Here is a 114,857-nt window from a genome sequence, read left to right as displayed (position 1 = left end):
AAAGAAGCATCCTCGATGCTTCTTTTTACGTTTCTTTCTATCACTGCTATGTTCTTTTTATTAATTGGCTTCAAATAAACAAACCATTGCAGCTAGGGTTCGCACCATCACGCCTGTTGCACCTGAAGGTCCTAACTCATGAGAAGCAGCGGATGTTGCAGTTCCAGCAATATCCAAGTGAACCCATGGTGTTTGCTCTGCAAACTCACCAATAAAGGTTCCTGCCATAATTGCGTGCCCCTCCCGTCCAGGAGAGTTATTTAAATCTGCTACTTTACTTCCCCGAACACGCTTTTTGTCTCGTTCTGTAATAGGCAGCTCCCAAATCGGTTCGCCTGTCTCAATGCTCGCTTTCGCTATTCGCTGCAATAAAGCAGAATCATTCGTCATTGCCCCAGTTGTGTGTGTACCAAGAGCTACAATTACACCACCCGTTAATGTCGCCACGTCTACTAAATAATTTGCTCCATGATGCTTGGCATATGAAATACCATCAGCTAGTGCTAAACGCCCTTCAGCATCTGTGTTCAGCACTTCTATTGTCTTTCCATTCATTGCTGTAATAACATCATCTGGTTTAAAGGCACGCGCGCTAATAACGTTGTCAGTTGATGGAATGACCGCTACTACGTTTTGATGAGGTTTTAATTCTCCAATCGCTTCCATTGCACCAAGAACAGATGCAGCTCCACCCATATCTGTTTTCATGCCTACAATCCCGTCTTTAGATTTGATAGAGTAACCACCTGTGTCAAAGGTAATCCCTTTTCCTACCAACCCAATAACGTCTTCCCATTTTTCTTTACCTTGATATTTCAGCACAATCATTTTAGGAGGCTCTGCGGAACCTTGATTGACTGCGAGCAACGCGCCCATTCCTAGCGTTTCCATCTCTTCTTTTTCTAAAATTTCATATTCAAAACCATATGTATGTGCCATTTCTACTGCATAATTAGCTAAATCTGTAGCCGTTAGCATATTGCTTGGTAAGTTAACGAGGGTGCGGGCTGAGTTTGTTGCTTTCCCGTACGTATATCCAACCAACGCAGATTGTAAAACGTCTTTATAACAAGAAAACAGTTCAATTTTCTCAAGCTGCTTGTCAGGCTCATTTGATTTCTTTTTGTAGTTTTCAAACTCATACATAGCAAGCTGTTGAGCTTCTCCTAGTAAAGCTGCAGTTTCTTGCTCTGACCACTCTCCTGTATCAAATGTAGGAAGGACGACCGATGCGTTTGAAATTTTTGCTTCTTTTAACTTTTTAAATAAAAGGCCAAAGCTTTCTTTGAGCCCATTTTTAGTTAACGCTTGCTTTCGTCCGAGCCCTACAAAATAAAGACGTTTTGCTCCTAATTTTCCTAGTGTATGAATCGTTGATATACGCTTTTCCTGTACGCGAATATCTCCTTCCTTAATCAAATGAATGAGCTGTCCACCTAAAGCATCATCAATTTCTTTTAGAAAGCCTTCAAACTGTTGGTTTTGATTAAATAACCCGATTACGAGCGCTTCTGTTTGATGATCAACACCATATGTTTCTACGTGCGAAAACATAAAATTCCTCCCTTTTACGTATAGATATTTTATTTTTATTTATCATCTGCTTTGTTTAATCTATTCAGCAAGTGGAATATATATCATATTCACCACTGTTTTCATCTATATACATATGATAGCAGAAATACAATTTTTAATCACAGTTCAAAAACCTTAGTTTCACACATATACTTTCATCTACCACTGTTTTCATCATACGGATTTATCTTTTTAGACATTTTAAGTTGAGGGAGGACATCTCAATGGAGTTATTCTCAAATTTTCCACTTTGGAGTTCATTAATCGCTATTTTCTTTGCTCAATTTATTAAGATTCCCCTTTCTTTTGTAGCTACTAAAAAAATAGACGGCAGCTTATTTTTTAGTACGGGGGGCATGCCAAGCTCTCACTCCGCAGCCGTAACTTCCTTAGCAACTGCCATTGGGCTAGCAGAAGGTCTTAAATCCCCTATTTTTGCTCTATCCGCTATTTTTGCCATCATTGTCATGTTTGATGCTAAAGGAGTAAGAAGACACGCAGGAGAGCAAGCAACAGTTTTAAATCGTTTGGTTGAAGACTTTCAGCGCGCAGTAAAAGAGGCAAAGCTGTGGACGACCAATGAAGAGGACGAAAAACAAGTGAAGCTAAAAGAACTGCTTGGGCATAAGCCTATTGAAGTTTTCTTTGGAGCCTTAACAGGAATAGCAGTTGCTTTTGTAACGTATTATGTATGGCCATAAAACATAAGAAAACACATGAAGAATGCTTCATGTGTTTCTCGTTTATTTCACCTGCTGACGAAAAACTTGCATCGATTTCTTTTCATTCAGCATTGTTAACTCTTCTTCAGTTAAACGGCCGTCTCCTGATTTGACTACATAGACGTTTAATTCTTTCTTACCCCATATGTTATACACATCAGAAACAGTTTCAAAGTATAAATCAAGATGATTGCCTTTAATAGCCCCACCTTTATCTGCTACCACTCCGTACCCATAGCCCGGAATGAACAAGATCGTGCCGATTGGAAATATGGTTAAATCAGCAGCGATGGTTGAATACAAGTCACGTTTTACTTTAACGCCCGAATATGTAATACCATACCCTGGATGATTGGGATTTTTCCCAGTTGATTCGTAACCAGCTGTGTAACCCGTAGCCAATACATTCTTAGTTGGATAACGCGACCAATCAAATGCTTCTTCAATTGTCAGACGCTCTCTGTCATTGCTAGCTGCTTCAACTCTTAGTGGTTTTAGAAATGATGGTAAGAGCCTTTCATTCATTAGAGGATGCCCTGTACTGTTTATAAAAGGCATATATTTGATGACCGTGTTTATTGGGACGCCAGTAATTGCTTCATATGTTGTAAACAGCGCTCCGACCAGTAGTAGGCACATAATGAATCGCTTTGCTATTTTTCCAATCATTGTGATTTCCACAACTCCTCTCACGAATCTATTTGTTTCCAACATAAAAACAAATTATTCGTTCGCGAGAAGAATTTACATTCAAAACATTTGGTACCCTCTTGTTCGTAAAGATTTAATGGTAATACCTGAAGCTAGTGCACCTATAAAACCAGCCATTAAAATCGCAATGTCAGCTGTGGCTAAAGATAGCACTTTTGTACCTAGCTGCTGAAAGGAGTGAGCGGGATGTTGAATGTAATCAACCGCTCTTACATCATCAATAATAAGAATAAAAATTACGGGATAAATAATGGCCATAATCCAAGACATGCGAAGCAGCATATTCAACAAGAAACTGATTCCAAAAAACAACACAAAAAACAACAAGATGGAGATAATTAGGACAGGCACACTCATTTCCATTGCTTTTCGCCTCCGTTACTCTTTATACTCTCAGTTTACTTAAGAGTAATCAAGGCGTCAATCACAGAAAAGTAAGTTAATACCAAAAAAAGCAAAAGGTTTGAAGACCTTTTGCTTTTTGTTTTAAAAGAAATTAAATTTTCCCTTTTTCAATACAAGACCTGCTCCGCCTTGAAGGAAAAGCGAGCGATTATCAACAACTTTTTTCATAAAAGATGCGCTTGAACCAAATAGTTTTCGACCGTATACAACGCCAATTGCGTCATCATGCCCTAACGAACATACCGTTCCTTTAATATCTGGTTTGAACTCGCTTAATTCTTTTTGCCCTTTCATCAAACGGCTAATATTTTCAGCGCAGGTACCGCCTTGTTGCATAGCGATTTGAGCTGTTGGCGGATAAGGACGTTCTGTTTCTGGGTTAATCATTAGTGAACAATCTCCAATAACAAACACATCTTCATGCCCTGGTGCCAGCAAGCTATTGCTTACTTTTACACGTCCGCGCATGTTCTCAAATCCAGCTTTTTCAATTAAATGACTGCCTCGAACACCTGCAGCCCATACAACTGTTGCTGATTTGATTTCTTCCACTTGGTCATCTTTTGATACAATAATTCCTTCTTCTGTACACTCTTTAATCGCTGTTCCGATCTTGAACTCGATTCCTTTTCGTTCTAGCTGTGTTACCGCATATTCTACAAGTTCCGGATCAAAACCTGGCAAGGCCGTAGGCGCTGCTTCTACACAAATAACGCGTACTTTTTCACGCGGGATATCAAACTCTTTGCAAAGCTGAGGGACTCGATTTGCTAATTCTCCCACAAATTCAATGCCGGTAAAGCCAGCACCTCCAACAATGATTGTCAGAAGTTCGTCTCTTTTTTCCACTTCATTGTTGTACGTCGCAAACACATAATCAATATGCTCACGAATTTGACGTGCTGCATTAATGCTCGTAATGGTAAATGCATGTTCTTTTAAACCTTTAATTCCGAAAGTTTCTGCTTCGTACCCTAAAGCAACAACTAAATAATCGTACGTTAGCTCACTGTTTTCAAGAAGAACACGCTTTTCATCTAACTTAATATCTACGACCGTGTCTTTAATAAATGTAACCTTATTCGTGTTAATTAAATTTTTAACAGGAACACGAGAGCGATCTTGATGAATTGTACCTGCCGATACTTCATGAAGCCATGTCGTTTCGTAATGGTAATCGTTTTTATTTACCAAAACAATTTCCGCATCACTAGCACCCAGTTTCTTTTGTAAATTAACAATTGTCATAATGCCGCCATACCCGGCACCCAAAATGACGATTTTAGGCTTTTTCATAGGAATGTCATCCACCTTTTTTAGTTATAGTCACAAGTATGTCTTACAAATATAATGATAAGAGCAATTTTATTTGGTTTGCTTTTTTATGTTAGTTTGAGCAAGAACGATCATCGCTATCCATTTATTATTCATATACGAAAAATAATGTGAATCACTTCACGTTCTTTTTTAAAAAAATACATTTTTTCTTTTTCAAAAAAATGTAAGCATAAGTCCTAGCTTGATTTACACCAACATCTTATGCTTTTTTCATCGGTTTTTCAACCCTTCACTTTGTATTTACAAGCTTTTAAATTTTCAATTACTTTCCTGTATACCCAGTTTTATATTTGACCAAAACGTGTGGTTATGTTAATGATTGCAAATACTGATCTTTAAGTTGAGAAAGTTTCTCAAACATTCCAGCGTGTTTTAATGATATTTTATAATTTACTATGCTATCATAAAGTAGAATATGCATTGGCACAGAACAATCTAGAGGTGATTATAAATGAAAGAAGATAAACAAGTATACGATATTACCATCATCGGAGGCGGCCCTACAGGCTTATTTACAGCATTTTATGGCGGTATGCGTCAGGCGAGCGTAAAAATTATTGAAAGCTTACCACAGCTCGGTGGACAGCTTTCTGCTTTATATCCTGAAAAATATATTTATGACGTAGCTGGGTTTCCAAAAGTACGTGCTCAAGAATTAGTCAATAACCTAAAAGAGCAAATGGATCAATTTAAACCTGCAGTTGCACTAGAGCAAGCAGTAGAAAAGGTAGAAAAACAAGCGGACGGTGTATTCCGATTAACTACTAATTCTGAAGTCCACTATTCAAAAACAATTATTATTACGGCTGGAAACGGTGCATTTAAGCCCCGTAAAATTGAGCTAGAAAACGCAGAACAATTCGAGCAAACGAACCTTCATTATTTTGTGGATGATATGAATAAATTCAAAGGCCGCAAAGTATTAGTATGCGGGGGTGGGGATTCTGCTGTAGACTGGTCTCTTATGTTAGAGCCGATCGCAGAAAAAGTAACGTTAACGCATCGACGAGACAAGTTCCGCGCTCATGAACATAGCGTAGAAAACTTGCATAATTCATCAGTTGATATTAAAACACCATATGTACCGGTTGAGTTTATTGGAGATGACCGTATTACACAAGTTGTGTTAGAAAATACAAAAGGTGAAGAAAAGACAGTAGTAGACGTAGATGATGTTATTGTAAACTTTGGATTTGTTTCTTCTCTAGGTCCAATTAAAGAATGGGACTTAGATTTAGAGAAAAATGCAATTGTTGTTAATTCAAAGCAAGAAACAAATATTCCTGGCATCTATGCAGCAGGTGATGTCTGCACATATGATGGAAAAGTAAAACTCATCGTGGCAGGATTTGGCGAAGGTCCGACTGCCGTTAATAACGCTAAAGCATACATTGACCCAAAGGCTCGCTTACAGCCTATGCACAGTACGTCAATGTTCTCATAAAAAAAGCAGGCTCTCGCCTGCTTTTTTTCATTGCTGGATTGGTGTAACCATTCGATGAATGATTTCACTCATCATTTCTGCATCACTGCTTATTAAACAGATTTCATAAAAGGAATGGTTTCCTTCTTGACTAGTTACGCTCATTCTGTAGGCCTTCAAGCCTTCGAGCTTGCTTAAATATTTTACTACCTCTGATTGACCGACAATACGTTCAATCAGCAGAATATGCTCTCCTTCCACTGCTCCATAGCTTTCGGCCAGAGATGCATTAGCATTTTCATAATAGCGAATGTAAGGTTCAGAATGGTTAAGAGGCGCAGAGGACGAGTTTTGATGACAGACTTCACCTGAGGAAAAAGGCAAATGTTGAACAAATAAATGCGATTCACTGAAGTGAATACTTTTTGCATCCTTAGACTCCATTTTCCTATTTTCAAGTTTTAACCAGTTTATAAACCCCTTCCATAGAATAGGCAGGGTATTTTTTTTACGAAAACTTCCATAACCTCCTACTTGTTCCGCGTCGTAACGAGTCGCATCTATCAAATCCGTTCATCTCCTCTTTTTTATTGAGTATAAAAAAGACTGATTATTCGGTCAATAAGTTTGGTAGATGATGTAACATACAAAAATTTCTCACTAAAAAAGCTTTCTTCACCAGATGAGGTGAAGAAAGCTTTTTTATAAAAATATACTTAGCACTCTTCAGGAGCACCTGCGTTGCTTGCTGTACGGAAAGAAGAGCCGCAGCCGCATGCTGCAATGGCGTTCGGGTTATCAATTGTAAACCCTCCGCCTAGCATAGATTGCTTGTAATCAATTTTTACATCTTTTAAAATTGGAGCACTTTCGCTATCTACAAGAATCTTAATGCCATGTTGTTCAAACAGCGTATCGTTTTCATTTACTTCGTGTGCAAAACCCATGCCATAAGAAAGACCTGAGCAGCCTCCTCCATTTACAGTAACACGTAAATAAGCATTTTCTTCTTCATGTTCTTTCATCATATCTTTTATTTGAAAGCTTGCAGCTTCTGTAATTGTTAGGATATCTTGACTCATTTTTAAACAGACCTCCTTTTTTGTTTAGTATACGACGAAATGTCTGTGACGACAAATCGTCTGCTTCTTCATTTTTAATAATAATACGTGCCGTCGCAAATCACATTGGCTGGACCTGTCATTAACACATTGCCTTTATTTTGCCAAACAATCGTTAAATCTCCTCCAGCGAGGTGTACAACAGTAGGCACATCTTTTTTCGTCTTCTCATTTAACACAGAAGAAACAACAGCAGCGCATGCTCCTGTCCCGCATGCTTGAGTGATACCCGAACCTCTTTCCCATACGCGAAAGTTCAGCTCTCTTTCGTTCACTACCTCGACAAATTCAACGTTTACTCCTTCTGGAAAACGCGCATCTTTTTCAACTACCGGACCTAGTGTAGTAAGAGGCGCTTGTTCAATATCATTTACATAAAAGACGACGTGAGGATTTCCCATTGATACAGCCGTCCCTTTTAACCGTTCTTTTCCAAATTCCATCTCTTCATCAACAACTTGGTATTGGCTTGCTCCCGTCATTGGAATTTGTTCTCTAGCTAAAATAGGCTCTCCCATATCGATTGTTACTTCTGGAACTTCATTTCCCTGCGGATGCACCGTTGCTTCTACAACTCCAGAAAGCGTTTCGATAAAAAATCTTTCGCTTGTTACTAAATTATGTTCGTATGCATATTTAGCTACACATCTTAAACCGTTTCCGCAGTTTTTTGCTTCCGAGCCGTCATTATTAAATACGCGCATTTTCACATCTGCGCGTTCAGATGGACAAATAAGAATCATTCCATCCGATCCGATTCCCGTATAAACATTTGAGACTTTTACAGCAAGCGGTGCTAACTCTTGCTCTTCTATATGTTCTTCAAACATATTTACGTAGATATAGTTGTTGCCAAGTGCATGCATTTTTGTAAACTGAAATTTTTTCATATTATCACCCATTATTTTTTTATGTAGCTCTAGTATAAAGTGATTCTCTTTTGTACACAATAATATCATCCCCCGTTTTTTTAGCTCCTTAATCATAAAGATTAAGGGGTTTTTTATTTTGTCCTCCTTTAGAGTATTAAAAAACAAAAGAAGCTTTATGATTACAAAGAGGATGGTTAAAGCGCATATATTTGCGCAAAAACGCATAAAAAAGCACGGCAAGACTAGCCGTGCTTACATCATCTATTCTATTAGCCTCATGTCCCTCTCCTGCTAAAAAGAGATACGACAGCGGGGGTAGTTTAAAACATTGGGTTTTCTTCTAAATGAATGTAGATATTATCTACTAACTGTTCAGGTGTTTCCGCCGTAACAATCTCTCCATTTACCAAGGCAAATAAAGATTGTGAACATTTCCCGCAATAACCTAAACATCCGTATTCAATAATATCTAGATTTGGATCTTTTTCAAGCTTTTCTAAAGCTGCTTGAGAACCGCTGGCTAAATTGCTAACGCAAAATTCAATAATTGGCTGTATCACGTTTTTTCACCTCTCTGCTATTAGTTTATCCTATCTCCTTTCATTTTCAACGTCAACTTTAGAAATTCACGTTCATTTCGCGCGCGCTTTTTAGATTTATAGACTTTTTTCAAAAACGCATAAATAAGCTTTATTACGTGGATAGCTTGAAATTATGTTGAAACATATTGTGGTTTTTTATTAATTTAGTTATACTTTTATGTATAGAAAACCAAACGAGGTTATATTAAATTATTATTTAAGTAAAATATGTTATCTTATATAGCCTTTCATATCTTTTTGGCAACCATCCTTATTAACGGTAATTTGTACCCTCCTATTCTTAAAAGCAAGAATAATAGAGAGAAAACAAAAATGCATGAAGCTAAAGGGGAAATTCACATGAAGAACCTTGTCATACTGGGCGGCGGATACGGTGGTATGCGCATTTTGCAGCGCCTTTTTCCGAATCAATTGCCTAACGATGTAGAAGTAACGCTTATTGACAAAGCACCTTATCACTCACTAAAAACTGAATTCTATGCACTTGCAGCTGGAACAATCTCTGATCAACATGTCCGTGTTGCTTTTCCTGAACACCCTCGCTTAAAAATCCGCTACGGCTGTGTAAAACGAATAGACCTGAAAGAGAAATGCGTCTATGTGGATGATCAAATGATCGCTTACGATGACCTGATTGTAGGACTCGGATGCGAAGATAAATATCATGGAGTTCCCGGAGCTCTTGAGCATACATACAGCATTCAATCCATTGATGCTTCACGAGCAACTTATCAGACATTAAACAACTTACCGGCCCACGCTACTGTTTCAATTGTCGGAGCTGGATTAAGCGGCGTAGAACTGGCAAGTGAGCTAAGAGAAAGCCGCCCGGATTTAAAAATCATCTTATTTGACCGCGGTAAATTAATTTTATCTGCTTTCCCAGAACGTTTAAGCAATTACGTTCAAACTTGGTTTACTTCAAACGGTGTCGAAATTGTAAATAGTGCTAATATTACAAAAGTAGAACCGAACATTCTTTATAATCATGATGAGCCCGTTCAAAGCGATGCAATCGTGTGGACAGCAGGCATTCAGCCAAATAAAGTGGTACGCGATTTAGACGTGGAAAAAGATCCTCAAGGACGCGTCGTATTGACAAAATACCATAACTTGCCTGACGATGAAAATGTCTACATTTTGGGTGACTGTGCAAGCCTACCGCACGCCCCAAGTGCTCAGCTTGCAGAAGGTCAGGCTGAACAAATTGTGCAAGTGCTTCTTCACCGCTGGAAAGGCGAAGCGCTTCCTGATGAATTGCCAACTATTAAATTAAAAGGCATACTTGGTTCATTAGGCAAAAAGCATGGGTTTGGCTTAGTTGCCGAACGTCCGATTACAGGACGCGTAGCTCGATTATTGAAATCAGGTATTCTTTGGATGTATAAACACCACAGTGGATAAAACAAAAGCCGTTAGATGACTGACAATCTAACGGCTTTTTTCGTTATGATGCGCGGAAACCATACTTCTCCATTTCCTCAAATACGCGCTTTAATTTCGGATTACCTTCCCCAACAATTTCTCCATTAATGACCACTACAGGATAGAATAAATCTTCTTCAATCACACGCTTGGCAAAAGCTGCTTTTTCCGGATCCGTATGCGGCTCGTTTATATCTACATACGTGATAGCAAACGGTTGGTTCGGATATTTACGAGAAATAGCTGCCTCTAGCCAATCATAGGTGTCTTTTGAAGACGGCAGGTTAACACAGCTTGCACAAACAATTTCAGCTCCATAAATACACACTTCTACCTCAGTTGACTGCATAGCACATCCCCCTTGAATCTTTACATATAAACTGTACGATTATTCACACTTTTACTTCATTATGAATACTATTTTACACAAAACTGATTCATTGCACATCTTTTTCTTTTAAGGTAACATTACGATGTATACTCCAATAGATTTTTCATGAAAGACCGTTTATAATAAGAGTAGAAGAAAGGAGTCGATAGTTATGTCAGAAATGCACGAGCAAGTTCAAGAAGTATTAGAAAAACTTCGTCCGTTTTTACTTCGCGACGGTGGAGACTGTGAGCTAGTAGACGTAGAGGATGGTATTGTAAAATTACGTCTTTTAGGCGCTTGCGGAAGCTGCCCAAGTTCAACAATTACGCTAAAAGCTGGTATCGAACGTGCCCTTTTAGAAGAAGTACCTGGTGTAGTTGAAGTAGAACAAGTATTCTAATCTCTTTGATTTTATTATAAAAGCAACCTCCCATTTTATTGGGGCTTGCAAATGAAAAATCCTCATTCAAATGAATGAGGATTTTTTTATTAGCTCGTTGTGACTTCAGCTTCTACAAATACACCTTTGCGGTCAATTTGTAAAACATCTATTTCACAGTTCGGCAGTAAAGCATACATATGTTCAGCAATCGCTTTTCCTTTTCCTTTTGGTGCTAAACATAATACACTCGGACCGGCTCCGCTTAGTGACACACCGTATGCGCCGAGAGCTTTTGCTTCTTTTCGCACAAGAGAAAGCTCTGGCACGAGTCTCATACGATAAGGTTCGTGATATAAATCTTTCTCCATAAATTCGCCTACCAGAGGTAAATCTTTATTTAACAGAGCTGCTACTAGCATGTTGCCTATTGCTCCAGCTTCTACTGCATGGCGATAATTAATATCGGAAGGCAGCACATCACGGGCATCCGTTGTTTTTAATTCATATTCTGGAATAGCCATCACAATATCGACATCAAATTCAGGTATTTGAGCAATATATGTTTCCTTTTCATGATGGTAACCAACAACGATGCCGCCGTAAATAGACGGGCTGACGTTATCGGGATGTCCTTCCATTAAGCTGCTGATGCGAAGCTTTTCTCTTTTTGATAAACGCAAGTCACACAGTACATTGGCCAGCTCGATTCCAGCTACGATAGCCGATGCACTGCTTCCAAGTCCCCTTGCTAACGGAATATTGCTCCAAACATTGACCTTCGCACTTGGAAGATCAATGTTAAATTGACGAGCCACGTCTTGTGCCACTTCATACATTAAGTTATCTGTACCTGTAGGAATACTTTGCACTTCTTTCGTTTCAGGGATAAAAACCCATTCGTCATGACGCTCTACTGTTAATCTTAAGTAGCGGGATAAAGCCACTCCAATGGAATCAAATCCTGGCCCTAAATTAGCAGAGCTAGCTGGGACCGTAATGACAAAACGCTCATTTTCTAGCATGAAGCAACGACACCTTGGATATACTCAAATACCTTTTCTTCATCATTTGGTAAAACCACTGGCTTTACGTTATGAGCATCGATTGCTACATTTGGATCTTTTAATCCATTACCTGTTAGTACAGCTACAACCGTTGAACCTTTTGCAATTTTACCAGAAGCTACATCTTTAAACACACCAGCAATTGAAGCGCAAGAACCTGGCTCTGCAAATACGCCTTCTTTGCGTGCAATTGTACGATATGCTTCTAAGATTTGTTCATCTGTCACTTCATCAATTTTTCCGTTTGATTCTTTTGCTGCGTTTACAGCATAATCCCAGCTTGCTGGATTTCCGATTCGAATAGCCGTTGCAATTGTTTCTGGATTTTCGATAACTTGATTACGCACGATCGCCGCTGCACCCTCTGCTTCAAAACCATGCATGTGAGGAAGAGACGTTTGGTGACGCTCACTGTATTCTTTGAATCCTTTCCAGTAAGCTGTAATGTTCCCTGCGTTCCCTACCGGAATAGCTAAAACATCAGGCGCTTTTCCAAGCTGTTCACAAATTTCGAAAGAAGCTGTTTTTTGCCCTTCAATACGGTATGGGTTTACAGAGTTTACAAGTGCAACAGGTGATGTTTCACTTAGCTTACGAACCATAGAAAGCGCTTGGTCAAAGTTTCCTTCAATTGCTACAATTTCTGCACCATACATAACAGCTTGAGCTAATTTCCCCATCGCAATTTTTCCATTTGGAATAACAACGATACAGCGCATGCCAGCGCGTGATGCATAAGCTGCTGCAGCTGCGGATGTGTTACCTGTAGATGCACAAATAACCGTATTGCTTCCTTCTTCTTTTGCTTTGGCTACAGCCATTACCATTCCGCGGTCTTTAAATGACCCCGTTGGATTTAGCCCTTCTACTTTTACATGTAAGTCAATGCCTAGCTCTTTTGATAAATGAGCAAGATGAATTAAAGGCGTATTTCCTTCATGTAGCGTAAGCATAGGTGTTTTCTCTGTTACAGGTAAAAATTCTTTATATTCAGCTAATAGACCTTTCCACATCATACTGTGCCAACTCCCTCTACGCGGTAACTGCTTTTTACATTTTCTACAATTGGTAAATCCCGAAGCTGCTGAAGGATTTCCTCATAATCTTTTTGAGATGTTTTGTGTGTAACAACAACAATCTCAGCTAATTCGCTTCCTTTCACAGGAAGTTGGATAATTTTTTCGAAGCTCACGCCACGCTCTGAAAATAGTGTTGTTAATTTTGCAAATGCGCCAACTTGATCTTTAACATGAATACGTAAGAAATGCTTTGAGAACATTTCATCTTCTGCTTTTAACTGTTTTGGATACTGAGGTGTTACCGCACTTTTACCATTCACACCTAAACGCATGTTTTTCATAACGCCTACTAAATCGGATACGACAGCAGTGGCAGTTGGCAGGCTTCCTGCCCCCGGTCCGTAGAACATCGTTTCTCCAACAGCTTCTCCGTATACATACACAGCATTGTACTCATCGCTTACGGAAGCAAGGGGATGTGTATCTGCTAAAAGAGTTGGCTGAACACTAACTTCTACATTGTCGCCGTCACGATGTGCATATCCAATCAGTTTCATCGTATAGCCTAATTGTTTACTATATTGCAAGTCTTCTTCCGTTACTTCTGTAATACCTTGAACACGAACATCGTCCAAGTCAATTTTCATTGAAAACCCTAGTGTAGCCAAGATTGCCATTTTGCGAGCAGCATCTAAACCACCTACGTCAGAAGTTGGATCAGCTTCAGCATATCCTAAATCCTGCGCTTCTTTTAACACTTCATCATAAGCGCTTCCTTCTTTTGTCATTTTCGTTAAAATGAAGTTTGTTGTTCCATTGACAATTCCCATCATTTTGGTAATACGATCAGATGCTAATCCATCTGCTAATCCACGAAGAATTGGAATACCGCCTGCTACACTTGCTTCATAAAATAAATCACAGTTGTTTTCAGAAGCTACCGTTAACAATTCTGAGCCGTAAACTGCCATTAAATCTTTGTTTGCCGTTACCACATGCTTTTTATTACGAAGGGCTGTTAAGATATAATCCCTTGTTTCTTCAACTCCACCCATTACTTCAATGACAACGTCAATCTCCGCGTTATGTAAAACGTCTTCAACATTCGTTGTTAATCTATCTTCACTAATTTCTACGTCACGCTTCTTATCAATATCTTTAACTACTACTTTTTTAACTTCTACTGGGCACCCGACTTGATGACTTAATTTGTCCTGATGATTTTCAATAATTTTGACTACTCCGCTTCCTACCGTTCCTAATCCTAATAATCCTACTGAAATACTTTTTGTCATATTCCTCACCTCTGTGTTCTTTCTACGTATACATTTGTTCTCTTATAGAGGACATTATAGACCTTATTTTTCTTTTTTACAAGGTTTACTGGACATCTTTTCTCGTAAACTTGTTAAAAAAATTGGTATATAAAGATAAATGTAAATTTTTAAAATATTTCATTTTATTATCATAACATGGCTACCACTGTTTTTTAATAAAAAAAAGACAATTTCACCGAAATGAAATTGCCTTTTTCCATTATGATTTTTTCGCAAACGCTTCTTTATTTACAATTGTAATAGGAGACTCTTTTGTGAGCACTGCTTTAATGTTTTTTACGCATAAAGAAATCATTTCCGTGCGCGTTTCGATACTCGCACTGCCGATGTGAGGAAGCGCTACAACATTAGGCAATTGAAGAAGAGGGTGAGAAGCAGAAATAGGCTCTTGATCGAATACATCCAAGCCAGCTCCGGCAATTTCACCTGATTGAATTGCATGTAACAGTGCTTGCTCATCAACCACTGCTCCTCTTGAAGCATTAATAAAAATCGCTGTTGTTTTCATCTGTTTAAATGCTTCAGCATTAAATAAATGTTTGGTTTCGTCCGTTAACGGTGTCAAACAAACAATAAAATCAGATCGCTCAAGCAGCTCATTTAACTCACAGTAAACTGCATCGAGCTTTTGTTCTGCTTGGAGGTTGCGGCTCCGATTGTGATACAAGATTTCCATATCAAAACCTGTAGCACGTTTCGCAAGCGTCTCTCCAATTTTCCCCATTCCAACAATACCTAATGTTTTATGGTGAACATCTCTACCCGCTAACAAAAATGGGCTCCAGCTTTTCCACTGATTTTCTTTTACGTATTCAGCAGCTTCTACTAAACGTCTAGCTACACTCATTAACAAACCAAACGTTAAATCCGCTGTTGTATCAGATAAAACATCGGGTGTATTAGAAACGATAACTCCGCGTTCAGTTGCCGCTTCTATGTCAATATTATCGAATCCGACCTCTAAGTTAGCTACAAGCTTTAAATGAGGAGCTTGCGTAAGCAATTCACTGTCAATACGGTCTGAAAGCATTGTTAATAGAGCATGTGCGTGCTTAGCTTTTTCACAAAGCAGCTCATGAGGGACTGCCTCATCTTCTTTATCCCACATTTCCACATTCGCTACTGCCTTTAAAGGTTCAATTAATTCATTCGGTATTTTTCTCGTAATAAATACAAACGGCTTGTCCATATGTACGCCACCTCTTTATCCTTTTTAAACTGCATGCACAAAAACAAAATAGAAAAACGGGTTTGGATTATCCAACACCTATTTTTCTATTTTATCATATTCTATAGTAATCGCTTTTTAATGAATCCATGTTAATTCAGGAATGTGATAACGAGACGTTGAAATGCCTACCGACTGGTAAAAGCGCTTCAGAAAAGCTTCGTAGTGAGAAGAATGAGCTAATACTCCTTCAAGCTTCTCATAATACTTTTGTTTTTCCCGCTCATCTTGTACACTGTAGTATCCTTCAATGACCTCAAAATAATGAACGGGAAAAAGAAGTCTAGCATATAACAGTCTCCATGAAAAAGAAGAAAGTGGATTTACCTTTTCGTATTCACTTAAAAACTGATGCATGTGCCTTTCATCGACAGCGTATGTTAATAAATATTGTTCCCTTATATATTCAGCTATATCTCTGCTAGGGTGATCGAAAACCCAGTCTGCCGGGAGCTTGTAAACGTGGTCTTCCCCCCATGTTTTTTGGCCGAACCGATGATGACAAATCGTCGCAGCGTCAACTGACCGGGGCAAATCGTCAATTTCCGTGTCTACTAGGTATTGAATAGCATTTTCCGTTAATCCTAGGTAATAAGGAAAAGTTTCTAAAAAACGTTTTTCCATCTCTTGATTAGGTAAAGCACGTAATCTTCCATACCAAAATTGCTCCATCTGGTCGAGACGCTTCTCCCACATGGACTTCCATTGCCCTAGCCGGTTTGCTTTTTCCACTTCATAAGGAAACAGCCTCCCTTTTTGATGAAAAACAGCTAGCTCGTGCCCAGGTGAAAAATTGGGGTTTTTCTCTTCCGCAAGACAGCGGCAAATGATAAATTTTTCAGTTTCAGTTTCTGTAATCATTTCTCCATTTAAATTAGGCATAAATGTTGCCACATGGCGATCACCTTGGCCCATCAGAAATTGACTCATTTGATATAGTTCATTTAACTCGTCTTGTTCCATTTGCTTTACATTAATGATTGTATATAAAATATCTCGATACTGAAAACCTTCAAATTTACCAACGGGCATAAATTCATTTGGACGTAATCCGTAATGCTCATAAATGGTTTGTATCATTTTAATCCCTCTCTTCATTCATTCAAGAAATTATATGATGGAAAACAACATTACTTGTCATAATATTTACGGAGGAATGAATAGATTAGAAATACACCATTTATAGTTATTTACTCCGGGTTAGTAGTATGAAACAACTTTAGACTTAAAAATATATAGAAAACAGGTGATGATACTTGGAGAAAAAACATACACAAAGTGAATTAGAAAAAAAAGCAAGAGAATGGTTAATAGAACGCGGCGTGGCTCTTACAGACATTGCTGAACTGGTCTATTACTTGCAAAAAAAGTATCACCCAAACTTAACAATCGAAGACTGTTTATATAACGTTGAGCGCGTCATTTCTAAACGAGAAGTTCAAAATGCTATTTTAACGGGTATTCAACTAGATGTCCTCACGGAAAAAAAAGTGATTGAGCCGCCTCTGTTGGATATTCTTGAGAAAGATGAAGGTTTATACGGTATCGACGAAATTTTAGCATTATCGATTGTAAATGTGTACGGATCAATCGGCTTTACCAATTACGGGTATATTGATAAACAAAAGCCGGGTATTTTAGAAAGATTAAACGATAAATCTACTGGAGAGTGCCACACTTTCTTAGATGATTTAGTAGGCGCAATTGCTGCCGCTGCTTCTAGCCGGTTAGCGCATCGGGCTGCCAGTCAAGAATAGGTTTTAAAAACAAAAAAAGCTGTCAATTGACAGCTTTTTAAATTCGCTCCATCCACTCTTTTAGTGAATCTACCGTATAAGTTGGCTTTTTCTCATATCCTTCTAGTAACTCTCTTGTTGTTACCCCTGTATGGACTAATAATGTATCTAAGCCTGCATTCATCCCTGCTAAAATATCTGTATCATAGTAATCACCAATCATGATTGTTTCTTCTTTTGGCGTACCGATGACTTCAAGGGCTTGCTCCATAATAATACTTTCTGGTTTACCAATAAATACTGGATTTGTTTGAGTAGAAACAGTAATAACGGACGTGATAGATCCATTACCAGGCAGTAAGCCTCTTTCAGTAGGAATCGCAATATCTCCGTTCGTCGAAACAAAAAAGGCGCCGTTTCGAACGTTTAAACATGCTTTTGCTAATTTTTCATATGTAATTTCCTGATCCAAACCAACAACTACGAAATCCGTATCTTCCTCTTCAATGGTAAATCCTTTTTCAAGCAACGCATGTCGGATTCCTTCTCCACCAATTACATAAGCTGAAGCGTTTGCTTTGCGTTCATGCAAATAATTAGCTGTTGCCTGGCTTGTTGTAAAAACTTGCTCTTCTGTTGCAGGAATGCCAAATGCCTCTAGCTTTTCAGCTACTTTATCGGGCGTTTTTGTTGAGTTGTTTGTTACAAATAAATAAGGAATTCCTTTTTCCTTTAATTTAATAACAAAATCACGCGCCTCGGCAATTAGCTCTGTTCCTTTGTACATGGTTCCATCTAAATCAATCAAATATCCTTTATATTCCTTCATGTTGTGTGATCTCCTTTCAAGTCTCATACTTGAAATCATAGCTTATTTTTTATACAACTACAAATTGCTTGCCTTTAGTTACGAAAAGCAGACACAGGTCCTAACTCTGTCTCTAGATATGTCCTTACGCGCTCTGAAAATGCCGCCAGTACGTCTTTATGCTGCATCACTTTTTGATAAATATCCTGATGATTAACATCCACATATTCTTGAACAAGGCTTTTACGCAATTGAACAATCTCTTTTAATGGTGTTTCTTCCTCTTTTTTAACCACTTTCTCATCAACTAAAATGTCAATGATATCATCGTAACTGCCTGGGTCTCTCATAATAAAACCATCAATCATTGCATTTCCTACATCTAAAACGTTTTCAATTAAAAGATGTACAATTCTCTCTAATGCCTTTTTCTCTATTTCTGTGTTCCAGCTCGAATGCTCAGCAAACAAACGAACGTGTTCATCAAAAAAAACAAGCGTGGCTTCTATTTTTTCACGATCTACAAAGTACATATTATTTCCTCCCTAGTTGTCAGCTCTGTATAAATCTTCTTTCATAAACAAACGGGGTTCCTGTTCTATTTTATCATGACCCATTATCCATTTGATAAATTCATTTTTGTTTTTGACCTTATTTGATATGATACAAATACAACCTATGAAAGGAGTATACCTATGAGCGAACGCTTTTATCTATATGACGATGTCGTCTCTACAAAGACCCGGTTTGTCAGCTTTATGGGCGAAAATCAACGATTTGATTTAGCTATTATCCAAACCGACCGTTATTATGGCAAACAAGTTGTTCTTGATATTCAAGGAGGACGCTTTGCCATTATTGGACAAGATGACCTTGAAGAACCCCACTATCTTGAAGAAGTATTTAAACTAAACAGCGAAGATGGTCAGGAACTTCGCGAATTTTTATATGAAATCATCTAAAAAAAAAGGCAGCGTGAAGGACAATTAGTGTCTTCGGCTTGCCTTTTTTTACTTATGGACTTTTTTTAAGACAAAATACGCACAGCCAAAATTACAATATTCATGTAAATAATCTTGAAGCGTACTAATCTTCGTATCATACGTTGCCTTCTGGTTACGATCATCAAAAAAGCCTCGCAGTCGAAGCTGATTGTATCCCCAATCTCCCACAATATAGTCATAGCGGCTCAGCACATCGATAAAGCGACCTCTAAACGCCTCTTCATTAAATGCCTCGCGCTCATCTTTTAATACTTCATAACAAATATTATTGATACAGACCATTGCTCACACCTCTTCTCTTAAAATTTACCATACCATAATTATGATGATGAAACCATCAATTAACATGAAATTTTTCACGTATAAGCAGCACTCTAATCCTGTAGGAGTTTTATCGGTATACCTACTGATCTTTTATGCTCCACATGAAGGTTCGCCGGTTTACCTGGCGTACGATATTTAACTACAGGAGGTGGAAATGGTGAAGAAATCTATTCTTGGAATCGCTTTAATAACAAGTATTTTAACCATTGGCTGTCAAAATAAAAACACAGCTGAAAATGAAAATTTATCACCAAACAACCCAGATGCCATTAATGTAAACGAGCCTAATCATTATTATAATCCAAATAATAATAGCGGCACAAATTATGGATATGTCCGATACACTAAAAACACAAATGAACAAAGTTCCAATATGAACCAAGTAGGAACATTTAACCGAGAGGAAGCAGCCGACAATATTAGTAAACTGAGCACCGCTATCCCAAATATTAAACAAGCCGCTACGCTAGTAACGGATAAAGATGTGCTTGTTGCTTATAAAACAGATGCTAAAAACAGGAATAACGCAGCCGATCAGGTAAAACGTACAGCTATGTCTGTAGTCCCTCGTTATTATCATGTATACGTCTCAGATAATCCGAAACAGATGGACCAAATCGAAAATATCAGTGAAATGAATACACAAACAAATGATGCTAGAAAACGAATCGATGCTGTTATTCAACAAATGCTAAAATCTCCCCAAGGGCGTAAAATGAACGGCGGAGAAGATGCAAATGGAAGAGAGAAAAACGAATTGAATGAACCGATGACTGACAAAGATATGGTGGAATAAACAACACAGATAAATTTTACGTTAACCGTAACAAAAAAAACGAACCACTAATCAAACAATTTGATTAATGGTTCGTTTTTCACTTCGGCTAAACTACTTTCGTCCCAGCCTCTTTTTACCTTATTTACTTTCTTGTGCTTTATTTTTGGCAGCAGCGTTAACTTGCTCATCTGCATGGTAAGAAGAACGTACAAGAGGACCTGCTTCGACATGGCTGAATCCTTTTGATAATGCAATTTCTTTTAGCTCTTCAAACTCATTTGGATGGTAATATTTCTGAACTTTTATGTGCTTTTTAGTTGGCTGTAGATATTGGCCTAGCGTCATAATATCTACATTGTTCGCACGCAAATCATCCATCGTTTCAATAATTTCTTCTTTTGTTTCTCCTAGACCAAGCATGATACTTGATTTTGTAGGGATATCCGGTTGCATTTCTTTTGCACGGCGAAGGAACTCAAGAGAACGCTCATATTTAGCACGAGCACGAACACGAGGCGTAAGGCTGCGTACTGTTTCAATATTATGGTTTAAAATATCAGGACGTGCGTCCATTACAATACGTAAGTTCTCTTCCACACCGCCCATATCAGAAGGCAATACTTCAATTGTTGTGAATGGATTTTTACGACGAATCGCACGAATTGTTTCAGCTAATACGCTTGCTCCTCCGTCTTTTAAATCATCGCGAGCTACTACTGTGATAACCGCATGTTTTAAGTTCATTAGCTGAACAGAATCTGCTACGCGTTCTGGCTCTTCTAAATCTAATTCTGTTGGTAAACCTGTCTTAACCGCGCAAAAACGACAGGCACGTGTACATACTTCTCCTAAAATCATAAAAGTTGCCGTACGACGAACAGCCCAACACTCATGAATATTCGGACATCTTGCTTCTTCACAAACTGTATGAAGGTTTTTCTCACGCATCATTTTCTTTAAGCCTGTGTAATTTTCGTTTGTGTTTAGCTTAATCTTCAGCCACTCGGGTTTGCGGACATGCTCTTCTTTTGTTGCCATATTATCAACTCCACCAATCTAGAAAATGTCTATAACCTATATGCTTAATTTTAACTACATATTAAAAACATAACTATATGTCACTTTATCATAAAAAAGTGAGATTCGACAAGTTGTCTGCTCTTTATTTTCCTCAGTTTTCTTCTATTTTCCATCCAAATGTGTGCGTTTTCATCCTCCGTATAATTTCCATTTATCTTCTGAATAAAATTCTTTTAAAAAGTTTTGAAGCGATTTCCATTAATTAATATTTATGAAATCTTTTTTCTCGCTGCAAACTAGTGTTACACACTATTTTTAGAAAGGGGGAAACACGATGCGCAAAACGATTATCTTACTTTTTATGTTCATGTCTATATTCACAGGATGGCACCACGTAACAGCTGAATCTTCAGCAGATCAAGAAAAAATGCTTATTCAAAAGAGATTAGAGCTGTATAACCAAATGGAAGCCGCTACTACAATTCCTTGGTATTACTTTGCTGGGATTGACCAGTATGAACGAAATATTCGACGCTCTCATAAAGATATTCCAAGAGAAAAAGGTGCGATCGCCATTTATTATCCTCCAGAAAAATGGTCAGGTTCTTTAAATCCAAATTTGGAAGATACAAACCCACTTACTATTTCTCTTCTCGGGGGAATGGGTAAAGATGGGAACGGAGACAAAAAAGCAGACCAATTTAATGATGAAGATATGCTTTTTACCATGGCAGATTATATTCGGACGTTCGGGGTGTCCGAAGACTATATTAAAATTGCGCTTTGGAACTATTATCACCGGGCTAAAGCGGTTGATATTATTTTAGGGAATGCTAAAATTTTTCGCCATTACGGTCGCATTGATTTAAAAGGTTCTTCATTTCCTGTCCCTCTCCGTGCGAACTACAGTTATCGCAGTACATGGGGAGATGCGCGCGGCTGGGGTGGAAAACGAATCCATGAAGGAACAGACATTTTTGCAGATTATGGAGTTCCAGTAAAATCCCCTTGCTATGGCATTATTGAGCTTAAAGGATGGAATAAATATGGAGGCTGGCGAATCGGTATTCGTGACCTTCATAATAACTATCACTATTTAGCTCATTTAAGCGGATTTGCAAAAAATTTAAAAGTAGGACAAATTGTAGAACCAGGAACACTTATTGGCGGAGTAGGAAGTTCAGGTTATGGACCTCCTGGAACTTCTGGGAAATTCCCTCCTCACTTGCATTACGGAATGTATAAAGATAACGGCAAAAATGAGTGGTCGTTTGACCCATATCCTCAGTTAAGAACGTGGGAAAGAAATGATCGTTTAGAACTAAAGAAAAAATAAAAAAACAGGAAGCTAATGCTTCCTGTTTTTTTATCCTGATGGTTTACTTTCTTTTGCTTTTTTCACAGCATGAGCAATACTCGCGGCCAAGCCGCCCCATATGATGACCATCCCTACAACCATCATTGTAATTGAACTTCCATCCATTATTTAGAAACCCCCTTCTCTTTAACTGACAAACGAGTCGCCCCATCTTTCCATCGTGCAAAAGAAAAAGCAATTCCTAAAATAACAGCCAGAGCTGCCACGCCCCAACCAAAAGGACCTACAAAAGTCGTTGCATACTGCTCGTAATTTTCTGAAATATTTTTTCGGAAGTTATCAAACATCATATACCCAAGTACAAGCGGTGTAATTACTCCTAAACATATCTTCCACCATGAACCGATTCGAATATCAGAAACTTCGTTTGCATGCTGCTGAAGGCTGCTCAGCTTTTTAAATACCCAAGCAACTAATACAACTTCTACTAAGCCTGCTAAAGCAACTCCGAAGTTATTAATGAAATAATCGACCACATCTAAGAAATAAAGTCCGCCCTGTGTTGCAAATAATAGGGAGCAAATTGAAGCGATTCCTCCGCCTATTAATACGGATTTTGTACGTGAGATAGTAAATTTATCTTGAATGCCTGCTACAAATGTTTCAATAATTGAAATAAGCGACGTTAACCCTGCTAATGTTAAGGAAGCAAAGAATAACATGCCAAACAGCTGTTTAAAGGCTGGAAATTCATTAATAATTTGCGGGAAAACAACAAAGGCTAGTCCTACGCCTCCCTGAACCACCTTATCGATTGGGATACCTTGCTGAGTAGCCATAAAACCAAGTGCGCTAAACACACCGATTCCTGCTAGTAATTCAAAAGCGGAATTACCGAATCCAGTAATAAACGCATTATTAGTTAAATCAGATTTTTTTGGAAGGTAACTGGAATAAGTGATCATAATAGCAAAACCAACAGATAAACTAAAGAAAATTTGACCATATGCTGCAATCCAAACCTTTCCATCTCCAATTGCGCTCCAGTTTGGTTTAAAAAAAGCGTGCAGACCTTCCATTGCTCCGTCCAATGTTACTGCTCGAATGACAATGATTAAAAAGAGAACAATTAGTGTTGGTAAAAAGATTTTATTTGCCGCTTCAATTCCTTTTTTGATTCCTTTTAATAACACACCTAACGTCACAATCCATACAAGTACAAGCGGAATTAAAACATGTAATACGATGCTTCCTGTTTGTCCTGGTGCTTCGGCTAACTTTAAGTAATCTCCATATAAAAACGCTTCCGTATCCTTTCCCCAGCTTAACTTAAATGAAAAGATAAAATACGACATCGCCCATGCGATAATAACGGAATAGTAAACTGAAATAAAAAAGGAAATAGCTACTTGCCACCAGCCTAGCCACTCAGCCTTTGGACTTAGTCTCGCTAATGATAAAGGAGAAGAACCTTTATATTTATGACCTATAGCAAACTCCATGATTAAAATAGGAATCCCTGCCGTCAACAAAGCAAATAAATAGGGAAGAAAAAATGCTCCTCCTCCGTTTTCATATGCAGTAGCTGGAAACCTCCATATATTCCCTAGTCCAATTGCTGAACCTGCTGCTGCTAAAATAAACCCTGCTCTTGATCCCCACTGCGGCCTATTTTCCACCGTAATTCCCCCTCTTGTTCTCTCCCTACTCTCTTTTTATCGCAGATCAACGAGAATTTTTTATAATTTTTTGATTATTCTTTCTATAACTTCCTATTTCAAATTATAGAAGGGAGAAGATAGTATGTCAAAATATTTTTTATAGAAAATTCAGACAAATTAACCGATGAATAAAAGCAGGTATGAAAGTCTTTTTGAACTTCCGTACCTGCTTTTTCAATAACACTTTATCACGTTAATATAATATTGTTAATTTTTCTTCGGAAGTTCAATCGCTGGAGAAGACGAGTTTCCACCGTTAAAATAGTCAGGAACATTTCCAGGAATAACGGTGCCTCCGACTGGGATTGTAGCCGTAACGGTTGTTTTTTTAGTTGCAAATGGGATAATGATTTGCATGTTTACTTTCACTTTGATAGATACTTCAAGAAACGCATTATTTATTCCATACTCCTCGATTTTTCGCACTACGTCTGTTTGAACGTCACCAATAGCATGAAATTTAACCGGAATCAGCGGACCCAGATTTCCAAGCAGCGCATTATTAGTCGCTTGCCCAAGCGGAACTTGGTAGACAATTCCTTGATTCCGCAACTTTTCATTTTTTTCAATACGAATATCTGTTGGAAGTTCAAGTGCATCTAAATTCCCTTTCTCTGCTTCTTTTAAGTTAGCCTGGACAAATGACGTAGTTTGAGCTCTAACTCGGTTCACAAGCGCTGTGTCAATTTTGGCTACTTGACCGTTAGGTGTAGATTCCACTTTAATGACATCTACGTCGAGCTGATCGAGTACCTGTTTATTCACCGCTTTATTAATAACTAAAGTTGCAATCTCTTTTGTTTGTGCTTCAGCATATTTCATCAACGTTGGTTCAATCCCTCTATTAATTAGCCATAATCCTACCCCTGTGGAAAGCATAAAAAAAAGAAAGGTGAGCAACAGAACGTAACGAAAAGGAAGCGGGCCTTTTCTTGTTAATTTCCGACGAAGTTTAACCAAAAAAAATCCCTCCTTACAAGCTATATGTATGCATGTATAAGGAGGTTCACGCTTCTTTTAAAAAGTTTTATCTTAAATTCTCGACTATATTAAAGCATTTTCAATAAAGCATCTTTGCCAATTGTGCCTTTAAAAATCCCTCTTTTTTCAGCTTCAAGCGTTACAGATTCAAGCGGCGCTTCAAGAAGCTGCTCAATTGTACGTACACCTACAGCTCTTCCAGCTATTATTTGACGATCAGCTAATTTATCATTTAATAGACCTACGTCTAGTGCTCCGCACATAATGTAGCCTTTATCTGATGAAATGGTTAACAAAGTTGTTTTTGGCAGCAATACGGTAACTGCATTAAACGTATGACCTTCAATTACGATAGGCGCTAAGGTAATCATAGTAGCTCACTCCTTTCTTAATCAATTTATGATTTTGAAAGAAAAAAGTGAGGTTTTACATATACTTTTCTACCTATTTAACGTTTAGAGTAATCCTTGTACATTTTATAGACCTCGGTGCTAAAATTCATTAAAAAAATCTAGTTGCTTAGGAGCTAAATTCTCATATTCAATATTTAATAAGCTCATGAGCTGTTTGGCATTATGTACAGCATCTCCGCCAGAGTTATTATTAAATAACAAATAAATGTCCTTCGTTTGTTTTTGCAGCTTTTCAAGACGTTCTTTCCACTCTAGGAGCTCTTTTTCATTGTAGCGATACAAAAACCTTACCGCTCGCCAATTGCCTTCTGCGGGCTTATTCCAGCCGTGTACGTTTCGTCCATGAAAACGTATAAGTGTTTTCTGTTTATCTGTAGCATGAATCACAGTGGGAATAGATCCTTCTCCTGCCTGCGGTTCATCACAAATACCATGAATCCACTTCTCTTGTTCCATAAACGTTAACGTTTTATCATAGAAAAATGGTTTAAACCAAGATTGATTTCGAAACTCCAGTGCTACTGGCAAATCTCCAAACTTCTCACGGCTATACCTCAAATAGGCTACGTTTTCTTTTGTACAGTCAAACCAAGGCGGCATTTGAAATAAAATCATACCAAGCTTATTTGAACTTACGTACGGCTTCACTGATTCTAAAAATGCATGAAACATTTCTTCTTTGCTATCAAACGGATTTCCTTCTCTCATATGCCCCGTCATGCCTTGATAGGCTTTTACCACAAAACGAAAAGATTCCGGCGTATCATTCACCCACTTTTCTACATTTGACTTAGGTTGAATGGCGTAAAAAGATGAATCGACTTCAACAATTGGAAAATGGCCTGCGTATACGGCAAGCTTGTCTCTTGATGAAACACCCGCTTCATATAATGAATCATGATCTCCCCAGCCTGTAACTCCAATATAAATCATGCCATTCCTCCTCTATTTTCTTAGATTGCTTTTCTTTATTTTAATACAAACGATACAAAAAAACTCGTTTGCTTAAACAGCAAACGAGTTTTTATCTATTATTAACCGATTGAACCTTCCATTTCAAATTTGATTAGACGGTTCATCTCTACTGCATATTCCATTGGAAGCTCTTTTGTAAATGGTTCAATAAAGCCCATTACAATCATTTCTGTCGCTTCTTCTTCAGAAATACCGCGGCTCATTAGATAGAATAATTGTTCTTCAGATACTTTTGATACTTTCGCTTCGTGTTCAAGTGAGATGTTGTCATTTAAAATCTCATTGTACGGAATTGTATCAGAAGTTGATTGGTTATCCATAATTAGCGTATCACACTCAATGTTCGCACGTGCACCTTCTGCTTTACGGCCAAAGTGTACGATACCGCGGTATGTTACTTTACCGCCTTGTTTTGAAATTGATTTTGATACGATCGTTGAAGATGTGTTTGGTGCTAAGTGAATCATTTTTGCACCAGCATCTTGGTGCTGTCCTTTACCAGCAAGGGCAATGGATAATGTCATACCGCGTGCGCCTTCGCCTTTTAAGATAACAGCTGGATATTTCATTGTTAACTTAGAACCGATGTTTCCATCAATCCATTCCATTGTTGCGTTTGCTTCACAAACTGCACGTTTTGTTACAAGGTTGTATACGTTGTTTGCCCAGTTTTGAATTGTTGTATAGCGGCAATACGCGTCTTTTTTGATGATGATTTCTACAACGGCACTGTGAAGAGAGTTTGTTGTATAAACAGGTGCTGTACAGCCCTCTACATAGTGGACGTGTGAGCCTTCATCAGCAATAATTAACGTACGCTCAAACTGTCCCATATTTTCAGAGTTAATACGGAAATAAGCTTGTAATGGTGTATCTACTTTTACGCCTTTTGGTACGTAAATGAATGATCCACCAGACCAAACCGCTGAGTTAAGAGCAGAGAATTTGTTATCCGTTGGCGGGATAACTTTTCCAAAATGCTCGCGGAAAATATCTTCGTTTTCTTTTAGCGCCGTATCTGTATCTTTAAATACGATACCTTGCGCTTCAAGATCTTCTTTCATATTGTGATAAACAACTTCAGATTCGTACTGAGCTGATACACCCGCAAGATATTTTTGCTCTGCTTCAGGAATACCAAGTTTATCAAACGTTTGTTTAATTTCTTCAGGAACTTCATCCCAAGAGCGTTCAGACTTCTCAGATGGTTTTACGTAGTACGTAATTTCATCAAAGTCTAAGCTTGCCATGTCTCCGCCCCACTGTGGCATTGGCATGTTGTAGAAGTGCTCTAGAGATTTCAAACGGAAGTCAAGCATCCATTGTGGTTCCTCTTTCATACGAGAAATTTCTTCTACGATTTCTTTTGTTAAACCGCGTTTAGAGCGGAAAATTGATACGTCTTTATCGGAAAATCCATATTTATAATCGCCGATTTCTGGCATTTTTTTAGCCATCTTTTATTACCCCCTACTTGATAGGATTGGGAATGAATGAAGGTCTTATTTTTGTTCGTTAAGACCTTTTTCCATCGCTTTCCACGCTAGTGTTGCACATTTAATACGCGCAGGAAATTTTGCTACACCTTGAAGTGCTTCAATATCTCCTAAATCTATACTATCATCATACTCTTTACCTTGCATCATGTCAGAGAAGATATGGGCCATTTTAAACGCTTTGTCTACTTCTTGACCTTTAATTGCTTGTGTCATCATTGAAGCTGATGACATTGAAATTGAACATCCTTCACCTTCGAACTTTGCATCCACCACTTTGCCGTCCTCTACTTTTAAAGAAAGTTCAATGCGGTCTCCGCACGTCGGGTTATTCATATGAATGTTCACAGTATCTTCATTCAATGTTCCACGATTACGCGGGTTTTTATAATGGTCCATAATTACTTGACGATAGAGAGTATCTAAATTATTAAAAGCCATTTGTAAAATACTCCTTCGTTTTTATTAATGATGACACCAATTTATCTACTTCTTCTTCCGTGTTATACAGATAGAAGCTTGCACGTGCAGTAGATGATACGTTTAAATATTTCATCAGCGGCTGCGCACAGTGATGACCTGCACGAATCGCAATTCCATCAGCGTCTACTACTGTTGCAACGTCGTGCGGATGCACATCTTCAATATTAAACGTCACAACACCCGCTCGCTCTTTCGGTCCGTAAATCGTAATTCCATCTACTTGCGATAAGCGATCCAGTGCATATTGCGCTAGCTTGTGCTCATGTGCTTGAATGTTATCTAAACCAACTTCTTCTAAGAAATCAATCGCTGCACCTAAACCAATTGCACCTGCAATGATTGGCGTACCTCCTTCAAATTTCCAAGGAAGCTCTTTCCACGTTGATTCGTATAAGTTTACGAAGTCAATCATTTCGCCGCCAAACTCGATTGGTTCCATTTTTTCAAGAAGCTCTTTCTTTCCATAAAGAGCGCCGATTCCAGTCGGTCCGCCCATTTTATGTCCAGAGAAAGCAAAGAAATCACAGTCTAAATCTTGTACATCCACCTTCATGTGAGGCGTACTTTGCGCACCATCCACAACCATTACTGCACCGTTAGCGTGTGCAATTTCTGCAATTTCTTTTACTGGGTTAATTGTACCCAATACGTTAGATACTTGCATAATCGATACAATTTTTGTGTTAGATGTAATCGTGCTTTTTACCTCTTCTAGTGAAAGTGCATGATCTTCTGTTAGTGAAATATATTTTAACGTTGCACCTGTTTCCTTGGCAACTTGCTGCCAAGGAATGATGTTACTGTGATGTTCCATATAAGTAATCACAATTTCATCACCAGGTTTAAGATTCGCACGGCCATAGCTTGCAGCTACTGTATTAAGAGCTGTCGTTGTACCGCGCGTAAAGATAATCTCTTCCGTTGATTTTGCATTAATAAACTTACGAACCTTTTCACGAGCGCCTTCGTATCCGTCTGTTGCTCTTGTACCAAGCGTGTGAACACCTCGGTGTACGTTTGAGTTATATTCTTTGTAATACTTCTCAATTGCTTCAATTACAGCAAGCGGCTTTTGTGAAGTTGCTGCACTGTCTAAATAAACGAGTGGGCTGCCATTTACCTCTTGGTCTAAAATAGGAAATTGTTTACGAATATCAGAGATATTCATTATCGAACTTTCCTCTCAATTAAATCCGTTAATTGTTTTTTAACCGTTTCGATTGGCAACTCGTTTACCACTGGTGCTAAGAACCCGTGAATAACTAGACGTTCTGCTTCTGTTTGCGGAATACCGCGGCTCATTAAGTAGTAAAGCTGAATTGGATCTACGCGTCCAACAGATGCAGCGTGTCCTGCTGTTACATCATCTTCATCAATTAGAAGAATTGGGTTTGCATCTCCACGTGCTTTTTCACTTAACATTAACACACGGGATTCTTGCTCAGCGTTTGATTTAGAAGCACCGTGTTCAATTTTACCGATACCGTTAAAGATTGAAGACGCGCTTTCTTTCATAACGCCGTGTTTTAAAATGTAGCCTTCAGAATGTTTTCCGAAGTGTACGATACTTGTTGTTAAGTTTTGAGACTGCTCTCCACGTCCAACTGTTACCGTTTTTGTATCTCCATATGAACCGTCGCCCATTAGATACGTTGTATTTTCTGAAACTGTATTTCCTTCACTCATTAAGCCTAAAGCCCACTCAATGCGACCATCTTTGCCCGCTACGCCGCGGCGGTTCACATAAGTAGTTGTACCTTTAGCTAAGTAGTCAACAGCTCCAAACGTTACTTTTGCATTGCTGTTAGCGAATACTTCCGTCACGATATTGACAACACCGTTTGACTCTTCAGCAGTAGCAATGTAGTTTTCTACATATGTTACTGAGCTGTTGTCTTCAGCTACAACAATAACATGGTTGAATAAAGCTGCTTCTTCATCTTCACGGACAAATACAGCTTGAAGAGGCTCTTGTACTTCTACATTTTTAGGAACGTATACAAATACACCGCCGTTTAATAACGCTGCGTTTAATGCAGTTAAACGGTGCTCATCTACTTTAACTCCGTCTTTCATGAAGTACTTCTCAACAAGGTCGCTATGCTCTTTAGCAGCTGTTTGAATATCTGTGAAGATAACGCCTTGAGATTTTAGCTCTTCTGTTAATGTTGAGTATGCAGCTGTTTGGTCACGCTGAACATATAGATTCTTAACCGCTTCTGTATCAATCAGTGCTTTAACCACTTCTGGAAGCTCGTCTACGGATGAGATTGTGCTTGCCTGTGAAGTGTGCTTGTCAAAAGCAGTAAAGTTCCATTTCGAAATGTTTGTTTTATCTGGCTTTGGAAGTGCAAGATCTTCTGCTTTCGCAAGAGCTTGTAAGCGAAGATCTAGCAGCCAACTTGGTTCATTAGCTTCTTTTGAAAAGCTGCTGATGTACTCTTGATCAAATGGTAATTTCGTATCAATAGTCATAGAGATCCTCCTAACTCTTAAGCTTCTTGCTCTACAGTTTCGTCTTCAATACCTAATTCTTGTTTGATCCAGTCATAACCTTCTGCTTCTAGACGCTGCGCTAATTCTGGTCCACCTGATTTTACAACGCGACCTTGCATCATAACGTGAACTTTATCTGGTGTAATGTAGTTTAATAAACGTTGGTAGTGAGTGATCATTAAGCAACCAAACTCGCTGCCGCGCAGTTCATTAATACCTTTTGATACAACTTTTAACGCATCGATATCTAAACCAGAGTCGATTTCATCTAAAATTGCAATTCCTGGTTGAAGCATCATTAATTGAAGAATTTCGTTACGCTTCTTCTCACCGCCAGAGAAACCTTCGTTTAGGTAACGCTGAGCCATGTCTTGATCCATTTCTAAGAAATCCATGTTTTTGTCTAATTGACGGATGAATTTCATTAGTGAAATTTCTTCGCCTTCTTCACGACGAGCATTAATTGCTGAACGTAGGAAGTCTGCGTTTGTTACCCCGCTGATTTCACTTGGATATTGCATCGCTAGGAATAGACCTGCACGAGCGCGCTCATCTACTTCCATCTCAAGTACATCTTCGCCGTCTAGCGTGATGCTTCCTTGTGTAACCTCGTATTTAGGATGTCCCATGATTGCTGAAGATAATGTTGATTTACCAGTACCGTTTGGTCCCATGATTGCATGGATTTCGCCGCCCTTAACTTCTAAATTAACACCTTTTAAAATTTCTTTACCTTCAATTGCAACATGAAGATCTTTAATTGTTAAAGTTGACCCTGCCATATTAAAACCTCCAGTTATAGACGTATATAGTAAAAAACGATATACCTATATCTTTTTAATTATTCTCATTTTATTCTCATTACAATCTTATAACAAATGAAAACTTATAGCAACCTTTTGACCCAAAAGGTTTTAAACCATTATGTACGTTTTTTAAGACTAAATCCACTCATAAAAAAGTTGCCTTAAAAGACTCGATAGAGCCTTCTAAGACAAGCTTTTTACCCGCTTTATTTACTTAGTGCGTGTGGCTAGTCAGTTCTGAAACACACTCTTGGACAAGCGTAACGGACTGACTCATCGCTGCGCCTCCGCCAAATGCCGCTGATACTCCGCATGCTTCTAAAATTTCTTGCTCAGTTGCACCTTGATCAATGCAGCCTTTTGTATGATAAATCATACAGTACTCGTCTTGAGCTACTACGCTGATTCCTAGCGCGATTAACTGCTTTTCTTTTTTAGAAAGAGAACCTTCTCCAAAACATGCTTCAGTAAACGCATTAAACGTTTTTGTTACTTCCGGCAATTTTTCGCTAAATTTCCCAACACCCATTTTATAATCATGAAGTGCTTGCTCAGTTGAATGACGTGCTTCTTGCTGCATAACGTCAGCTCCCATCATCAGTAAAGTTTTCACGGTTAGTATGCGTGAGAAAAATAAGAGTTATTCGTTTTGATGCATACAAAAAAGCACTTGCCCAGAGTTGGCAAGCGCTTTTCTTCTATTATTTATTTACCGGCAATACTCCGCCTTTGTATTTTTCTTTAATGTAGTCTTGAATTTCTTTAGAGTGAAGAACTTTTACTAAAGCTTTCACTGTATCTTTATTTTCGTCACCTTTGTGAACCGTAATGATGTTTGCATATGGGTTATTTTCTTTGCTTTCCACTGCGATTGGATCTTTTACTGGATCTAAACCAGCATCGATAGCATAGTTAGCATTGATAACAACAGCGTCACCTTCATTGTTTTTGTACATTTGAGGTAACAATCCGCCTTCAACATCGGCTTTAAATTTTAAATTCTTAGGGTTTTCTACAATATCTTTAATTTGTGCGTCTGTTTTCTTTACGCCTGGTTTTAATTTGATCACGCCAGCTTTTTCAAAAATCGATAAAATACGTCCTTGCTCTGCTACTGCATCACGCATAATAACTGTGCCGTTTTTCGGAAGATCTTTTAAGCTTTTGTATTTTTTAGAGTAGATACCAATTGGTTCAATGTGAATGGCACCGGCACTTACGAAATCATACCCTTTTTCACCTTTATGATCTTTTAGCACTGAATTCATATAAGGAACGTGCTGGAAGTAGTTTGCATCAATTTCATTGTTTGCAAGAGCTGTGTTCGGTAAGATGTAATCTTGGAATTTTTTAATCTCTAAATCAATTCCTTGTTTTTCCAAAATAGGTTTTGCTTGTTCTAAAATTTCAGCATGAGGCGTATTAGATGCACCCACGACAATTTTCTTTTCATCTTTTGATCCATTGTTAGATCCACACGCCGCTAATCCTACTACTAGCGCAGATGTTAATGCTAAAGCTGAAAGCCATTTTTTCATAATAAATAATCCTCCCTTTATCTTTTATCAATTTTTGCAGTAATCGCATCTCCAATAAGTTGGATAATAAATACAATAATCAAAATTAAGATCGTAGCGGCTAGCGTTACGTCATTATGACTGCGCTGGAATCCTTCTAAATATGCAAGGTTTCCAAGACCTCCAGCTCCAATCACACCCGCCATTGCCGTATAGCCGACTAACGCAATGGTTGTTACTGTCAAACCGGAAATCAAAGCTGGCAGCGATTCAGGTAACAGCACTTTAAAGATAATAGTGCTTGTTGTGGCTCCCATTGATTTAGCAGCTTCAATAACACCTTTATCAATTTCACGCAGACCAATTTCTACAAGACGCGCATAAAATGGTGCTGCTCCAACAATTAAAGCCGGTAACGCTGCATTAGCGCCTAAAATACTTCCTACCAATGCTTTGGTAAATGGAATCAGTAAAACAATTAAAATAATGAATGGAATGGAACGAAAGATATTTACAACCGCCGACACAATGGCATATAAAGGTTTGTTTTGCCAAAGCTGTCCTTTGGACGTTAAAAATAAAAGCAAGCCCAATAAAATACCTAGAACAAATGTGGCTACAACTGAAATAGCCGTCATATATAGTGTTTCATTTGTCGCTTGAATAAAATCATCTAAAATAACGTTTGGAAATAGTTTCTCAAGCATTTGTCATTACCTCCACTTCTACCTGCTGCTCATGAATGTATGCAATGACTTTTTCAACTTCTGTTAATTCTCCGTCTAAATGAACGAACAACGTCCCGTATGAACCTGTTTGTGTATGAGAAATCTTTCCTTGCAAAATATTAATCGTTACATCAAACTGTTTTAAAATCGTTGTAATGAGCGGTTGCTCTGCTTTTCCGCCAACAAACGTCAGCTGAATAATTTGCCCGCTTGGATACAGCTCTTTTACTTGTTCAATCGTTTCAAACGTTTCCTCTGGTTCAGAAATCTGTTGAACGAATCGTTTTGTAATCGGCTGCTTAGGTTTTCTGAATACTTCTAGCACTTGTCCTTCTTCTACTACTGCCCCATTTTCCATAACGGCTACTCGATGACAAATTTTACGAATGACGTGCATTTCATGAGTAATCAATACAATGGTTAACCCTAGCTTCTCATTAATATCTACTAACAGATCTAAAATAGAATCTGTCGTTTGAGGATCAAGCGCTGATGTTGCTTCATCACAAAGCAATACTTTTGGATTGTTCGCTAGCGCTCGAGCAATCCCAACACGCTGCTTTTGTCCGCCACTAAGCTGTGATGGATAAGCATCTTCACGCCCTTCAAGCCCGACTAGCTTGATAAGTTCGTCTACTCGTTTCATTCTTTTTTCTTTTGAAATCCCTGCTATTTCTAACGGAAAGGCAATATTTTCTCGTACCGTACGCGACCACAAGATATTAAAGTGCTGAAATACCATACTAATTTCTTGTCTAGCTTTTCTGAGTTTTCCGCCTTTAATTTTTCCAATATCATTACCTGCTACTTCGACCGTTCCTGTTGTTGGTGTTTCTAATCCGTTTAGCAAGCGAATCAAAGAACTTTTCCCCGCTCCGCTATAACCAATAATTCCGTAAATTTCTCCTTGGTTAACGGTTAGATTCACATTATCAACAGCTGTTACTTGACCGCTTTTGGCCTGATAAATTTTTGTAACGTCTGTTAATGTAATCATATTTCTTCACCTTCTTTAATAAAAACTTAATTATGTTAGGTTGCCCTATAGGATGAAAAAGCCGTAAAACAATTTTCCCCATTAAAAAAGCCTCTCTGCGCATGACAGAAAGGCTCGATATTTAATCCTTTCTCTCATCTTTCAAAGCGCATAGCTTTGCAGGAATTGGCACCATTTCAGTTAGTCTGACGGTTGCCGGGTTTCACAGGGCTCAGTCCCTCCACCTCTCTTGATAAGAGTTCGCAACAATTATTTTGTTTTTAGGAAATATTCATTCATTTATGAACATTCATGAGTGTGATTTTAGCATGTGTCAGATAGGCTGTCAACAGATTTTGTTCTTGGGATAATATCCCAAGATTTCAACAGCCCCAACGGTTCGCTCTCTTTCAACTTCTTCATTTTAAACAAACGTTTGATTATCGAAGCTCCTCGAGTACGTGCTCGATGGAATGAAACGCGTAGAGTTTTTTTACCATTTCACCATTTTCCACTTCAATCAAACAAGGTACGCTTTCAATAGAAAATAATTCTGCTTTTGAAGGCATATAATTTAAATTGCTCATTCCGATGGTTACATCCGGCAGCATCGCTTCTGCCACGGTTAACATTTTTTTTGCCAGCTGACATGTCCCGCAAAAAGGCGTATGGAAAAAGATAAAGGCTCTTTCTCCTTCTTTTAACTGATCATCCAGCTGTTTTTCGCTCCATTCTTGCATGTTGCTCATTCCTTTTATGTTAAAAATTCTGCATTAACATCGATATTGGCACTCAGCAATACTGTTGCTATGTGATGTCTAGGGGCGGCAGCAACTTCTCGGTACATTTTATCAATATATAGATGCTCTGCTTCCGGAAGCTCTCGTTTAAATTGTTTTCTCAGCTTATTCCCTGAATCATCAGAGTCAACGAGTATGTATACCTCTTTGTTAAAAGTACAGTCAATAATTTCATCCAGCTTTGATAAACTAATCGTACCGTTTGTACAAATAATTTCAATTGGTTCTCGAATGATATCTTGAATACGCTTTTTATCTGACTTTCCTTCGACAATAATTACTTTTTCAATTTCAATTAGCCCCATTTTCATCACCCATAATCGTCAGTTGTATAGTAACATCATTTCTTTATGCTATACAATATTCGTTAATGTATCACAGTTCACCTGTTTTTTAAAAGAAATTTGCAAGAAAGAACTCTTTTAAAAGGCAGTTTAGGCCATATTATCTCTATAAAACAAGAAAAACAGCGGCAGTTGCCACTGTTTAGCACCATCCTGCTTCTTCATCGCAGTCTGTATATTTTTGCGTTTCACCTTGTTTTTGTACGTCCGCGTATTGATAGAACTTATTATTTTCTTGCGAATATCCTTCTTCAAAGCGGTATTCATTGCCGCTTGTTCCGTAGCTAACTTCACCAATTGGCTGCTTATCAACGTATAATTTCATACCGCCGTCATGAAATTTAGCTGTAACGCGATCTGTAACGTCCATTTTTTGTTTTTCAAACATAAAAAGACACTCCTTTAGCTTGTTTACTAATAGAGTGTCCAGTCAAAAACTTTTCATAAAGACAATTTATGGAGGAATATTATCCTTCGTTTGTCATTTCTTCGTATTGCTCTGCTGTCATCAGCTTGTCTACTTGAGAAGCATCAGATGGTTTGATTGTAATCATCCATGCTTCTTCGTATGGAGATTCATTAACAAGTTCAGGACTATCGCCTAAGTTGTCGTTTACTGCTACAACTTCACCGCTAATTGGTGCGTAAAGCTCAGAAACTGTTTTTACTGATTCAACGCTACCAAACGGCTCGTCAGCTTCTACTGTTGCTCCTACTTCTGGCAGTTCAACGAATACGATGTCTCCAAGCTCAGCTTGAGCGAAATGTGTAATACCTACGCGGACAACGTCTCCTTCTGTTTTTACCCATTCATGCTCTTCAGAATAACGCAAATCTTTTGGTGTACTCATCTTAATCCCTCCAAAATATGTATCGTAATTTGTTTATATAAAAAGCGCCTTCAATGTGGAGAACACTTTCTACAACCTAAAATAACTTCCTATTAACAGTGTAACGTAAAAGGTAAAAATTTTCTATTTGAAAACTTACTTCCACACGTCCTCAAACTGCTCTTCTTTGAAGCCAAGCGTTACTTTTTGTCCATCTGTTAGCAGCGGACGCTTAATTAACATGCCATCTGACGCAAGAATAGACAGCAGTTCTTCTTCACTCGCACTGCTTACTTTATCTTTAAGCCCTAATTCGCGATACTTTTTACCGCTTGTATTAAAGAATTTTTTTAATTCTAAGCCGCTGTTCTGATAATAAGACTGCAGTTGCTCTTTTGTTGGCGGGTTTTCTACAATATGAATTTCTTCATACGCTACTCCGTTATCATCCAGCCACTTCTTTGCTTTTCGGCACGTACCACACTTTGGATATGAATAAAAAAATAATGACATTTCGTCAACCACCCTTTATTTTAAGCTTTTTTCGTATTTTAACACATCCTTTATCATTTACCTAGATAGAGGCTTCTTAAACAAAAAGAAGCTCGCGAAGCGAGCTCCTTTTTCCCTTAAACTGTGAACTTCTCTACTTCTAGAAGTGTTTTTGCAATCTCGCGCTTTACGCTAATCACATTGATTGGTGTATAGCGCGTTAACTTGCGAAGAGACGAAAGCATGACTCTAAGCGTATCACCTTGTTCAACGCCAATTAACGTTTCTTTTGCATCTGCTTCAATTCGATTAAATGCTTCTTGGCAAAATACTTGCGTATATTTTACTTTCAAGCTGTTTTGATCTGCACCTGTTTTGGAAATCGCTTTTTCAGTACGTAAAACAGTGGATTCCATTGCATATACGTTACTAATCATATCAGAAATATTAACGAGAATTTCTTGTTCTTTCTCTAATTCTTTACCATACTTCTGTGCAGCTAGACCTAAAAGCAAGAGCGCAATTTTCTTTCCATTTTGCACAAGCATTTTTTCTTGATCTAACGGCTCATTGCCTACTTCCTGCGGCATAAGCATCATCAATTCTTCTTGAAGCGTTTGTGCTTTTTGAAGCAGCGGAAGCTCTCCTTTTAGCGCTTTGCGTAAATACGTGCCTGGTACTAAGAGACGATTAATTTCATTTGTCCCTTCAAAAATACGGTTAATGCGGGAATCGCGATACAAGCGCTCGATTTCATACTCACTCATAAAACCATAGCCTCCGTGAAGCTGCACCCCTTCATCTACGATGTAGTCAAGAGATTCCGTGGCAAACACTTTGTTTAATGAGCATTCAATAGCATATTCAGCAATGGAAGCGGCAATTTGTTTTCCGTCTTTTTGCTGTTCTTCTGAAAGCTGGCCCATATGGTCTTCAAAAAGTCCTACCGTACGATAGACGGAGCTTTCAGTTGCGTACAATTTAGAAGCCATTGTTGCTAACTTTTCTTGGGTTAATGAAAATTTAGCAATGGGCGTTTTAAACTGCTGACGCTGGTTAACATATTGAGACGTAATTTCTAACGCACGTTTACCTGCTCCAACTGCTCCAACTCCAAGCTTATAGCGCCCAATATTTAAAATGTTAAACGCAATCACATGACCTTTTCCAATTTCACCCAACACGTTTTCTTTTGGAACAAGCGCATCTTCAAGAATCAACGTTCTTGTCGATGAACTCTTGATTCCCATCTTCTTCTCTTCCGGTCCAACCGAAACGCCTGGGAATTCTCGTTCAACGATAAAAGCAGAAAATTTATCGCCGTCGATTTTCGCATACACCACGAACACATCAGCAAATCCGGCATTCGTAATCCACTGTTTTTCTCCATTTAACACATAGTGTGTACCTTCTGCGTTAAGGCGAGCTGTTGTTCGAGCACCCAGGGCATCGGAACCAGAACCAGGTTCTGTTAACGCATATGCTGCTATTTTTTCCCCAACTGCTAAAGCAGGTAAATATGCTTGCTTTTGCTCTTCTGTTCCAAATAAGACGATTGGCAATGACCCAATTCCTACGTGAGCACCATGAGTGATGGAAAATCCGCCTGCTCGAGACATTTTTTCAGCAATTAAAGCCGAGGTAATCTTATCTAAACCGAGTCCACCGTATTCTTCCGGTACATCTGCACCAAGTAACCCTAATTCACCAGCTTGTTTTAATAACTTTACAGAGCGGTCAAACTCATGCTTTTCTAAATATTCCACTTGTGGAAGGACTTCATTTTCTACAAATTCATCTGTCGTCTTGGCAATCATCTTTTGTTCAGATGTATAATCCTCCGGCGTGTAGACGCGGCTTGCATCGCCTTCTTCAATTAAAAAACTCCCACCTTTAATCATTTGTTTTGTTTTATTTGACATGTTCATATCCCCCTTTGAAATGATTATGCTAACAATTCAAATACACCAGCAGCTCCCATTCCTCCGCCAATACACATGGTGACAATACCAAACTGCTCATTTTGACGCTGCATTTCGTGCATTAAGCTAAGAGTCAGCTTAGCTCCGGTACAGCCTAATGGATGACCTAAGGCAATAGCGCCTCCGTTTACATTTACTTTATCTTCATTAATATTTAATTCACGAATAACGCCAAGTGCTTGAGAAGCAAATGCTTCATTTAATTCAAACAGTCCAATATCAGAAAGCTCCAGCCCAGCTAGTTTAAGAGCTTTAGGTATGGCAGCTACCGGGCCAATCCCCATTACTTCAGGCGGAACACCTCCAACTGCAAATGAACGAAACTTAAGCAAAGGCTTTAACCCTTCTGCTTCAGCTTGTTCTTTATCCATTAGAAAAACGGATGCAGCTCCGTCACTTGTCTGCGAAGAGTTTCCAGCTGTTACGGATCCTTTAATCGAAAAAGCTGGACGAAGTTTCCCTAATACATCCGCAGTTGTGCCAGGACGAACTCCTTCATCTTGAGAGAACATCAGCTTTTGTTCACGGAGCTTATTGTTTTCATCCACTTTTCGAAGCGTCACTTCCACCGGAACAATTTCGTCGTTAAACTTCCCTTCTTGAAGTGCTTTTGCTGCTTTTTGATGGCTGCGTACAGCAAACGCATCCTGGTCTTCACGTGAAATGCCGTATTTCATCGCTACTTGTTCTGCTGTATGTCCCATGCCCATATAATATTCCGGCGCATTTTCAACCAGTTGAACATTCGGACGCGCTACGTTTCCAAACATCGGAACAAAACTCATTGATTCTGCTCCTCCAGCTAACACTGCTTTGGCTTGCCCTAGCATAATTCGTTCTGCACCGTAGGCAATACTTTGCAAACCTGATGAACAATAACGATTAATCGTTATTGCTGGCACCGTATAAGGCAAACCCGCAAGAGCGCCAATATTTCGAGCCATATTCAAACCTTGTTCCGCTTCAGGCATCGCACAACCAATAATTAAATCATCAATTGGTCCTTCGTATCCGCCTGCTCGGCGAAGAGTTTCTTTAACCGCAATGGCTCCCAAATCATCAGGTCTAACACTTGCCAGTGAACCTTTTTTTGCTTTTCCAACCGGTGTCCTAGCACCTGCTACAATAACTGCTTCTCTCATTTTTTCTCCCCCTTAATTACGCAGTGGTTTTCCTTTAACTAACATGTGCTGCATACGTTCTTGAGACTTCGCTTCTCCAACAAGGCTTAAAAATGCTTCTCTCTCTAAGTCCAGCAAATACTCTTCATCAACTTCCGAACCAAACGCTACACGTCCTCCGGCTAACACAAATGCTAACTTACTAGCAATTTTATAATCATGTTCTGATATATATCCTGAATACTTCATGGATTGAGCTCCTAGCAGCAACGTTGCATATCCTGTTTCTCCAACCACAGGGATCTTAGTTCTTACAGGCGGTTTATAGCCCGTGTCATGTAAAGCAAGGACTGAGTTCTTCGCATCATTCAGCAAGTGATCTCCGTTTACGCTGATGCCATCATGGCGGTTTAAAAAGTTTAGCTGTCTAGCTTCTGCAGCAGAGGCAGATACTTTTGCAGTAGCAATTGTTTCAAATGTTTTATTGGCAATTTGCTGAAGATCGAGCGTTACCCCGTTCGGTAAACCATTTAGCTGTTTGATATAAAGCTCCTTATTACCTCCTCCACCAGGAATGAGTCCGACTCCTACTTCTACAAGACCCATGTAAGTTTCAGCAGAAGCTTGGATTTTAGCTGACGGTAAGCAAATTTCTGCTCCGCCTCCAAGAGTCATCGCAAATGGAGCTGCAACAACCGGCTTTTCGTTATATTTCACCTTCATCATTGCCTGTTGAAATTGTTTAATGACAAGCTCAACTTCAAAATAATTGTCATCTTGTGCTTCCATCAAAATCATAGCTAAGTTAGCGCCAACGCAGAAATTTTTTCCTTGGTTTCCTATGACCAGCCCCTTATAATTCTTGTTCACTTCTTCAAGAGACTGATTCAATAAGCTGATAATATCTAGCCCAATCGCATTGTTAGGAGAAGTAAACTGCAGGCATGCCACATCATCTCCTAAATCAATTAAGCTCGCTCCGCTGTTTTCTAAAATGACATTATTTTGAGAGCGTAAAGATGACAGGTGGATCACCTTTTTATTTTCTTTTACTGCTTTATACTCATCCTCTTCGTAGTAAAGCGTTTGACCTTCCATTTCTTTATAAAAGCTTGTAAATCCATTTTCCTGCATTTGTTTTACCCACTGCGGGATGGCTAAGCCAGACTGCTCCATCTTCTCAATTGATTTTTCTAAACCAATTGCATCCCACGTCTCAAAAGGACCCATTTTCCAGCCAAATCCCCACTTCATAGCTTGATCAATGGCGACGATATCGTCGGCGATTTCATTTTTCAACTGTGCTGCATACACAAGAACGGGGCTGATAATGTTCCAAAGAAGCTGTCCAGCACGATCATCAGAATATATAAGCGCTTTCATTTTGTTTTGCAGCCCTTTTGCCTGCTTACTTAATTCGGTAGAAGCTGTTTTTAACTTCTTTCTTTCGACGTATTGAAGTGTATTAGGATCAAGTTCTAAAATTTCCTTGCCTTTCTTTAAAAAGAAGCCTTGCCCCGACTTGCTTCCCAGCCAGCCATTTTCCTGCATTTGTTTCATAAATAAAGGCACGTCGAATACCTCTTTTTCTTTGCCTTCCACTTTGTCAAACACATTGTTTGCCACATGAATAAATGTGTCTAGTCCCACTACGTCTAACGTTCGAAACGTTGCGCTTTTTGGTCTTCCAATTAAGGGACCCGTCACAGAGTCAACTTCTCCCACGCTGTAATTACCTTTTAACATTTCTTGAACGGTCACAAGTAAACCGTACGTACCGATACGGTTGGCGATAAAGTTAGGCGTATCTTTTGCAATAACTACTCCTTTACCCAATACATCTTCACCAAACGTTTTCATATATTCAACAATTTCTGATTTTGTGTCATGAGTTGGAATAATTTCTAATAACTTTAAATAACGAGGTGGATTAAAAAAGTGCGTTCCTAAGAAATGCGCTTTAAAATCTTCTGAGCGTCCTTTAGCCATTTCGTGGATCGATATTCCTGAAGTATTTGAACTTACAATACTTCCTTTTTTTCGTACGCCGTCAATTTTTTCAAACAACTGCTGTTTAATATCAAGGCGTTCCACTACTACTTCAATGATCCAATCGCAGTCGCTTAACTGCTGTAAATGATCTTCAAGGTTTCCCGGCGTAATTAACGATAGTGACGACTTCGACGTTAAAGGTGCCGGTTTTTGCTTCGTTAATTTAGCTAAAGCAGTTGTGCTCAACCGATTTCTGACTTGCCTATCTTCAAGCGTTAGCTGTTTTTTTTCCTCGTCTGGTGTTAATGAAGCTGGAACCACATCTAGCAAAAGCGTTGGAATTCCTACATTCGCTAAATGAGCTGCAATTCCAGAGCCCATAACTCCTGAACCTAAAACGGCGGCTTTTTTTATGTTCATAATTATCCCCACATCCCCTTTGATATATTGAATGAATGGTCATTCATTTTATGTGTAAAAAAAGAGAGTCACTGTTAATCTCTGTTTTTACTATAAAGCATTTTTAAAATTTTCGCAATATATTCACAATATTATCTCTAACTATTTTTAATGTGTTTGGTTATCTTAATACACAGGAGGTGATTTTGTGAGTAAATTAAAGAAAGATCCATCTTCAGCAGGCGTAAGCGCAGCAAGCGTTAAAGGAAATGCTGGACCGGTTAATGAACCGCACGGACGCGGCAAAAAGACATCTCAAAACCAGCAGTACACAAAGCATAATACACAAGGACATTAACCTCAAAATCGAACATGAGTAATCGAATCATGTTCGATTTTTGACTATTTCTTATTCTGTCATCACGACCATTTCATGGTTATTTTTTTACGATTCCTTTTAAGACAAATGCGACATTTGCAGGTCTTTCTGCAAGGCGCCTCATAAAGTACCCATACCAGTCCGTTCCATAAGGAACGTACACTCTCATTTGATATTGTTCTGCTACGAGCTGAACCTGCCTTTCTGGTCGAATACCGTATAGCATCTGGAATTCAAACTGATTCATTGAAATTCCATGCTTTTTAACAAACTCTTTTGTATACTGAATGATTCGTTCATCATGAGTAGCAACTGCTGTGTAGTGACCGTTTAATAAATGAAGTCCAATTATGTTTTTGAAGTTTTCGTCTACGTCTTCTTTATCAGGAAAAGCCACGTCTGCCGCTTCTTTGTACGCTCCTTTTACTAACCTTAATTTAGGAGCATAAGCATCTAATTCGCGAACGTCACTTTCTGTTCGATATAAGTATGCCTGAAGTACCGTCCCTACGTGGTCATACTCACTTTTTAATTGTTTAAACAGCTTAATCGTCTTGCTGCATCGCTTATAATCTTCCATATCAATCGTCACGAACACGCTATATTTTTCCGCTTCATTTAGAATATGACGCATATGATGAAGCGCCAGATCTTCAGAAATATCAAGTCCCATAGACGTTAATTTCAAAGAAATTTCTGAATCTAACCTTTCTTTGTGTATAAGATGGATGGCCTTTATGCATTGAGCCACAGCATTATTGACTTCAGCTTCACTTTCCACAAACTCTCCGAGATAATCAATCGTTACTTTTAATCCCTGTTCATTTAGCTTTTTTATCACACTAACAGCTTCATCGATGGTTTCCCCTGCAACAAACCTTGCTGCCCCAAAACGTAAACCATAGCGCTTAGCCAGCTTTGTTAACTTTTTGCTTTTTGATAACAATAAAAAAAAGTTTCTTATCGTTTGTTCCAAAGCAACCCCCCGCCTTCACTTGTCATGCACCTCACAAATTTTATCTAATTATCATTAATTTTACCATTTTATCAACCAGATAGATAGGCACCCTTCATTAACATATGCACACTAGATCAAAAAGCTACCTGGAGCTTTTTTGATAAAAAAACATTCATCAGCTTCGTGATGAATGTTTTTATTCTGGTTTTCGCTGTGACGCTCGATGCGCTTCATTCAGCTCTTTTATTTCCTTCACAATTTCAATCATTTCCGCTTTTGCGTCTGGATATAATTGATTCCAATGCTTTGTTAAAGGCGGCATAGATTTTGAGATATGGTTGTAAAGTGCCCACATTTTCACTTTTTCCTGCAGCTGTTCATCACTTTCTCCAACCATTAGTTCCGTATACTTTTCAATCAAACCGTCGAATTGCTCTTGAAAGGTTTTACTCATGCGCAGTCACTCCTTTCTTTGGTTTACAAATAACCGGACACGTTCGACAATAAGTCTCTTTATCTCCTGTTTGGTAGGACAAACAGCACGTTTTTCGTACTCTTATCTCCTGCTTTTGTTTCTCTATATATTGAGGAGGTGAACTGTACCGAGCAAGCGGATTGTTATGATATGAACCAAAGTGACGTCCCTCAGCTTCTTCTAACACGTATCGTAAATTCTTTTGCACTTTCACATTGTCTATTTCTTCGTTTGCTAAAAGCAAATCATAAAGCCAGTGAATATAAACAGCTACGTTTTCCCACAGCGTCAGCTTTGAGATTTTTGTCACTTTACGCAGTACTGACCACATCGGCTCAATTTGATAAGCAAACAATTCATCAAGAAGTTCATCAAGAAGAATTTCGCGATTATCCTCTGTTACTTCTGTCGTCTCAATTTCTGAGATAAACACTTTTGGAAGCCACATCGTTTCAACTTGTTCGGTATGCAAAGATACATTTTTAGTCGATGCATTTATCTTTTTTTGAAACACAATAAATGAATACAAAGCCGCAACCACAACAAAACTATACCGCTTTGCTAACATTGAAGCAGCTGCTCTCAAACTAGCGGCCTCCATCGTCTCTTGAATCCATAATAGCTGCACCTTCACCTTACTTTCATCCATGCAGCTGGCAGGAGAAAACCTGTACAGCGAGTTATCTTTAAACGTACAGCGGAATTTTTCTGCTAACTCGCTTTGCTCATTCCTACTGAGCATGCTGCGTTTCAACTCGCAGCTTATTCACAATACATCGTCCGCGCCCATGAGGAATACAAAGAGGCGTTCCAAATAACGGATCAACCGTCACTTCACAGTTCATATTAAAGACTCGCTGTACTAAATCGCAGTTAATGACTTCTTCTGGTCTTCCCTGTGCATAGATTTTTTTATCTTGAAGCGCCACAATATGATGAGCATAGCGGCAAGCTAAGTTTAAATCATGCAGCACCATTACGATGGTACGATTTTCTTTTTCATTCAGTTCAAACAACAAGTCCAAGATCTCAATTTGATGCGTCATATCTAAATATGTTGTCGGTTCATCAAGTAAAATAATATCTGTATCTTGCGCTAGTGTCATGGCAATCCATGCGCGCTGACGCTGTCCCCCAGAAAGCGAATCAACTTGACGATCTGCCAAGTCTGCTAAGCCTGTTGCTTCCAGTGCATTTTGCACTTTTTCTTCATCCTCTTGAGACCACTGGCGGAACCAATTTTGATACGGATAGCGCCCTTGTTTAACAAGCTGCAGCACAGTCAGACCTTCAGGTGCAACAGGACCTTGAGGAAGGATTGCTAGCTGCTTTGCAATTTCCTTGGTAGGAAGAGAAGAAATTTTAGAACCTTCTAGTAAAATAGAGCCTGCATGTGGCTTCAATAACCTTGCCAGTGAACGCAGCAGCGTAGATTTTCCGCATCCATTACTGCCGATAAAAACCGTAATCTCACCCTTTGGGATGGTAACGTCAAGCTCATCTATAATCATCGCTTCTCCATATGATAATGTTAGCGACTTTGTTTCTAACGAATGCATGCGAATCGCTCCTTCTACAAAGAATGCTATACGTTTCTTTGTTTGTATAGTAAATAAATGAAGTATGGTGCGCCAATTGCAGCTGTAAATACACCTGCTGGCACTTCGATTGGCAAGAAGAATGTTCGGCCAATTAAATCTGCTGCTGTGATTAAAATCGCTCCGATTAGTGCCGATAGCGGTATTAAAGCGCCGAATGACGAACCTACAAGCTTTCGGGCAATATGTGGAGCAAGTAACCCTACAAAGCTAATTCCACCGGCAAATGCAACGGCGCTCCCGGTTAAAGCTGTGCTCATCAGCAATAGTGCCAATCGATTTTTTTGAACGCGACTTCCAACGTTAGTCGCAATTTCTTCACCTAATTCTTGAACATTTAAATTTCGAATCATTAAAATCGTAATTATAACCAGCCCTGCAGTAACTGGAACTAGTACGGAAACACTGGCCCAATTTGAACCATACACCGTTCCGGTAATCCAAATATTTGCCTGGCTAGCGCGGTAGATAGGACCCATAATCATAAACAGCGTGGTCATAGCTTTCGTTAACGCTGTTAATCCAATTCCTATTAATACTAGTGTAATAGGAGAGACACCATTTTTCCAGGCAAACACATAAAGTAAAAGCGCCACTGCCACGGCACCTAAAAATGCGCTAACAGGCATCCAATTAATACTTACGGTTAACGAGTTGCTTTTATCACTAAATAGTGTCAAAAATAACACTACACCAACTGACGCTCCTCCTGTTAATCCAATTAAGTCTGGTGAAGCAAGCGGATTTCTCACAAGCCCCTGCAAGATAGCGCCCGCAATAGCTAGACAAATACCAGCACAAATGGCAACAATAATACGCGGCAGTCTAAAAGATGTAACAACTAATCGTTCAAACTCCAACCCATGACCCGCTAAAATTTTAATTACACGAAATGGATTAATAAATAAGTCACCCGTACCTGCACTTAACAAAAAGAGTGCAACAAGGACAGCTGAAAATCCGGTAATGATTAGAGCAGCTTTTATATTAACTAAAAATGAAATTCTCTTTAAGCGAAGAGATAAGTATGTTTTCATGACGTCTTCGCCCCTTTCCTTGCCATATAGATAAAGAAAGGTGTACCAATAACAGCAGTCATGACTCCAACAGGGATTTCTTGAGGCATAATGACGTACCTTGCGCCAACATCAGCTAATAAAATTAAAATCCCGCCGACAACCGCACTATAAGGAAATACCCAGCGATAATCTTGTCCTACGATTGCTCTTACAACGTGAGGAACAATGATTCCTACAAAGCTAATGGGACCGGCTACTGCAACGGCTCCCCCCGCTAAAATCGCAATAATGATGCCGCTTATAATTTTGACAAGAGCTGTTCTTTGACCTAATCCTTTGGCTACGTCTTCACCAATCGTTAAAATATTAATTTTTGAAGCGATAAAAAAAGTAACAATAATTGCTGGCACTACATAAGGCAGTATGCCATACAACATTTCAACCTTGCGTCCTTGCACAGACCCTGCCAGCCAAAAGAGGACTTGATCAAGCGAAGATTCATCCACAGCTAGCAGTCCTTGTGTTAAAGAAGAGAAAAAGGCTGCAATAGCCGCTCCTGCGAGCGTCAGTTTGATAGGCGTTAGCCCTTCTTTTCCAATGGACCCAAGAAAATAGACAACCACTACGGTTAGTGCCGCTCCTACAAATGCAATCCATGTAAAAGCTTGAAGTGAATTGACCGAAAAAATCATCACTGCAACAACAATAAAAAAGCTGGCCCCAGCGTTCACACCGATAATATCCGGTGAAGCAAGTGGGTTTTTCGTTAACGCCTGCATCATTGCTCCTGCAATTCCTAAACAAATACCTACCACAGCACCGATTATAGCGCGCGGCAATCGAATATTTTGAATAACTATGTGCTCATTCGAACCGTTAAACGCTTGAAAAGCTTCAAATGCTGTTTTGATACTTGTATCTGTGTATCCGAGTACGATACTTAATCCAATACAGATTAAAAGCAGCATGATTCCAATGATGAGCCCCATTACTTTCATTTGAACACTGCGTAGCATCATTTTCATTGCTCTCCTCTAAGATGATTCCTATATATATCTAACCTTTAGTTTAGGAAACATTGAAAAAAGTGTCAATGATTTTGAGAATCATTTTCAATTTTTAATTGACACCGCTTAAAAGTTAGAATATTATCTTAATTGTTAATGAAAATCATTATCACTTACGAGGGGGAAAAGATGTGAATACATATTCTAAAGGCAAGTTGTCATATTTGTTGTCCATTCTTACCATTATGACACTGCTTGTGCTGGCAGCCTGCGGTAATTCAAACGGCGCTGACAGCGATAAAAAAGAAAAAACTGAGGGTTCTGGCGAAACTTACACAGTAAAACACGCAATGGATAAAACCGATATTAAAGGAACGCCTAAACGAGTGGTTGTTTTAACGAACGAAGGTACTGAAGCTCTTCTTGCAATGGGTGTAAAGCCTGTGGGCGCTGTTCAATCATGGTTAGGAAATCCGTGGTATGACCATATTAAAGGTCAGATGAAAGGCGTTAAAAGTGTGGGTACAGAAAGCGAGCCAAGCTTAGAAGCAATCGCTGCTTTAAAGCCTGACTTGATTATCGGAAATAAAATGCGACAAGAAAAAGTATACGATCAGCTTAGTCAAATTGCTCCGACTGTATTCTCTGAGGAGCTGCGCGGAGATTGGAAATCAAACTTTAAGCTATATGCAAAAGCTGTAAACAAAGAAGAAAAAGGTAAAGAAGTATTAGCTGACTATGACAATCGCGTAGCAGATTTAAAGAAACGCCTTGGAGATCAGTTAAAACAAAAAATCTCAGTTGTACGCTTTACAGCTGGAGACGTTCGTATCTATCATAAAGATTCATTCTCAGGTGTTATTTTAGATCAGCTTGGATTTGCTCGCCCTGAGTCTCAAGACAAGGATGATTTTGCTGAAATGAATGCAACAAAAGAACGCATTCCGGCAATGGACGGCGATCAGCTATTTTACTTCTCTTATGAAACGGGAGACGGTGAAGCAACAAAGCTTGAAAAAGAATGGATAAACGATCCTCTCTTTAAAAAGCTAAAAGTGGCTCAAGAAAATCATGTTCATAAAGTAGATGATGCTACTTGGAATACAGCAGGCGGTGTGTTAGCAGCTAATATCGTCCTTGATGATATTGAAAAAATCTTCTTAGATAAAAAACAATAATAATATGAAAGAAAGAGCTTCGACGAATCGAAGCTCTTTCTTTCATGTATAATGTATTTCCTTTCATCGCACACTAACCGTGGTCTCACTTTATTAAATAGGAGTGGTGAAAATGAATTCAAAAAAACAGCCTAAAAAGCAGCCAGATACAAATGAAATGGCTGACCGTCAGTTCGAAACAGAAGATTATAACCGACAAGATGCACTCTCACAAGGTCTAGCAGAAACACATGAGCAAATAAGCGACGCCTATCAAGAAGGATCATTTGAAGATACAGATCGTTAATAAAAAAAGAGCTGACTCTAAGTCAGCTCTTTTTTATTTTGAATGCTGCCATGCCGTTTTAGGCAATGACATGGACATCCACTGCTGGCGCTTTGATTTATCAATCGTCACTTTCTTTGCTTTAATTCCTTGTTGAATCAGCTGTTTCATTAGTTTATCAATTGACTTCATCGCTATTCACCTCAAAAGCGGAAATTTGTCTTGCTTCTACTCTTTTACTTTTTTGCGCTTAAACTTCATAAAAAACTCATAGACAATTGGAACGATAATGAGCGTAAGCAGCGTAGAACTTGTTAGTCCTCCAATCACGGTAACCCCTAGCCCTTTTGAGATAAGGCCTCCACCTTCAAATCCAAAAGCTAATGGAAGCAGTGCACCAATCGTTGCAATAGCTGTCATTAAGATCGGGCGAAGACGTGTCATTCCAGCTTCTAGTAAAGCTTCACGCGTTGAAAGACCCTCTTGCTCTTTATGAATCACGCGGTCAATCAGAACAATCGCATTGGTTACCACAATTCCAATCAGCATAAGAGCTCCAATCATCGAAGAAATACTAATCGTTTCCCCAGAGATTAAAAGCGCCACTAGCGCACCAATAAGTGTAAATGGAAGTGAGAATAAGATAGCAAATGGCGCTAAACCTCCACCAAATGTCAGTACAAGTACGAAGTACACGATACCAATGGCTGCGAGCATGGCAATTCCTAATTGACTAAATGAGTCATTAATTTGCTCTGATGCTCCGCCAAAGTTAATGTCCATATCACTTGGCAAATCAATTTTCTTCACTTCTTTTTGGACGTTAGAAGAAACACCGCCTACATCGTCACTCTTAATATCGGCACTTACCTCTGCATAAATTTTATTATCACGGCGAGTTACCGTATTCGACGTTTTACCTTTTTTAATATCGACAACTTCATTTAATGTAACTTCCTGTCCAGTTTGAGAGGTCACTTTTGTGCTTGAAAGTTCGGCAAAAGTAGAGAAATCCTCTTTTTCTTTTGGAAGGTATACGTTAATTTCGTTTCCGTCTTTTTGGATAGTTGTTAATACTTCACGCTGTCCAAGGTTGGAAATCTGCATTCCGATTTGACTAGCAGACAAGCCGAGTTCAGCGGCTTTCTTTTGGTTCGGTACTAGCGTATATTCATCAAACGTATCTGAAAGCGTAGAATCGACATTTTTCAGTTCTTTATGCTTTTCTAAAACGCGCTGAACTTTATCAGCATAAGGTTTGATTTCGTCTAAGCTATCTCCGTAAATAAGGACGTTTAATGAATTATTGCTGCCGCTAGACGCCGTATTCATGGAGCCCCATTCACCTTGATTCGCTTGTTTATTCAGAGCTTTTAATACTTTATCCTGCTCTTTATCAAAGTTTTGTGTATCCTCGTCATATTGCACAAATGTTAAAACGTTATTTTTGCTTCCCGGATTAAAAGAGTTACCTTCACCGAACGAATACTGAACCGTTTTGACACCATCTCGCTTCATCAAGTACGCTTCTGCGCGATTCGCTGCTTTTTCCACGTCGCTTTGAGACTGTCCGGCTTTCGGTGTATACGTAAGCGTCAGCGTTTTTTCTTGATCGGATGATAAAAAGCTAACCCCAATAGAAGGAACTAAAAATAAACTTCCTACTAACAGTAGTACGGCTAACCCAAAGGAAATAAGCTTATGGTTTAGCGTCCAGTTCAAAATTCGCTTATATCCGTGCGCTAGTTTGCTTGGCTTTTCTTCTTTGACTTTTACATTTGTTTTAAATAACGAATGAGCAAGCATTGGCACGAGTGTTACCGCTACTAGCAGTGATGCTAACAGTGCAAAAACAACCGTTAACGCAAACGGTAAGAATAGCTCTCCTACCGGTCCTTCTACGAGACCTAACGGTAAGAATACGGCCACGGTTACGACTGTAGAAGAAAAAATCGGAACAAACATTTCTTTCGTCGCCGCGACAATTAAATCTTTTCCTGTAAGCTTTTCTTCCTGATAAGCCATGCGGCGGTAAATATTTTCAATAACGACAATGGAATCATCTACAACCCTTCCGATGGCTACAGTCATCGCTCCAAGCGTCATAATATTTAAAGAGATATCCATTGATTTGAGCGCCAAAATGGCGATTAATAGCGAAAGCGGAATTGAAATAACGGCAATAATCGTTGAACGAATATCACGTAAAAATAAAAGAATAATAATAACCGCAAAGACCGCACCGATAATAGCTTTATTTAGCATCGTATGAACAGAATCTTCAATCGGTTTACCTTGATCAAAAATATTGTCAACGTGAAGGTCTTTATTTTTCTTTTCTAGGCTATTCATTTTTTCTTTAATATCATTTACAACATTTACTGTGTTCGCATCCTTCGCTTTGACAACTTGTACAGCAATTGAAGGTTTTCCGTTCGTGCGAGAAATGGATTCTGCTTTCCCCGTCACTTTAACATCCGCAATTTCTTTTAATTTCACAGTTGGAATCGAAGCTGCGGACGGCGCCTGCTGCACAGCTCCTTGTGTTTGCTGCTGGCTCATTCCTTGTTGCTGACCTTGAGCAGCTCCTTGACTAGGCACAGCTGGAATCTCTAAGTTTTCCAAATCTTTTTCTGTTGTCATCTTTCCGTCTACCACAACAGATTTTTGAGATCCATCCATCGTATACGTACCAGCCGGCACTTTTGCATCGGATGCTTGGATCAGCTTTTTCACCGTATCTTCATCGAGTCCCAGCTGCTTGAGCTTGTCTTGTTTGAATACAAGTTCTGCTTCTTCAACTTGTTCTCCTGACACGCTGACCGAAGAAATGCCTTGCACTTTTTCAACTTGTGGAACAACGGTATTTTTTACATACTTCGTTAAGTCTTCTAATGATTTTTTATCATCTGAAACACTTAATGAAATAATCGGAAAATCACTGATGCTTTGTCTTGAAACATTTGGTTCCTCTACATCATCTGGCAGATCCACGTTTGAAAGAGCTCGTCTGACTTCGTCTTCTGCCTTCTCCATATTTTTACTAAAGCCATATTCAACTTGAATGGTAGCCATATTTTCATAAGAAGACGAGCTAACTGTGTCAACGCCGCTCAGTCCCTGAAGCTTTTGTTCAATTGGCTTACTCACCTTGTCTGCCACTTGTTCCGGAGTGGCGCCCGGATAAGTTGCACTGACTGTTACAACAGGCGTTGATATATCAGGAATGGTCTCTAGCTTCATATTAAATCCTGAATACAGCCCTGCAATAATGACAAAGAGTGTTAACAGCCATACTGCAAATTTATTTTTCAATGAAAATTTAATAAACTTCCCCAATGCATATCCTCCTTCAAATATATGTATACTAACAAAATTGACTGATTGGTCACAACAACTTAAAATATAAATGACTAACCGGTCAGTGTCAACCCTAAGCAGTCTCTCTCCTAATATGTTCATAATAAAGACATATTTACGATAAATCTTTTTTAGAGGAACTGACTCCCGTTCTTAACTTTGATATATACCTTTATCTTTTTTAGTGTATGATACTATTATCTAACGAAATGAATGGTCAAATTGTTCAATAAAGGAGGTAGAATACTTGAAAGAAAAAGAAAAAAGAATAATTGAAGCTTCGATTAAGCTTTTTGCAAAAAAAGGATTTAATGCTACCTCTGTGCAAGAAATTGTAGATGAATGCAACATTTCAAAAGGTGCATTTTACCTGCACTTCAAATCTAAGGATGCACTTTTATTATCAATTCTAAACTTTTACTATGAAAAGCTCTTTAGCTCTGTTTATGCTCTCGACGAGGAAGTAAACGATGCCCGCAGCCGCTATATGAATCAGCTCATCTATTTCTATGAATTTATTACAGAGCACAGAGATTTTATTATCATGCAAATCCGGGAAAAATCGATTCCATTTAACAAAGAAGTGGAGACCTTTGTTCATAAAATGCAGCGAGAAACGTTTTACTTTCATCGCAAAAGCCTCGTTAGCGTATACGGAGAAGACGTAACTCCTTATATCTCCGATTTAACGAAAATGATTGAAGGTATTCATCATTCCTTTTTAGAAATTATTATCTTCAATCAATACGAGCTTACCTTTAAAGAAGTCGCGCAGTACATAATGGAACGAGTTGATGTATTAGTAGAAGATTTATTAGCTAGAAAACCTCGTCCCCTTATTCCCGCTTCTTTTGGTGAAGATATATACGGAAAGGAACGAACGACTTTTCTAAGTAAAAATGAGCAGGTAAAACAAGCTCTTGAGGAAATTAAACATCTGCTAGACACCAGCGATCATATTTCTGATGAACACGCAGACAGCTTTCACATTTTACAAACGGAGCTAAAAAAAGATAAGCCTACCGCTGCTATTGTAAAAGGCATGGTTGGAAATTTAACGGAACTTAAACCGTTGGAAGCACCGCTTAATCTTTTAACAGCTTTACTCCAACAAAAATAACAGAAGGCTTGAAGCCTTCTGTTATTTTTCTGCTTTTGAACTAGATACTCCCCCAGATAACACGAACTTCATTGCTTCTTCCGGCTTAATATCTAACCATTCAATTTCTTCTTTTGGAATCAAAAAAGTAAAACCGGCTACTTGAAAAGTTTGTGGAACATAGACAGCGACATGGTCTTTTAACGAGTGAATCACCTCTTCTACTTCTTCAGAGGTCACAAACCCTATGACTTTCATTGACGTGCCGGGCATTGGCACTAAAGCTACTTTTGAAAAAGACTTTTTCTCTCCAAGAAAAGATTGAAATGTATCTTTAATGACACTATATAGCGTTTTAACAAGCGGTATTTTTTCTAACAATCGATCAATTAAGTTAATAATTTTCCCAGCGAAAAAACGGGTAGATAACCACCCTAAGAACGTAATTAAGACAAGCGTTGCTAAGATTCCAATACCAGGTATATAATCCTGCTTCATATAGGGCTTCAATACGTTTCCTAAAATGCTGTCTAAAAAATTAAATACTCTTACCAAAATATAAATAACAAGGATAATAGGGACAATCGTTAAGAGTCCATTAATAAAACTTTTTATGATTGCTTTCATGCAAACACCTCATTTTTCCTGACATACTGCTGTTCATTATACAATGGATTTGTTTTGCTGCGTCTTTTTATTTCTATTCACATACGTATAAACTAGCGACGTTTTATCAAAATAATAGATGGGTACATGAACATACATACTTATATATTTATTTTTTCGGAGGGATACAATTGGGACGTTTAGAATCAAAAATTGCTGTTATTACAGGGTCAAGCTCTGGTATAGGAAAAGCAACTGCTGAGCGCTTTGCGAAAGAAGGAGCGGTTGTTATTTGTGCCGATATTAATTTGGACGGGGTAAAAAAAGTAGCAAAAGAAATTAAAGACGCTGGCGGTGAAGCATACGCCTACTATATCGATGTAGCTGAAGAAGAAAAAGTAAAAGAGTTCACAGCGGAAATTGAAAAGAAATTTGGAAAAGTGGATATTCTTTTTAATAATGCGGGGACAGACACAGAAGGCGGCAAGCTTCACGAATATCCTGTAGAACTTTGGGATCGCTTAATGTCGGTAGATTTACGCGGAACATTTCTTGTAAGCAAATATGTTATTCCGCTGATGTTAGAAAATGGCGGGTCGATTATTAATAATTCATCCGTATCCGGACTGGCAGCAGACTTAGACCGTTCAGGCTATAACGCGGCGAAAGGTGCTATTACCAACTTAACAAGAACCATGGCAATTGACTACGCTCGTGAAGGTATTCGCGTTAACTCAATTGCTCCTGGAACAATTGAAACGCCTCTTCTTGATGATTTATCAGGCGCTGAAGAAGGAAAAAAATTCAGAAAAGCATATGAATGGGTCGATCCCATGGGCCGTTTAGGCAAACCAGAAGAAGTAGCCGGTGCCGTATTATTTTTAGCATCCGATGACAGCTCATATGTAACGGGTGACTGCATTACGGTAGATGGCGGTCATATGGCGTATACATGGCCTGGAAAAATGCTTTACGATAAAATGTGAGAATACAATTAGCTCTATACCTTAAGGTATAGAGCTTTTCCGTTTGCATTTTTTCTTTAAAATAGACGTGACATTATGTCAAGACAGGTGTAAACTTAAAGCAAAATTCTTTGCTTCTAGGAGGAAGACATGAAAACAAAACAATTATCAGAACGTCAGCTTCTTGGCATCGCAGGGCTAGGATGGCTCTTCGATGCAATGGATGTTGGCATTTTGTCTTTTATCATTGCAGCTCTTCACGCTGAATGGGGACTTTCCCCTACTGAAATGAGTTGGATAGGCAGCGTTAACTCGATCGGGATGGCCGTTGGAGCTCTCGTGTTCGGGCTGCTGGCTGATCGAATTGGGCGAAAAACCGTTTTTATTGTGACTCTTGTTCTTTTTTCAGTGGCAAGCGGACTTTCGGCTCTTACTACTACCCTTGCTGCTTTTTTAGTATTTCGATTTTTAATTGGAATGGGTTTAGGAGGAGAGCTGCCTGTTGCTTCTACCCTTGTGTCTGAGACCGTGGCGCCGGAAAAACGCGGTAAAGTGGTCGTCTTGTTAGAAAGTTTTTGGGCGTTCGGCTGGCTACTGGCAGCGCTTATTTCTTACTTTGTAATCCCAGCTTACGGGTGGCAGCTAGCTCTTATCCTAACGGCTATACCAGCATTTTATGCCATTTATTTGCGCATCAAACTGCCAGATTCTCCTCAATTTTTAGAGGCGACAAAGGAAAAGAAACCGTCTATTGCGGACAATGTAAGAAGCGTGTGGTCTAAGCCTTATCGTCAATCTACCGTTATGCTGTGGGTTCTGTGGTTTTGCGTTGTATTTTCATATTACGGCATGTTTTTATGGCTACCTAGCGTCATGGTCATTAAAGGATTTAGCTTAATCAAAAGCTTTGAATATGTATTGATTATGACATTAGCTCAACTGCCTGGCTATTATACGGCTGCTTGGTTTATTGAACGCATGGGCCGAAAATTCGTATTGGTCACATATCTGTTAGGTACGGCTGCCAGCGCATATATCTTCGGAAATGCAGAGTCACTTTGGCTGCTGCTAACAGCAGGTATGCTGTTGTCTTTCTTCAACTTAGGCGCTTGGGGAGCTTTATACGCGTATACACCTGAGCAATATCCGACATCTATTCGAGGCACAGGGGCTGGAATGGCAGCTTCTTTTGGACGAATTGGAGGAATTTTAGGACCGCTGTTAGTTGGGTATATGTCAACCCAAGGTGCGTCTTTAACGATTACGTTCTCCATCTTTTGTGCAGCTATTTTAATCGGTGTTGGTTCGGTTGTTTTTCTAGGAAAAGAAACCAAACAAAAGCAGCTCGCATAAAAAAAAGACGCTCTTTTAGAGCGTCTTTTTTTTTGCTTATTATTTATTTTCTACTAGCTCTTTTTCGCCTGTATCTACTTCCACGTCACGCTGAGCGAATACTTTCTTGGCTACGCTTAAAGCATTTAACACGCGAGGGAAACCCGTATATGGAATTAATTGAATGATGCTCTCCACAATTTCATTCGGCTCTAGTCCAGCTGTTAAACCTGTGTTTAAATGCAGCTCAAGCTGAGGCTCTGTACCCTGAGTAACCAATGACGAAATGGTAACTAAAGCTCGCTGCTTATTCGTTAAACCTGGTCGTGAATAAATGTCTCCATAGGCAAATTCAATAATATATTTCCCAACGTCAGGAGCTAGGTCTTTTAAGTCTTCCGTAATTTTTAAATGAGTCGAAATATCATCGTTACTCGTTAACGTATATTCCATTAATTTATCTAAACCTTTTTGATAACTATTTTGTGCCATGTAAAATCAGCCTCCGTATTTTTTACTGACACCGCGCGGAATCAATGTTTGTTTTCGTGTATGTTTTCTACACTATCTACTTTAACGCACATTCTTTCTTTCGTAAAATACATATATTCAATACAACATATGCATTTTATCTATATAAAACAGAATGCTGTTCATTCATATAGTGAAGGAATTGTTTAGAGGCATATGAAATATATTTATCTTTTTTTAAAATCAATCCTAAATCCCATGAAATTGAAGGATTGGTAATAGGAATTGCTTTTACAACAGCAGAATCCACTTTTGCTGCAATGGACTGTGGAAAGATAGATACACCTAAGTTTTCCGCAATCATTTCACCAATAAAATCCCATTGAGAGCTCTCGTAAGCTACGTTAGGTTCAAATCCTGCTTGTTGACACGCCTGAATAAGCCGGTCGTGAAGCGTAAAATCTTCATTAAATAAAATAAATTTCTCTTGGGCTAGTTCATTAATTTCCACATGAGTTTTAGAGGCCAAAGGATGAGAATGGTGAACATATAAAAGCATTTTTTCAGAGATAAAAGGATTAATATCAAAAAGATGTTCATTTACTGGAAGCACCGCTACACCTAAGTCTAACTCTCCTTTTTCTACTGCTTTTTGAACACGATTGGCTCCGTATTCAATAAGTTTAATTGTGATATCTGGATAGAGCTGCTGAAACCCTTTAATAATCTTTGGAAAGAACAGGACTCCAATCAATGGAGGAATTCCAATTTTAATCATGCCTTTTTTCAGATTCATCACATCATATAGATAAGTCGATAGCTCATCAATGGATGCCATAACTTTTTGTCCTTGCGCATACACAACTTCCCCGGCATCCGTTAAATCAATCTGTCTTGCGGACCGATCAATTAATTCTACTTCCAATTCTTCTTCTAAGTTTTTCACCATTTTGCTCAAGGTCGGCTGTGAAATATGGAGACTTTGAGATGCTTTAGTAAAGCTCCTTAATTTAGCGACTTCTAAAAAATAATTAAGCTGACGAATATCCATCTCTGCTCCTCCTATAGATAAAGCGAATATATTTTATCTTATTTATTCATTTTACCTATTATTTTTTAAGATATACAGATAAAAAATATAAAGAAAAGATGGACACATAATAAATCAATTTACTCTAAATAAGGACAAATGGGATAAAGGCGCTAGTATGGACCGCTTGTGACACGGCTGTTGATTTCCGTGCAAGGCTTCGCTTTCCGCGGGCGGGCGCTGAGCCTCCTCGTCACTTGCGCTCCTGCGGGGTCTCACCTGTTCCGCTTTTCCCGCAGGAGTCTTCGCCTTGCCCTCCAATCAACACCTAAAAGCTACTACATGCACGAAACCTACGCTTACCATAACATCAAAAAATCCGAACGATTTATCGTTCGGATATACCTTCACCTAAAATACTTTTGTCCTGTCCTTTTTTACTACGGTTATTTAAAATATTTTGGCTGCTTGTGCTGCTTGTTCTAAGCCACTTTCAATAATTTCTTGAGCACGATCCGGAAACTGATTATGTCCTTCAATAATAACGGAGTTCACGTCCGTGATTCCAAAGAATTGAAGTACGCTGCTAACATATTTAACGGCCATTTCGACCTCAGTTGCTGGACCTTCTGAATATACTCCGCCACGCGCGTTTAATAACATCACCTTTTTATCGCCCAGTAATCCCACAGGACCTTCTGGCGTATACTTAAACGTTTTGCCTGCTTGATTTAAATAATCAAAGTACGTATGAAGCACGGCCGGCACAGTAAAATTCCAAAGAGGAAAGGCAATGACAATTTTATCAGCTTTCACAAATTGTTCTAGGTAACGATTAGCAATTTCTGCTGCTTTGTTTTCCGCTGCCGTCACTTCTAGTCCTCTTGCTAATTTAAACTGACCGTTTATCATGTCAGCACCTAAATAAGGAAGTTCTTCTTTGAACAAATTTAGCTCCATTATTTCTTCACCTTGGTGCGATTGTTGATAGCTTTCTAAAAACGCATCATATAATTTTACGCTGACCGCTTCACTTGCCGATCTGTCATTTGCTTTTATAAAAAGAGTATAACTCATACTAAAACCTCCACTGATTGTTGATACTCTTATTTTATTCGCTTTGTCCTTGCGTTTCGCACGACTTTATAATGAAATACTTTCATACTTTAGTCGGAGAAATCTTATATAAGTAAGAATTTTTAAAGAGCCAAAAATCACATTGACAACGATAATCATTATCATTAAAATTAGAGAGAAATTATTATTTATCATTTAAAGTAAGGGGAGCTTTTTATGTGGTCAAGTTTGGCTTTGTCGCTTCGTGAAGGTTTAGAAGCATCGCTTATCATTGGAATTATTTTAGCTCATGTTACAAAAATCGGCCGAAAAGACTTAAAATATTCCGTCTTTATTGGCGCTGCTGCTGGCCTTATTTTCAGCTTAGTATTTGGCTTTATTGGTTTTAATGAGGCGAAAGAGTTAGAAGAAGAGTCAGAAGAAATTTTTGAAGGAGTCATGATGCTTTTAGCTGCTGGCCTTATTGCTTATTTTATTCTGTGGTTGCACCGAAGCAAAGAAGTGACATCTTCAGTTACATCAAAAATTTCCAAAAGCTCTTCCAAGTGGGGATTAATCGTTTTAGCCTTTTTATCTGTCTTTCGTGAAGGAACAGAACTAATCATTTTTAATCTGACACAAGTGAATCAACACGCCTCTTCTATTGTATTCGGCAGTATAAGTGGCATTTTGCTGGCCGTCGTTATTACATACATTCTGTTCAAAACAGCTATTAAGCTGAACCTTTGGATTATTTTTAAAGCGCTTGGTATTTTCCTTATTTTTATTGGAGGAGAGTTATGCGGTGAAGGTTTGGTTAAGCTATTTGAAGCTGGTGGAGAACCCCTTGAGATAATTGGATTTAGTGTATTTACAGTTGCATCACTGTATCTATTCTTCCAAACGGAGTTAAAAAAATTAAGAGTAAGAAAACAAAAATCAGCATCATGATCATAAAAAAGCCGCCTAATGGCGGCTTTTTTAGTTTATAGATGAAACGGGAAGATGAATCACAACTTCCGTCCCTTGTTCTTCTTCACTTTTAATAAAAATCTCGCCTTTATGCTGGCGGACAATAGTTTGTGCAATCGATAGTCCAAGCCCCGTTCCTCCCGTAGCTCTGCTTCTAGCTTTATCCACTCGGTAGAAACGTTCAAAAATATGTGCAAGATCTTCTTTTGGAATACCAATTCCATAGTCTTTCACTTTGATAATGACATCTTCCTGCTTTTTTTCCACGGTCACTTCAATTTTATTCGTACTGTATTTAATTGCATTATCAAGCAAAATAATCAGCACTTGCTTCATTTTCAGTTCATCCACTTGAATCATAATGGGCGTTTGATCATAATGAAGAACTAATTCTCTTTTGTATACCTGCTGCAGCTGCTTAACGATTTGTTCAAAAATAAGAACAAGATCTGTTTGCTTCATATCAAGCGTTTGTTCTTTTTCCACACTTGCCAGATCAAGCAGCGTTTCAATCATTTTTTGCATTTTGGTTGCTTCCGCATAGATGGTGTCGATCGCATCCAGCGTAATTTCTTCATTTTTAATCCCTCTTCTTCTTAATAAATTAGAATAACTGCGAATAACAGTTAGAGGGGTTTTTAATTCGTGAGAAGCATCAGAAACAAACTGATTTTGCTTTTCAATATTTTCTCGCAAGCGGTCAATCATATGATTAAACGTAACGGTCATACCCTGCAGTTCATCTCTCGTCTCCGTTTGAATGAGAACTTTTTTAGGAACACCGCTCTCTTCAATCTCTTTCATCGTTGTGACCATATTTTTAATAGGATGCATAATGACGCGTGATAACCATCTTCCTCCTAAAAGCGACAGTAAAATGGACACAAGCGAACAAAAAATCAAAATTGATAGCAAAATATCTTTGCGGGTTTCAAAACCAGTCAGGAGCTCACCAATCTCAAGCGTTTCAACGACTTGATTATTGACTTTGACAGGCATGCGAATAACCAATATTTGTTTTTCTCTAATTTTGCGAAGCTTCACCTTTTTTTTCTTTGAAAATTCGGGCTTAATTTTCACCAGATGAGGATCATTTGATACTTGATTAATGACCGTAGAATTTTCTGAGACTGTTCGGATAAATGAATGGTTGGTCAAATAAAATTTTAGTAACTCTGGCGAAAGCTCCACGGAATGATCTTGCTGACCTTTTTGAATAATCTCGCGTGCTTTTTCGAATAAAATGTCCTGTTCCATATTCACCGTAGATTTAGTGAAGGAGAAAAAAACAACGATGTTCATGATTAATAAAATAACCACTAGCCATGCTGTTGTCAGCAAATTAATCTTCGTCGTGATCTTCATGTTTCTCCTCTTTCATCATATATCCTACGCCCCGCACCGTATGAATGAGAGAAGTAGAAAAACCTTCATCTACTTTTTTTCTTAAGTGGCGAATATACACATCAATTACGTTTGTTTCTCCTTCATATTCATAGCCCCAAACGTTTGTGAGAATCCCTTCTCTCGTGACAATTTTATTTTTATTCGTAAGCAAATACACGACTAAATCATACTCTTTCGGTGTCAACGTAATGGATTCATTGTTTCTTAGGACTTCCCTTGTTTCAAGATTAATGGTCAAATCACTGATCGTTAAGAGCTCTGCTTCAGCTTCTTTCGTTCCTGATGCTTCTACGAGCGAACGATAGCGAATACAAGAGCGAACTCGTGCTAACAGCTCTTCAATTTCAAACGGTTTTGTAACATAATCATTAGCCCCTTGGTCTAACCCCATTACCTTATCTAACGTCGTATTTCGGGCAGTTAATAAAATAACTGGCGTAAACACTTCCGCTTTCCGAAGTCTTCTTAACACCTCAATACCGCTCAGACTTGGAAGCATCACGTCGAGCAAAATGAGGTCATATTGAGCGGATATTGCCGTCTCTAAACCCGCTTTCCCGTCGTACTCAACATCTACTTCATAATCTTCAAATTCCAATTCAATCTTTAGCACTTTCGCAATTTGCGCTTCATCTTCCACAATTAAAATTTTCTCTTTCATATTATGCACCTCTCACCACATGTCTTAAGTGAAAGAATAGCTTCTTTAGATAAAAAAACAACACCTTTTTCAAAAGATGTTTGTTTTTTTATCTAAATCCTACTTTTTCAACATACTTGTTCTTTAGCTTATCCTTATTGTTTGTAAACATGAATGTTTTACGCATGAAGACCAATCGTTTGCTTTTCACCTAGAATCCAATTGACTACTGCTAAAAGTTCTTCAGGCGTTTGTGCTTCGATTTCTTTATGGTAAGCAGCAATCGCGTTATACAATGTGCTCATTTTATCAGCATCCTGCAGCACTGTCTGCAGCTGACTTTCTAACGATTGATCCGCCTTTAGTTCTTGAACTAAGTTTCGCTCTGTTAAATAGCGTAAATTCACCTCTTCTTGACCCGGTAAAGCAGAATGAACAAAAATCGGTAAATTTTTGCGAAGAGCTTCACTGACCGTGATACCACCTGGTTTTGTTACAATAGCATCCACTCGCTCATACAGTTCATTCATTTCTGTGCGTGATGAAATGTACGGAATTGGTGTAACGTGTTGTAGTTCCCACCCTTTGATTTCTTCATATAACTTTTGATTTTTGCCGCATAAGACAAAGTAATGAAAATGGCGCGCGTCTTTTAAATCATTGTAAAAATCCATAATATTGCCTAGACCGCTGCTGCCTCCGGCAATTAAAATATTTCGGTTACCATGATGCTTAACAGTTCTTGTTTTTGTTATTTCTTCATGTACCGGTATCCCTGTGACCATCATATTTTGAAGTGGAATTTCACTTTGAGCACGAAGCCCTCTTTTTACTTCTTCACTAGGAAGAAAGTGAAAGTCAATCTCTTCTTTTCCCCATAAATTATTAATAAAGAAATCCGTGTAGACATTTATAATAGGAACATTGCACTTGCCTTTTGCTTTTAATTGGCTGAGCAAATAAGAAGGAAATCCATGTGTGCATATAATTAAATCCGGATTTTCTTCTTTAACTAAGTGCTCCATTTTTTTTGCGAATACGTGATGATACCATTTGAATGAATGAACAGGCGGTTCATAAAAGAGATGTTTGTATGCCATATTGTATGTTTCTGGAGCATAACGAATCCATTTCAAATATGTGCCTGTAACCACTTTTTCTAATAGTTCGTTTGTATAACTTAATAAATCTATTTTTTTATAACAAATATTTGTTGTTCTTCTTTCCAATATATCCATTAACGCCTCTGCCACTTGATGATGGCCAGAAGGCATTTTTAGAAGAGGTAAAAATAAAACCTTTTTCAACTGTTTCATCTCCTATTCTAAAAGCAGTTTCTTCCTCTCCTTTTTATATCATTAAATGCCCTTGAATTTCGGATTTTAATTGATTTTTAATGTGAAATTCATCGTTTTTTTAGAGTGTCAATCTAAACTAAGAGTGAAAAGTACTGCATAAGGAGAAAACAAATGAACCTCAATTACGAAGTATTTCAATGGATTAACTCGTTTGCTGGTAAATCCAGCGCAATGGATTCTGTCATGGTTATCATTACGAATAGCGTTCCTTATTTTATAATGGCTTGTTTGCTTTTGCTTTGGTTTAGCGGAAAAACAGAAAGAACAATTTATCACCGTTATACGGCTTTATACATGTTGTTTACAATTGTCCTTTCTCTTTGTATCAATGAAGTCATTCACCTGGTGTATTACCACCCGCGTCCGTTTGTGACTCATCATGTTCATAAGCTGATTCCGCACCCGGCTAATTCATCTTTTGTCAGTGATCATTCGATTTTAGTCTTTTCTGCTGCTTGGATCATGTGGTTACGAAAAAACAAATGGAGAAGCGTCATTTTTATATGGGCTGCCATCTCGGGCCTTTCACGCATTTACGTAGGTGTCCACTATCCAGCAGATGTACTTGGAGGCATGGTAATTGCGGGAGCTATCAGCTGCTTTGTTATCTATCTTTCAGATAAAACAGCTCCTCTTATCCAGCGATTATTCTGGATTCACGATGTGATTATCAAGCGTATTCCGTTTCTGTCTCCTTACATGCATGAACAAATTAGTAAAAAAAATCATTCAGCTTAAAGACGCTGAAACAAAAATAGTATAGTTGAAGTGAAAAACGAACCACTAATCAAACCGTTTGATCAGTGGTTCGTTTTTTTTGGTTACGATGAACGTAGATTTTATCTGTTTCGTTCCTTCTGGCAGTTGATTGGAGGACAAAGCGAAGTCTTGCACGGAAATCAACTACCGTGTCACAAGCGGTCCATACGAGCTCATTTATCCGATTTGTTCGTCTTTAGATTGCATTGATTTCGTTATATCTCAATCTCTTTTTATTATTTATAAAAAAAAGATTGTTCACTTTCTTGACTTTCACTTTTATTTATTTTATATTAGTTGATGTATCAAACATTGATGTATCAAATATTAATCCATCAATAAATATCATAGAAAAAAGGGAGCGACTTTCTTGTCACATTCATGTTCTGAAAAAGCAAATGTTCTGTATGCTCTGCAAGAAGTTAATAAACAAATTAATCAAAAGTTTGAGCATTGTACCGGTGTTAGCCAATCACGTCTTGATATTTTACATCAGCTTTATGAAACAGGTGAAATGAGTCAAAAGGCGCTTCAACAGCAAGTAAACATTGATAATGCTGCAATTACAAGGCATTTAAAGCAGCTAGAAGAAAGAGATGTTGTATCACGCCGTAAAAATCCTGATGACAACCGCGTAACATTTGTAAAGCTTACGAAAAGCGGACATGAAAAAATCGGTGCATTTCGAAACGAAAAAGCTCGCTTTATTGATGAAGCATTTAAAGATTTCAGCGAAGAAGAACAGCTGCTGCTTTCCAAAATGCTTGAGCGTTTAAAAGTAAACATTTCGGCCATTGAACGGTCATAACATTTTTAACATAAAGGAGAGTTCATCATGACACAAACAAAAACACTAAACAATGATTTCCAAGATATTATTACAGGGCGCAGATCTATTCGTTATTACGATCCATCTGTCAAAATCAGCCGTGAAGAAATGAAAGAAATTTTAACAGAAGCGACGCTAGCTCCATCTTCTGTTAATGCACAGCCTTGGCGCTTTCTAGTAATTGATAGCCCTGAAGGAAAAGCAACACTAGCTCCGCTTGCTAAATTTAATCAATCACAAGTAGAAACATCGGCAGCTGTTATTGCGATATTCGGCGATTTAAAAAGCGAAGAAAATTTAGATGAAATTTACGATAAAGCTGTTGAACTAGGCTATATGCCACAAGAAATTAGAGATATGCAAATTCCAAAAATCAAAGCGCACTACGCAGCTGCTTCTGAAGAATTAAATAAAGAAACGGTATTAATTGACGGCGGTTTAGTATCTATGCAGTTAATGCTTGCTGCACGTGCTCACGGTTATGATACGAATGCTATTGGCGGTTATGAAAAAGATCAAATTGCCGAAGCATTCGGTTTAGACAAAGAACGCTATGCACCGGTTATGTTACTTTCAATCGGCAAAGCAGCAAATAGCGGTTACCCTTCTGTACGTTTACCAATTGAAAAAGTAGCTCAATTTAGATAATAAAAAAGGTGCTGTGTATTCAGCACCTTTTTTTATCCTCCACTAACGGGTGGAATAAATGCAACGGTATCTCCCGTTCCAATGATTTCTTCATCTGTTACAAACTCTTCGTTGACTGCTGTCATCGTTTGATTCAGAGAGGACAGCTTATATGTTTTTTGTACATATTCCTTTAATTCCTTCACTGTTATATCTTGCTTATCAACTGTTACTTGTTCCACTCCAGCCTCTTCACGTATAGCAGCGAAAAATAAGACGTTAATCATTTTTACATCTCCTTCAATGGCTTTCCTTCAGGATATTCTTTTGTTTCTAACTGATCCCCAATCCATTTTGTTCCATCTTCCCAAAATTCCTTTTTCCAAATTGGCACAATTTGCTTAATACGTTCAATAGCATACTCATTTGCTTCATAAGCTGTTTTGCGATGCGGAGAAGAAACCGCAATAACTACTGCGACTTCTGTTATATCAAGCTTTCCGATTCGATGAGTAATAGCTGTCAAAGCATCCGGCCACTTTTCCTGAATTTCGTCACCAATTTGGCTGAGCATTTTCACTGCCATTGGCACATAGGCTTGATATTCAAGAGAGAGCGTCTTTTTGCCTTTTGTAAATTCTCTTACCGTTCCAATAAATGTCGTAATAGCTCCCGCGTCTCTTCTAGAAACTTTTTTAATTATTTCATCTACCGCAATTGGCTGATTTACTACTTCAAATAAGTGCTGGTTCATCTTCTTTCCCCCACTTCTTTCAATAAAAAATTAAGATAAAGCTCGTCTTCTTGTAAGTGAAACATTGGATATGCTCGCTGCACTTCGTTTTTAAGCGGAATGTGACTAATCACGCATATGATATTGGTTAGAGAGGAAAGCAGAACAAGATCTTCTTCGCTTCGAATCAAGACTGCTTTTGGATAGGATTCTTTTTTATATCCTTCAACAAAAATGACATCTGGCGAGAAAAATTGATAAAAATCAATCAGCTTTTTTAGGCTCCAGTCTTTACTGTTTGCCGTAAGCTGAAGGATCCCACCTCCTTCTACACCTGCCACATCGGCACCTGCTTGCTGGTGGCGATGACTGTCTTTTAGCTCACTGCTGCTATCTGGAGGTCCGCCGTGTCCATGGTGCTTAATAGAACCTACACGTAGATCGAATTGTTTCGCTTTTTTAATTAGCCTTTCCACTAAAGTCGTTTTTCCGCTGTTTTGAAATCCAACTACTTGTAAAACGGTGCAACTTGCTACCAAGGCCATTCACTTCCCTGCACGTCATCTAGCAATAAGACGTCAACCAGCATTCCTTCTTTGTACCCTCTCGTCCCTCCGGGAAATATAATTAACGTATCCGCATGAGCTAAAGAAGAAACAGCACTAGATTTTGTAAAGCTTAATGGAGAAGCAATCAGCTGTCCTTCCCTGTATGAAAGCCTGCCAGATACAAATCGCATAAAAGGATTTGGCTTTAAGAAGTCTTTTCCTAACAAAGCTTTTTCTTTCCGGAGATGAGGGGTTCTTTTCCCCGCATATGTACTGATGACCGGACGAGCTAGCAGTTCAAAACCAACGTAGCAGGCCGTAGGGTTTCCCGATAGACCAAATAAAAGCTTGTCTTCCATACGTGCAACTGTTGTGACACTGCCTGGTCTCATCGCTATTTTATTAAAAAGAACTTCGGCCTGTAATTGCTTATACACCTCTGGTAGATAATCATAATCTCCTACTGAAACGCCCCCCGTTGTAATCAGTATGTCCACTTCTGATAGCGCAGATTTTACCGCGCTGTAGCACTGACTTAAATCATCGGGCATAATACCAAAATAGTTTACTTCTCCTCCAGCTTTTTCAATTTGGGCACGAAGCATATGAGCATTGCTATTACGAATTTTCCCTCGCTGAACAGGATCACGTACTTCCACTAGTTCACTTCCCGTTGCAAGTAATCCAACTACAGGCTTTTTGAAGACAGCTACGTTACTATAACCAAATGTGGCTAGAAGAGCAGCTACTCCCGGAGTGATATACGTTCCTTTTGAAACTAACATGGTGCCTTTTTTTGTTTCTTCTCCTTGAAACGAAATGTTATCTCCGCTGTTAAACGACCGCTTGATTTGAACGACGGGCTGGTTGTCTTTTGTATATTCTTTTGTTACTTCAAGCATTGCCACCGCATCGCAGCCTTTTGGAATAGGAGCTCCTGTCATAATACGCACAGCCTGCATCGCGTTGACTGTATGTTCAAAAACAGAACCCGCTCCTATCTCTCCTCGAACATCCAGTTCTACTGGATGAAGTGATGATGCTTTTTTCGTATCTTGTGACCGAATAGCAAAACCATCATATGGAGAACGATTAAAAGCAGGAACATCATGATCTGCCATTAAATCTTCTGCTAAAAATCTGCCGTGAGCTTCTTCAAGCGCAATGATTTCTTGCTTTCCGCTTTTGACATACTGCATCACTCGCCCAACGCATTCTCCGACAGGGATAGGAGTTCGCTTTTCTCTCATTTTTTCACTCCTTTACTCATCCTAATAAACGATAATATAAACTTCTCGCAAATTGAATATCATTCGTTCCATGAATAAATACACGGCCATCTTGAAAAATAACAAAGCGCTGCTCTGGAAGCTGACATGACAGAAGATATGGGTTGCGGTCTACTTTCCCTTGGTTTTTTAAACGCTTTTCCAATTCATCAAAGTTGTGTAAATGCTGCTGCGAGGGTCTGATCTGAACCGTCTCTCTGCCGCAAAGAACTTCTGTTTTAAGCTGATTTTCATACGCTAAGTACGGATATGTGCGTGCCGATCCGCAAGAAGAACATTCATAACTTTTCATTTTACCCGTCTTAAATTCAGCGTGCTGATTATTCCAGACGTCAAAAGTTAGAAATGTGTGTCGCAAAGCTTCAACGTCTCCCACTAAAATTTTTAATGCTTCGGTTATTTGATAGGCTGCCACAATTTGAACGGCTGGACTGATAATTCCTGCTGTCTCACACGTCGCTCCTCCCACAGGCACTTTTTTCAATATGCAGTGCAGACAAGGGGTTACGTTTGGGATAACGGTATAAGTGGTGCCATAACTCCCTACACATGAGCCGTAGATCCAAGGAACTTCATACTTATGTGACAAATCATTTAAAATAAAGCGAATGTCGAAATTGTCTGTCGCATCGATAATCAAATCAGCTGTTTGGACGATACTTTCTAAATTAGCAGGCTGAGCATCCATCACCAGCGCTTCGATTTTCACTTCTGTGTTTATTTGACGCAAACGATTTTTGGCTGCTACAGCTTTAGGCAGTTTGTTTTGCGCATCTTGTTCTGTATAAAGCTGCTGACGCTGCAGATTACTCCATTCTACATAATCACGATCTACAAGAGTCAATTTTCCAATTCCAGCACGCACGAGAGCTTCTGCACTAGCGCTGCCTAGAGCCCCTGCGCCTACAACTAAAACATGCTTACTTCTAATTTGCTGCTGCCCTTTGTTTCCAATGGGCTGGAAAAGCTGCTGACGTGAATAACGTTCTGTCACTCTTTTCTCTCCCTTTCTCGTTCAATCTATGACTTCACTATCTATTCCTTCGTCAAAGATATTTCTTTAAAAACATGCTATTATACACATAAAGCTAAGCTGCTTTACGGACGCTTATGTGCATAAATATACAACTATATTTTGATGGAGGTATTTAATAAATGTCCATTGCCGGCATTGTATTAGCAGGAGGAAAATCTTCTCGCTACGGTCAACCAAAAATGTTTGAAACCTATAACAAGAAATCATTTTACGAATATAGTATAGATGCATTAAAAGAAAATCACGTCACACCTATACTTGTGTCTACCAACCAAGATTTACTTCCTTATTTTCAAAGAAAAGATGTTTCATTTGCAGTTGAAAAATGCCCGTATCAAGGACCTTTGTATGCAATTCATCATGCTTTAACTGCAATTGATTGCCGTGCTGAATGGTTCTTTATTCTTTCGTGTGACATTCCTTTTGTTAATGCTGAGTTTGTTCATAATATGATTACCCTAACTCAGGCGAACTCAGCTGATATTGTTCTTCCTGTTCAGCCAAATCACATGCACCCGCTTCTAGCCCTCTATCACCGTAGAACGCTTCCTCTTATTGACCAACTCGTTACACAAGGTGAAAGAAGGCTCACAGGATTGTTGAATCAGGCAAACGTCCTTCGCGTGCCTTTTTCAGCAGAAGATCCTACTTTTATAAATGTAAATCATCGCAGTGATTGGCATTTATAAGGCTTTTTTTGAATTATCCACCAATATGAGACATTTCCACTTTCTCAGCGCCTTGGACCTGTCTTCCGTTAGCCCGCTCATCTGAGTAACGATCTTTCCGATGATTCCAGATATCAGAAATGGTGTCACAAACAGTATGATCAGATGCTTGTGATCGTATCAGTTTCCGGAGGTCGTACCCTTTTGACGCAAACAAGCAGGTATAGAGCTTTCCTTCAGCCGATACTCTTGCGCGTGAACAAGTCGAACAGAATGAATCTGTCACGGATGAAATGATACCAATTTCCTCTTCTGTCCCAACATACCGATACCTGGTAGCTACTTCTCCCGTGTAATGAGGCGGAATTTCTTCAAGAGGCATTTCTTGTCCAACTATATCAAGAATTTGTTTCTTTGTTATAACCTCATCCATTTTCCATCCGTTTGAATTTCCAACATCCATGTATTCAATAAAGCGCAGCGTATGTTTTTTGCCTTTAAAATATTGGGCCATCGGAAGGATATCCTGCTCGTTCTTGCCTTTTTGGACAACCATGTTTATTTTGACTGAAATCCCCGCAAGAGCTGCTGCCTCTATTCCTTCTAACACTCGTTTGACGCTTCCTCGATTTCCGTTCAGCTCTTGAAATCTCACTTCATCAAGCGAGTCTAAGCTGACGGTTACTCTTGATAATCCCGCTTTTGATAAGGCTTCTGCATGCTTCTTTAACAGTGAGCCATTTGTTGTTATGGCAATATCATCTATACCCTCAATTTGCTTCAGACGATTGATTAGATCTGGCAAGCCTTTTCTTAGCAGTGGCTCTCCTCCCGTTATACGCACTTTTTTTACTCCTAGCGATACGAATAATCTCGTGAGTCTCTCTAATTCATCAAACGAAAGAATATTTTCGGCAGGTAAAAATGGATAGTCTGCCCCAAAAATTTCTTCAGGCATACAATATCGACAGCGAAAGTTACAGCGATCTGTTACGGACAAACGCAAGTCTCGTAAAGGGCGCTTTAACGTATCAACTATAGTGTATGACATCTGCCTCATCTCTCCTCTCTAGCTGTCAGCTTCTCCACAGCAGATTAACTTTCTCTTAAAATTCTTTCCGGGCATGTATAAATATTCAACGAATCACTTCGGATAAACCCTACCGTTGTAATTCTCAATTCTTCTGCTAGATTTAAAGCAAGTTCAGTCGGAGCGGATTTTGAAAGAACCACTTCACACCCGATCTTCGCTACTTTCAACAAAATTTCTGAAGAAATACGGCCGCTGAAAACGACTACTTTATCCCTAATTGAAATATGGTGTTTTAAGCAATACCCATATAGTTTATCTAGAGCATTATGCCTGCCAATGTCCATTCTGCTAAGCATGAAACCATTTTTATCACAAATGGCAGCGTTATGAACGCCACCCGTTTCTTGAAACGTAGCAGCAGATTGCTGCAGCTTATTCATGAGTTGAAAACAATCCTTAATTGAAAGTTCTACCGATATATCATTCATTTTTTTAGCAGTCAGCGCATCATTTATAAAGACAAACCCTTGTCTGCTCGCCCCGCAGCAAGACGTGATATATCGTTTATTTTGAAGGTTTTGAAAATACGGGTTTAATTTATCTATTGTAACATGAACATACCCTTCTTTTTCTTGAACCCATATGTTTTTAATGTCTTTGTATTCTCGAATAACCCCTTCAGATGCTAAATAGCCAATTACCATATCTTCAATGTATTGAGGGCTACATACCATCGTGACAAACTCTTCTTCATTAATTTTCACAGTCACAGGAAACTCCGTTACAATTTTATCTTCCACGCTTTCCATTTCACCATTTTTAAATCTAAGAACTGTACGCTTCTTAACGGTCGAATTCATGTGATGTCTCCTTTTTTAAATAATGTTTTTATCAAAAACAAATACGGAAACCGCTATATTTTCTTTTATTTTCATATCTGAAAATAAATTAACCAGCTTTGCTCCTACCAATTCTTCTAGCCCTTCCGGCGGATTCGATGCATATACATCTTGAATCATTTTTGTTCGAGCTAAATGAACCATGTCACACCCTTCAGAAGTGCTTGCAATAAATGTTTCTGTCGGAGTTAAATTTCCATACAGTGTTGAGACAGCCATATTTTCAACAAAAACCGTATGTATTCTTTCCGGTCCTTTTCCAAATAAATCTTTTCGAAGCTTCCGAATAATATCATTAAATTCATGAATTGTTTTTGACATAATCAACGCTCTCCCACCGATTAAAATTAAATTGTGCATTTTATTCCTACAGTTTTTTTATCATAAATCAACACTTCAAAAAATAAAAGCCTAAAATCTTTGCAGCAAAACTTTTGAAGAGAGTTGGGTATTTAAAAAAGTTGTGCATTTAAAAACGTAGCGATATAATTATAAATAACCGAGATGGAATAATAATAATAATGAATTGTTATTACTCTATCACTTTTTCTTAACGATATAAATGGGCCGGATTGGCATATTAGTAAGACCTGCTAGTAAACTATTCCACCATGATTGCACTTCCCTTATTTAATTAGGCATGTGTATTCATGGTGGTTTTTTGTTTTATATAAAGGAGGAAAACAAATGAGTCGTGAAATCATCACTGTTCATATAAATGGCAGCGAATACAAGGCAGCTTCAGGTTCTACCATACTCGAAATTATTAACCAGCAAAACATCGAGCATCCTCAGATTTGTTATGTGCCTGAAGTAGACCCTATTCAAACTTGTGACACATGTATTGTTGAAATGAATGGCGAGTTAGTTCGTTCTTGTTCTACAAAAGCTGAAAACGGCATGAAGATTGAATTACAATCAGCACCCGCAAAAGCGGCACAGACGGAAGCAATGGATCGCTTATTAGAAAATCATTTGCTATACTGCACCGTTTGCGATAATAACAACGGAAACTGTAAATTACATAATACAGCCGAAATGATGGAGATTGAACATCAAAAATACCCCTATACGCCAAAGGCCTCAGAGGATGAAGTCGATATGTCTCATCCGTTTTACCGTTATGACCCTAATCAATGCATTGCTTGTGGACAATGTGTAGAGGTTTGTCAAAATCTTCAAGTTAATGAAACGCTCTCTATCGACTGGGAAGCGAAACGTCCCCGCGTTCTCTGGGATGATGGTGTAGCAATCAATGAATCTTCTTGTGTGAGCTGCGGTCAATGTGTAACAGTATGCCCTTGTAATGCCTTAATGGAAAAATCTATGCTCGGAGAAGCTGGATTCATGACCGGACTTCCAAAAAGCGTTTTGAATCCAATGATTGATTTAGTTAAAGAAGTGGAACCAGGGTACAGCGGAATTTTTGCTGTTTCAGAGGTGGAAGCAGCTATGCGTGAAACTCGGACGAAAAAAACAAAAACCGTCTGTACATTTTGCGGAGTTGGATGTTCATTTGAAGTGTGGACAAAAGGCCGCGAAATCCTTAAAGTTCAACCTAGCTCAGATGCTCCCGCAAACGCTATTTCAACCTGTGTGAAAGGAAAATTCGGCTGGGATTTTGTAAACTCTGAAAAACGTATTACTAAGCCTTTAATCCGAAAAAATGGCGCATTTGTAGAGTCGTCATGGGAAGAAGCGCTCGATTTAGTAGCAAGCAGGTTAAACTCCATCAATCAGCAGTACGGACATGGATCCGTTGGTTTTATCTCTTCTTCTAAGATTACAAACGAAGAAAACTATGTTATTCAAAAGCTGGCTCGCCAAATGTTTGAAACAAATGACGTAGACAACTGTTCTCGCTACTGTCAGTCTCCTGCAACCGATGGATTATTTCGAACAGTCGGAATGGGAGGCGATGCCGGCACGATAAAAGACATCGCAAAAGCTGGACTGGTTATCATCGTTGGAGCTAACCCTGCCGAAGGTCACCCTGTATTAGCAACTCGTATCAAACGCGCGCATAAGCTTCATGACCAAAAACTAATCGTCGCAGATTTGCGCAAAAACGAAATGGCTGAACGCTCTGACATTTTTATCAGTCCAAAACAAGGTACGGACCAAGTATGGCTAATGGCTGTAACAAAATACATGATTGATCAAGGATGGCACAACGAAAAATTTATCCAAGAAAACGTCAACTATTTTGAAGACTTTAACTCTTTGCTTGAAAAGTACACGCTTGAATATGCTGAACAAATTACGGGTATTTCAGCAGCAACACTCATTCAAATAGCTGAAATGATTCGAGACGCCGATGGAACCTGTGTGCTGTGGGGTATGGGCGTGACGCAAAATACAGGAGGCTCTGATACATCAGCGGCTATCTCAAACCTGTTGCTTGCTACTGGAAACTATCGACGCCCTGGTGCAGGCGCTTATCCACTCCGAGGCCACAATAACGTGCAAGGCGCATGCGATATGGGAACTCTTCCCGCTTGGCTTCCAGGTTATCAGCACGTCACGGACTCAGTCGCTCGAGAAAAATTTGAAAAAGCATACGGCGTGAAAATTAAAGACAAGCCGGGTCTTGATAATATCCAAATGCTTCATTCAATTGATGAAGGAAAAATGAAAGCTATGTACCTTGTAGGAGAAGATATGGCTCTTGTCGATTCGAACGCTAATCACGTACACGAAATATTATCAAATCTAGATTTTTTTGTTGTCCAAGACATTTTCCTTTCAAGAACGGCTCAATATGCTGATGTTGTACTCCCTGCTGTTCCTTCTCTTGAAAAAGACGGAACGTTTACCAATACGGAGCGACGCGTACAAAGATTGTATCAAGCATTGCCAACGCTTGGTGATTCGAAGCCGGATTGGTGGATTGTTCAAGAGATTGCAAACCGCTTAGGTGCAAATTGGACGTATACACACCCTGGTGACATCTTTTCAGAAATGGCTAGTCTATCACCTCTGTTCAGCCAAGCCAGCTACGAAAACCTTGAAGGCTGGGATAGCTTCTTATGGGGGAGCTTAGAGGGGAAAAGCACGCCTTTACTTTACGTCGATGGGTTTAATTTCCCAGATAAAAAAGCGCGCTTTGCTTTATCAGATTGGGTTCTTCCTGCTGAATTTCCAGAGGAATATGATTTGCACATTAATAACGGACGAATGTTAGAACATTTTCATGAAGGGAATATGACCAATAAATCGAGCGGTATTCAATCAAAGGTACCGGAAGTATTTGTAGAAATTTCACCTCAGCTTGCCAAGGAGCGTGAAATTGAAGACGGTTCGCTTGTCAGATTAATCTCACCGTTTGGAGCAGTAAAAGTACAGGCATTAATTACAGAGCGAGTAAAAGCAAATGAGCTGTATCTTCCGATGCACTCCGTTCATAAAGATTCGGCTATTAACTTCTTGACGGGACCTGCAGTCGACCAACGAACAAATACGCCGGCTTACAAACAAACAAAAGTACGGATGGAAGTATTAAGCAAAGGTGGAAAAACGCCTTTACCGTCTACAAATCCGCGTAACAAAAAACGTCATCCTCAAAATGGGGTCGAGGTTCAGCGTAAATGGAATCGTCCTGGCTACGTCCATTTAACAAGTAAATAGGAGGAGAAAAGATGGCACAACCTATTACAGAAATTAAAAAGCCTCTTCTAAGCGAGGAAGAAAAAAAACAGCAAAAATTAGAAGACTTGACTTCTCTGCTGGCAGATAATGAAGAAGCGCTGAATCGTATTCTCGGTATTGTCGGCGAACTTAACGACATGGGTGTTCTTGAAGCTGCTGATTCAATGATTCAAGCAAAAGAAAAAATCTCAAAAATTGCGCTTCATCAAATTTCTAGAGAACCCGTAACCAATTTAATTAATACCCTTATGGGTGCAAGCAGCGGTTTGATGAAGGCAGACCCAGAGGTAACTGCTAAACTTGTTAACAGTGCAACAGCTGGTATGAACGAAGCAAATGAATATGTAAAAACAGGAAAAAAAGTAAGTGCGTTAGCTCTTATAAAAGCGCTAAATGATCCAGATGTTAATCGTGCAATTGGATTTGGACTTCACTTTTTAAAAGGAATGGGCAAAGCGTTGGAAGAGTAAATAAGGCAGCGACTTGAAAGTTTTTCCCTTTCAAGTCGCTGTTTTCTTTTTAGGAAGTCCTTTTCTAAGTGAACGTGATATAGTTATACTAAATTGCTCTACTAAAACTAATTGAGGTGACACGATGCAACAATACTTTAAACCCTTATTCGCACTATTATTTTTAATTATGTTTACTGCTGCTTGTTCAAACGGAACAAATACGAGTCAATCAGCGGCTCAGCACCAAAACGTCAGCTTAACGATATCCGCTGCAGCCAGCTTAAAAGATGCGCTTACCGATATTCAAAAGCAATATGAAACAAAGCATCCGAATGTCGACTTAAAATTTAATTTTGGGGCTTCAGGCTCGCTGCAACAGCAAATCGAAAACGGCGCACCGGCTGATTTGTTTTTTTCAGCAGCGGAAGATAAGTTTGATGCACTGGTAAAGTCAGGAGTTATTTCTAAAGAAAATGGAACTGACTTGGTTGGCAACGATCTTGTGCTTATCGTCCCAAAGAATAATTCGGCTGCCATCAAAAATTTTGAAGATCTATCAAAGCCTGCTGTTCAAAAAATTGCACTTGGCATACCGGAATCCGTTCCTGCCGGACAGTATGCAAAAGAGACTTTTGAACACATGAATCTGTGGAAAAACATTGAGCCTAAAACCGTCTATGCAAAAGACGTACGCCAGGTGCTTTCCTATGTGGAGACAGAAAACGTTGAAGCTGGAGTTGTTTATAAAACCGATGCGTTGATTTCAAAAAAAGTGAAGATTGTCGCCACTGCAGATCATAGCACTCACAAACCAATTGTATATCCTGTAGGCGTTATTAAGGATTCGAAACATCCACAAGAAGCAAAGGATTTTTATCAATTTTTACAAAGTAAGACGGCTCTTAACACGTTTAAAAAATACGGTTTCACTGCGAATTGAGATTGCTATGATTCAAGAGTTTTTATCTCCTCTTCAGCTATCGCTTAAAATTGCATTAGTAGCGGGATTTGTCGTGATTATTCTAGGCACTGTTATAGGAAAACTGTTATCCAGGAAACACTTTAAGGGAAAAGTGATGGTTGAAACGGTGTTGATGCTACCATTGGTCCTGCCTCCGTCCGTTGTTGGATTTTTATTGATTGTCATATTCGGAAAACACAGCCTACTTGGCCGAGCAATTGAATGGGTCTTTCAACAACCCGTTATTTTTACGTGGTGGGCAGCTGTTATTGCATCCGTTGTCGTTGCGTTTCCCCTTATGTATCAATCTGCCAAAACGGGCTTCCAAGGCGTTGATCATGAAATTGAAGACGCAGCTCGAGTAGATGGTGCAAGCGAATGGAAAGTCTTTTTCTTTATTTCCATTCCTTTAGCTTCTAAAGCTATCGTAACAGGAGGTGTGTTAAGTCTGGCAAGAGCACTCGGAGAATTTGGAGCCACTTTGATGTTTGCTGGCAATATTCCAGGTGAAACTCAAACTGTTCCTACCGCTATCTACGTCGCGATTGACTCTGGAAACATGAATCTCGCTTGGCTATGGGTTATCTCGATCGTCTTTCTTTCCTTTCTTATGCTGCTTTTTGTTCAGCTTAAACAAAAGTAAAAGGATGCCTCTTACACAAAGAGGCATCCTTTTACTTTTGTACCGCTTTTTCAATTTTACATACATCATAAATTAAAAAGGAGCTAATCAAATGTAGATCATACATTTGATTAGCTCCTGTTATAAGTAAGGTAAGCCACCAAAAATATGTATTTGGTGGAGACGGTGGGAGTCGAACCCACGTCCAGAAATATCGCCACTTAAGCGTCTACGAGTGTAGTTGGCATATTGATCATTCGCGAGCTGTTCTGCCTACCAACAGGCGTCCCAGTCGCTAGTCTGATTATTCTCTTCCTTCGTCCTCAGACGGCGAACTCCGGCGTAGCCCACTTAAAGTGAGTCCCTTACCCTACCACATGGGCGATGGAGGGAGGAACCGCTAAGCTACTATTATGCAGCTAAAGCGAAGTTATTGTTAGATTTGCCAGTTATTATTGGCGTTGATGTTTTAACGAGGCCATCTCCTCGACTCGCAACCTAAGCTCGAACTATCCCTGTCGAATCCGTAACGTCCCCATATAAAAGGGAGTCGGAATGTGTAAGAAAAATTCTTACATCAGATAGCGACTTCAGTGTGCAAAATGAAATCTAACTGATAACAATATTTATTATATCACAAAATGAGCATTTTGCAATTGTAAGATTTTGTAATTTTACATCTTTTGACGATCACGAAATGCTCGTTCGATATCACGCTTGGCTTCTTTACGCTTTAAGTCTTCACGCTTATCATATTTCTTTTTACCCTTACCAAGCCCTAGTAAAACCTTTGCGTATCCATTTTTCAAATACACTTTTAACGGAACTAGTGAATAACCTGTTTCTTTTGAATAGCCAATTAGCTTGCTGATTTCGCGTTTATGCAGCAATAGCTTTCGTGTACGAAGTGGCTCATGATTGTATCGATTTCCTTGTTCGTAAGGACTAACGTGCATATTGTGTAAAAATACTTCTCCGTTTTGCACACGAGCAAAAGAGTCCTTTAAATTCACACGACCATTACGAATTGATTTAATTTCCGTTCCTTGTAGAACAATACCCGTCTCATATGTTTCTTCAATAAAAAAGTCGTGGCGGGCTTTTTTGTTTTGTGCAATTAATTTCCCTTCACCTTTTGGCATAAAACGTTCCTTCCCTTCAGCCGTACTTACGTATATGTATGATATTATGTATCATTTTACTGTATGGAAATCTAAACAACAACTAAAACGTTTAATAGAGCTGTTTTGAAGCAGAAGGTCTATCCTTCTGCTTCACTGCTGTCGATTATTTGCGCTTTTTCTTTTTACGCTTAACGTTTGGAGCGCCTTCGAAGAATCTTTTTTTCTTTTTCTTCTTTGGTTTTTGAGTAGACCACTCTTCATTTTTGCTTCGGCTGCCCTCTCGACCTTTTCCTTTATCGTCTTTGCGTGACTTTTGTTTTGCCTTAATCACTTTAGGACGATCTTTAGATAAGCGTTTGCGGCCTTCTTTCATTCCCACAATAACAAAGTCCACTGAACGCTCGTCTTTATTCACATCGGCAACTTTCACTTCAATTTCGTCTCCAATTCGGAAGACGTTGCCCGTTCTTTCTCCAATCATCGCATAATGACGTTCGTCGTAACGATAATAGTCATCCGTTAAGTCACTAACATGAACTAACCCTTCAATCGTATTTTCCAGCTCCACGAACATCCCAAAGTTTGTAACAGAGCTAATAATACCATTGAATACTTCCCCAACTTTATCAGCCATAAACTCAGCTTTTTTCATATCGTCCGTTTCTCGCTCAGCGTCAACTGAACGACGTTCCATATTAGAAGAATGCTCAGCAACATCAGGCAGAAGCTCGCGCCATTTTTCTTGCGTTTGCTGATCTGTTTTTCCTTCAATTAAATACGTACGAATGAGACGATGAACGATTAAATCCGGATAACGACGGATTGGAGACGTAAAATGCGTATAGAATTCAGCTGATAAACCAAAGTGGCCTAAACTTTCTGCTTCATATTTCGCTTGTTTCATCGAACGAAGCATAACAGTTGAAATAACCATCTCTTCAGGCGTACCCTTTACTTCTTCTAAAATATCTTGCAGCGCACGCGGATGAATATCGTTGCCTGTCCCTTTCACTGTATAACCAAAGTTTGTAATAAACTCTAAGAAACGAGTAAGCTTCTCTGCATCTGGATCTTCATGAATACGATAAATAAACGGTACGTTCATCCAGTGAAAATGTTCTGCTACTGTTTCATTCGCCGCCAGCATAAATTCTTCGATTAGCTTTTCAGCAACTGAACGTTCACGCAAAATAACATCGTGAGGATGTCCATCATCATCTACCAATACTTTTGCTTCTTTGAAATCAAAATCAATGGCACCGCGATCCATTCTCTTTTTACGAAGAATAGCTGCCAGCTTTTCCATACGCTCAAACATCGGAACGATTGGCTCGTAGCGTTCTAACACTTCTTCATCTTTATCCACTAAGATTTTGTTCACATCTGAATACGTCATTCGTTCTGTCGTTTTGATGACACTTTCAAAAATCTCATGTTTTACTACTTCACCTTGTGGATTAATTTCCATCTCACAAGAAAGTGTAAAACGGTTAACTTTTGGATTTAATGAGCAGATTCCGTTAGATAAACGGTGAGGAATCATCGGAATAACTCGGTCTACTAAATAGACGCTTGTTCCGCGCTCTGCTGCTTCTACATCAATCGGAGAACCTTCTTTAACGTAGTGACTTACATCTGCAATATGAACACCTAATTTGTAGTTTCCGTTTTCAAGCTCTGTAACCGTTACAGCGTCATCCAAATCTTTTGCATCTGCTCCGTCAATGGTTACAATAACTTGATCCCGAAGATCGCGACGGTTACCGATATCTTTTTCATCAATCGTCTCAGGTGTATCAATTGCTTGCGTTAAAGCGTCAGCAGGAAATTCTTGAGGAAGACCGTGCTTATGGATAACAGAAATGATATCGATCCCCGGATCGTTTTTATGTCCAAGAATTTGAACAACTTTTCCTTCTGCATTCATGCGGCCTTCCGGATAGGTTGTGAGCTCTACTACTACTTTATGGCCTTCAACTGCACCGTTTCTTGCTGCTTTGGGAATAAAGATATCACCTGCAATTTTTTTGTCATCCGCAATCACAAAGCCGAAATTCTTGCTTTGCGTATACGTACCTACAATTTGCTGGGTACCTCGTTCTAAGATTTTTACAATGGTTCCTTCACGACGAGCACCTGATGATTCTGATAACACTCTTGCAAGCACAATATCTCCGTGCATAGCATTGTTTGTTTCAGTAGGGGGAATAAATACATCACCCGCATCTTTTTCTTCAGGAACTACGAACGCAAACCCTTTTGCATGTCCGCTTACTTTCCCTTTGACAAAATTCATTTGTTCCGGCAGCCCGTAGCGGTCATTTCTTGCTCGGATAATTAAACCCTTCTCTTCCATAATAACAAGTGCCTTAACAAACTCTTTGAATGACTCTGCATCCTCCGTATTAAATTCTTTTGCAAGCTCTTGGACAGTCAAAGGTTTGTAATTATCCCTTTTCATAAAATCCAATATTTCATTCATATAGGGCTGATTTTCTTCTTTCACATCATGTCCCTCCTTTTTCCTTATTCGTATTATCTCTATTACCAATCAAGTGATTCCAAAAATGCATATACATCCTCGTGAAGCAGATCTCGCTCTTTATCAAAGGTAATGGTATGACCAGATTCTTCGTACCACTTTATATCTTTTGTAGGAGACTCGACGCTATTATAAATAATATTGGCGCTGTCTGTATTAATCATATGATCATGACGACCTTGTACAACAAATGTCGGTGCATAAATCATATCAACTGAATTTCGCACTTCAGCGATTAATTCCTGTAAAGACTTTAACGTGTTCATTGGTGTTTGTTTGAACTCTTCCATTTCTTGTTCAATCTGTTCAGACGATTTACCTTCACGCTTTTTATATTCGCGTGCATACGCTAAAACACCTTCATACATGACTTCTTCACTCTTTATATACATAGGCGCGCACATAGGCACAATACCCTTTATAGGTACAGTGTAACCTAATTTCAGTGAAAATACGCCACCTAGTGAAAGACCTACAGCGGCAATACTTTCATGGCCTTTACTTTTCAAAAACTCATAGCCTTCCATGACATCTTTCCACCAATCTTTTGGACCAGTATGAACAAGCTCTTCAGGCGCTACACCGTGTCCTTTATAGTGAGGTGCGTGGCATGTGTATCCTTTTTTCTCTAAAAAACGACCTAACATACGAACATCAGCAGAATTTCCGGTAAAACCGTGAAGTAATAAAACAGCCTTTTCGCCGCCTTCAAATGTAAATGGCTTTGGTTGTGCAATTTTCATATATCATTTAACTCCTTTTAGTTATAATATCTGCAGTCATAATAGAAAAAAACATGTATTTATGTGACGGTCATCACATAACAAGAGATGTGTCCGTCAACTTTTACGCTTTTATACTATATTTAGTACTTTTTTCTAAAGCTATATTATATCATTACTTAAAAATGAAATTAAAGTATTCAACACGCCCATTAAAAAAGCCACCTAATACATAAGTTGGTATACACCAAGTACGTATGCATTAGGTGGCAGTCTATCCAGTAACATATTAAAGTTTGAAATAAGATACAGCAAGTGTTAACGCAAAGAATAAGATAGATAACACTACTGTCAAACGGTGTAAAACTAAGTCAATTCCACGTGCTTTTTGTTTTCCAAATAACGTTTCAGCTCCACCGGAAATAGCTCCAGATAATCCAGTAGTTTTGCTTGATTGTAAAACGACCACAACAATCAATGCAATTGAAACAATCACTAGCAAAGTAATCAGCAATGTATGCACTAAGACACACCTCCTACACCAAGTAATAGTCAATCAGCGGGGTTTCTTCATCCCTTCTGATTGGCATTACCGGGGATAAAGTACGCGCACTACGCTAAGGTTAATTTATCATAAAAAACCCTCTCATACAAGTAATGACAGCGAAATACACCGGATTTTAACATAAAAAAACGGATGACAATCGTCATCCGTTTTTTATGATTTCAACTTATTTTTTTAAGTTGTAGAAAGATTTAGCGCCATCGTATACAGCTAGAACACCTAGCTCGTCTTCGATGCGTAGTAATTGGTTGTATTTCGCAATACGGTCTGTACGGCTCATAGAACCAGTTTTGATTTGACCAGCATTTGTTGCAACAGCGATATCAGCGATTGTTGCATCTTCAGTTTCACCAGAACGGTGAGAAACTACTGCTGTGTAACCAGCACGTTTAGCCATTTCAATAGCTTCGAACGTTTCAGTTAATGTACCGATTTGGTTAACTTTGATAAGGATAGAGTTACCTACGCCTTGTTCGATACCTTGAGAAAGTTTTTTCGTGTTTGTTACGAATAAATCGTCACCAACAAGCTGTACTTTGCCGCCAATGCGCTCAGTTAATAGCTTGTGACCATCCCAGTCATTTTCGTCTAAACCGTCTTCGATTGAAACGATTGGGAATTCGTTAACTAACTGCTCGTAGAAATCTACCATTTCAGCAGAAGTTACGCCTGTACGACCTTCGCCTGCTAAGTCATATTTACCAGTTTCTTTGTTGAAGAATTCAGAAGAAGCAACGTCCATACCTAATTGGATGTCTTGACCAGCTTTGTAGCCAGCTTTTTCGATTGCTTCAACAATTACTTCTAATGCTTCACGGTTAGAACCAAGGTTTGGAGCGAATCCACCTTCGTCACCTACAGCTGTGTTTAAGCCTTTTGCAGATAAAACAGATTTTAACGCGTGGAATACTTCAGCACCCATACGGATTGCTTCTTTGAATGTAGGAGCTCCTACAGGTAAAATCATGAACTCTTGGAAGTCAACGTTGTTATCAGCATGAGAACCACCGTTGATGATGTTCATCATTGGAGTTGGTAATTGCTTCGCGTTGAATCCACCAAGGTAACGATATAATGGAAGACCTACGAAATCAGCTGCTGCGTGAGCTACTGCCATAGATACACCAAGGATAGCGTTAGCACCTAATTTACCTTTGTTTTCCGTACCATCTAGCTCAATCATAAGGCGGTCGATACCGATTTGATCAGTTGCGTCCATACCTACTAATTCAGGAGCGATAATTTCGTTTACGTTTTCTACTGCTTTTAATACACCTTTACCTAGGTAGCGAGATTTGTCACCATCGCGTAATTCTACTGCTTCGTGTTCACCAGTAGAAGCACCACTTGGTACGATTGCGCGTCCGAAAGCGCCTGATTCAGTATATACTTCTACTTCAACTGTTGGGTTACCGCGAGAATCTAATACTTCGCGTGCATAAATGTCAAGAATTGTTGGCATTTTAAAACTCTCCTTTATAATTAATTATTTAATTAATGTTTTACCTGTCATTTCTTTTGGCTGTGCTACATCTAGAAGAGTAAGCATTGTAGGAGCTAGATCCCCTAGAATACCGTCTTCACGAAGCTCTAAGCCTTGTTTTGTTACAATTACCGGAACAGGATTCGTTGTATGAGCCGTCATTGGATTACCTTCAAGTGTAATCACTTCATCAGCATTACCATGGTCTGCTGTGATAATTGCTGTACCGCCTTTAGCTAAAATTGCATCTACAATTTTGCCTAAGCACTCATCTACTGTTTCAATCGCTTTTACCGTTGGTTCTAACATACCTGAATGACCTACCATATCAGGGTTTGCAAAGTTTAATAAAATAGCGTCCTGCTTGTCGCCCTCGATTTCTGCAAGCAACGCGTCCGTCACTTCATAAGCACTCATCTCAGGTTTCAAGTCATATGTTGCTACTTTTGGTGAATCGATTAAGATACGTGTTTCACCAGGAAACTCTGCTTCACGTCCACCGCTCATAAAGAACGTTACGTGAGGATATTTTTCCGTTTCAGCAATACGAAGCTGCTTTAAGTTATTTTGAGATAATACTTCACCAAGCGTATTATCTAAGTTAATTGGCTTAAAGGCTACATATCCGTCAACTGTTTCGCTGAAGTGAGTTAGACATACAAAATGTAAGTTTTTCGGATGTTTCTCACCGCGATCAAATGAGCGGAAATCTTCGTTTGCGAACGTATTTGAAATTTGAATTGCGCGATCGGGACGGAAGTTGTAGAAAATGACTGCATCTTCGTCTTGAATTGTCGCAACTGGCGATCCGTCTTCCTTTGTAATAACAGAAGGTAAAACGAATTCGTCATAGATTCCATTTTCATATGAATCTTTTACGCACTCTTCAGCGCTTGTATATGATGGACCTTCACCGTACACCATTGCGCGGTATGATTTCTCTACGCGCTCCCAGCGTTTGTCGCGGTCCATTGAGTAGTAACGTCCTGAAAGTGTTGCAATTTCACCAACGCCGTACTCTTCAATTTTTTCATTAAGTTCTTTTAAATACGTTTCAGCAGATTGAGGTGCTACGTCACGACCATCTAAGAAGCCATGAATGTAGACTTTTTCTAAGCCTTCACTCTTAGCTAGACGCAATAATGCATAAAGATGTTCGATATGACTGTGTACACCGCCATCAGATAAAAGTCCGAAAAGATGAAGGTTTGTACCCTTTTCTTTTGCGTGCTTTACAGCTGCTACAAGCGTTTCGTTTTGTTCAAACTCGCCTTCACGAATTGCTACGTTTACACGAGTTAAGCTTTGGTACACAATTCGGCCTGCACCGATGTTTAAGTGACCTACTTCAGAGTTACCCATTTGGCCTTCCGGTAAGCCTACAGCTTCTCCAGACGCCTGAAGTGTAGCATGAGGATACTCGTTCCAGAAACGGTCGAAGTTTGGTTTTTTTGCATGTGTTACCGCATTACCTTTATCTTCATCGCGTAATGCAAAACCATCTAAGATGATTAATGCTACTGGCTTTTTACTCATTACTTACCAGCCTCCAAAAGCTGTAAGAAAGAATCTGCTTCTAAGCTTGCTCCACCTACTAAAGCTCCGTCAATGTCTGATTGAGACATATATTCTTTAATATTAGCAGGTTTTACGCTACCGCCGTATTGAATACGTACAGCATCTGCAACATCTTGAGAGAATTGCTCTGCAACAACGCTACGGATGTATGCACAAACTTCGTTTGCACCTTCAGCAGTTGAAGATTTACCTGTACCGATTGCCCAGATTGGCTCATATGCGATAACCGTTTGTTTTACTTGCTCATCAGTTAGACCAGCTAATGCTTTTTGTACTTGATTAGCTACAACTGTTTTTGTTTGGTCTTGTTCATACTCTTCGTTTGTTTCACCGCAGCAAACGATTGGTGTTAAACCGTGTTTGAATGCAGCAATTGTTTTTTGGTTTACTGTTTCGTCCGTTTCAGCAAACATTTCACGACGTTCAGAGTGTCCTAAAATTACGTAGTTCACACCTAGGTCTGCTAATGCAACAGGGCTCACTTCTCCAGTGAACGCACCGTTTTCTTCGAAGTGCATGTTTTGTGCACCAATTTTTAAGTCTGTGCCTTTAGTCGCTTCTACTAAACGATCTAAAAATAGTGCAGGTGCACATACTACTGAATCTACGCTTTCAGGAGATGGTACTGCTCCTTTTACTTCTTCAACAAAGCTAGTTGCTTCAGAAAGTACTTTATTCATTTTCCAGTTTCCTGCAATAATTGGTTTACGCATGTGTAACACCGTCCTTTGTTTATTGTGGGTTTTCACTTCACGCGTTAGATGTCCAAGAGGGTGCTGTTAAAAGTGATTCGGTCCCTTTTATCTCTTGGTCATCCTTCTTCGCTGCTTGATAATTATTTATATTATCAGTCGTCAGGTCGGTCCTCCGTCTTACTGAAACATAAACTTACTTATCGTTTAGTGCAACTACGCCTGGAAGTTCTTTACCTTCCATAAACTCTAGTGACGCACCGCCACCTGTAGAAATATGGCTCATTTTATCAGCTAGGTTGAATTTTTCAACAGCTGCTGCAGAGTCTCCTCCGCCGATTACTGAATATGTGTCAGTTGCTTCTGCTAAAGCTTCAGCTACTGCTTTTGTTCCATTAGCAAATGCGTCTAATTCAAATACACCCATTGGTCCATTCCAAATAACTAACTTAGAGTTTTTGATTACGTCAGCATAGATTTCACGCGTTTTCGGTCCTGCGTCTAAGCCTTCCCAATCGCTTGGAATGTTTTCAATTGATACAACTTGAATATTAGCATCATTTGAGAAGTCATCTGCTACTACCACGTCCACTGGCATGTAGAAGTTTACTCCGTTTTTCTTAGCTTTTTCCATGAAAGATTTTGCAAGTTCAATCTTGTCTTCTTCAAGAAGTGATTTACCTACTTCATGGCCTAGTGCCTTAATAAATGTGTAAGAAAGTCCTCCACCGATGATTAAGTTATCTACTTTATCAAGTAAGTGGTCAATTACACCGATTTTGTCTTTAACTTTTGCTCCACCAACGATTGCAGTAAATGGACGTTCTGGGTTCGATAATGCTTTTGAAAGCACATCAAGCTCTTTTTCCATTAAGAAACCTGCTACTGCTGGAATGTGTTGAGCAATTCCTTCTGTTGAAGCATGCGCACGGTGAGCTGCACCGAATGCATCGTTTACGTATACATCTGCTAATTCAGCAAACGCTTTTGCTAATTCAGGATCGTTTTTCTCTTCGCCTGGGTAAAAACGTACGTTTTCAAGTACTAAAACATCGCCTTCGCTCATGCCGTCGATTGTTTTCTTTACTTCTTCACCAAAAGCTTCGTCAGCTTTTGCAACGTCTTTACCAAGAAGAGCTTGTAAACGTTCTGCAACAGCATTTAGACGTAATTCTTCAACAACTTCGCCTTTTGGACGTCCAAGATGGCTAGCTAAAATTACTTTTGCACCTTGTTCTACTAAATATTGAATAGTAGGAACAGCTGCACGAATACGAGTTTCGTCTGTTACTTTTCCGTCTTTCATTGGTACGTTAAAGTCTACGCGACAAAATACTCGCTTTCCTTTTACATCGATGTCTTTCAACGTTTTTTTGTTCATCGTTAAAAGGCCTCCTTAAGTATTTATGGTACTAAGCAAGTAGGCTTCTATGTAATCATCAATCCACAAACCAACGTACATTTCATTTTATATATTGGCGCCTTTCTATATAAAGTGAAACTCGAGTTAGCTGTTTATGACGCTTTTTCATGTAGAAGCCAATACATAAATCAAGGAAGAGGGGGTATGCCCCTCTCTTCCTTAGCAAGTCTTATTATAGTCGTTCTATTTTCAGATATCCAATAAAAAAGGAAAGTCTAGTCGATTTCTGTCTTATTGAATCAAATAGAAGCGAATTTTAAGTTATTCTTATAGTCCTTTAGCAGCGATGTATTGAGCAAGGTCTACTACACGGTTAGAATATCCGCTCTCGTTATCGTACCAAGAGATAACTTTAACCATGTTACCTTCCATTACCATTGTAGATAATGCATCGATTGTAGAAGAGTTGATGTTACCATTGTAGTCACCAGATACTAGTGGCTCTTCGCTGTAACCAAGGATGCCTTTAAGATCGCCTTCAGCAGCTTCTTTAAGAGCGTTGTTTACATCTTCAACAGTTACTTCTTTATCAAGTTCAGCAACTAAGTCTACTAAAGAAACGTTTGGAGTTGGAACACGCATAGCTCCACCGTTTAATTTACCTTTTAATTCAGGTAATACTAGAGATACAGCTTTAGCAGCACCAGTTGAAGTTGGGATGATGTTTTCAGCAGCTGCACGAGCACGACGGTAATCTTTGTGTGGTAAGTCTAAGATTTGTTGGTCGTTTGTGTAAGAGTGAACTGTTGTCATCATTCCGCGTTTAAGACCGAACTTGTCGTTTAACACTTTAGCAAATGGCGCTAAGCAGTTAGTTGTACAAGAAGCATTTGAAATTACGTTGTGGTTAGCTGCATCGTATTTGTCTTCGTTAACACCCATTACGATTGTGATGTCTTCATCAGATGCTGGAGCAGAGATAATTACTTTTTTAGCTCCTGCTTCTAAGTGTTTTGCAGCGTCAGCGCGTTTTGTGAAGAATCCAGTAGATTCAACAACAACTTCTACGCCTTGTTTGCCCCAAGATAATTGAGCTGGGTCGCGTTCAGCAGAGATTTCGATTGTTTTACCGTTTACTACTAAGTTGCTACCATCTACTACTACTTCTGCATCTAATTTTCCGTGTACAGAATCATATTTTAAAAGGTGAGCAAGCATGTTAGCATCTGTTAAGTCGTTGATTGCTACTACTTCAACGTTATCATTTTTTAAAGCTGCGCGGAATACATTACGGCCGATACGACCAAATCCGTTAATACCAATTTTTACTGCCATGGGTATTTCCTCCTTGAATGTAAAAAGTATTTTTTTATATGAGGGATTAATTAAAATCCCTTACTAACTCTTTTGCGGCGCCTTCATCTGTAATGAGAATCGAATCATGCGCTTGTTGCATAAACGCTTTAATTGCCTTTGCTTTTGATGAACCTCCTGCAACAGCAATAACACATTTATTGTTCTTTAAATCATCGAGTTGTATGCCAACTGTTTTAACTTTATGAACAACTTCGCCTTGATGATTAAAATAGTATCCAAATGCCTCACCTACAGCATGTCCATTTTTCACTTTTTCTAAGTCAGCTTGTGGTGTTTTACGGCGTTCTGCCATTGTCATAGCGTCTCCTATTCCGTGAACAACCATACCAGCGGACTTGATTAAATGAAGCATGTCTTTAATAGATGGCTCACCGATAATGGATCGGTATGCTTCATCACTAAGCTGATCTGGAACATGAAGCAAGCGATAGTGACTCATGGACTTTTCAGCCATCTTAGCACAAATCGTGTTTGCTTGGTTTTGTACATTTTCACCTAACCCTCCGCGAGCAGGTACAAAAAGTACATCAGGGTGTTTTGAATCAGGTGTCATCATTTCGGCAACGGCGGCAAGCGTTGTACCACCTGTAACAGCAACGGTATTTTTTTCACCAACAAGGCGCTCCTTGATACACGAAACAGATGCTCGACCCATTTCATTTTTGACCCAAGGAGACTGATCACTATCTCCAGATACAACAACAACTTCTGATAAAGAAAACGCCTCTTTTAATGTTGTTTCCAATAATCGAAGTCCTGAAACTTCCTTCATTACTTCTTCTAACTCAGCTAGAAGTAGTTCTCCCTCGTTTGTAAGCGTCATCCCACTAGGGTAAATGTCAATCAAATCTTGTTCTTTTAAGAATGTTACTTCGCTTCGTAACACACGCTCTGTTAGCCCAAGGCTTACAGCTAAGTTTCTGCGGCCAATCGGCTGCATTAAACGTATGTATTGCAAGATTTGATAGCGCTTTTGCATAACTGAGAGAAGTTCAGGTAATAATTTTCGTTGTACTTCTATTAAAGAACGCATGTTAAAATCCCCTTAAGGCATAAACTTACTGGACATATTTTGTCCCATATAGACATATTATGTCCCACCTTGCGCAAAAAAAATTCACCCTGCTACAAAATCTATTCTAACAGGAGTGAATCCTTTATTCAACTCATGTGTTGCCTATTTTTAAAAGTAAGCGTTTTCTTAATGGAATACCTGTTATTTTTCCATATTCCACTTCTTCTCCATCCATTTCTACTACAGGAATCGCAAGGTGATACTTTTCCAACCACTCATCGTTTTTGTAAATATCTCGTGCCATAAGCTGAAAGGGAAACTCAGACTGCATCTCTGCAAGCAGCTTCTTTGCATCATCGCATAAATGACAGCCATTTTTGGTATATAGTACGACTTCCACATTCCCACTCCTTTACTGCGTGACAAAAAGTTTTCGTTGACTGGATGGTAGAACGTTTAATTGGTCTCGATATTTGGCTACCGTTCTTCTTGAAATAGTAACGTTATAATTGCTTTGCAAGACGTTAGCCAACTGCTGATCTGAAAGCGGACGCTGTTTGTTTTCTTCTGATACTAGCTTTTTAAGCAGTTCTTTTACGTGAGTTGTAGAAGTCGCTTCGTTGTTGCCCAGTTGAATACTAGTTGAGAAAAAAGATTTCATTGAAAAGGTGCCAAAAGGTGTTTGAATATATTTGTGCCGAGTAGCACGGCTAATCGTTGATTCATGCACAGAGGTTTGTTCCGCTACTTCCTTCATCGTTAACGGCTTCAAATACGAAGGGCCCTTTTTAAAAAATGCTTCTTGTTCAACGAGTAAAGTATTCATTAATGCGTTTAATGTGTCTTTGCGTGTGTGTAAACTTTTCATAATCCATTGAAATTCACGATATTTCTCTTGCAAATAAGAAAACATTTCTTGGTTCTGCTTATTTTTCAGCTGAAGTTTGTATTGTTCGTTCACTGAAAGACGAGGTTCCAAATCCTCATTTGCATAAGCAACGACATTTCCATCTTCAATTTTCACAATAAAATCCGGTACAATGAATCGTTCATTGGACTTCATATAAAATGATCCAGGACGAGGATTTAATTTCTTAATCTGTTCATGTAATTGTTGAAGAGCTTCAAGTGAGATTTGACATAACTTTGAGATTTTCATCCATTTTTTATAAGCAAATTCCTCAAAGTGATGTGTCAAAATTTGCTCTATTTTTTCTGTCCATTGATTACTTCTTTTTAATTGGAGCATTAAGCACTCCTGTAAACTTCTCGCCCCTACTCCTGCCGGGTCCATCTGCTGCACAAGTTGAAGAGCCTTTTCAACCTGCTCTTGATCTTGGCCAAGCTGGTTAGCAAGTATGATTAACTCATCGTGCAAATAGCCAGCATCATCCAGACTATGAATAACAAACTCAACGGCTGCCTGCTCACATTCATCTAATTTTAATAATGCGGATTGATTCATTAAATGTTCGTACAGCGTTTCTTTAGGAGCTGGTATACTGCTCATATAATCTGTTGAATCAGAAGTTGCATGATTTTTTTGATTGTGAGATGTATTGACGGGCAGCTCTGAAAAATCTATAAGCGGATTTTGAAGCGCCTGCTCATGTAAAAACGCTACAATATCCATCGATGAATATTGTAAAAGAGAAATAGCTTGTGATAATTCTTTTGACATCGTCAGTTTTAACGACTGCTGCTGAAATAATCCAATCTCCATTATTTCTCCCCTCCCCTTCATCTATTTTACTATAAAAACGCTTTCAAAGAGCATATAACTATTTTTTATATGTAATTTTTTCATCAAAAAATCTCCGTCAACCTTTGTTAACGAAGCATTTCATCCTATTTTTAGTTACTAACCATCAAAAAAGTAATAGAGCTATACACCTTTATAACTTTTCATTATAATTCGCGCCTACTACATGATCCGAGTACTAATTCGACATGACGTTTTCTTCGTCATGTCGAATTTTCTGCATTTGTATAATATATAGAAGAATTGCTTATTGAATAGTTTGTGCCATTTGCATAAACTTGTCTAAGTTTTCTGCGTCATTTTTCGTAAAAATGGTTAGCTTCATTGGTTTCTTTCCTTTAACCAACACGGCGTTTACCGTATGATCGCCAGATGTGGCTTCATACCAAACAGAATCTTTGAAGATTCCATTCTCTTCAAGATTCTTTTTCTCTGCTGCATTTTTATTAACTGCTGTTGCCGTTTGTTTAACAGATTGAGCAGCGTCATCCAGCGATGCTTCTGATGAAAGCATTTCAATACGCATAAATTGAGAATCATCTGAAGTTAACACTAACGCATCTTTTCCAGGTTCTTCACCCGTTAGTTTATAGCCGTCCATTACTTGAATAGAATAATCTTGTTCTGGGCTTTTTGTTAGTTTTGTTTCTGAAGAAGACCTTGACTGTCCACCTTCCGCCGTTTCGCTAGTCGATGATTGACTTCCTGAAGGTTCGGCTGAGATTTCAGCAGAATCCGCATCTTTTTTCGACTCTTCTTTTGCAGCGCCTGATGTTTGATCAGATTTAGAAGCTGTATCCTGCTGAACATTTTCTGCTTGATCATTAGACTTCGGCTGAGCAGAATCTTCGTTCGTCCCGCATGCAGATAGTAATAGGGCTACCGATGCACTGACAATGGAAAGTTTGTTCATGTATTTCATATTTATTCCTCCTCCGTGTTTCTTTTCCTTATATACTGTTTTATAGTATTCTGACAAATTCCGCAACCGGTACAATGGAATTAATTTCTTGCTTCCTTACGCGTATAAAGGGTTATAGAAGGAAAATAAATATTATTTTTTGAGAAGATGAGCCTTTTTACTCAAAATAAAAAACGTTGCGTAATCCGCAACGTTTTAAGACGCCCTCGACAGGATTCGAACCCACCCTAAGAGAACCGGAATCTCTTGTGCTATCCACTACACTACGAGGGCATATTTGTCACAACTTCCATTATAGGAGAGAAAACTTCTCTTTTCAATAGAATACTACGTTTATTTTTTTTAGAAGGGGGAAAAATTTTAATAATGTCAAAGAGGAATACATAGTCTTTTAAGCGAATATGTGTAGTAGAGGTTCTTTTGTTTGACCTTTATTGACCATACGTGTATTATAGGTACATAACAAATTATTCTTGTTAAGGAGGAATTTAATATGAACTTAATTCCTACAGTTATTGAACAAACAAACCGTGGTGAACGTGCTTATGACATTTATTCACGTTTATTAAAAGACCGCATTATTATTTTAGGTAGTGCTATTGATGATAATGTAGCTAACTCGATCGTTTCTCAGCTTCTATTCTTAGCTGCTGAAGACCCAGAAAAAGATATCTCACTTTATATCAACAGCCCAGGTGGCTCTATTACAGCTGGAATGGCTATCTATGATACGATGCAATTCATTAAGCCAAAAGTTTCTACAATTTGTATCGGTATGGCTGCATCAATGGGTGCTTTCTTACTGGCTGCTGGTGAAAAGGGCAAACGTTTTGCTCTTCCAAACAGCGAAGTAATGATTCATCAACCTCTTGGTGGTGCTCAAGGACAAGCTACTGAAATCGAAATTGCGGCAAAACGTATTCTATTCCTACGTGAAAAACTAAATTCAATTTTAGCCGAGCGTACAGGTCAACCGTTAGAAGTGCTACAACGTGATACAGATCGTGATAATTTCATGACTGCTGAACGCGCTTTAGAATACGGTCTAATTGACAAAGTATTAGAAAACGACCCTAAATAAGAAAAAAGCCTTTCCCACTTTGGGAAAGGCTTTTTTATGCATCGTTCTCTACGTAAGCGACTAACGCATCCATTGCTTCTTTTTCATCTACCCCTTCAACAATGAGCGTAATAAGAGAACCGTTATTAATCGCTAAGCTCATTAACCCCATGATACTTTTAGCGTTGACTACTTTCTCATCTTTCTTCAAGTACACATCAGATGTAAAACGAGTTGCTTCTTGCACGAATAGTGCCGCAACACGAGCTTGTAATCCCGTTTTTAATTTTACTTCTACTTGTTTTTCCATGATAAAATCCTCCCCCTTGCAATTCCCCTTATGTGACTGGCTGACCGGCGCGAAGCTTGTCTGCTATTTGGTCAATTTTACGCAATCGATGGTTAATGCCTGATTTGCTAATTTGACCTCCAGATACCATCTCACCAAGCTCCTTTAACGTAACGTCTTGATATTCCACACGCAAACGAGCAATTTCTCTTAGCTTTTCTGGTAAGATATCTAATCCAGCTGTTTCATCAATATAACGAATGTTTTCCACTTGACGAATGGCCGCTCCGATTGTTTTGTTTAAGTTAGCTGTTTCACAATTAACTAAGCGATTAACGGAATTTCGCATATCTCGGACAATTCTTACATCCTCAAACCGTAAAAGAGCGTTATGGGCTCCAATGATATTTAGAAACTCCGTAATTTTTTCAGCTTCTTTCAAATAGTTAATATAGCCTTTTTTTCGTTCTAATGTTTTACTATTCAATTGAAATTCGTTCATTAAATTGCATAAAGCTTCGTTGTGCTCTTCATACAATGAAAAGATTTCAAGATGGTACGATGATGTCTCCGGGTTATTAATAGAGCCGCCGGCTAAAAATGCGCCTCTTAAGTAGGATCGCTTACAGCATTTCTTTTGTACTAGCTCTGGTGAAATACGATGTGTAAACGTGAATCCTTCTTCTACAATTTTTAAGTCTTCCAAAAGCATTCTTGTTTTCTCTACTAATCGAACAATATACACATTGTTTTTCTTCAGCCGCATTTTCTTACGTACAAGCAGTTCTACTGACACATCATAATTTTTCTTAAGCAGGACATAAATGCGTCGAGCAATCGCTGCATTTTCAGTTTGGACATCAACTGTGAATTTTTTATTCGAAAAAGAAAGTGAACCATTCATTCGAATTAATGCAGAGAGCTCTGCTTTTGCACAGCAATCCTTGACTTCTAAATTCGTTAACTCTTTTTTTGTTTCTGATGCAAATGACATAACTTCACCTCCAATCTACATACGGAAATAGTGTTAAACACCTGTATTCGCTTTACCTTGCAGCGATGTCAGCATAGAATACACAAGCTTTGCTACTTTTTTTGTATCATGCCTAATTACGCTGCCGTCATACTGAATAATTTGATCTTCAATCACTTCTAAACCTAATTTTAGCAATACTTCACGGTCATATTCTACAGGCTGAGCCTGCTCTACTTGATATTTCTTTTTTAAAGGTGCCGGAATAGGTGCATTATTGACAATAATCGCATCTAAAAACGCACACGGCATATGGTTGTAAAGCGCTTTAATATGATCACTTGCCTTAAAACCCAATGTCTCACCCGGCTGCGTCATCACGTTGCACACGTACACTTTCTTTGCTTTTGTCGAACAAAGCTCATTACAAATATCTTGCACCAGTAAATTCGGCAAAATACTTGTATAAAGACTTCCCGGCCCCAATACAATTAAATCAGCGCGTCGAATAGCTTTTATTGTCTCGACAAGCGGTTTCACATCGGCAGGCGATAAAAACACTTTATTAATTTTTTTATTAACTTCTGGAATTTTAGATTCACCTGTTACGATGGATCCATCTTGCATCTCCGCATGCAGCACAACACTTTGATTAGCTGCCGGAAGCACTTTCCCTCTGACGTTTAGTACTTTGCTCATTTCTCGTATAGCATGCACAAAATCGCCAGTAATAGACGTCATAGCTACAAGCAACAAATTGCCAAGAGAATGGCCTGTAAGCTCATTTCCTGTATCAAATCGATGTTGAAAAAGCTCTTCAACTAGTGGCTCTACATCAGATAAAGCAGCTAGCACATTTCGAATATCACCAGGAGCAGGGATTTCAAGTTCATCGCGCAATCGGCCAGAACTTCCCCCGTCGTCTGCTACGGTTACGATGGCTGTAAGATCAAGAGGGTATTCCTTCAACCCTCTTAACAGCACTGGTAAACCCGTTCCTCCCCCAATGACGACAACTTTTGGAAGCTGTTCACTGCTCATCTATGATTTTCCTTTCTCCTCTCAATGTCACGATGAGAAATATGAGTTTTGTATTCATTCTGGAAATGGTGACCTAAATATTCAGCTAATGTGACGGAGCGATGCTGTCCCCCTGTACACCCTATAGCGATGACCAGCTGGCTTTTACCTTCTCGCTTGTACTGCGGAAGCATAAACGAAAGTAGGTCTACTACTTTTTCAATGAACTTTTGAGTTTCCGTCCATTTTAATACGTAAGAAGAAACCTCTTCTTCAAGCCCTGTTTTAGGACGCATATGGTCAATATAGTGAGGGTTTGGCAAAAAGCGCACATCAAAGACTAAATCAGCGTCAATAGGCACCCCGTATTTAAAACCAAATGACATCACATTAACAGTAAAAACTTGTGAAGCGTGCGAAGAAAACTGAGTTAAAATCTTTTCTCTAAGCTCTCTTGGCTTTAACTCTGATGTCTCATAAATAAGCTGAGCTCTTCCTTTTAACTCCTCAAGCAGCTCCCGTTCCATACCAATTCCTTCTAACGGTAAACCCGAAGGAGCTAGCGGATGTGAACGTCTCGTTTCTTTGTAGCGCGTCACCAGTACAGAATCTTTTGCATCTAAAAATAAAATTTGTGGCGTGACCCACGTTGTTTCACTCATGTTATCTAATGCTTCAAATAGGCTTTCAAAAAACTCTCTGCCTCGCAAATCCATAACAAGAGCAACTTTATTCATTTTATTCCCTGACTCTTTCATGAGTTCCAAAAATTTCGGTAGCAATGTAGGGGGTAAATTATCTACACAAAAGAACCCTAAATCTTCAAAACTCTGAATTGCTACTGTTTTTCCTGCACCTGACATTCCAGTAATAATCACTAATTGAATATCGCTTACAGACCCAGTACTCATTTTTCATCCCCCTCAATCTATGCATACATGTCTATTTATCATTAACAAGGATCAATTCGATAAGATAATAACTCGAAATCCGTTGTATACGTAAAGTTGCCATAAATAACACCCGACCCTTTTGCTACATAATCGATAATGTGATGATCTCCCGGGGCCATCGGCAATTCACTTACTTCACTCAAATTATGCCAACCGAGTTTGCCTTCTTCTGATTCTAGCACATTTGTCCCATCAAAATCTGTAGCAAAAAAAGTAAACATCATCCACTCAGATGAAATTTGATCGTTTTCTTTCATCGTAAATGTAAAAATACCTTTTACAGTGGGATTTTTCAAATAAATTCCTGTTTCTTCACGAAACTCTCTTACAACAGAGTCTTTTACAGATTCTCCTTGCTCCATTTTCCCACCCGGGGCCACCCACCAGTTTCTTCGTGGCTTTTGAAGCAACAATACTTTATCGTCTTTCATTAATACACAATTTGTGACCCTTTGCATGTTTTCCACCTCATCATATGTATACTGACATTTTCTTTTATTATACTACGAAACAAACTTCTCTCACAACGGAGATGAACTAACTATTACTAAATTTTCTGAAAATAAACACTTGCTGTTATATACGTAAATTCAATCTGTTATAGTCAAAAAAAAGAGGCATAGGAACACGTCCTATGCCCGACATACATATATTTTATAAAAGGGGGTCAATTACTATCTATATAGTACCCCATCAATGTTTCACAGGTGTTACAGAACAGTTAAAACCGAATTACGTTTTGTAAACGATTGATTTCAGCCTTATTGCTGAATAGCTTTTAACTTTTCTTTTAACTCTTCTACATAGTGCTGAGCCGCTTGAGCAGCAATGCTGCCATCACCTGTAGCTGTTACAATTTGACGAAGAGCCTTTTCACGAACGTCTCCAGCTGCGAACACACCTGGTACTTTTGTTTCCATTTGCTCGTTCGTTTCAATATATCCTTCTTTATTCGTGATGTTTAGGCTTTCGAATGGTTTTGTTAGTGGAACCATTCCAACATAAATGAATACGCCGTCCGCACCAAACTCGCGCTCTTCACCTGTTTTTGTGTCTACTAACGTTACGCTGCCTACTTTACCGTCTTTTTCATTTACTTCTTTGACTGTTGTATTCCAAATAAAATCAACTTTTTCGTTGTCAAATGCACGCTGCTGTAGGATTTTCTGCGCGCGAAGCTCATCGCGTCGGTGAATAATTGTTACTTTTGTTGCGAAGCGTGTTAAATATACGCCTTCCTCAACCGCAGAGTCTCCACCGCCTACAACGACTAGCTCTTTACCTTTAAAGAATGCACCGTCACATACAGCACAATAAGATACGCCGCGGCCGCCTAGTTCTTTTTCTCCTGGCGCACCTAATTTTTTATATTCAGCACCAGTAGCAACGATTACTGAACGTGTTTTATATTCTTTGCTGCCTGCACGAACTGTCTTGTATTCTTCTCCGTCGATGATTTCTTTAATATCACCGTACGCATATTCCGCACCGAATTTTTTTGCATGCTCAAACATTTTGTTAGAAAGGTCAGGACCAAGGATATGATCATAACCTGGATAGTTTTCTACATCTTCCGTATTAGCCATTTGACCGCCTGGAATTCCGCGTTCAATCATTAGTGTTGATAAATCTGCACGAGATGTATATACAGCAGCAGTCATACCTGCTGGACCTGCCCCAATAATAATGACATCATAAATTTTTTCTTCTGTCATTTCTTTACACTCCTTTTAGGAAATTCCTTCGTAGTTGATTCCAAATTTATGGATAATTATTTCGTTACCACTATCCTAATATGTTCTTCCTATTATCGTCTATTTTTTTGCTCAATTTAATAACGTATTCACAATTTTACTGTACTTTCTAACTGTTGCAGCCGAAATGGAATATTGTTTTGCCGCATCGGCTTGAGTAATAGACTGGTTTTGTTCTTTCGCCCATATATATGTGACGGCTGCAGCCCATGCATTTACGTTGACATGCTGAAAATCATAGGATTGTTTATATACCTGTACATATACATAAAACCAAAAGCTTAAAAGATCCTGGGTATCACTTTCAGTCTGCGATTCCATCTCCAGTTCAATAACATCTGCCACCTCAAAAATCACATGTTGTTTATCCTGCCATACATACGTATATACTTCATCCAAAAGTGTACTCATATGTATGGACGATTTGATTTCTTCTAAAAGAAGCAGACGCTGCTGTTCAGGAAGCTTTTTTGCCATATACAAGCTGTAAAGCTGATCGTGAACATTGTTTGTTGCACACTTCTTTTTCGCTGTAACATCCACTTTCGATTGAAAAACCTTCGCAGCTTTTTGACTGATGCGCCAAGGCTCCTCTCCTTCTTTATCAGGAACGTCTTCCAATGCCAGCTTCCACATTTCTTTAGAGAAGGCTTCATGTCCAGTATAGTAAGAGGCGTATGAAAGCCAATAATGAAATGAGTTGTCTCCTTGAAAACCTTGTGTATAAAGCTTTTTTAACCATCTGTATGATAGTTTGTATTGACCAATCAACGCAAATGTTGCTCCAAGCTTATAGCGGTGTTCAAATGACATCGGATAAACGCGGCTAAGCCCGTCTGTAAGCTCCTCAACTTCTTTATGCTTATGGCAATAATAATAGAAAATCAGCTGATTGCATAACGCATGAAGATTTCCAGGGTTTTTCTCCAATACTTCATTCAGCAAATCCATTGCCTCATCAATTTTATTTAAATAAAAATAAGCTAACGCTAAATTATTATATGCAGACCAGAATTCTGGATACTCATCAATTATTTCAGTTAACAAATCCACTGCTTCTTCAAAATTCGTTGCTTCAAGCAGTCGTTTTGCTTGTTCTTGTTTTATAATCAGCATGTCGCCTAGCTGATTTTTAGGCTCTTCATCTTCTTCATCCACATCAATTGATAGTAAATCTAACAGATCTGTAGCCGATCGAAAGAGGTCACCATTTGGAAAATGCTCAATGTAATACATCGCGTATTTTTTTGATTCTTCAAACAGTCCAAGATGCGCATAGCTGTTGGCTATATAGTAGTAACAGCTTCCTAATGTATCGTCCATATGATGAATCACATGGAGAAAAAGCTCGTTGGCATCTTGATAATCTCCCTGCTCCGTTAAAGCTACTCCAACGTTTGTAAGAAGCTGTGGATTACGGGCATTTTCTTTGTTTGCACGCGTTAAATACTTGAGCGCTTTATCTGACTCCTCTTCTTCAAACGCCTGCAGCGCTTTTTCGAAATAGAAGTCACCCGTTTGCGAAAATGGAATTACTTGTGCCATTTTTTGAATTACTTTTGAGTGTTTTTCCATTAAGCCCTCCAAATAAGTTGATAATTTCGACGTTCGTAGTATATCACATTTGCCAAGAAGTTTAATACCTCTATTCAAAAAAGGAGCCTGCAAGCAGTCGTTTCTTGACGCAAATAAGAGAAGGTTTTGCCTCTTTTATCTAAAATGAGACAACTCCTTCTCTCCTTTCACTATGTAGCTATTAGCTAGAGTGACGTTCCTTTAATACTGATAGGACATCGTCCAAAGGCAGCTTTTGCTCACGAAGTAAAACAAGTACGTGGTACAGTAAATCCGCAACTTCCCACTTCAGCTCATCATGGTCACGATTTTTTGCTGCAATAATCACTTCACCTGCTTCTTCTCCTACTTTTTTGAGGATTTTATCTACGCCTTTATCGAATAAGTACGTCGTATAAGCTCCTTCTGGCATTTCAGCTTCACGCTTAGCAATCACTTCTTCTAGCTCATTAATAATAGCAAACCGATTATCATTTTGTTTATTTTCGCCAAGAATTGTTTCATTAAAACAGCTGTAAGCCCCCGTATGACAAGCAGGACCTTGAGGCTCCACTTTTACAACAAGAGAATCAGCATCACAGTCATATGCCATGCTCACAATTTTTTGTGTGTTCCCAGAGGTTGCGCCCTTGTGCCATAACTCTTGTCGAGAACGGCTGTAAAACCATGTTTCACGTGTACCAATTGATTTTTGAAGTGATTCTTCGTTCATATAAGCCAATGTTAAAACTTCTTTGCTCACAGCATCTTGTACAATAGCTGGCACAAGTCCATCACTGTTGAATTTAATGTTTTCAATCGTCATCGAATGCTCACTCCTTGTTGTTTTGCATAGCTTTTAATTTCTTTTACAGATGTTTCTTTATAGTGAAAGATCGAAGCCGCCAAAGCCGCGTCAGCTTCTCCTTTTTCAAACGCATCGACAAAATCTTGACCATTTCCTGCGCCGCCAGAAGCAATAACAGGAACGCTCACCGCTTGGCTGACCGCTTTGGTTAACGCTAAATCAAACCCTGACTTTTCGCCGTCTTTATCCATGCTCGTTAACAAGATCTCACCCGCACCGCGCTTCACTGCTTCTCTTGCCCAGTCGATTACTTCCCAGTCCGTTGCATTGCGGCCTCCGTGTGTATAGACTCGCCATGATTGTAAGCTTTCATCGTACTTAGCATCGATTGCTACCACAATACACTGAGCTCCAAAAAAGTCGGACCCTTCTGTAATCAGTGCTGGATTGAGTACGGCCGCTGTATTTAATGACACTTTGTCTGCACCAGCACGAAGCATTCTCTTCATATCTTCTAATGCATTAATTCCTCCGCCCACCGTAAAAGGAATCGCTAGCTGAGATGCTACTTCTTCTACAACATGTACCATTGTTTTGCGTCCTTCATGAGAAGCAGAAATATCTAAAAAGACTAATTCATCTGCGCCTTCTTCATCATAAAATTTCGCCAACTCTACAGGATCTCCTGCATCTCGAAGTTCCACAAACTGAACTCCTTTTACCACACGGCCGTCCTTTACATCTAAACAAGGAATGATTCGTTTTGTAATCATTACGCTTTCACCTCTTGAAGTGCTTCAGCTACTGTAAACTTATTTGTATAAAGTGCTTTCCCTACAATCGCACCAATAACGCCGTCAGCTTCATATTTCTTTAGTGCATCTAGATCAGCAAGCTTACTAACTCCCCCTGATGCAATCACACCTTTTCCAGTAGCCTTAGCCATTTCAACAATTCCTTCCACATTAGGACCAGACAGCATACCATCTGTAGAAATATCCGTGAAAATAAATGTTTCCGCACCAGCATTAGCCAATTCTTTTCCTAGTTCTGTCGCTTTGATTGTAGATGTTTCCACCCAGCCTTCCGTCGCAACATAGCCATCACGTGCATCAATACCAATAGCAATACGCGCACCATATTCCTTCAACATTTTTTTCACAAATTCAGGATTTGAAATAGCTGCACTTCCTAAAATAATGCGGTCAATTCCGTTTTCTAAATAGTAAGCAACGTCAGCTTCTGAGCGAATGCCTCCTCCAATTTGCACACGTACATTTAATTTCTTTTTCACGCCTAGCACAAATTCATCATTCACGCGCTTAGCCGCTTTTGCGCCGTCTAAATCAACCATGTGAATCCACTGAGCGCCTTCACTTGCGAATTGTGTGGCCATATCTACCGGAGAGTCTCCGTACACCGTTTCTTTTGTGTAATCTCCTTGAAGCAAACGGACGCACTTCCCTCCGCGCATATCAATGGCTGGATATATTTCAAATTTGCTCATACGATGGGCTCCTTTTCTCTACGAAGTTTGCATAATTTTGAAGCATTTGCATTCCGATTGCACTGCTTTTTTCAGGGTGGAATTGAGTGCCAAATACGTGTTCTTTTCCAACAACTGCTGGAACTTCAACATCATAAGGACTTGTTGCTAAAAGCACGTCTTGGTCGTTTGTTTTTACGTAATAAGAGTGAACAAAGTACACGTGACCTGCACTGATTCCATCAAGCAGAGCGGACTGCTGATGAAAATCTAAAGAGTTCCAGCCCATATGCGGAACTTTATATGTCTGTCCTTCCGCAGTAATGCCGGGAATACGCTCGACTCTCCCTTTTAACAGTTCCAGCCCTTTTGTTACACCGTTCTCATCGCTTTCTTCAAATAAAAGCTGCATACCTAAACAAATTCCAAGCAAAGGCATTCCTTTTTCTACTTCTTCTTTAATAAAGTCCGTCAGCTTTGTTTGATTCAGCTGTTCCATCGCATCTTTGAATGCTCCAACTCCAGGAAGAATCAGCCCTTTTGCCTTTCTTAGTTCTGCAGGATCTGCGGAGATGATATAGTCATAGTTTAATCGTTCAAGAGCTTTACTTACGCTGTATAAGTTTCCCATCCCATAGTCAATAATGCCAATCATTTACAACATCCCTTTCGTCGAAGGCACACCTTTGACACGCGGATCAATCGTTGTCGCTTCGTCCAAAGCACGTGCTAATGCCTTAAATACCGCTTCAATAATGTGGTGCGTATTTTTACCGTAGTGTACGATTACATGTACATTCATGCGAGATTCTAATGCAAATTTCCATAAAAATTCATATACAAGCTCTGTATCAAATGTACCGACGCGCGAAGCGGGAATGTCACCTTTAAATTCAAAATGAGGACGATTGCTTAAATCTACTACGACTTGGGCTAACGCGTCATCCATTGGTACAAACGCATTTCCATAGCGTTTAATTCCTTTTTTATCACCGAGCGCTTCTTTGAACGTTTGACCAAGGCAAATACCGATATCTTCCGTTGTATGGTGATCATCAATCTCCGTGTCTCCATCTGCTTTTACATCAAGGTTAAACTGTCCGTGTTTTGTAAATAAATCGAGCATATGATTTAAAAAAGGAACGCCTGTATCAATGTTCGCTTTTCCTTCTCCATCGATTCCAATCGCTAATGCAATATCCGTTTCGTTTGTTGTACGTTTAATACTTGACTCTCTCATTGTGAAACTCCTTTCAACTGTGCATGTAATAAGTAAAGAAAAGAACATTTCTACTCTTTTTTTAATCTCCGCCTTATTTTTTAAAGCGTTCTTCAACCGCCCTTGCATGAGCTTCTAGCCCTTCTAAACGAGCAAACGCTGCGATTTTTGAGACATTTTTCTGCAGGGCTTGTTGGCTGTATGAAATAATACTAGACTTCTTCACAAATGAATCAACTGATAAAGGACTTGAGAATTTTGCTGTCCCATTGGTTGGAAGAACATGGTTTGGTCCAGCGAAATAATCGCCAACAGGTTCTGAACTGTATCTTCCTAGAAAAATAGCACCGGCATGACGAATGGAACCTAAAAGTTCAAGCGGACTTTCAGTCATAATTTCTAAATGCTCAGGGGCTAATTGATTCACAGCTTCAACCGCTTCTTCTAATGACCCGGTCACATAAATAGCGCCATGGTTATCAATAGAAGGTTTGGCAATTTCTTTACGTGGTAAAGATTCTACTTGCCTTTCCACTTCTTCTTTAACAGCTTCGGCTAACTTCATAGAAGGCGTAACTAAAATACTTGAAGCTAATTTGTCATGTTCTGCTTGAGACAATAAATCAGCGGCCACTTCGTTCGGCTTAGCCGTATCGTCTGCTAGTACGACAATTTCACTAGGTCCAGCAATTGAGTCAATGTCTACTAAGCCATATACTTCTCTCTTCGCCAATGCAACAAAGATATTACCAGGCCCTACAATTTTATCGACGGGTTGAATTGTTTCTGTTCCATAGGCAAGTGCTCCTACTGCCTGAGCTCCCCCTACTTTATAAATCTCTTCGACCCCTAGCTCACTCGCTGCTACAACTACTCCAGCAGGAAGCGCGCCGTCTTTTCCTGGAGGTGAAACCATCACGATACGTTTTACACCTGCCACTTGAGCAGGAATGACATTCATTAAAACGGAAGAAGGATACGCTGCAAGACCTCCCGGTACATAAACACCTACTGCATCTAAAGGCGTTACTTTCTGCCCTAAAATGGTGCCGTCTTCTTTTGTTGTCATCCAAGACTGCTCGACCATTCTTTCGTGGTAATCACGAATGTTGTCAGCAGCTTCACGAATGATTGACAGCATATCTGCATCAACCAGCTCATAAGCACGCTTCTTTTCTTGTTCTGTCACAAGCAAAGAAGAAAGCTCAACGCCGTCAAATTGGGCTGTATATCTTTTTAAAGCTTCGTCTTTTTGCTCTTGCACTTGCTTTAAAATATTTACGACAATTTCTCTTTGGGCACTCGTCCCTTGATCAATCGTACGCTTTAAGCTCACTTGTTCTGTTACACGTGTAATTTTCAATGTATGTCACCTCTTTTATACAGGTTGAACCACTTGGGCTAAACGATTCACTAAATCATCAATTCGTTCGTCTTTTAAACGATAGCTTACAGGGTTCACAATCAAACGCGATGTAATATCTTCAATGTGCTCCAATTCAACAAGTCCGTTCTCTTTTAGTGTTTGTCCTGTTGATACAATATCAACAATCCGATCAGCAAGGCCGATTAAAGGCGCTAATTCAATCGAACCATTCAATTTAATAATCTCTACTTGCTCTCCTTGCTCCCTGAAATAAGTAGATGCTACATTTGGATATTTGGTTGCCACTTTTTGAGCAATTTCTGATTTTTTAGCATTAGGCAAGCCGGCAACGGCCAGATGACATTTACTAATATTTAAATCCAACAGCTCATAGACATCTCGTTCTTCTTCTAACATTACGTCTTTGCCTGCAATACCAAGATCCGCTACTCCGTATTCTACATAAGTAGTAACGTCCATTGGTTTCGCTAAAATAAAGCGCATGTTCTCTTCAGGAATGTCTACAATCAGCTTGCGCGAATCGTCAAATTCTGGCGGCAATTGAAAGTCTGCTTGACGCAAAAGTTCAGCTGCTTCTTCAAAAATACGTCCTTTTGGCATTGCAATTGTTAATAGTTCACTCATTATTGTCCCCCCTTGCCTCGTTTTCCAATTAGAAACGTGACTTCTTCAAACTGTGCAGTAAATACATCAACATCATCAACGCCCGCAATTTCCTGAGTCACTACCCGGTATCCTTGCTTGCGCTGTTCAGCAGCTAAAGCTAATGCCTCATCTAAACGCTCTTGACTATATAATATGCCGTATACTACTGAAGGCTCATATACTTCTTCGCCCAGCGCTTCAATTAAGCGGTCGAGCTGAATTCCAAATCCTGTAGCTGGTGTTTTAGACGCGAATTTTTCAAGAAGCTGGTCATAACGTCCTCCATTACCGATATGGAAACCAACGTTTTCAGCAAAAACTTCAAATAAAATACCTGTGTAATAGCTCATATGACTGACTAAGTTAAAATCAATTTTAATTTCATCCGTTACACCGTACGCATCAAGCATATTCCATAGCTTTTTCAAATCACCGGCTGCTTTTTGCCCAGCTTCGTTTTCAACGAGTTCAACCGCTTCTTCAATCTTCTTTTCATCTCCACGCAGGTTAAGCAGCTGAAGGAGACGCTGTTTATCGATAGAAGATAGATTCAAATCTTTTACATGATTACGATAACCCACGTAATTTTTCTCATATAAAAAGCGGCGAAGCACGTTAGCACGTTCTTCATTTCCGACAATCTCTAAAAAAAGCGAATTAACGAACCCGATGTGGCCAATTGCGACTTTAAATGATTTAAGTCCCGCTCTTTTTAATGCGCCGATCATGAGAGCAATGACTTCAGCATCGCTGCTCATCGTAGCGTCTCCAATTAGCTCAACGCCTATTTGTTCAAACTCCGCCGGGCGGCCACCCTCACGCTGCTGAGCTCGGAATACATTTGCTTCATAAGCTAAGCGCAAAGGAGAATTATTTAAAAGTTTTGAAGCGGCCACACGTGCAAATGGCGTTGTTACATCCGGTCGCAGCACAAGCGTATGCCCTTCTTTATCTAAAAGTTTAAACAATTGTTGATCTAAAATAGCTGATGCGCTTCCTACCGTCTCGTAGTATTCCACAGTAGGTGTTGCCATATATTGATAGCCCCAGCTGCTGATTTCATCTGCCAGCTGACTGCGAACTTGTTTTTTTCTTTCAAAAAGAGCTGGCAGGGTATCTCTCATTCCAAGGGGTTTTTCAAACATAAATAACTTTGACATTCTGACACGTCCTTTAAGCTTGATTTTATCTATTAAGGAACCATTGATAGGTTGATTTTACTTTATCGCGCTAATGTATTAGCGAAATAACAAATTAAAGTTATTGATAGTTTACACCCGATAAAGTCAGCCGTCAACCGCCAGCTGTTCAAATTTACAAAAAAAACCACAGCTTAGTTCTTGCTAAGTTGTGGCTTTAGGTTCTGCTTCCCTGCGCTTTTCCATTTCTTCTTTTGTATAGATGACACGCATAGGGTTACCTCCAACAAAGAAACCGGGTGCTACATCTTTATGAACCACCGTTCCAGCCGCTACAACCGCTTCGTTGCCGATTGTTACACCTGGAAGGATGGTGCTATTTGCTCCAATCATCACTTCATCCCCAATGATGACATCTCCAAGACGATATTCCGTTATCAGATATTCATGAGCGAGAATAGTGGTATTGTATCCAATGACCGTATTGCGTCCTACTTGTATTTTTTCAGGAAACATAATATCGAGCATCACCATAAGGGCAAAGGATGTTTGAGGTCCTACTTTCATCCCTAAGCACGCTTTATACAGCCAGTTTTTCATCGAAAGAAAAGGCGTATAACGAGCGCATTGAATGATGAGGAAGTTGCGCACTACTTTCCAAAAAGGCACGGTCTTATAGACATGCCAAAGGGAGTTAGCTCCTTTAACCGGATAGCGCGTTGTTTTTCTCACTGACGTTCTCCTTTTAATATATCAATTAAATCCGTCATATTTTCTAAAATAATATCAGGGTTATAAGAAGCGATATGATCTCTTCCTTTTGCACTCCAAGCAACTCCAGCTGTTTTCGTGTAAGCTCTTTGGCCGGAAACGATATCGTGATGGTTATCTCCTACCATCAGCGCTTCTTCAGGTTTAGCATCAAGCAGATTCAGCGCTTTTTCGACCGGCTCAGGATGCGGCTTTGCATTTGTTACGTCTTCAATTGCGACAATCGTATCAAAGAACTGATCTAACTTTGTTAACTTAAGCCCCATCATGACCGTATTTCTTTGCTTAGTTGTGACAATACCTAATTTATAATTCTGCTCGTGCAGCCATTTAACTGTTTCAAGTACGCCTTCAAATTCTTTCACAAGCAAATCATGATTAGCTAGATTATGCGTGCGATACATCTCAATCATTTCGTTTACTTTCGTTTTATCCATTTCTACAAACGTGTCGTATAAAGGCGGACCCATGAACTGTAAAATATCTTCACGAGTGTATTGTTCAGGATAATAGTGATTAAGCGTATGAGTAAACGAAGCAATAATTAATTCATTTGTATCAATTAACGTACCGTCTAAATCAAACAAAACCGTATTAATCGTCATTATTCATTTCCTTCCCTTGCGTCAAATCAAGTTTGTCTAAACCTTGTAGCTTTTCTTCATTTACGCCTTAGATTGTGCTTCTTCATTCTCTAAGTATTTCTGTTTACTCATTCCCGTCACGCGGCGGATAATAATTAAAATAATGGCGATGACAATCAGTGCAAGTGAAACAACTTGAGCGATTCTGAGTGTATGCGTCAGCATTAAACTATCCGTGCGAAGCCCTTCTACAAAGAAGCGTCCAACTGAGTACCAGATTAAATAAGATAAGAAAATTTCTCCTTTTCGCAGACTGGTGCGGCGAAGTACCATCAACAGGATAAATCCGGCAAAATCCCATAATGATTCGTATAAAAACGTAGGGTGATAATATGTACCATTAATATACATTTGGTTAATAATAAAATTTGGAAGGTGCAACCCTTCTAAAAAAGCACGGGTAACCGGCCCCCCATGTGCCTCTTGATTCATAAAGTTGCCCCAGCGCCCAATGGCTTGGCCAAGGATTAAACTAGGCGCAGCAATATCAGCCAACTTCCAAAATGAAATCTTTTTTACTTTCGAATACACAATGGCAGTTAATACGCCTCCGATTAAGCCACCATGAATGGCGATCCCGCCTTGCCAAATCTGAGGTATTTCGTTCAAATGCTTTGAATAGTATCCCCATTCAAAGGATACATAATAAATTCGTGCACAAATAATAGCTATTGGCACAGCAAATAGAATAAGATCAACAAATGTATCTTTTGATAAGCCTCTTCTTACGCTTTCTCTTGTCGCAATATAAAGACCCAACAGAACACCTGCACCGATAATGACACCATACCAGTAGACCGTTAGAGGGCCAATTTCAAGGAAAACGCGATCTAACGGCTGAATAGTTGCTTCCACAAGTTAACACCCTTTCTTATAAATCTTCACGGTCTCCTTCTTCAATTACATCTGTTAGACGTGCAGAAAATTGTTCTGCTGCGTTAATACCCATACGCTTTAAGCGGAAGTTCATTGCTGCCACTTCAATGATAACAGCTAAGTTTCGTCCCGGACGTACTGGCAATGTAATTTTTGTAACGTCTGTATCAATAATTTTCATTTTATCTTCTTCTAAACCAAGGCGATCATAATGTTTCTGCTGATCCCATGTCTCTAACTGAATAACAAGTGAAATTCGCTTATAGCTTCGTACAGCTCCTGCGCCGAATAGCGTCATCACATTGATGATCCCTAGTCCTCGAATTTCAAGCAAATGCTCGATTAAACCAGGCGCATTTCCTACAAGGGTGTCTTGATCTTCTTGACGGATTTCCACACAGTCATCGGCTACTAGACGATGCCCCCTCTTAACAAGCTCTAGAGCTGTTTCACTTTTACCAACGCCGCTTTTTCCCATGATTAATACACCAATTCCGTATATATCAACTAATACGCCGTGCAGGGCAGTCGTAGGTGCTAGCCTGCTTTCAAGAAAATTCGTTAAATGGCTGGAAAGTCGCGTTGTTTTAAAGCTTGAACGCAGCACGGGAACTGATTCACGCTCTGAAGCTTCGATAAGTTCTTTCGGTACATCCATTTCGCGGGAAACAATGATAGCCGGCGTGATATCTGTACACATTTTTTCCATTCGAACTTTTTTTTGTTCCTCATCTAACTGTTTAAAAAATGATAGTTCTGTTTTACCTAACAGCTGGATACGTTCTGCTGGGTAGTATGTAAAATAACCTGCCATTTCAATACCTGGACGTGAAATATCACTCGTTGAAATAGGGCGGTCGATTCCTTCTTCTCCGCTAATAAGCTCTAATTTAAATTTCTCAATGATGTCTTTTGTACGTACTTTAACCACCGTGCATCCTCCTTTTATAAACAGTCATATACCTGTTCATGTCTACAGTATATCCAACTCTCGCTTTTATGTCGCGTTTGGTTCTACTAGCCACTTTATTTTATCATTAATACAGAAAGAAAAGAAAAAAAAGATGGCATAGGCTGCATCGCCTTACCATCTTTTTTAGAAAATTAAATATTGCAAGAAAGTTATCTTCTATTTTGAAGCGGTTCAACAATCACTCGTTGAATAAGCGCATTTAGAAGCGACATAATTACCGAGGCTAAAAGCGCTGTACCAAACCCGTCAATATTAAAAGAATCTCCCATAACACTTTGTGTAATCATCAGCGTAATGGCATTAATGACGAATAAGAATAGGCCAAGCGTAAGAAATGTCACCGGCAGGGTAAGTAAAATTAAAATCGGCTTAACAAACACATTCAAAATCGATAGAATTAAGCTCGCGATAATAGCTGCACTGACCGATTCCAAGTGAAAGGTGTCAATATAACCTGCGATTACGATTAATACGAGGGCATTGATTAAAATACTAATGATTCCACGCAATAACATTTTTAGAAATCTCCTTCTTCATTTGGAACTAAAAACACAAAAATCATATATAAAATGACCGGAGTACCTACTGTAAAAAATAAACTGATGATAAACAATACGCGGAGTAGTGAAGCATCTATTCCGATATACTGAGAAATACCGCCGATAACACCCGCAAGCTTGCGATTTGTTCGCGAACGATACAACTTTCGCACGTTAATCATCTCCTTTGTTTTTTTACTAAAACAAGCATTTTCTATTTTATAACAATTGAGCCCGTTTTGGATTCAGCTAACAATTTATAGCCTTTCGGCGAAGCGACATTTGCTTTGAAACGAAGTTGTTTCATCACCGTTTCTTTTTTCTCATCTACTATTTCCATCTCAGGAAGTGTACACGTAAAATTCCCAAAGTTAGATTTCAAATCTCCATCAACGGAGAGGTGGGACGGCGTATAGAGCGTAATGCTTCCTGTAGTCGTTTTGAAAAATGCTTTTTCAATGCGCTCTCCTTTTAAATACGTATCAATATCCCCGTTAAATGTCTGAACATCAATCTTTTTTGTATCTCCATCAAATTTAACCGTTCCATTGATTGTTTCAAGCTCACATTTCGAAGCGAGTATTCGAGAAAGTTCCATATGCCCGTTTGATGTCTCCATTTCAAGAGAATGGCTATTCACATCGTAAAAGCGGATGGTGCCATTAGCTGTTTTGGCTTTCAGGTCTCGTACGCTTAGTCTTTCCCCATCGATTGAACCATTAAACATACGGAGCTTGACGCGTTCATATTCCATTTCTGGAATATAAATAATCGCTTTCACCTTCATTTGCTTTTGCTGAATTGCAAAGCGCAGTTTGCCATTTTCGATGGAAAATGCGGTATGCTGCAAGAAAGTGCGGCGCGCTTCATCCGAATTCTCTACTTTGTAGATAGCAGCTTCACACTCTATTCGTACTTCTGTACTTCCCCAAGGTCGGAGTTGAACGCTTCCATTTGCTAAATCTACGTCAATCTCTTGAATATATGCTTCTGATTGCTGAAAGATGTGCTGAACGTCAATCGAAGGACCAAAGTTAAAATCTAAATCTCCTTCTTTTACTTTTTTTACCGTTTGATCTACAAATGTAAATAATTTTTCCTTTAAAGAGCTTTGAGATGACTTAGAAGCGTACGTTTTTTTCTGTTTTCCTCCTACATAAGGGGATAGCTCAGCTTTATCAGGCGTAGCATAGTAAGAGTCATTAGCTGAGTCTTTTTCCAGTGAATTCAGCAAGGTTAAAGCCTCATCTACGCTAAGTTTCCCTTCTTCTACCATCTGTAAAATTTGTTTGCGCTTTTCACTCATACCTTCCATCTCCTCTTTACGTTTTAGTCATTTAACTTTTATCTGCTTAATATTTGTATCCCTTTTACAATATTCCATACAAACACAACAACATTAACTAAAGAAACAACAACTAAAGCTACAATTAAAAGAATAAATACCGTTCCACTAGAGCCAGTAAGAGCAGGAAGCAAGAAAAATAAGAACAAGATCGCTGTAGCGATAGGTAATAAATGTGACAAAAATGCAGTTTTTGCATGTTTCTTTACTTCTATGTTATGAACAACAAAATAAATAATAATAGGTAATAAAAATGGTGCAAAGAAAACGCTAAAATAATTTAAGGAAGATAGTATGCGATTTCCTTCCATAATAATCAGCTCCTTATATCATGTATTACGTTTTAATGAGTTAAAAAGTTTCATTCTTTATAAAAAAGACACCAATGCTGGTGTCTTTTAACGAGTTAATGCCTCTGCTTTTTCAACTTTTTTCTCCATACGCTTACGGTCACGTTCTAAAATTGGCTTCAAATAATGGCCCGTATAGGATTCTTTTACTTTCGCCACTTCTTCTGGCGTACCCGTAGCCACAATTTGTCCGCCTTTATCTCCACCTTCAGGCCCTAAATCAAGTAGATAATCAGCTGCTTTGATCACGTCTAAATTATGTTCGATCACTAGAACTGTATCTCCATTTTCAACTAAACGCTGAAGCACTTTTAATAAACGTGCGATATCATCGACATGAAGACCGGTAGTCGGTTCGTCTAAAATGTACAGCGTTCTTCCTGTTGAGCGACGGTGAAGCTCTGAAGCTAACTTTACACGCTGGGCCTCTCCACCCGATAAAGTAGTGGCCGGCTGTCCAAGCGTGATATAGCCAAGTCCTACATCGTAAATGGTCTGTAGCTTCCGCTTAATCTTTGGAATGTTTTCAAAGAAGTGAAGCGCGTCTTCAACTGTCATATCCAACACATCTGAAATGTTTTGATCTTTGTATTTTACTTCTAAAGTTTCCCGGTTATATCGTTTGCCGTGGCAGACTTCGCAAGGAACGTATACATCTGGCAGGAAATGCATTTCGATTTTAATAATACCGTCTCCTCGACAAGCTTCACATCGGCCGCCTTTCACGTTAAAGCTAAAGCGGCCTTTTTTATATCCGCGCACTTTTGCTTCGTTTGTTTGGGCAAATACATCTCGAATGTCATCAAATACACCCGTATAGGTTGCAGGGTTTGAACGAGGCGTACGGCCTATGGGAGACTGATCAATATCAATGACTTTATCTAAATGTTCAATGCCTTTGATTTCTTTATGTTCTCCTGCTTTGCTTTTTGCTTTATGCAGCTTTTGCGCCAATGATTTGTGAAGGATATCATTTACAAGCGTACTCTTACCTGATCCAGATACACCTGTAACAGCTGTGAATACACCTAACGGAAGCTTTGCTTTTACATTTTTTAAATTGTTTTCTTTTGCTCCTATAATTTCAATCATCCGATCTTTATCTATCGAACGTCTTTCGGCTGGAAGTGGAATAAACTTCTCTCCTGATAGATATTGACCCGTTAAGGAATTTTCATCATCCATCACTTCCTGAGGCGTGCCTTGAGAAACAACGGCACCCCCGTGTACGCCGGCTCCTGGTCCGATATCAATTAAATAATCAGCTGCCATCATCGTATCTTCATCATGCTCTACAACAATCAACGTATTTCCAATATCGCGCATGTCTTGCATTGTGCGAATTAAGCGATCGTTGTCACGTTGATGAAGACCGATAGAAGGTTCATCTAAAATATAAAGAACCCCCGTCAAACGAGAACCGATTTGAGTAGCCAAGCGAATGCGCTGCGCTTCCCCTCCTGAAAGAGTTCCAGCAGAGCGGTTCAATGTTAAGTAATCAAGTCCCACGT

Annotated in this window: 124 protein-coding genes, 1 tRNA gene, 1 other RNA gene, 1 pseudogene and 1 riboswitch (1 of these 128 running past the window's edge); of the genes and pseudogenes, 24 read left to right on the top strand and 103 right to left on the bottom strand. The window is 39.0% G+C overall.

The features are described 5' to 3' along the window. Window positions 1–60: 60 nt before the first annotated feature. On the bottom strand, window positions 61–1,554 hold the full coding sequence (locus ACRPLQ_RS21265; protein WP_165635034.1) for a leucyl aminopeptidase: 1,494 nt from the start codon (window positions 1,552–1,554) through the stop codon (window positions 61–63). A 245-nt stretch (window positions 1,555–1,799) separates the two neighbouring features. Between ACRPLQ_RS21265 and ACRPLQ_RS21260 the strand changes: the two genes are divergently transcribed. Beyond that, entirely contained in the window at window positions 1,800–2,276 is a 477-nt protein-coding gene (locus ACRPLQ_RS21260; protein ID WP_013085319.1) for a divergent PAP2 family protein, read from the top strand. Between the two features lie 42 nt (window positions 2,277–2,318). Here ACRPLQ_RS21260 and ACRPLQ_RS21255 read toward each other — a convergent pair whose 3' ends face one another. The 3 genes from ACRPLQ_RS21255 to ACRPLQ_RS21245 all read right to left on the bottom strand — a co-directional run bounded on the left by ACRPLQ_RS21255 (window position 2,319) and on the right by ACRPLQ_RS21245 (window position 4,709). Then, window positions 2,319–2,966, bottom strand: coding sequence for a 3D domain-containing protein (locus ACRPLQ_RS21255; protein ID WP_033580458.1), 648 nt, complete (start codon window positions 2,964–2,966; stop codon window positions 2,319–2,321). 81 nt (window positions 2,967–3,047) lie between these two features. After that, on the bottom strand, window positions 3,048–3,371 hold the full coding sequence (locus tag ACRPLQ_RS21250) for a YuiB family protein (protein WP_432236268.1): 324 nt from the start codon (window positions 3,369–3,371) through the stop codon (window positions 3,048–3,050). Between the two features lie 123 nt (window positions 3,372–3,494). Then, window positions 3,495–4,709, bottom strand: coding sequence for an NAD(P)/FAD-dependent oxidoreductase (locus tag ACRPLQ_RS21245; RefSeq protein ID WP_033580456.1), 1,215 nt, complete (start codon window positions 4,707–4,709; stop codon window positions 3,495–3,497). A 493-nt stretch (window positions 4,710–5,202) separates the two neighbouring features. Between ACRPLQ_RS21245 and ACRPLQ_RS21240 the strand changes: the two genes are divergently transcribed. After that, window positions 5,203–6,195: an NAD(P)/FAD-dependent oxidoreductase gene (locus ACRPLQ_RS21240; protein ID WP_013059618.1), complete on the top strand. Its 993-nt coding sequence runs from the start codon at window positions 5,203–5,205 to the stop codon at window positions 6,193–6,195. Window positions 6,196–6,222: 27 nt separating this feature from the next. Here the strand turns inward: ACRPLQ_RS21240 and ACRPLQ_RS21235 are convergent, their stop codons facing one another. From ACRPLQ_RS21235 to ACRPLQ_RS21220, 4 genes are all read right to left on the bottom strand, one after another. Next, a complete protein-coding gene (locus tag ACRPLQ_RS21235; protein WP_033580455.1) occupies window positions 6,223–6,741 on the bottom strand; it encodes a hypothetical protein in 519 nt (172 codons plus the stop codon). 149 nt (window positions 6,742–6,890) lie between these two features. Continuing rightward, window positions 6,891–7,256, bottom strand: coding sequence for a HesB/IscA family protein (locus ACRPLQ_RS21230; protein WP_025752687.1), 366 nt, complete (start codon window positions 7,254–7,256; stop codon window positions 6,891–6,893). 74 nt (window positions 7,257–7,330) lie between these two features. Continuing rightward, entirely contained in the window at window positions 7,331–8,185 is an 855-nt protein-coding gene (gene dapF, locus ACRPLQ_RS21225; RefSeq protein WP_098627080.1) for a diaminopimelate epimerase, read from the bottom strand. Window positions 8,186–8,487: 302 nt separating this feature from the next. After that, on the bottom strand, window positions 8,488–8,727 hold the full coding sequence (locus ACRPLQ_RS21220) for a YuzB family protein (RefSeq protein WP_033580454.1): 240 nt from the start codon (window positions 8,725–8,727) through the stop codon (window positions 8,488–8,490). Window positions 8,728–9,108: 381 nt separating this feature from the next. Between ACRPLQ_RS21220 and ACRPLQ_RS21215 the strand changes: the two genes are divergently transcribed. Continuing rightward, a complete protein-coding gene (locus ACRPLQ_RS21215; RefSeq protein WP_028412619.1) occupies window positions 9,109–10,173 on the top strand; it encodes an NAD(P)/FAD-dependent oxidoreductase in 1,065 nt (354 codons plus the stop codon). Window positions 10,174–10,216: 43 nt separating this feature from the next. On the opposite strand, the gene ACRPLQ_RS21210 is transcribed toward ACRPLQ_RS21215, so the two are convergent. Further along, entirely contained in the window at window positions 10,217–10,543 is a 327-nt protein-coding gene (locus tag ACRPLQ_RS21210) for a YuzD family protein (RefSeq protein ID WP_028412620.1), read from the bottom strand. 193 nt (window positions 10,544–10,736) lie between these two features. Between ACRPLQ_RS21210 and ACRPLQ_RS21205 the strand changes: the two genes are divergently transcribed. Continuing rightward, window positions 10,737–10,967 carry a NifU family protein gene (locus ACRPLQ_RS21205; protein ID WP_013059625.1) on the top strand — a complete coding sequence of 77 codons (231 nt, stop codon included), beginning with the start codon at window positions 10,737–10,739 and terminating at the stop codon, window positions 10,965–10,967. A gap of 89 nt (window positions 10,968–11,056) precedes the next feature. On the opposite strand, the gene thrB is transcribed toward ACRPLQ_RS21205, so the two are convergent. From thrB to yutH, 5 genes are all read right to left on the bottom strand, one after another. Beyond that, window positions 11,057–11,971 carry a homoserine kinase gene (thrB, locus tag ACRPLQ_RS21200; protein WP_033580452.1) on the bottom strand — a complete coding sequence of 305 codons (915 nt, stop codon included), beginning with the start codon at window positions 11,969–11,971 and terminating at the stop codon, window positions 11,057–11,059. Beyond that, window positions 11,965–13,026 (bottom strand): threonine synthase, encoded by a 1,062-nt coding sequence (gene thrC, locus ACRPLQ_RS21195; RefSeq protein ID WP_025752680.1) that lies wholly within the window; start codon window positions 13,024–13,026, stop codon window positions 11,965–11,967. The genes thrB and thrC overlap by 7 nt, the downstream gene beginning before the upstream one ends. After that, window positions 13,026–14,327 (bottom strand): homoserine dehydrogenase, encoded by a 1,302-nt coding sequence (locus tag ACRPLQ_RS21190; protein ID WP_014457900.1) that lies wholly within the window; start codon window positions 14,325–14,327, stop codon window positions 13,026–13,028. The genes thrC and ACRPLQ_RS21190 overlap by 1 nt, the downstream gene beginning before the upstream one ends. Window positions 14,328–14,568: 241 nt before the next feature. Next, complete coding sequence (locus ACRPLQ_RS21185; RefSeq protein ID WP_432236267.1) at window positions 14,569–15,558, bottom strand: 2-hydroxyacid dehydrogenase; 990 nt, start codon at window positions 15,556–15,558, stop codon at window positions 14,569–14,571. Window positions 15,559–15,675: 117 nt separating this feature from the next. Beyond that, window positions 15,676–16,677, bottom strand: coding sequence for a spore coat putative kinase YutH (gene yutH, locus ACRPLQ_RS21180; protein ID WP_028412623.1), 1,002 nt, complete (start codon window positions 16,675–16,677; stop codon window positions 15,676–15,678). Between the two features lie 176 nt (window positions 16,678–16,853). Between yutH and ACRPLQ_RS21175 the strand changes: the two genes are divergently transcribed. Next, window positions 16,854–17,354, top strand: coding sequence for a phosphatidylglycerophosphatase A family protein (locus tag ACRPLQ_RS21175; protein WP_013059631.1), 501 nt, complete (start codon window positions 16,854–16,856; stop codon window positions 17,352–17,354). A gap of 37 nt (window positions 17,355–17,391) precedes the next feature. On the opposite strand, the gene ACRPLQ_RS21170 is transcribed toward ACRPLQ_RS21175, so the two are convergent. Together ACRPLQ_RS21170 and ACRPLQ_RS21165 are read right to left on the bottom strand one after the other, a co-directional pair. Continuing rightward, entirely contained in the window at window positions 17,392–18,162 is a 771-nt protein-coding gene (locus ACRPLQ_RS21170; protein WP_013059632.1) for a TIGR01457 family HAD-type hydrolase, read from the bottom strand. Window positions 18,163–18,236: 74 nt separating this feature from the next. After that, on the bottom strand, window positions 18,237–18,674 hold the full coding sequence (locus tag ACRPLQ_RS21165) for a DUF86 domain-containing protein (RefSeq protein ID WP_013085332.1): 438 nt from the start codon (window positions 18,672–18,674) through the stop codon (window positions 18,237–18,239). Between the two features lie 162 nt (window positions 18,675–18,836). On the opposite strand from ACRPLQ_RS21165, the gene ACRPLQ_RS21160 reads away from it, so the two are divergent. Then, window positions 18,837–19,103: a DUF3055 domain-containing protein gene (locus ACRPLQ_RS21160; protein ID WP_033580450.1), complete on the top strand. Its 267-nt coding sequence runs from the start codon at window positions 18,837–18,839 to the stop codon at window positions 19,101–19,103. Between the two features lie 48 nt (window positions 19,104–19,151). Here the strand turns inward: ACRPLQ_RS21160 and ACRPLQ_RS21155 are convergent, their stop codons facing one another. Next, the gene (locus ACRPLQ_RS21155) at window positions 19,152–19,427 is read right to left on the bottom strand and encodes a YutD family protein (protein WP_013059635.1); all 276 of its coding nucleotides are present in this window, start codon (window positions 19,425–19,427) and stop codon (window positions 19,152–19,154) included. 196 nt (window positions 19,428–19,623) lie between these two features. Here ACRPLQ_RS21155 and ACRPLQ_RS21150 point away from each other — a divergent pair, with 196 nt between their 5' ends. Continuing rightward, the gene (locus ACRPLQ_RS21150; protein WP_033580449.1) at window positions 19,624–20,265 is read left to right on the top strand and encodes a YhcN/YlaJ family sporulation lipoprotein; all 642 of its coding nucleotides are present in this window, start codon (window positions 19,624–19,626) and stop codon (window positions 20,263–20,265) included. A gap of 120 nt (window positions 20,266–20,385) precedes the next feature. On the opposite strand, the gene lipA is transcribed toward ACRPLQ_RS21150, so the two are convergent. Beyond that, window positions 20,386–21,285 carry a lipoyl synthase gene (gene lipA, locus ACRPLQ_RS21145; RefSeq protein WP_013059637.1) on the bottom strand — a complete coding sequence of 300 codons (900 nt, stop codon included), beginning with the start codon at window positions 21,283–21,285 and terminating at the stop codon, window positions 20,386–20,388. 316 nt (window positions 21,286–21,601) lie between these two features. Between lipA and ACRPLQ_RS21140 the strand changes: the two genes are divergently transcribed. After that, complete coding sequence (locus tag ACRPLQ_RS21140; protein ID WP_028412626.1) at window positions 21,602–22,603, top strand: M23 family metallopeptidase; 1,002 nt, start codon at window positions 21,602–21,604, stop codon at window positions 22,601–22,603. A gap of 30 nt (window positions 22,604–22,633) precedes the next feature. Here ACRPLQ_RS21140 and ACRPLQ_RS21135 read toward each other — a convergent pair whose 3' ends face one another. From ACRPLQ_RS21135 to ACRPLQ_RS21030, 22 genes are all read right to left on the bottom strand, one after another. Next, the gene (locus ACRPLQ_RS21135) at window positions 22,634–22,750 is read right to left on the bottom strand and encodes a methionine/alanine import family NSS transporter small subunit (RefSeq protein WP_141483520.1); all 117 of its coding nucleotides are present in this window, start codon (window positions 22,748–22,750) and stop codon (window positions 22,634–22,636) included. Beyond that, on the bottom strand, window positions 22,750–24,264 hold the full coding sequence (locus ACRPLQ_RS21130) for a sodium-dependent transporter (protein WP_165635036.1): 1,515 nt from the start codon (window positions 24,262–24,264) through the stop codon (window positions 22,750–22,752). Before ACRPLQ_RS21130 ends, ACRPLQ_RS21135 begins: the two co-directional genes overlap by 1 nt. A 249-nt stretch (window positions 24,265–24,513) precedes the next feature. Further along, window positions 24,514–25,266, bottom strand: a complete 753-nt coding sequence (gene yunB / locus ACRPLQ_RS21125; protein WP_034264201.1) for a sporulation protein YunB — start codon at window positions 25,264–25,266, stop codon at window positions 24,514–24,516. A gap of 89 nt (window positions 25,267–25,355) precedes the next feature. Beyond that, complete coding sequence (locus ACRPLQ_RS21120) at window positions 25,356–25,658, bottom strand: YunC family protein (protein WP_013059641.1); 303 nt, start codon at window positions 25,656–25,658, stop codon at window positions 25,356–25,358. 120 nt (window positions 25,659–25,778) lie between these two features. Beyond that, window positions 25,779–26,633 carry a DUF72 domain-containing protein gene (locus ACRPLQ_RS21115; RefSeq protein WP_048021828.1) on the bottom strand — a complete coding sequence of 285 codons (855 nt, stop codon included), beginning with the start codon at window positions 26,631–26,633 and terminating at the stop codon, window positions 25,779–25,781. A gap of 101 nt (window positions 26,634–26,734) precedes the next feature. Continuing rightward, entirely contained in the window at window positions 26,735–28,132 is a 1,398-nt protein-coding gene (gene sufB / locus ACRPLQ_RS21110) for a Fe-S cluster assembly protein SufB (protein ID WP_013059643.1), read from the bottom strand. 45 nt (window positions 28,133–28,177) lie between these two features. Continuing rightward, window positions 28,178–28,612: a Fe-S cluster assembly sulfur transfer protein SufU gene (sufU, locus tag ACRPLQ_RS21105; RefSeq protein WP_013085338.1), complete on the bottom strand. Its 435-nt coding sequence runs from the start codon at window positions 28,610–28,612 to the stop codon at window positions 28,178–28,180. Continuing rightward, window positions 28,602–29,822 (bottom strand): cysteine desulfurase, encoded by a 1,221-nt coding sequence (locus tag ACRPLQ_RS21100; protein WP_013059645.1) that lies wholly within the window; start codon window positions 29,820–29,822, stop codon window positions 28,602–28,604. Before ACRPLQ_RS21100 ends, sufU begins: the two co-directional genes overlap by 11 nt. Continuing rightward, entirely contained in the window at window positions 29,822–31,129 is a 1,308-nt protein-coding gene (gene sufD / locus ACRPLQ_RS21095; RefSeq protein WP_014457887.1) for a Fe-S cluster assembly protein SufD, read from the bottom strand. Before sufD ends, ACRPLQ_RS21100 begins: the two co-directional genes overlap by 1 nt. A gap of 17 nt (window positions 31,130–31,146) precedes the next feature. Next, the gene (gene sufC, locus ACRPLQ_RS21090) at window positions 31,147–31,932 is read right to left on the bottom strand and encodes a Fe-S cluster assembly ATPase SufC (RefSeq protein ID WP_013059647.1); all 786 of its coding nucleotides are present in this window, start codon (window positions 31,930–31,932) and stop codon (window positions 31,147–31,149) included. A gap of 238 nt (window positions 31,933–32,170) precedes the next feature. Further along, window positions 32,171–32,536, bottom strand: a complete 366-nt coding sequence (locus ACRPLQ_RS21085; RefSeq protein ID WP_016765828.1) for a carboxymuconolactone decarboxylase family protein — start codon at window positions 32,534–32,536, stop codon at window positions 32,171–32,173. Window positions 32,537–32,657: 121 nt separating this feature from the next. Then, window positions 32,658–33,494 (bottom strand): MetQ/NlpA family ABC transporter substrate-binding protein, encoded by an 837-nt coding sequence (locus tag ACRPLQ_RS21080; RefSeq protein ID WP_014457885.1) that lies wholly within the window; start codon window positions 33,492–33,494, stop codon window positions 32,658–32,660. Window positions 33,495–33,511: 17 nt separating this feature from the next. Then, window positions 33,512–34,180, bottom strand: coding sequence for a methionine ABC transporter permease (locus ACRPLQ_RS21075; RefSeq protein ID WP_016765829.1), 669 nt, complete (start codon window positions 34,178–34,180; stop codon window positions 33,512–33,514). After that, the gene (locus tag ACRPLQ_RS21070; protein ID WP_034264210.1) at window positions 34,173–35,198 is read right to left on the bottom strand and encodes a methionine ABC transporter ATP-binding protein; all 1,026 of its coding nucleotides are present in this window, start codon (window positions 35,196–35,198) and stop codon (window positions 34,173–34,175) included. The genes ACRPLQ_RS21075 and ACRPLQ_RS21070 overlap by 8 nt, the downstream gene beginning before the upstream one ends. 131 nt (window positions 35,199–35,329) lie before the next feature. Beyond that, window positions 35,330–35,437: riboswitch (SAM riboswitch) on the bottom strand. 180 nt (window positions 35,438–35,617) lie between these two features. Then, window positions 35,618–35,917, bottom strand: a complete 300-nt coding sequence (locus ACRPLQ_RS21065) for a thioredoxin family protein (RefSeq protein ID WP_033580445.1) — start codon at window positions 35,915–35,917, stop codon at window positions 35,618–35,620. 14 nt (window positions 35,918–35,931) lie between these two features. Beyond that, window positions 35,932–36,282 carry a toprim domain-containing protein gene (locus ACRPLQ_RS21060; protein WP_025752660.1) on the bottom strand — a complete coding sequence of 117 codons (351 nt, stop codon included), beginning with the start codon at window positions 36,280–36,282 and terminating at the stop codon, window positions 35,932–35,934. A 181-nt stretch (window positions 36,283–36,463) separates the two neighbouring features. Further along, window positions 36,464–36,709: a YusG family protein gene (locus ACRPLQ_RS21055; RefSeq protein ID WP_014457881.1), complete on the bottom strand. Its 246-nt coding sequence runs from the start codon at window positions 36,707–36,709 to the stop codon at window positions 36,464–36,466. A 79-nt stretch (window positions 36,710–36,788) separates the two neighbouring features. Next, window positions 36,789–37,172, bottom strand: coding sequence for a glycine cleavage system protein GcvH (gcvH, locus tag ACRPLQ_RS21050; RefSeq protein ID WP_014457880.1), 384 nt, complete (start codon window positions 37,170–37,172; stop codon window positions 36,789–36,791). A gap of 135 nt (window positions 37,173–37,307) precedes the next feature. Further along, complete coding sequence (locus ACRPLQ_RS21045) at window positions 37,308–37,664, bottom strand: arsenate reductase family protein (protein WP_016765831.1); 357 nt, start codon at window positions 37,662–37,664, stop codon at window positions 37,308–37,310. 116 nt (window positions 37,665–37,780) lie between these two features. Next, window positions 37,781–39,565: an acyl-CoA dehydrogenase family protein gene (locus ACRPLQ_RS21040; protein ID WP_013085347.1), complete on the bottom strand. Its 1,785-nt coding sequence runs from the start codon at window positions 39,563–39,565 to the stop codon at window positions 37,781–37,783. Window positions 39,566–39,588: 23 nt separating this feature from the next. Continuing rightward, the gene (locus ACRPLQ_RS21035) at window positions 39,589–40,767 is read right to left on the bottom strand and encodes an acetyl-CoA C-acetyltransferase (RefSeq protein ID WP_432236266.1); all 1,179 of its coding nucleotides are present in this window, start codon (window positions 40,765–40,767) and stop codon (window positions 39,589–39,591) included. A 12-nt stretch (window positions 40,768–40,779) separates the two neighbouring features. Next, on the bottom strand, window positions 40,780–43,161 hold the full coding sequence (locus ACRPLQ_RS21030; RefSeq protein WP_432236273.1) for a 3-hydroxyacyl-CoA dehydrogenase NAD-binding domain-containing protein: 2,382 nt from the start codon (window positions 43,159–43,161) through the stop codon (window positions 40,780–40,782). Window positions 43,162–43,345: 184 nt separating this feature from the next. Between ACRPLQ_RS21030 and ACRPLQ_RS21025 the strand changes: the two genes are divergently transcribed. Further along, window positions 43,346–43,495, top strand: coding sequence for a YuzL family protein (locus tag ACRPLQ_RS21025; protein WP_013059660.1), 150 nt, complete (start codon window positions 43,346–43,348; stop codon window positions 43,493–43,495). A gap of 79 nt (window positions 43,496–43,574) precedes the next feature. On the opposite strand, the gene ACRPLQ_RS21020 is transcribed toward ACRPLQ_RS21025, so the two are convergent. The 6 genes from ACRPLQ_RS21020 to ACRPLQ_RS20995 all read right to left on the bottom strand — a co-directional run bounded on the left by ACRPLQ_RS21020 (window position 43,575) and on the right by ACRPLQ_RS20995 (window position 48,585). Further along, window positions 43,575–44,492 (bottom strand): proline dehydrogenase family protein, encoded by a 918-nt coding sequence (locus ACRPLQ_RS21020; protein ID WP_028412084.1) that lies wholly within the window; start codon window positions 44,490–44,492, stop codon window positions 43,575–43,577. A 178-nt stretch (window positions 44,493–44,670) separates the two neighbouring features. Continuing rightward, window positions 44,671–44,928, bottom strand: a complete 258-nt coding sequence (locus ACRPLQ_RS21015; protein WP_028412083.1) for a YusU family protein — start codon at window positions 44,926–44,928, stop codon at window positions 44,671–44,673. Next, window positions 44,921–45,691, bottom strand: a complete 771-nt coding sequence (locus ACRPLQ_RS21010; RefSeq protein ID WP_165635039.1) for an IucA/IucC family C-terminal-domain containing protein — start codon at window positions 45,689–45,691, stop codon at window positions 44,921–44,923. The genes ACRPLQ_RS21015 and ACRPLQ_RS21010 overlap by 8 nt, the downstream gene beginning before the upstream one ends. Beyond that, window positions 45,681–46,508, bottom strand: coding sequence for an ABC transporter ATP-binding protein (locus tag ACRPLQ_RS21005; protein ID WP_013059664.1), 828 nt, complete (start codon window positions 46,506–46,508; stop codon window positions 45,681–45,683). The genes ACRPLQ_RS21010 and ACRPLQ_RS21005 overlap by 11 nt, the downstream gene beginning before the upstream one ends. Window positions 46,509–46,534: 26 nt before the next feature. Further along, window positions 46,535–47,584, bottom strand: a complete 1,050-nt coding sequence (locus ACRPLQ_RS21000) for a FecCD family ABC transporter permease (protein WP_028412081.1) — start codon at window positions 47,582–47,584, stop codon at window positions 46,535–46,537. Further along, complete coding sequence (locus tag ACRPLQ_RS20995) at window positions 47,581–48,585, bottom strand: FecCD family ABC transporter permease (RefSeq protein WP_028412080.1); 1,005 nt, start codon at window positions 48,583–48,585, stop codon at window positions 47,581–47,583. Before ACRPLQ_RS20995 ends, ACRPLQ_RS21000 begins: the two co-directional genes overlap by 4 nt. A gap of 179 nt (window positions 48,586–48,764) precedes the next feature. On the opposite strand from ACRPLQ_RS20995, the gene ACRPLQ_RS20990 reads away from it, so the two are divergent. Both ACRPLQ_RS20990 and ACRPLQ_RS20985 read left to right on the top strand, forming a co-directional pair. Further along, window positions 48,765–49,751 carry an ABC transporter substrate-binding protein gene (locus ACRPLQ_RS20990; protein WP_028412079.1) on the top strand — a complete coding sequence of 329 codons (987 nt, stop codon included), beginning with the start codon at window positions 48,765–48,767 and terminating at the stop codon, window positions 49,749–49,751. Window positions 49,752–49,863: 112 nt separating this feature from the next. Further along, the gene (locus ACRPLQ_RS20985) at window positions 49,864–50,037 is read left to right on the top strand and encodes a YozQ family protein (RefSeq protein WP_080754494.1); all 174 of its coding nucleotides are present in this window, start codon (window positions 49,864–49,866) and stop codon (window positions 50,035–50,037) included. Window positions 50,038–50,070: 33 nt separating this feature from the next. Here the strand turns inward: ACRPLQ_RS20985 and ACRPLQ_RS20980 are convergent, their stop codons facing one another. Together ACRPLQ_RS20980 and ACRPLQ_RS20975 are read right to left on the bottom strand one after the other, a co-directional pair. After that, window positions 50,071–50,208, bottom strand: a complete 138-nt coding sequence (locus ACRPLQ_RS20980; RefSeq protein WP_014457868.1) for a hypothetical protein — start codon at window positions 50,206–50,208, stop codon at window positions 50,071–50,073. Between the two features lie 36 nt (window positions 50,209–50,244). Continuing rightward, a complete protein-coding gene (locus ACRPLQ_RS20975) occupies window positions 50,245–53,355 on the bottom strand; it encodes an efflux RND transporter permease subunit (RefSeq protein ID WP_028412078.1) in 3,111 nt (1,036 codons plus the stop codon). Between the two features lie 268 nt (window positions 53,356–53,623). Between ACRPLQ_RS20975 and ACRPLQ_RS20970 the strand changes: the two genes are divergently transcribed. After that, window positions 53,624–54,496 carry a TetR/AcrR family transcriptional regulator gene (locus ACRPLQ_RS20970; protein ID WP_165635040.1) on the top strand — a complete coding sequence of 291 codons (873 nt, stop codon included), beginning with the start codon at window positions 53,624–53,626 and terminating at the stop codon, window positions 54,494–54,496. A 21-nt stretch (window positions 54,497–54,517) separates the two neighbouring features. On the opposite strand, the gene ACRPLQ_RS20965 is transcribed toward ACRPLQ_RS20970, so the two are convergent. Next, window positions 54,518–55,102, bottom strand: coding sequence for a DUF502 domain-containing protein (locus ACRPLQ_RS20965; protein ID WP_028412076.1), 585 nt, complete (start codon window positions 55,100–55,102; stop codon window positions 54,518–54,520). Window positions 55,103–55,272: 170 nt separating this feature from the next. On the opposite strand from ACRPLQ_RS20965, the gene ACRPLQ_RS20960 reads away from it, so the two are divergent. Then, entirely contained in the window at window positions 55,273–56,067 is a 795-nt protein-coding gene (locus ACRPLQ_RS20960) for an SDR family oxidoreductase (protein ID WP_028412075.1), read from the top strand. A 129-nt stretch (window positions 56,068–56,196) separates the two neighbouring features. Then, window positions 56,197–57,399: an MFS transporter gene (locus tag ACRPLQ_RS20955; RefSeq protein ID WP_033580435.1), complete on the top strand. Its 1,203-nt coding sequence runs from the start codon at window positions 56,197–56,199 to the stop codon at window positions 57,397–57,399. A 39-nt stretch (window positions 57,400–57,438) separates the two neighbouring features. Here ACRPLQ_RS20955 and ACRPLQ_RS20950 read toward each other — a convergent pair whose 3' ends face one another. The 4 genes and pseudogenes from ACRPLQ_RS20950 to ACRPLQ_RS20935 form a co-directional block, all read right to left on the bottom strand. Then, the gene (locus tag ACRPLQ_RS20950; RefSeq protein ID WP_033580434.1) at window positions 57,439–57,870 is read right to left on the bottom strand and encodes a carboxymuconolactone decarboxylase family protein; all 432 of its coding nucleotides are present in this window, start codon (window positions 57,868–57,870) and stop codon (window positions 57,439–57,441) included. A gap of 136 nt (window positions 57,871–58,006) precedes the next feature. After that, on the bottom strand, window positions 58,007–58,900 hold the full coding sequence (locus ACRPLQ_RS20945; RefSeq protein ID WP_033580433.1) for a LysR family transcriptional regulator: 894 nt from the start codon (window positions 58,898–58,900) through the stop codon (window positions 58,007–58,009). A gap of 124 nt (window positions 58,901–59,024) precedes the next feature. Continuing rightward, window positions 59,025–59,204 (bottom strand): annotated as a pseudogene (locus ACRPLQ_RS20940) (hypothetical protein). Window positions 59,205–59,329: 125 nt separating this feature from the next. Further along, window positions 59,330–59,956, bottom strand: a complete 627-nt coding sequence (locus ACRPLQ_RS20935) for an FMN-dependent NADH-azoreductase (protein WP_165635041.1) — start codon at window positions 59,954–59,956, stop codon at window positions 59,330–59,332. Window positions 59,957–60,172: 216 nt separating this feature from the next. Here ACRPLQ_RS20935 and ACRPLQ_RS20930 point away from each other — a divergent pair, with 216 nt between their 5' ends. After that, on the top strand, window positions 60,173–60,886 hold the full coding sequence (locus ACRPLQ_RS20930) for an FTR1 family protein (RefSeq protein ID WP_028412072.1): 714 nt from the start codon (window positions 60,173–60,175) through the stop codon (window positions 60,884–60,886). A gap of 30 nt (window positions 60,887–60,916) precedes the next feature. Here the strand turns inward: ACRPLQ_RS20930 and ACRPLQ_RS20925 are convergent, their stop codons facing one another. From ACRPLQ_RS20925 to ACRPLQ_RS20915, 3 genes are all read right to left on the bottom strand, one after another. After that, window positions 60,917–62,272 carry a sensor histidine kinase gene (locus tag ACRPLQ_RS20925; RefSeq protein WP_028412071.1) on the bottom strand — a complete coding sequence of 452 codons (1,356 nt, stop codon included), beginning with the start codon at window positions 62,270–62,272 and terminating at the stop codon, window positions 60,917–60,919. Then, complete coding sequence (locus ACRPLQ_RS20920) at window positions 62,250–62,975, bottom strand: response regulator transcription factor (RefSeq protein WP_025752630.1); 726 nt, start codon at window positions 62,973–62,975, stop codon at window positions 62,250–62,252. The genes ACRPLQ_RS20925 and ACRPLQ_RS20920 overlap by 23 nt, the downstream gene beginning before the upstream one ends. Window positions 62,976–63,133: 158 nt before the next feature. Beyond that, window positions 63,134–64,270, bottom strand: a complete 1,137-nt coding sequence (locus tag ACRPLQ_RS20915; protein ID WP_230624697.1) for an MGDG synthase family glycosyltransferase — start codon at window positions 64,268–64,270, stop codon at window positions 63,134–63,136. Between the two features lie 153 nt (window positions 64,271–64,423). On the opposite strand from ACRPLQ_RS20915, the gene ACRPLQ_RS20910 reads away from it, so the two are divergent. From ACRPLQ_RS20910 to ACRPLQ_RS20900, 3 genes are all read left to right on the top strand, one after another. Beyond that, entirely contained in the window at window positions 64,424–65,050 is a 627-nt protein-coding gene (locus ACRPLQ_RS20910; RefSeq protein ID WP_432236265.1) for an undecaprenyl-diphosphatase, read from the top strand. A 391-nt stretch (window positions 65,051–65,441) separates the two neighbouring features. Continuing rightward, the gene (locus ACRPLQ_RS20905; RefSeq protein ID WP_013085370.1) at window positions 65,442–65,879 is read left to right on the top strand and encodes a MarR family winged helix-turn-helix transcriptional regulator; all 438 of its coding nucleotides are present in this window, start codon (window positions 65,442–65,444) and stop codon (window positions 65,877–65,879) included. A 27-nt stretch (window positions 65,880–65,906) separates the two neighbouring features. Beyond that, window positions 65,907–66,548: a nitroreductase family protein gene (locus ACRPLQ_RS20900; RefSeq protein ID WP_013059680.1), complete on the top strand. Its 642-nt coding sequence runs from the start codon at window positions 65,907–65,909 to the stop codon at window positions 66,546–66,548. A 32-nt stretch (window positions 66,549–66,580) separates the two neighbouring features. Here ACRPLQ_RS20900 and moaD read toward each other — a convergent pair whose 3' ends face one another. The 5 genes from moaD to ACRPLQ_RS20875 are packed head-to-tail and all read right to left on the bottom strand — an operon-like array spanning window position 66,581 to window position 70,091. Then, a complete protein-coding gene (moaD, locus tag ACRPLQ_RS20895; protein WP_028412068.1) occupies window positions 66,581–66,814 on the bottom strand; it encodes a molybdopterin converting factor subunit 1 in 234 nt (77 codons plus the stop codon). Window positions 66,815–66,816: 2 nt separating this feature from the next. Further along, window positions 66,817–67,281, bottom strand: a complete 465-nt coding sequence (locus ACRPLQ_RS20890; protein WP_025752620.1) for a molybdenum cofactor biosynthesis protein MoaE — start codon at window positions 67,279–67,281, stop codon at window positions 66,817–66,819. Further along, window positions 67,278–67,805 carry a molybdopterin-guanine dinucleotide biosynthesis protein B gene (gene mobB / locus ACRPLQ_RS20885; protein ID WP_165635044.1) on the bottom strand — a complete coding sequence of 176 codons (528 nt, stop codon included), beginning with the start codon at window positions 67,803–67,805 and terminating at the stop codon, window positions 67,278–67,280. Before mobB ends, ACRPLQ_RS20890 begins: the two co-directional genes overlap by 4 nt. Further along, on the bottom strand, window positions 67,793–69,058 hold the full coding sequence (locus ACRPLQ_RS20880; protein ID WP_165635045.1) for a molybdopterin molybdotransferase MoeA: 1,266 nt from the start codon (window positions 69,056–69,058) through the stop codon (window positions 67,793–67,795). The genes mobB and ACRPLQ_RS20880 overlap by 13 nt, the downstream gene beginning before the upstream one ends. A 16-nt stretch (window positions 69,059–69,074) precedes the next feature. Next, window positions 69,075–70,091, bottom strand: a complete 1,017-nt coding sequence (locus ACRPLQ_RS20875; RefSeq protein WP_028412065.1) for a molybdopterin-synthase adenylyltransferase MoeB — start codon at window positions 70,089–70,091, stop codon at window positions 69,075–69,077. 161 nt (window positions 70,092–70,252) lie between these two features. On the opposite strand from ACRPLQ_RS20875, the gene mobA reads away from it, so the two are divergent. After that, window positions 70,253–70,822, top strand: coding sequence for a molybdenum cofactor guanylyltransferase (mobA, locus tag ACRPLQ_RS20870; protein WP_028412064.1), 570 nt, complete (start codon window positions 70,253–70,255; stop codon window positions 70,820–70,822). A gap of 13 nt (window positions 70,823–70,835) precedes the next feature. Here the strand turns inward: mobA and moaA are convergent, their stop codons facing one another. The 3 genes from moaA to ACRPLQ_RS20855 are packed head-to-tail and all read right to left on the bottom strand — an operon-like array spanning window position 70,836 to window position 73,054. Then, entirely contained in the window at window positions 70,836–71,852 is a 1,017-nt protein-coding gene (gene moaA / locus ACRPLQ_RS20865; protein WP_165635046.1) for a GTP 3',8-cyclase MoaA, read from the bottom strand. Between the two features lie 44 nt (window positions 71,853–71,896). Continuing rightward, entirely contained in the window at window positions 71,897–72,694 is a 798-nt protein-coding gene (gene fdhD, locus ACRPLQ_RS20860; protein ID WP_033580428.1) for a formate dehydrogenase accessory sulfurtransferase FdhD, read from the bottom strand. A gap of 15 nt (window positions 72,695–72,709) precedes the next feature. Next, entirely contained in the window at window positions 72,710–73,054 is a 345-nt protein-coding gene (locus ACRPLQ_RS20855) for a DUF2294 domain-containing protein (protein ID WP_013059689.1), read from the bottom strand. 366 nt (window positions 73,055–73,420) lie between these two features. Between ACRPLQ_RS20855 and fdhF the strand changes: the two genes are divergently transcribed. From fdhF to modB, 4 genes are all read left to right on the top strand, one after another. Continuing rightward, on the top strand, window positions 73,421–76,360 hold the full coding sequence (gene fdhF, locus ACRPLQ_RS20850; RefSeq protein ID WP_165635047.1) for a formate dehydrogenase subunit alpha: 2,940 nt from the start codon (window positions 73,421–73,423) through the stop codon (window positions 76,358–76,360). 11 nt (window positions 76,361–76,371) lie between these two features. Next, the gene (locus ACRPLQ_RS20845; protein WP_033580426.1) at window positions 76,372–76,851 is read left to right on the top strand and encodes a DUF1641 domain-containing protein; all 480 of its coding nucleotides are present in this window, start codon (window positions 76,372–76,374) and stop codon (window positions 76,849–76,851) included. Between the two features lie 124 nt (window positions 76,852–76,975). Next, window positions 76,976–77,773: a molybdate ABC transporter substrate-binding protein gene (gene modA, locus ACRPLQ_RS20840; protein WP_099000230.1), complete on the top strand. Its 798-nt coding sequence runs from the start codon at window positions 76,976–76,978 to the stop codon at window positions 77,771–77,773. 7 nt (window positions 77,774–77,780) lie between these two features. Further along, entirely contained in the window at window positions 77,781–78,437 is a 657-nt protein-coding gene (modB, locus tag ACRPLQ_RS20835) for a molybdate ABC transporter permease subunit (protein WP_034264255.1), read from the top strand. Between the two features lie 154 nt (window positions 78,438–78,591). Here modB and ssrA read toward each other — a convergent pair. The 15 genes from ssrA to ACRPLQ_RS20760 form a co-directional block, all read right to left on the bottom strand. Next, window positions 78,592–78,953: a transfer-messenger RNA gene (gene ssrA / locus ACRPLQ_RS20830) on the bottom strand. Window positions 78,954–79,090: 137 nt separating this feature from the next. Further along, window positions 79,091–79,558, bottom strand: a complete 468-nt coding sequence (smpB, locus tag ACRPLQ_RS20825) for an SsrA-binding protein SmpB (RefSeq protein ID WP_013059694.1) — start codon at window positions 79,556–79,558, stop codon at window positions 79,091–79,093. 145 nt (window positions 79,559–79,703) lie between these two features. Continuing rightward, window positions 79,704–82,046, bottom strand: a complete 2,343-nt coding sequence (gene rnr / locus ACRPLQ_RS20820) for a ribonuclease R (protein ID WP_028412057.1) — start codon at window positions 82,044–82,046, stop codon at window positions 79,704–79,706. 38 nt (window positions 82,047–82,084) lie between these two features. Then, on the bottom strand, window positions 82,085–82,825 hold the full coding sequence (locus ACRPLQ_RS20815) for an alpha/beta hydrolase (protein WP_432236264.1): 741 nt from the start codon (window positions 82,823–82,825) through the stop codon (window positions 82,085–82,087). Between the two features lie 268 nt (window positions 82,826–83,093). Next, the gene (gene secG, locus ACRPLQ_RS20810; RefSeq protein ID WP_014457843.1) at window positions 83,094–83,327 is read right to left on the bottom strand and encodes a preprotein translocase subunit SecG; all 234 of its coding nucleotides are present in this window, start codon (window positions 83,325–83,327) and stop codon (window positions 83,094–83,096) included. A 208-nt stretch (window positions 83,328–83,535) separates the two neighbouring features. Next, the gene (gene eno / locus ACRPLQ_RS20805) at window positions 83,536–84,831 is read right to left on the bottom strand and encodes a phosphopyruvate hydratase (protein ID WP_028412055.1); all 1,296 of its coding nucleotides are present in this window, start codon (window positions 84,829–84,831) and stop codon (window positions 83,536–83,538) included. A gap of 24 nt (window positions 84,832–84,855) precedes the next feature. Continuing rightward, window positions 84,856–86,388, bottom strand: a complete 1,533-nt coding sequence (gene gpmI, locus ACRPLQ_RS20800) for a 2,3-bisphosphoglycerate-independent phosphoglycerate mutase (protein WP_028412054.1) — start codon at window positions 86,386–86,388, stop codon at window positions 84,856–84,858. After that, the gene (gene tpiA, locus ACRPLQ_RS20795) at window positions 86,388–87,143 is read right to left on the bottom strand and encodes a triose-phosphate isomerase (protein WP_013085385.1); all 756 of its coding nucleotides are present in this window, start codon (window positions 87,141–87,143) and stop codon (window positions 86,388–86,390) included. Before tpiA ends, gpmI begins: the two co-directional genes overlap by 1 nt. Before the next feature lie 175 nt (window positions 87,144–87,318). Next, a complete protein-coding gene (locus ACRPLQ_RS20790) occupies window positions 87,319–88,503 on the bottom strand; it encodes a phosphoglycerate kinase (RefSeq protein WP_028412053.1) in 1,185 nt (394 codons plus the stop codon). 309 nt (window positions 88,504–88,812) lie between these two features. Beyond that, entirely contained in the window at window positions 88,813–89,820 is a 1,008-nt protein-coding gene (gap, locus tag ACRPLQ_RS20785; protein WP_014457839.1) for a type I glyceraldehyde-3-phosphate dehydrogenase, read from the bottom strand. 46 nt (window positions 89,821–89,866) lie between these two features. Next, window positions 89,867–90,895, bottom strand: coding sequence for a sugar-binding transcriptional regulator (locus tag ACRPLQ_RS20780; RefSeq protein ID WP_014457838.1), 1,029 nt, complete (start codon window positions 90,893–90,895; stop codon window positions 89,867–89,869). Between the two features lie 133 nt (window positions 90,896–91,028). Next, window positions 91,029–91,277: a glutaredoxin family protein gene (locus ACRPLQ_RS20775; protein ID WP_165635049.1), complete on the bottom strand. Its 249-nt coding sequence runs from the start codon at window positions 91,275–91,277 to the stop codon at window positions 91,029–91,031. A 12-nt stretch (window positions 91,278–91,289) separates the two neighbouring features. Beyond that, entirely contained in the window at window positions 91,290–92,600 is a 1,311-nt protein-coding gene (gene rpoN, locus ACRPLQ_RS20770; protein WP_028412050.1) for an RNA polymerase factor sigma-54, read from the bottom strand. Between the two features lie 286 nt (window positions 92,601–92,886). Further along, entirely contained in the window at window positions 92,887–93,561 is a 675-nt protein-coding gene (locus ACRPLQ_RS20765; RefSeq protein WP_165635050.1) for a hypothetical protein, read from the bottom strand. A gap of 201 nt (window positions 93,562–93,762) precedes the next feature. Continuing rightward, window positions 93,763–93,834: transfer RNA gene (locus ACRPLQ_RS20760), tRNA-Arg, on the bottom strand. A 220-nt stretch (window positions 93,835–94,054) separates the two neighbouring features. On the opposite strand from ACRPLQ_RS20760, the gene clpP reads away from it, so the two are divergent. Beyond that, on the top strand, window positions 94,055–94,642 hold the full coding sequence (gene clpP, locus ACRPLQ_RS20755) for an ATP-dependent Clp endopeptidase proteolytic subunit ClpP (RefSeq protein ID WP_013059707.1): 588 nt from the start codon (window positions 94,055–94,057) through the stop codon (window positions 94,640–94,642). Window positions 94,643–94,676: 34 nt separating this feature from the next. Here the strand turns inward: clpP and ACRPLQ_RS20750 are convergent, their stop codons facing one another. The 24 genes from ACRPLQ_RS20750 to uvrA all read right to left on the bottom strand — a co-directional run. Then, the gene (locus ACRPLQ_RS20750; RefSeq protein WP_013059708.1) at window positions 94,677–94,931 is read right to left on the bottom strand and encodes an HPr family phosphocarrier protein; all 255 of its coding nucleotides are present in this window, start codon (window positions 94,929–94,931) and stop codon (window positions 94,677–94,679) included. A 28-nt stretch (window positions 94,932–94,959) separates the two neighbouring features. Continuing rightward, the gene (whiA, locus tag ACRPLQ_RS20745) at window positions 94,960–95,904 is read right to left on the bottom strand and encodes a DNA-binding protein WhiA (RefSeq protein WP_013085390.1); all 945 of its coding nucleotides are present in this window, start codon (window positions 95,902–95,904) and stop codon (window positions 94,960–94,962) included. A 33-nt stretch (window positions 95,905–95,937) separates the two neighbouring features. Further along, window positions 95,938–96,924 (bottom strand): gluconeogenesis factor YvcK family protein, encoded by a 987-nt coding sequence (locus ACRPLQ_RS20740; protein WP_325077789.1) that lies wholly within the window; start codon window positions 96,922–96,924, stop codon window positions 95,938–95,940. Then, window positions 96,921–97,814, bottom strand: a complete 894-nt coding sequence (rapZ, locus tag ACRPLQ_RS20735) for an RNase adapter RapZ (RefSeq protein ID WP_013059711.1) — start codon at window positions 97,812–97,814, stop codon at window positions 96,921–96,923. The genes ACRPLQ_RS20740 and rapZ overlap by 4 nt, the downstream gene beginning before the upstream one ends. A gap of 41 nt (window positions 97,815–97,855) precedes the next feature. After that, window positions 97,856–98,314, bottom strand: coding sequence for an 8-oxo-dGTP diphosphatase (locus ACRPLQ_RS20730; RefSeq protein WP_013059712.1), 459 nt, complete (start codon window positions 98,312–98,314; stop codon window positions 97,856–97,858). 303 nt (window positions 98,315–98,617) lie between these two features. Next, the gene (trxB, locus tag ACRPLQ_RS20725; protein WP_013059713.1) at window positions 98,618–99,571 is read right to left on the bottom strand and encodes a thioredoxin-disulfide reductase; all 954 of its coding nucleotides are present in this window, start codon (window positions 99,569–99,571) and stop codon (window positions 98,618–98,620) included. Window positions 99,572–99,682: 111 nt separating this feature from the next. Next, window positions 99,683–101,185: a tetratricopeptide repeat protein gene (locus ACRPLQ_RS20720; protein ID WP_099000234.1), complete on the bottom strand. Its 1,503-nt coding sequence runs from the start codon at window positions 101,183–101,185 to the stop codon at window positions 99,683–99,685. A gap of 181 nt (window positions 101,186–101,366) precedes the next feature. After that, window positions 101,367–101,990 carry a bifunctional phosphoribosyl-AMP cyclohydrolase/phosphoribosyl-ATP diphosphatase HisIE gene (gene hisIE, locus ACRPLQ_RS20715; RefSeq protein ID WP_432236263.1) on the bottom strand — a complete coding sequence of 208 codons (624 nt, stop codon included), beginning with the start codon at window positions 101,988–101,990 and terminating at the stop codon, window positions 101,367–101,369. After that, window positions 101,987–102,745, bottom strand: a complete 759-nt coding sequence (gene hisF / locus ACRPLQ_RS20710) for an imidazole glycerol phosphate synthase subunit HisF (protein WP_025752585.1) — start codon at window positions 102,743–102,745, stop codon at window positions 101,987–101,989. The genes hisIE and hisF overlap by 4 nt, the downstream gene beginning before the upstream one ends. Beyond that, window positions 102,745–103,479: a 1-(5-phosphoribosyl)-5-[(5-phosphoribosylamino)methylideneamino]imidazole-4-carboxamide isomerase gene (gene hisA / locus ACRPLQ_RS20705; RefSeq protein ID WP_325077790.1), complete on the bottom strand. Its 735-nt coding sequence runs from the start codon at window positions 103,477–103,479 to the stop codon at window positions 102,745–102,747. The genes hisF and hisA overlap by 1 nt, the downstream gene beginning before the upstream one ends. Then, the gene (gene hisH, locus ACRPLQ_RS20700) at window positions 103,466–104,113 is read right to left on the bottom strand and encodes an imidazole glycerol phosphate synthase subunit HisH (protein ID WP_034264272.1); all 648 of its coding nucleotides are present in this window, start codon (window positions 104,111–104,113) and stop codon (window positions 103,466–103,468) included. The genes hisA and hisH overlap by 14 nt, the downstream gene beginning before the upstream one ends. Continuing rightward, on the bottom strand, window positions 104,114–104,698 hold the full coding sequence (gene hisB, locus ACRPLQ_RS20695; RefSeq protein ID WP_013059719.1) for an imidazoleglycerol-phosphate dehydratase HisB: 585 nt from the start codon (window positions 104,696–104,698) through the stop codon (window positions 104,114–104,116). It abuts the gene before it with no gap. Between the two features lie 73 nt (window positions 104,699–104,771). Further along, a complete protein-coding gene (gene hisD / locus ACRPLQ_RS20690) occupies window positions 104,772–106,040 on the bottom strand; it encodes a histidinol dehydrogenase (protein WP_028412044.1) in 1,269 nt (422 codons plus the stop codon). A 15-nt stretch (window positions 106,041–106,055) separates the two neighbouring features. Next, a complete protein-coding gene (gene hisG, locus ACRPLQ_RS20685) occupies window positions 106,056–106,688 on the bottom strand; it encodes an ATP phosphoribosyltransferase (protein ID WP_013059721.1) in 633 nt (210 codons plus the stop codon). Next, window positions 106,688–107,869 (bottom strand): ATP phosphoribosyltransferase regulatory subunit, encoded by a 1,182-nt coding sequence (locus tag ACRPLQ_RS20680; protein WP_028412043.1) that lies wholly within the window; start codon window positions 107,867–107,869, stop codon window positions 106,688–106,690. The genes hisG and ACRPLQ_RS20680 overlap by 1 nt, the downstream gene beginning before the upstream one ends. Before the next feature lie 183 nt (window positions 107,870–108,052). After that, entirely contained in the window at window positions 108,053–108,580 is a 528-nt protein-coding gene (locus ACRPLQ_RS20675) for an acyltransferase (RefSeq protein WP_013059723.1), read from the bottom strand. After that, window positions 108,577–109,224, bottom strand: coding sequence for a pyrophosphatase PpaX (ppaX, locus tag ACRPLQ_RS20670; RefSeq protein WP_033580418.1), 648 nt, complete (start codon window positions 109,222–109,224; stop codon window positions 108,577–108,579). The genes ACRPLQ_RS20675 and ppaX overlap by 4 nt, the downstream gene beginning before the upstream one ends. Window positions 109,225–109,284: 60 nt before the next feature. After that, on the bottom strand, window positions 109,285–110,118 hold the full coding sequence (lgt, locus tag ACRPLQ_RS20665) for a prolipoprotein diacylglyceryl transferase (RefSeq protein ID WP_028412041.1): 834 nt from the start codon (window positions 110,116–110,118) through the stop codon (window positions 109,285–109,287). A gap of 16 nt (window positions 110,119–110,134) precedes the next feature. Beyond that, complete coding sequence (gene hprK, locus ACRPLQ_RS20660) at window positions 110,135–111,070, bottom strand: HPr(Ser) kinase/phosphatase (protein ID WP_028412040.1); 936 nt, start codon at window positions 111,068–111,070, stop codon at window positions 110,135–110,137. A 191-nt stretch (window positions 111,071–111,261) separates the two neighbouring features. Further along, window positions 111,262–111,627 (bottom strand): phage holin family protein, encoded by a 366-nt coding sequence (locus tag ACRPLQ_RS20655; protein WP_013059727.1) that lies wholly within the window; start codon window positions 111,625–111,627, stop codon window positions 111,262–111,264. A gap of 2 nt (window positions 111,628–111,629) precedes the next feature. Next, a complete protein-coding gene (locus ACRPLQ_RS20650) occupies window positions 111,630–111,824 on the bottom strand; it encodes a PspC domain-containing protein (RefSeq protein WP_013059728.1) in 195 nt (64 codons plus the stop codon). Window positions 111,825–111,865: 41 nt separating this feature from the next. Continuing rightward, entirely contained in the window at window positions 111,866–112,957 is a 1,092-nt protein-coding gene (locus ACRPLQ_RS20645; protein ID WP_028412039.1) for a DUF4097 family beta strand repeat-containing protein, read from the bottom strand. Window positions 112,958–112,995: 38 nt separating this feature from the next. Continuing rightward, complete coding sequence (locus ACRPLQ_RS20640) at window positions 112,996–113,307, bottom strand: hypothetical protein (protein WP_013059730.1); 312 nt, start codon at window positions 113,305–113,307, stop codon at window positions 112,996–112,998. Window positions 113,308–113,394: 87 nt separating this feature from the next. Further along, window positions 113,395–114,857, bottom strand: the 3' portion of a protein-coding gene (gene uvrA, locus ACRPLQ_RS20635; protein ID WP_028412038.1) for an excinuclease ABC subunit UvrA. It continues 1,414 nt past the right edge of the window; only the last 1,463 of its 2,877 coding nucleotides appear in the window; the start codon falls outside the window, past its right edge; the stop codon is at window positions 113,395–113,397.

It is taken from the genome of Priestia sp. TRN 1309, assembly GCF_050846875.1.
GTDB classification, from domain to species: Bacteria; Bacillota; Bacilli; order Bacillales; family Bacillaceae_H; genus Priestia; species Priestia zanthoxyli.
Note: the sequence above shows the minus strand (reverse complement) of the source record. Positions and strands in the feature narration are given on the sequence as shown.

Bases quoted from the DNA above. Each gene is read 5' to 3' on its own strand.
- ACRPLQ_RS21265 (WP_165635034.1), bottom strand. From the start codon at position 1,554: ATGTTTTCGCACGTAGAAACATATGGTGTTGATCATCAAACAGAAGCG.
- ACRPLQ_RS21260 (WP_013085319.1), top strand. From the start codon at position 1,800: ATGGAGTTATTCTCAAATTTTCCACTTTGGAGTTCATTAATCGCTATT.
- ACRPLQ_RS21255 (WP_033580458.1), bottom strand. From the start codon at position 2,966: ATGATTGGAAAAATAGCAAAGCGATTCATTATGTGCCTACTACTGGTC.
- ACRPLQ_RS21250 (WP_432236268.1), bottom strand. From the start codon at position 3,371: ATGGAAATGAGTGTGCCTGTCCTAATTATCTCCATCTTGTTGTTTTTT.
- ACRPLQ_RS21245 (WP_033580456.1), bottom strand. From the start codon at position 4,709: ATGAAAAAGCCTAAAATCGTCATTTTGGGTGCCGGGTATGGCGGCATT.
- ACRPLQ_RS21240 (WP_013059618.1), top strand. From the start codon at position 5,203: ATGAAAGAAGATAAACAAGTATACGATATTACCATCATCGGAGGCGGC.
- ACRPLQ_RS21230 (WP_025752687.1), bottom strand. From the start codon at position 7,256: ATGAGTCAAGATATCCTAACAATTACAGAAGCTGCAAGCTTTCAAATA.
- dapF (WP_098627080.1), bottom strand. From the start codon at position 8,185: ATGAAAAAATTTCAGTTTACAAAAATGCATGCACTTGGCAACAACTAT.
- ACRPLQ_RS21215 (WP_028412619.1), top strand. From the start codon at position 9,109: ATGAAGAACCTTGTCATACTGGGCGGCGGATACGGTGGTATGCGCATT.
- ACRPLQ_RS21210 (WP_028412620.1), bottom strand. From the start codon at position 10,543: ATGCAGTCAACTGAGGTAGAAGTGTGTATTTATGGAGCTGAAATTGTT.
- ACRPLQ_RS21205 (WP_013059625.1), top strand. From the start codon at position 10,737: ATGTCAGAAATGCACGAGCAAGTTCAAGAAGTATTAGAAAAACTTCGT.
- thrB (WP_033580452.1), bottom strand. From the start codon at position 11,971: ATGCTAGAAAATGAGCGTTTTGTCATTACGGTCCCAGCTAGCTCTGCT.
- thrC (WP_025752680.1), bottom strand. From the start codon at position 13,026: ATGTGGAAAGGTCTATTAGCTGAATATAAAGAATTTTTACCTGTAACA.
- ACRPLQ_RS21190 (WP_014457900.1), bottom strand. From the start codon at position 14,327: ATGACAAAAAGTATTTCAGTAGGATTATTAGGATTAGGAACGGTAGGA.
- ACRPLQ_RS21185 (WP_432236267.1), bottom strand. From the start codon at position 15,558: ATGGACAAGCCGTTTGTATTTATTACGAGAAAAATACCGAATGAATTA.
- yutH (WP_028412623.1), bottom strand. From the start codon at position 16,677: ATGATACAAACCATTTATGAGCATTACGGATTACGTCCAAATGAATTT.
- ACRPLQ_RS21170 (WP_013059632.1), bottom strand. From the start codon at position 18,162: ATGAAGGAATATAAAGGATATTTGATTGATTTAGATGGAACCATGTAC.
- ACRPLQ_RS21165 (WP_013085332.1), bottom strand. From the start codon at position 18,674: ATGTACTTTGTAGATCGTGAAAAAATAGAAGCCACGCTTGTTTTTTTT.
- ACRPLQ_RS21160 (WP_033580450.1), top strand. From the start codon at position 18,837: ATGAGCGAACGCTTTTATCTATATGACGATGTCGTCTCTACAAAGACC.
- ACRPLQ_RS21155 (WP_013059635.1), bottom strand. From the start codon at position 19,427: ATGGTCTGTATCAATAATATTTGTTATGAAGTATTAAAAGATGAGCGC.
- ACRPLQ_RS21150 (WP_033580449.1), top strand. From the start codon at position 19,624: ATGGTGAAGAAATCTATTCTTGGAATCGCTTTAATAACAAGTATTTTA.
- lipA (WP_013059637.1), bottom strand. From the start codon at position 21,285: ATGGCAACAAAAGAAGAGCATGTCCGCAAACCCGAGTGGCTGAAGATT.
- ACRPLQ_RS21140 (WP_028412626.1), top strand. From the start codon at position 21,602: ATGCGCAAAACGATTATCTTACTTTTTATGTTCATGTCTATATTCACA.
- ACRPLQ_RS21135 (WP_141483520.1), bottom strand. From the start codon at position 22,750: ATGGATGGAAGTTCAATTACAATGATGGTTGTAGGGATGGTCATCATA.
- ACRPLQ_RS21120 (WP_013059641.1), bottom strand. From the start codon at position 25,658: ATGATTACCTTAGCGCCTATCGTAATTGAAGGTCATACGTTTAATGCA.
- ACRPLQ_RS21115 (WP_048021828.1), bottom strand. From the start codon at position 26,633: ATGATTTATATTGGAGTTACAGGCTGGGGAGATCATGATTCATTATAT.
- sufB (WP_013059643.1), bottom strand. From the start codon at position 28,132: ATGGCTAAAAAAATGCCAGAAATCGGCGATTATAAATATGGATTTTCC.
- sufU (WP_013085338.1), bottom strand. From the start codon at position 28,612: ATGGCTTTTAATAATTTAGATACTCTCTATCGTCAAGTAATTATGGAC.
- ACRPLQ_RS21100 (WP_013059645.1), bottom strand. From the start codon at position 29,822: ATGAATATCTCTGATATTCGTAAACAATTTCCTATTTTAGACCAAGAG.
- sufD (WP_014457887.1), bottom strand. From the start codon at position 31,129: ATGACTATTGATACGAAATTACCATTTGATCAAGAGTACATCAGCAGC.
- sufC (WP_013059647.1), bottom strand. From the start codon at position 31,932: ATGGCAGGGTCAACTTTAACAATTAAAGATCTTCATGTTGCAATTGAA.
- ACRPLQ_RS21085 (WP_016765828.1), bottom strand. From the start codon at position 32,536: ATGCAGCAAGAAGCACGTCATTCAACTGAGCAAGCACTTCATGATTAT.
- ACRPLQ_RS21080 (WP_014457885.1), bottom strand. From the start codon at position 33,494: ATGAAAAAATGGCTTTCAGCTTTAGCATTAACATCTGCGCTAGTAGTA.
- ACRPLQ_RS21075 (WP_016765829.1), bottom strand. From the start codon at position 34,180: ATGCTTGAGAAACTATTTCCAAACGTTATTTTAGATGATTTTATTCAA.
- ACRPLQ_RS21070 (WP_034264210.1), bottom strand. From the start codon at position 35,198: ATGATTACATTAACAGACGTTACAAAAATTTATCAGGCCAAAAGCGGT.
- ACRPLQ_RS21065 (WP_033580445.1), bottom strand. From the start codon at position 35,917: ATGCAAGAATGGAGCGAAAAACAGCTGGATGATCAGTTAAAAGAAGGA.
- ACRPLQ_RS21060 (WP_025752660.1), bottom strand. From the start codon at position 36,282: ATGGGGCTAATTGAAATTGAAAAAGTAATTATTGTCGAAGGAAAGTCA.
- ACRPLQ_RS21055 (WP_014457881.1), bottom strand. From the start codon at position 36,709: ATGTTTGAAAAACAAAAAATGGACGTTACAGATCGCGTTACAGCTAAA.
- gcvH (WP_014457880.1), bottom strand. From the start codon at position 37,172: ATGAGTACACCAAAAGATTTGCGTTATTCTGAAGAGCATGAATGGGTA.
- ACRPLQ_RS21045 (WP_016765831.1), bottom strand. From the start codon at position 37,664: ATGTCATTATTTTTTTATTCATATCCAAAGTGTGGTACGTGCCGAAAA.
- ACRPLQ_RS21040 (WP_013085347.1), bottom strand. From the start codon at position 39,565: ATGTCAAATAAAACAAAACAAATGATTAAAGGTGGGAGTTTTTTAATT.
- ACRPLQ_RS21035 (WP_432236266.1), bottom strand. From the start codon at position 40,767: ATGAGAGAAGCAGTTATTGTAGCAGGTGCTAGGACACCGGTTGGAAAA.
- ACRPLQ_RS21015 (WP_028412083.1), bottom strand. From the start codon at position 44,928: ATGAGTAAAACCTTTCAAGAGCAATTCGACGGTTTGATTGAAAAGTAT.
- ACRPLQ_RS21010 (WP_165635039.1), bottom strand. From the start codon at position 45,691: ATGCTCAGTAGGAATGAGCAAAGCGAGTTAGCAGAAAAATTCCGCTGT.
- ACRPLQ_RS21005 (WP_013059664.1), bottom strand. From the start codon at position 46,508: ATGCATTCGTTAGAAACAAAGTCGCTAACATTATCATATGGAGAAGCG.
- ACRPLQ_RS21000 (WP_028412081.1), bottom strand. From the start codon at position 47,584: ATGAAAACATACTTATCTCTTCGCTTAAAGAGAATTTCATTTTTAGTT.
- ACRPLQ_RS20995 (WP_028412080.1), bottom strand. From the start codon at position 48,585: ATGATGCTACGCAGTGTTCAAATGAAAGTAATGGGGCTCATCATTGGA.
- ACRPLQ_RS20985 (WP_080754494.1), top strand. From the start codon at position 49,864: ATGAATTCAAAAAAACAGCCTAAAAAGCAGCCAGATACAAATGAAATG.
- ACRPLQ_RS20980 (WP_014457868.1), bottom strand. From the start codon at position 50,208: ATGAAGTCAATTGATAAACTAATGAAACAGCTGATTCAACAAGGAATT.
- ACRPLQ_RS20965 (WP_028412076.1), bottom strand. From the start codon at position 55,102: ATGAAAGCAATCATAAAAAGTTTTATTAATGGACTCTTAACGATTGTC.
- ACRPLQ_RS20955 (WP_033580435.1), top strand. From the start codon at position 56,197: ATGAAAACAAAACAATTATCAGAACGTCAGCTTCTTGGCATCGCAGGG.
- ACRPLQ_RS20950 (WP_033580434.1), bottom strand. From the start codon at position 57,870: ATGGCACAAAATAGTTATCAAAAAGGTTTAGATAAATTAATGGAATAT.
- ACRPLQ_RS20945 (WP_033580433.1), bottom strand. From the start codon at position 58,900: ATGGATATTCGTCAGCTTAATTATTTTTTAGAAGTCGCTAAATTAAGG.
- ACRPLQ_RS20935 (WP_165635041.1), bottom strand. From the start codon at position 59,956: ATGAGTTATACTCTTTTTATAAAAGCAAATGACAGATCGGCAAGTGAA.
- ACRPLQ_RS20930 (WP_028412072.1), top strand. From the start codon at position 60,173: ATGTGGTCAAGTTTGGCTTTGTCGCTTCGTGAAGGTTTAGAAGCATCG.
- ACRPLQ_RS20925 (WP_028412071.1), bottom strand. From the start codon at position 62,272: ATGAAGATCACGACGAAGATTAATTTGCTGACAACAGCATGGCTAGTG.
- ACRPLQ_RS20920 (WP_025752630.1), bottom strand. From the start codon at position 62,975: ATGAAAGAGAAAATTTTAATTGTGGAAGATGAAGCGCAAATTGCGAAA.
- ACRPLQ_RS20915 (WP_230624697.1), bottom strand. From the start codon at position 64,270: ATGAAACAGTTGAAAAAGGTTTTATTTTTACCTCTTCTAAAAATGCCT.
- ACRPLQ_RS20910 (WP_432236265.1), top strand. From the start codon at position 64,424: ATGAACCTCAATTACGAAGTATTTCAATGGATTAACTCGTTTGCTGGT.
- ACRPLQ_RS20900 (WP_013059680.1), top strand. From the start codon at position 65,907: ATGACACAAACAAAAACACTAAACAATGATTTCCAAGATATTATTACA.
- moaD (WP_028412068.1), bottom strand. From the start codon at position 66,814: ATGATTAACGTCTTATTTTTCGCTGCTATACGTGAAGAGGCTGGAGTG.
- ACRPLQ_RS20890 (WP_025752620.1), bottom strand. From the start codon at position 67,281: ATGAACCAGCACTTATTTGAAGTAGTAAATCAGCCAATTGCGGTAGAT.
- mobB (WP_165635044.1), bottom strand. From the start codon at position 67,805: ATGGCCTTGGTAGCAAGTTGCACCGTTTTACAAGTAGTTGGATTTCAA.
- ACRPLQ_RS20880 (WP_165635045.1), bottom strand. From the start codon at position 69,058: ATGAGAGAAAAGCGAACTCCTATCCCTGTCGGAGAATGCGTTGGGCGA.
- mobA (WP_028412064.1), top strand. From the start codon at position 70,253: ATGTCCATTGCCGGCATTGTATTAGCAGGAGGAAAATCTTCTCGCTAC.
- moaA (WP_165635046.1), bottom strand. From the start codon at position 71,852: ATGTCATACACTATAGTTGATACGTTAAAGCGCCCTTTACGAGACTTG.
- fdhD (WP_033580428.1), bottom strand. From the start codon at position 72,694: ATGAATTCGACCGTTAAGAAGCGTACAGTTCTTAGATTTAAAAATGGT.
- ACRPLQ_RS20855 (WP_013059689.1), bottom strand. From the start codon at position 73,054: ATGTCAAAAACAATTCATGAATTTAATGATATTATTCGGAAGCTTCGA.
- fdhF (WP_165635047.1), top strand. From the start codon at position 73,421: ATGAGTCGTGAAATCATCACTGTTCATATAAATGGCAGCGAATACAAG.
- ACRPLQ_RS20845 (WP_033580426.1), top strand. From the start codon at position 76,372: ATGGCACAACCTATTACAGAAATTAAAAAGCCTCTTCTAAGCGAGGAA.
- modA (WP_099000230.1), top strand. From the start codon at position 76,976: ATGCAACAATACTTTAAACCCTTATTCGCACTATTATTTTTAATTATG.
- modB (WP_034264255.1), top strand. From the start codon at position 77,781: ATGATTCAAGAGTTTTTATCTCCTCTTCAGCTATCGCTTAAAATTGCA.
- smpB (WP_013059694.1), bottom strand. From the start codon at position 79,558: ATGCCAAAAGGTGAAGGGAAATTAATTGCACAAAACAAAAAAGCCCGC.
- ACRPLQ_RS20815 (WP_432236264.1), bottom strand. From the start codon at position 82,825: ATGAAAATTGCACAACCAAAGCCATTTACATTTGAAGGCGGCGAAAAG.
- eno (WP_028412055.1), bottom strand. From the start codon at position 84,831: ATGCCAACAATTCTTGACATTTATGCACGCGAAGTATTAGATTCTCGC.
- gpmI (WP_028412054.1), bottom strand. From the start codon at position 86,388: ATGAGTAAAAAGCCAGTAGCATTAATCATCTTAGATGGTTTTGCATTA.
- tpiA (WP_013085385.1), bottom strand. From the start codon at position 87,143: ATGCGTAAACCAATTATTGCAGGAAACTGGAAAATGAATAAAGTACTT.
- ACRPLQ_RS20790 (WP_028412053.1), bottom strand. From the start codon at position 88,503: ATGAACAAAAAAACGTTGAAAGACATCGATGTAAAAGGAAAGCGAGTA.
- gap (WP_014457839.1), bottom strand. From the start codon at position 89,820: ATGGCAGTAAAAATTGGTATTAACGGATTTGGTCGTATCGGCCGTAAT.
- ACRPLQ_RS20780 (WP_014457838.1), bottom strand. From the start codon at position 90,895: ATGCGTTCTTTAATAGAAGTACAACGAAAATTATTACCTGAACTTCTC.
- rpoN (WP_028412050.1), bottom strand. From the start codon at position 92,600: ATGGAGATTGGATTATTTCAGCAGCAGTCGTTAAAACTGACGATGTCA.
- ACRPLQ_RS20765 (WP_165635050.1), bottom strand. From the start codon at position 93,561: ATGAAATACATGAACAAACTTTCCATTGTCAGTGCATCGGTAGCCCTA.
- clpP (WP_013059707.1), top strand. From the start codon at position 94,055: ATGAACTTAATTCCTACAGTTATTGAACAAACAAACCGTGGTGAACGT.
- ACRPLQ_RS20750 (WP_013059708.1), bottom strand. From the start codon at position 94,931: ATGGAAAAACAAGTAGAAGTAAAATTAAAAACGGGATTACAAGCTCGT.
- whiA (WP_013085390.1), bottom strand. From the start codon at position 95,904: ATGTCATTTGCATCAGAAACAAAAAAAGAGTTAACGAATTTAGAAGTC.
- ACRPLQ_RS20740 (WP_325077789.1), bottom strand. From the start codon at position 96,924: ATGAGCAGTGAACAGCTTCCAAAAGTTGTCGTCATTGGGGGAGGAACG.
- rapZ (WP_013059711.1), bottom strand. From the start codon at position 97,814: ATGAGTACTGGGTCTGTAAGCGATATTCAATTAGTGATTATTACTGGA.
- ACRPLQ_RS20730 (WP_013059712.1), bottom strand. From the start codon at position 98,314: ATGCAAAGGGTCACAAATTGTGTATTAATGAAAGACGATAAAGTATTG.
- trxB (WP_013059713.1), bottom strand. From the start codon at position 99,571: ATGACAGAAGAAAAAATTTATGATGTCATTATTATTGGGGCAGGTCCA.
- ACRPLQ_RS20720 (WP_099000234.1), bottom strand. From the start codon at position 101,185: ATGGAAAAACACTCAAAAGTAATTCAAAAAATGGCACAAGTAATTCCA.
- hisIE (WP_432236263.1), bottom strand. From the start codon at position 101,990: ATGACGATTGAAAACATTAAATTCAACAGTGATGGACTTGTGCCAGCT.
- hisF (WP_025752585.1), bottom strand. From the start codon at position 102,745: ATGATTACAAAACGAATCATTCCTTGTTTAGATGTAAAGGACGGCCGT.
- hisA (WP_325077790.1), bottom strand. From the start codon at position 103,479: ATGAGCAAATTTGAAATATATCCAGCCATTGATATGCGCGGAGGGAAG.
- hisH (WP_034264272.1), bottom strand. From the start codon at position 104,113: ATGATTGGCATTATTGACTATGGGATGGGAAACTTATACAGCGTAAGT.
- hisB (WP_013059719.1), bottom strand. From the start codon at position 104,698: ATGAGAGAGTCAAGTATTAAACGTACAACAAACGAAACGGATATTGCA.
- hisG (WP_013059721.1), bottom strand. From the start codon at position 106,688: ATGAGTGAACTATTAACAATTGCAATGCCAAAAGGACGTATTTTTGAA.
- ACRPLQ_RS20680 (WP_028412043.1), bottom strand. From the start codon at position 107,869: ATGTCAAAGTTATTTATGTTTGAAAAACCCCTTGGAATGAGAGATACC.
- ppaX (WP_033580418.1), bottom strand. From the start codon at position 109,224: ATGACGATTAATACGGTTTTGTTTGATTTAGACGGTACGTTAATTGAT.
- ACRPLQ_RS20655 (WP_013059727.1), bottom strand. From the start codon at position 111,627: ATGTTATTGCGTGGAATCATTAGTATTTTAATCAATGCCCTCGTATTA.
- ACRPLQ_RS20645 (WP_028412039.1), bottom strand. From the start codon at position 112,957: ATGAGTGAAAAGCGCAAACAAATTTTACAGATGGTAGAAGAAGGGAAA.
- ACRPLQ_RS20640 (WP_013059730.1), bottom strand. From the start codon at position 113,307: ATGGAAGGAAATCGCATACTATCTTCCTTAAATTATTTTAGCGTTTTC.